The 115,343-nt window shown below is 54.3% G+C and carries 112 protein-coding genes and 3 pseudogenes (2 of these 115 cut by a window edge); 14 read left to right on the top strand and 101 right to left on the bottom strand.

Going from position 1 to position 115,343, the window contains the following annotated elements; translation table 11 throughout:
- The 3 genes from hxlA to AC6ROY_RS06255 all read left to right on the top strand — a co-directional run.
- Positions 1–470, top strand: partial view of a 3-hexulose-6-phosphate synthase gene (gene hxlA / locus AC6ROY_RS06265; protein WP_500099289.1) — the 3' portion only. Its footprint begins 163 nt before the window's first position; the window shows 470 of its 633 coding nt (coding positions 164–633); its start codon lies beyond the left edge, outside the window; it ends in the stop codon at positions 468–470.
- Between the two features lie 3 nt (positions 471–473).
- On the top strand, positions 474–1,031 hold the full coding sequence (gene hxlB / locus AC6ROY_RS06260) for a 6-phospho-3-hexuloisomerase (RefSeq protein ID WP_500099250.1): 558 nt from the start codon (positions 474–476) through the stop codon (positions 1,029–1,031).
- A gap of 88 nt (positions 1,032–1,119) precedes the next feature.
- Positions 1,120–1,476 (top strand): winged helix-turn-helix transcriptional regulator, encoded by a 357-nt coding sequence (locus AC6ROY_RS06255; RefSeq protein WP_500099249.1) that lies wholly within the window; start codon positions 1,120–1,122, stop codon positions 1,474–1,476.
- 271 nt (positions 1,477–1,747) lie between these two features.
- Here AC6ROY_RS06255 and infC read toward each other — a convergent pair whose 3' ends face one another.
- The gene (gene infC, locus AC6ROY_RS06250) at positions 1,748–2,236 is read right to left on the bottom strand and encodes a translation initiation factor IF-3 (RefSeq protein ID WP_500099247.1); all 489 of its coding nucleotides are present in this window, start codon (positions 2,234–2,236) and stop codon (positions 1,748–1,750) included.
- An 81-nt stretch (positions 2,237–2,317) separates the two neighbouring features.
- Between infC and yxiS the strand changes: the two genes are divergently transcribed.
- Entirely contained in the window at positions 2,318–2,626 is a 309-nt protein-coding gene (gene yxiS, locus AC6ROY_RS06245) for a protein YxiS (RefSeq protein ID WP_500099246.1), read from the top strand.
- Between the two features lie 309 nt (positions 2,627–2,935).
- Here yxiS and AC6ROY_RS06240 read toward each other — a convergent pair whose 3' ends face one another.
- Positions 2,936–3,196, bottom strand: coding sequence for a YqkE family protein (locus AC6ROY_RS06240; RefSeq protein ID WP_500099244.1), 261 nt, complete (start codon positions 3,194–3,196; stop codon positions 2,936–2,938).
- A gap of 498 nt (positions 3,197–3,694) precedes the next feature.
- Positions 3,695–4,753, bottom strand: a complete 1,059-nt coding sequence (locus AC6ROY_RS06235) for a rod shape-determining protein (protein WP_500099243.1) — start codon at positions 4,751–4,753, stop codon at positions 3,695–3,697.
- Between the two features lie 52 nt (positions 4,754–4,805).
- Between AC6ROY_RS06235 and AC6ROY_RS06230 the strand changes: the two genes are divergently transcribed.
- A complete protein-coding gene (locus tag AC6ROY_RS06230; RefSeq protein WP_500099242.1) occupies positions 4,806–5,084 on the top strand; it encodes a hypothetical protein in 279 nt (92 codons plus the stop codon).
- Here the strand turns inward: AC6ROY_RS06230 and AC6ROY_RS06225 are convergent.
- From AC6ROY_RS06225 to AC6ROY_RS06200, 6 genes and pseudogenes are all read right to left on the bottom strand, one after another.
- A complete protein-coding gene (locus AC6ROY_RS06225; protein WP_500099240.1) occupies positions 5,064–5,258 on the bottom strand; it encodes a hypothetical protein in 195 nt (64 codons plus the stop codon). The two genes, AC6ROY_RS06230 and AC6ROY_RS06225, sit on opposite strands and share 21 nt — an antisense overlap.
- 71 nt (positions 5,259–5,329) lie before the next feature.
- A complete protein-coding gene (locus AC6ROY_RS06220) occupies positions 5,330–6,184 on the bottom strand; it encodes a phosphotransferase family protein (protein ID WP_500099239.1) in 855 nt (284 codons plus the stop codon).
- A gap of 73 nt (positions 6,185–6,257) precedes the next feature.
- Positions 6,258–7,055 carry an aminoglycoside phosphotransferase family protein gene (locus AC6ROY_RS06215; protein ID WP_500099237.1) on the bottom strand — a complete coding sequence of 266 codons (798 nt, stop codon included), beginning with the start codon at positions 7,053–7,055 and terminating at the stop codon, positions 6,258–6,260.
- A 390-nt stretch (positions 7,056–7,445) separates the two neighbouring features.
- Positions 7,446–8,123 carry an HAD family hydrolase gene (locus AC6ROY_RS06210; protein ID WP_500099235.1) on the bottom strand — a complete coding sequence of 226 codons (678 nt, stop codon included), beginning with the start codon at positions 8,121–8,123 and terminating at the stop codon, positions 7,446–7,448.
- A gap of 221 nt (positions 8,124–8,344) precedes the next feature.
- Positions 8,345–8,545, bottom strand: a pseudogene (locus tag AC6ROY_RS06205) (carbohydrate-binding protein); the annotation flags it as partial.
- A 33-nt stretch (positions 8,546–8,578) separates the two neighbouring features.
- Positions 8,579–10,237 carry a pectate lyase family protein gene (locus AC6ROY_RS06200; protein ID WP_500099234.1) on the bottom strand — a complete coding sequence of 553 codons (1,659 nt, stop codon included), beginning with the start codon at positions 10,235–10,237 and terminating at the stop codon, positions 8,579–8,581.
- 201 nt (positions 10,238–10,438) lie between these two features.
- Between AC6ROY_RS06200 and AC6ROY_RS06195 the strand changes: the two genes are divergently transcribed.
- The gene (locus AC6ROY_RS06195; protein WP_500099233.1) at positions 10,439–11,233 is read left to right on the top strand and encodes a helix-turn-helix transcriptional regulator; all 795 of its coding nucleotides are present in this window, start codon (positions 10,439–10,441) and stop codon (positions 11,231–11,233) included.
- A 119-nt stretch (positions 11,234–11,352) separates the two neighbouring features.
- On the opposite strand, the gene AC6ROY_RS06190 is transcribed toward AC6ROY_RS06195, so the two are convergent.
- Positions 11,353–11,928, bottom strand: a complete 576-nt coding sequence (locus tag AC6ROY_RS06190) for a DinB family protein (RefSeq protein WP_500099232.1) — start codon at positions 11,926–11,928, stop codon at positions 11,353–11,355.
- Between the two features lie 5 nt (positions 11,929–11,933).
- Positions 11,934–12,371 carry a GNAT family N-acetyltransferase gene (locus AC6ROY_RS06185; protein ID WP_500099231.1) on the bottom strand — a complete coding sequence of 146 codons (438 nt, stop codon included), beginning with the start codon at positions 12,369–12,371 and terminating at the stop codon, positions 11,934–11,936.
- 358 nt (positions 12,372–12,729) lie between these two features.
- On the opposite strand from AC6ROY_RS06185, the gene AC6ROY_RS06180 reads away from it, so the two are divergent.
- Positions 12,730–13,773: a pectate lyase family protein gene (locus AC6ROY_RS06180; RefSeq protein WP_500099230.1), complete on the top strand. Its 1,044-nt coding sequence runs from the start codon at positions 12,730–12,732 to the stop codon at positions 13,771–13,773.
- A 65-nt stretch (positions 13,774–13,838) separates the two neighbouring features.
- On the opposite strand, the gene AC6ROY_RS06175 is transcribed toward AC6ROY_RS06180, so the two are convergent.
- From AC6ROY_RS06175 to AC6ROY_RS06165, 3 genes are all read right to left on the bottom strand, one after another.
- A complete protein-coding gene (locus AC6ROY_RS06175; protein WP_500099288.1) occupies positions 13,839–14,738 on the bottom strand; it encodes a class I SAM-dependent methyltransferase in 900 nt (299 codons plus the stop codon).
- A 357-nt stretch (positions 14,739–15,095) separates the two neighbouring features.
- A complete protein-coding gene (locus tag AC6ROY_RS06170; RefSeq protein ID WP_500099228.1) occupies positions 15,096–15,530 on the bottom strand; it encodes a hypothetical protein in 435 nt (144 codons plus the stop codon).
- Between the two features lie 70 nt (positions 15,531–15,600).
- Positions 15,601–15,999, bottom strand: a complete 399-nt coding sequence (locus tag AC6ROY_RS06165) for a DUF5071 domain-containing protein (protein ID WP_500099227.1) — start codon at positions 15,997–15,999, stop codon at positions 15,601–15,603.
- Between the two features lie 1,178 nt (positions 16,000–17,177).
- On the opposite strand from AC6ROY_RS06165, the gene AC6ROY_RS06160 reads away from it, so the two are divergent.
- Positions 17,178–17,729: a glutathione peroxidase gene (locus AC6ROY_RS06160; protein WP_500099225.1), complete on the top strand. Its 552-nt coding sequence runs from the start codon at positions 17,178–17,180 to the stop codon at positions 17,727–17,729.
- 244 nt (positions 17,730–17,973) lie between these two features.
- Here the strand turns inward: AC6ROY_RS06160 and AC6ROY_RS06155 are convergent, their stop codons facing one another.
- The 20 genes and pseudogenes from AC6ROY_RS06155 to AC6ROY_RS06060 all read right to left on the bottom strand — a co-directional run bounded on the left by AC6ROY_RS06155 (position 17,974) and on the right by AC6ROY_RS06060 (position 32,650).
- Entirely contained in the window at positions 17,974–18,504 is a 531-nt protein-coding gene (locus AC6ROY_RS06155) for an NUDIX hydrolase (protein WP_500099224.1), read from the bottom strand.
- Between the two features lie 162 nt (positions 18,505–18,666).
- A complete protein-coding gene (locus AC6ROY_RS06150) occupies positions 18,667–19,239 on the bottom strand; it encodes a GNAT family N-acetyltransferase (protein WP_500099223.1) in 573 nt (190 codons plus the stop codon).
- A gap of 403 nt (positions 19,240–19,642) precedes the next feature.
- Positions 19,643–19,918, bottom strand: a complete 276-nt coding sequence (locus tag AC6ROY_RS06145) for a hypothetical protein (protein ID WP_500099222.1) — start codon at positions 19,916–19,918, stop codon at positions 19,643–19,645.
- 58 nt (positions 19,919–19,976) lie between these two features.
- Positions 19,977–20,447, bottom strand: coding sequence for a DinB family protein (locus AC6ROY_RS06140; RefSeq protein ID WP_500099220.1), 471 nt, complete (start codon positions 20,445–20,447; stop codon positions 19,977–19,979).
- Between the two features lie 37 nt (positions 20,448–20,484).
- A complete protein-coding gene (locus AC6ROY_RS06135; protein ID WP_500099219.1) occupies positions 20,485–21,213 on the bottom strand; it encodes a ZIP family metal transporter in 729 nt (242 codons plus the stop codon).
- 144 nt (positions 21,214–21,357) lie between these two features.
- Positions 21,358–21,600, bottom strand: a complete 243-nt coding sequence (locus tag AC6ROY_RS06130; RefSeq protein ID WP_500099218.1) for a cysteine-rich CWC family protein — start codon at positions 21,598–21,600, stop codon at positions 21,358–21,360.
- A 64-nt stretch (positions 21,601–21,664) separates the two neighbouring features.
- Positions 21,665–22,399: a WecB/TagA/CpsF family glycosyltransferase gene (locus AC6ROY_RS06125; protein WP_500099217.1), complete on the bottom strand. Its 735-nt coding sequence runs from the start codon at positions 22,397–22,399 to the stop codon at positions 21,665–21,667.
- 336 nt (positions 22,400–22,735) lie between these two features.
- Positions 22,736–23,131, bottom strand: coding sequence for a hypothetical protein (locus tag AC6ROY_RS06120; RefSeq protein ID WP_500099216.1), 396 nt, complete (start codon positions 23,129–23,131; stop codon positions 22,736–22,738).
- 386 nt (positions 23,132–23,517) lie between these two features.
- Positions 23,518–23,922: a hypothetical protein gene (locus tag AC6ROY_RS06115; protein ID WP_500099214.1), complete on the bottom strand. Its 405-nt coding sequence runs from the start codon at positions 23,920–23,922 to the stop codon at positions 23,518–23,520.
- Between the two features lie 393 nt (positions 23,923–24,315).
- Positions 24,316–24,936, bottom strand: coding sequence for a TraX family protein (locus tag AC6ROY_RS06110; RefSeq protein WP_500099213.1), 621 nt, complete (start codon positions 24,934–24,936; stop codon positions 24,316–24,318).
- Between the two features lie 98 nt (positions 24,937–25,034).
- Positions 25,035–25,463, bottom strand: coding sequence for a GNAT family N-acetyltransferase (locus AC6ROY_RS06105; protein WP_500099212.1), 429 nt, complete (start codon positions 25,461–25,463; stop codon positions 25,035–25,037).
- A 134-nt stretch (positions 25,464–25,597) separates the two neighbouring features.
- Positions 25,598–26,431: pseudogene (locus AC6ROY_RS06100) on the bottom strand (RNA-guided endonuclease InsQ/TnpB family protein); the annotation flags it as partial.
- A gap of 10 nt (positions 26,432–26,441) precedes the next feature.
- On the bottom strand, positions 26,442–26,681 hold the full coding sequence (locus AC6ROY_RS06095) for a helix-turn-helix domain-containing protein (RefSeq protein ID WP_500099211.1): 240 nt from the start codon (positions 26,679–26,681) through the stop codon (positions 26,442–26,444).
- A gap of 15 nt (positions 26,682–26,696) precedes the next feature.
- A pseudogene (locus AC6ROY_RS06090) lies at positions 26,697–26,900 on the bottom strand (IS200/IS605 family transposase); the annotation flags it as partial.
- Positions 26,901–26,969: 69 nt separating this feature from the next.
- A complete protein-coding gene (locus tag AC6ROY_RS06085; protein ID WP_500099210.1) occupies positions 26,970–27,554 on the bottom strand; it encodes a TetR/AcrR family transcriptional regulator in 585 nt (194 codons plus the stop codon).
- Between the two features lie 7 nt (positions 27,555–27,561).
- Positions 27,562–28,281: an MBL fold metallo-hydrolase gene (locus AC6ROY_RS06080; protein WP_500099209.1), complete on the bottom strand. Its 720-nt coding sequence runs from the start codon at positions 28,279–28,281 to the stop codon at positions 27,562–27,564.
- Positions 28,282–28,470: 189 nt separating this feature from the next.
- Complete coding sequence (locus AC6ROY_RS06075) at positions 28,471–29,493, bottom strand: phosphotransferase enzyme family protein (protein ID WP_500099207.1); 1,023 nt, start codon at positions 29,491–29,493, stop codon at positions 28,471–28,473.
- Positions 29,494–29,707: 214 nt separating this feature from the next.
- Positions 29,708–30,877, bottom strand: a complete 1,170-nt coding sequence (locus AC6ROY_RS06070) for a HEAT repeat domain-containing protein (RefSeq protein ID WP_500099206.1) — start codon at positions 30,875–30,877, stop codon at positions 29,708–29,710.
- A gap of 99 nt (positions 30,878–30,976) precedes the next feature.
- Positions 30,977–31,771 (bottom strand): lipid II flippase Amj family protein, encoded by a 795-nt coding sequence (locus AC6ROY_RS06065; protein ID WP_500099205.1) that lies wholly within the window; start codon positions 31,769–31,771, stop codon positions 30,977–30,979.
- Positions 31,772–31,834: 63 nt separating this feature from the next.
- Positions 31,835–32,650, bottom strand: coding sequence for an inositol monophosphatase family protein (locus AC6ROY_RS06060; protein ID WP_500099204.1), 816 nt, complete (start codon positions 32,648–32,650; stop codon positions 31,835–31,837).
- 317 nt (positions 32,651–32,967) lie between these two features.
- Here AC6ROY_RS06060 and AC6ROY_RS06055 point away from each other — a divergent pair, with 317 nt between their 5' ends.
- The 3 genes from AC6ROY_RS06055 to AC6ROY_RS06045 all read left to right on the top strand — a co-directional run bounded on the left by AC6ROY_RS06055 (position 32,968) and on the right by AC6ROY_RS06045 (position 36,649).
- Positions 32,968–34,068, top strand: a complete 1,101-nt coding sequence (locus AC6ROY_RS06055; RefSeq protein ID WP_500099203.1) for a sugar ABC transporter substrate-binding protein — start codon at positions 32,968–32,970, stop codon at positions 34,066–34,068.
- 82 nt (positions 34,069–34,150) lie between these two features.
- Positions 34,151–35,656: a sugar ABC transporter ATP-binding protein gene (locus AC6ROY_RS06050; RefSeq protein WP_500099202.1), complete on the top strand. Its 1,506-nt coding sequence runs from the start codon at positions 34,151–34,153 to the stop codon at positions 35,654–35,656.
- 6 nt (positions 35,657–35,662) lie between these two features.
- Positions 35,663–36,649, top strand: coding sequence for an ABC transporter permease (locus tag AC6ROY_RS06045; protein WP_500099201.1), 987 nt, complete (start codon positions 35,663–35,665; stop codon positions 36,647–36,649).
- A 211-nt stretch (positions 36,650–36,860) separates the two neighbouring features.
- Here AC6ROY_RS06045 and AC6ROY_RS06040 read toward each other — a convergent pair whose 3' ends face one another.
- The 11 genes from AC6ROY_RS06040 to AC6ROY_RS05990 all read right to left on the bottom strand — a co-directional run bounded on the left by AC6ROY_RS06040 (position 36,861) and on the right by AC6ROY_RS05990 (position 50,133).
- The gene (locus tag AC6ROY_RS06040) at positions 36,861–38,318 is read right to left on the bottom strand and encodes a phosphodiester glycosidase family protein (RefSeq protein ID WP_500099200.1); all 1,458 of its coding nucleotides are present in this window, start codon (positions 38,316–38,318) and stop codon (positions 36,861–36,863) included.
- Between the two features lie 24 nt (positions 38,319–38,342).
- Complete coding sequence (locus AC6ROY_RS06035; protein ID WP_500099199.1) at positions 38,343–38,999, bottom strand: deoxynucleoside kinase; 657 nt, start codon at positions 38,997–38,999, stop codon at positions 38,343–38,345.
- Positions 39,000–39,156: 157 nt separating this feature from the next.
- Positions 39,157–40,746, bottom strand: a complete 1,590-nt coding sequence (locus AC6ROY_RS06030) for a helix-turn-helix domain-containing protein (protein WP_500099198.1) — start codon at positions 40,744–40,746, stop codon at positions 39,157–39,159.
- A 31-nt stretch (positions 40,747–40,777) separates the two neighbouring features.
- The gene (locus AC6ROY_RS06025) at positions 40,778–41,779 is read right to left on the bottom strand and encodes a FecCD family ABC transporter permease (RefSeq protein ID WP_500099197.1); all 1,002 of its coding nucleotides are present in this window, start codon (positions 41,777–41,779) and stop codon (positions 40,778–40,780) included.
- Positions 41,776–42,774 (bottom strand): FecCD family ABC transporter permease, encoded by a 999-nt coding sequence (locus AC6ROY_RS06020; protein WP_500099196.1) that lies wholly within the window; start codon positions 42,772–42,774, stop codon positions 41,776–41,778. Before AC6ROY_RS06020 ends, AC6ROY_RS06025 begins: the two co-directional genes overlap by 4 nt.
- A 124-nt stretch (positions 42,775–42,898) precedes the next feature.
- Positions 42,899–43,879, bottom strand: a complete 981-nt coding sequence (locus AC6ROY_RS06015) for an ABC transporter substrate-binding protein (RefSeq protein ID WP_500099195.1) — start codon at positions 43,877–43,879, stop codon at positions 42,899–42,901.
- A 126-nt stretch (positions 43,880–44,005) separates the two neighbouring features.
- Positions 44,006–44,968, bottom strand: coding sequence for a YihY/virulence factor BrkB family protein (locus AC6ROY_RS06010; RefSeq protein ID WP_500099194.1), 963 nt, complete (start codon positions 44,966–44,968; stop codon positions 44,006–44,008).
- A gap of 84 nt (positions 44,969–45,052) precedes the next feature.
- Positions 45,053–47,419, bottom strand: coding sequence for an RNA polymerase recycling motor HelD (gene helD, locus AC6ROY_RS06005; protein WP_500099193.1), 2,367 nt, complete (start codon positions 47,417–47,419; stop codon positions 45,053–45,055).
- A gap of 320 nt (positions 47,420–47,739) precedes the next feature.
- The gene (locus tag AC6ROY_RS06000; RefSeq protein WP_500099191.1) at positions 47,740–48,618 is read right to left on the bottom strand and encodes a sugar phosphate isomerase/epimerase family protein; all 879 of its coding nucleotides are present in this window, start codon (positions 48,616–48,618) and stop codon (positions 47,740–47,742) included.
- 237 nt (positions 48,619–48,855) lie between these two features.
- Entirely contained in the window at positions 48,856–49,104 is a 249-nt protein-coding gene (locus AC6ROY_RS05995) for an HPr family phosphocarrier protein (RefSeq protein WP_500099189.1), read from the bottom strand.
- 300 nt (positions 49,105–49,404) lie between these two features.
- Positions 49,405–50,133 (bottom strand): hypothetical protein, encoded by a 729-nt coding sequence (locus AC6ROY_RS05990; RefSeq protein WP_500099188.1) that lies wholly within the window; start codon positions 50,131–50,133, stop codon positions 49,405–49,407.
- Positions 50,134–50,300: 167 nt separating this feature from the next.
- On the opposite strand from AC6ROY_RS05990, the gene AC6ROY_RS05985 reads away from it, so the two are divergent.
- A complete protein-coding gene (locus tag AC6ROY_RS05985) occupies positions 50,301–50,624 on the top strand; it encodes a hypothetical protein (protein WP_500099187.1) in 324 nt (107 codons plus the stop codon).
- Between the two features lie 93 nt (positions 50,625–50,717).
- On the opposite strand, the gene hrpB is transcribed toward AC6ROY_RS05985, so the two are convergent.
- The 7 genes from hrpB to AC6ROY_RS05950 all read right to left on the bottom strand — a co-directional run bounded on the left by hrpB (position 50,718) and on the right by AC6ROY_RS05950 (position 58,238).
- Entirely contained in the window at positions 50,718–53,246 is a 2,529-nt protein-coding gene (gene hrpB / locus AC6ROY_RS05980; protein ID WP_500099186.1) for an ATP-dependent helicase HrpB, read from the bottom strand.
- Between the two features lie 125 nt (positions 53,247–53,371).
- Positions 53,372–53,806 carry a YmaF family protein gene (locus AC6ROY_RS05975; RefSeq protein WP_500099185.1) on the bottom strand — a complete coding sequence of 145 codons (435 nt, stop codon included), beginning with the start codon at positions 53,804–53,806 and terminating at the stop codon, positions 53,372–53,374.
- A 98-nt stretch (positions 53,807–53,904) separates the two neighbouring features.
- Positions 53,905–54,090 (bottom strand): hypothetical protein, encoded by a 186-nt coding sequence (locus AC6ROY_RS05970; RefSeq protein ID WP_500099184.1) that lies wholly within the window; start codon positions 54,088–54,090, stop codon positions 53,905–53,907.
- 43 nt (positions 54,091–54,133) lie between these two features.
- Positions 54,134–54,649 carry a nickel-responsive transcriptional regulator NikR gene (gene nikR / locus AC6ROY_RS05965; protein ID WP_500099183.1) on the bottom strand — a complete coding sequence of 172 codons (516 nt, stop codon included), beginning with the start codon at positions 54,647–54,649 and terminating at the stop codon, positions 54,134–54,136.
- A gap of 56 nt (positions 54,650–54,705) precedes the next feature.
- Complete coding sequence (locus AC6ROY_RS05960; protein ID WP_500099287.1) at positions 54,706–55,149, bottom strand: YlbF/YmcA family competence regulator; 444 nt, start codon at positions 55,147–55,149, stop codon at positions 54,706–54,708.
- Positions 55,150–55,165: 16 nt separating this feature from the next.
- A complete protein-coding gene (miaB, locus tag AC6ROY_RS05955) occupies positions 55,166–56,758 on the bottom strand; it encodes a tRNA (N6-isopentenyl adenosine(37)-C2)-methylthiotransferase MiaB (RefSeq protein ID WP_500099181.1) in 1,593 nt (530 codons plus the stop codon).
- An 844-nt stretch (positions 56,759–57,602) separates the two neighbouring features.
- Entirely contained in the window at positions 57,603–58,238 is a 636-nt protein-coding gene (locus tag AC6ROY_RS05950; RefSeq protein WP_500099180.1) for a hypothetical protein, read from the bottom strand.
- A gap of 195 nt (positions 58,239–58,433) precedes the next feature.
- On the opposite strand from AC6ROY_RS05950, the gene AC6ROY_RS05945 reads away from it, so the two are divergent.
- Complete coding sequence (locus AC6ROY_RS05945) at positions 58,434–59,174, top strand: MFS transporter (protein WP_500099178.1); 741 nt, start codon at positions 58,434–58,436, stop codon at positions 59,172–59,174.
- Between the two features lie 63 nt (positions 59,175–59,237).
- On the top strand, positions 59,238–59,759 hold the full coding sequence (locus tag AC6ROY_RS05940; protein WP_500099176.1) for a TetR/AcrR family transcriptional regulator: 522 nt from the start codon (positions 59,238–59,240) through the stop codon (positions 59,757–59,759).
- Positions 59,760–59,871: 112 nt separating this feature from the next.
- On the opposite strand, the gene AC6ROY_RS05935 is transcribed toward AC6ROY_RS05940, so the two are convergent.
- The 49 genes from AC6ROY_RS05935 to AC6ROY_RS05695 form a co-directional block, all read right to left on the bottom strand.
- Positions 59,872–60,444, bottom strand: coding sequence for a phosphate propanoyltransferase (locus AC6ROY_RS05935; protein ID WP_500099174.1), 573 nt, complete (start codon positions 60,442–60,444; stop codon positions 59,872–59,874).
- 129 nt (positions 60,445–60,573) lie between these two features.
- Positions 60,574–61,440 carry a 2-oxoacid:ferredoxin oxidoreductase subunit beta gene (locus AC6ROY_RS05930; protein WP_500099172.1) on the bottom strand — a complete coding sequence of 289 codons (867 nt, stop codon included), beginning with the start codon at positions 61,438–61,440 and terminating at the stop codon, positions 60,574–60,576.
- Positions 61,428–63,179, bottom strand: a complete 1,752-nt coding sequence (locus tag AC6ROY_RS05925) for a 2-oxoacid:acceptor oxidoreductase subunit alpha (protein ID WP_500099170.1) — start codon at positions 63,177–63,179, stop codon at positions 61,428–61,430. Before AC6ROY_RS05925 ends, AC6ROY_RS05930 begins: the two co-directional genes overlap by 13 nt.
- Before the next feature lie 225 nt (positions 63,180–63,404).
- Complete coding sequence (locus tag AC6ROY_RS05920) at positions 63,405–64,346, bottom strand: dipeptidase (RefSeq protein WP_500099168.1); 942 nt, start codon at positions 64,344–64,346, stop codon at positions 63,405–63,407.
- Between the two features lie 155 nt (positions 64,347–64,501).
- Positions 64,502–64,762: a stage V sporulation protein S gene (locus AC6ROY_RS05915; RefSeq protein ID WP_006286829.1), complete on the bottom strand. Its 261-nt coding sequence runs from the start codon at positions 64,760–64,762 to the stop codon at positions 64,502–64,504.
- A 131-nt stretch (positions 64,763–64,893) separates the two neighbouring features.
- Positions 64,894–65,688, bottom strand: coding sequence for a TIGR00282 family metallophosphoesterase (locus AC6ROY_RS05910; RefSeq protein ID WP_500099286.1), 795 nt, complete (start codon positions 65,686–65,688; stop codon positions 64,894–64,896).
- A 75-nt stretch (positions 65,689–65,763) separates the two neighbouring features.
- Positions 65,764–67,305 carry a ribonuclease Y gene (rny, locus tag AC6ROY_RS05905; protein WP_500099285.1) on the bottom strand — a complete coding sequence of 514 codons (1,542 nt, stop codon included), beginning with the start codon at positions 67,303–67,305 and terminating at the stop codon, positions 65,764–65,766.
- Between the two features lie 260 nt (positions 67,306–67,565).
- The gene (locus AC6ROY_RS05900) at positions 67,566–68,297 is read right to left on the bottom strand and encodes a regulatory protein RecX (RefSeq protein WP_500099167.1); all 732 of its coding nucleotides are present in this window, start codon (positions 68,295–68,297) and stop codon (positions 67,566–67,568) included.
- Between the two features lie 97 nt (positions 68,298–68,394).
- Positions 68,395–69,447: a recombinase RecA gene (gene recA / locus AC6ROY_RS05895; protein WP_500099165.1), complete on the bottom strand. Its 1,053-nt coding sequence runs from the start codon at positions 69,445–69,447 to the stop codon at positions 68,395–68,397.
- A gap of 185 nt (positions 69,448–69,632) precedes the next feature.
- Entirely contained in the window at positions 69,633–70,880 is a 1,248-nt protein-coding gene (locus tag AC6ROY_RS05890) for a competence/damage-inducible protein A (RefSeq protein ID WP_500099164.1), read from the bottom strand.
- A gap of 76 nt (positions 70,881–70,956) precedes the next feature.
- Positions 70,957–71,535, bottom strand: a complete 579-nt coding sequence (pgsA, locus tag AC6ROY_RS05885) for a CDP-diacylglycerol--glycerol-3-phosphate 3-phosphatidyltransferase (RefSeq protein ID WP_500099162.1) — start codon at positions 71,533–71,535, stop codon at positions 70,957–70,959.
- Positions 71,532–72,860, bottom strand: coding sequence for a 30S ribosomal protein S12 methylthiotransferase RimO (gene rimO, locus AC6ROY_RS05880; protein WP_500099161.1), 1,329 nt, complete (start codon positions 72,858–72,860; stop codon positions 71,532–71,534). The genes pgsA and rimO overlap by 4 nt, the downstream gene beginning before the upstream one ends.
- Positions 72,861–73,007: 147 nt before the next feature.
- The gene (locus tag AC6ROY_RS05875; protein ID WP_500099160.1) at positions 73,008–73,499 is read right to left on the bottom strand and encodes a YajQ family cyclic di-GMP-binding protein; all 492 of its coding nucleotides are present in this window, start codon (positions 73,497–73,499) and stop codon (positions 73,008–73,010) included.
- 108 nt (positions 73,500–73,607) lie between these two features.
- Entirely contained in the window at positions 73,608–74,450 is an 843-nt protein-coding gene (locus AC6ROY_RS05870; protein WP_500099158.1) for a helix-turn-helix domain-containing protein, read from the bottom strand.
- A 103-nt stretch (positions 74,451–74,553) separates the two neighbouring features.
- Positions 74,554–75,312, bottom strand: a complete 759-nt coding sequence (locus AC6ROY_RS05865; RefSeq protein ID WP_500099157.1) for a DUF3388 domain-containing protein — start codon at positions 75,310–75,312, stop codon at positions 74,554–74,556.
- 149 nt (positions 75,313–75,461) lie between these two features.
- Complete coding sequence (locus AC6ROY_RS05860; protein ID WP_500099156.1) at positions 75,462–76,301, bottom strand: hypothetical protein; 840 nt, start codon at positions 76,299–76,301, stop codon at positions 75,462–75,464.
- A 164-nt stretch (positions 76,302–76,465) separates the two neighbouring features.
- Positions 76,466–76,720, bottom strand: a complete 255-nt coding sequence (locus AC6ROY_RS05855; protein WP_500099154.1) for a DUF3243 domain-containing protein — start codon at positions 76,718–76,720, stop codon at positions 76,466–76,468.
- Between the two features lie 77 nt (positions 76,721–76,797).
- Positions 76,798–77,556: an elongation factor P 5-aminopentanone reductase gene (gene ymfI / locus AC6ROY_RS05850; protein ID WP_500099153.1), complete on the bottom strand. Its 759-nt coding sequence runs from the start codon at positions 77,554–77,556 to the stop codon at positions 76,798–76,800.
- Positions 77,553–78,839 carry an EF-P 5-aminopentanol modification-associated protein YfmH gene (gene yfmH, locus AC6ROY_RS05845; RefSeq protein WP_500099152.1) on the bottom strand — a complete coding sequence of 429 codons (1,287 nt, stop codon included), beginning with the start codon at positions 78,837–78,839 and terminating at the stop codon, positions 77,553–77,555. The genes ymfI and yfmH overlap by 4 nt, the downstream gene beginning before the upstream one ends.
- Positions 78,840–80,123, bottom strand: coding sequence for an EF-P 5-aminopentanol modification-associated protein YfmF (gene yfmF, locus AC6ROY_RS05840; protein WP_500099284.1), 1,284 nt, complete (start codon positions 80,121–80,123; stop codon positions 78,840–78,842).
- A 139-nt stretch (positions 80,124–80,262) separates the two neighbouring features.
- Positions 80,263–81,093: a spore cortex-lytic enzyme gene (gene sleB, locus AC6ROY_RS05835; protein WP_500099151.1), complete on the bottom strand. Its 831-nt coding sequence runs from the start codon at positions 81,091–81,093 to the stop codon at positions 80,263–80,265.
- 115 nt (positions 81,094–81,208) lie between these two features.
- Positions 81,209–83,875, bottom strand: a complete 2,667-nt coding sequence (locus AC6ROY_RS05830; RefSeq protein ID WP_500099150.1) for a DNA translocase FtsK — start codon at positions 83,873–83,875, stop codon at positions 81,209–81,211.
- Between the two features lie 87 nt (positions 83,876–83,962).
- Entirely contained in the window at positions 83,963–84,205 is a 243-nt protein-coding gene (locus AC6ROY_RS05825; protein ID WP_500099148.1) for a YlzJ-like family protein, read from the bottom strand.
- Complete coding sequence (locus AC6ROY_RS05820) at positions 84,202–84,963, bottom strand: ClpP family protease (protein WP_500099147.1); 762 nt, start codon at positions 84,961–84,963, stop codon at positions 84,202–84,204. Before AC6ROY_RS05820 ends, AC6ROY_RS05825 begins: the two co-directional genes overlap by 4 nt.
- A gap of 164 nt (positions 84,964–85,127) precedes the next feature.
- The gene (locus tag AC6ROY_RS05815; RefSeq protein ID WP_500099146.1) at positions 85,128–86,804 is read right to left on the bottom strand and encodes a ribonuclease J; all 1,677 of its coding nucleotides are present in this window, start codon (positions 86,802–86,804) and stop codon (positions 85,128–85,130) included.
- Positions 86,805–87,021: 217 nt separating this feature from the next.
- Positions 87,022–87,897, bottom strand: a complete 876-nt coding sequence (dapA, locus tag AC6ROY_RS05810; protein ID WP_500099144.1) for a 4-hydroxy-tetrahydrodipicolinate synthase — start codon at positions 87,895–87,897, stop codon at positions 87,022–87,024.
- A 50-nt stretch (positions 87,898–87,947) separates the two neighbouring features.
- Complete coding sequence (gene dapG / locus AC6ROY_RS05805) at positions 87,948–89,165, bottom strand: aspartate kinase (protein ID WP_500099141.1); 1,218 nt, start codon at positions 89,163–89,165, stop codon at positions 87,948–87,950.
- 86 nt (positions 89,166–89,251) lie between these two features.
- Positions 89,252–90,292, bottom strand: a complete 1,041-nt coding sequence (locus tag AC6ROY_RS05800; RefSeq protein WP_500099140.1) for an aspartate-semialdehyde dehydrogenase — start codon at positions 90,290–90,292, stop codon at positions 89,252–89,254.
- A gap of 66 nt (positions 90,293–90,358) precedes the next feature.
- Entirely contained in the window at positions 90,359–90,952 is a 594-nt protein-coding gene (locus tag AC6ROY_RS05795) for a dipicolinate synthase subunit B (RefSeq protein WP_500099138.1), read from the bottom strand.
- Positions 90,939–91,850 carry a dipicolinate synthase subunit DpsA gene (gene dpsA, locus AC6ROY_RS05790; protein ID WP_500099136.1) on the bottom strand — a complete coding sequence of 304 codons (912 nt, stop codon included), beginning with the start codon at positions 91,848–91,850 and terminating at the stop codon, positions 90,939–90,941. The genes AC6ROY_RS05795 and dpsA overlap by 14 nt, the downstream gene beginning before the upstream one ends.
- Positions 91,851–92,084: 234 nt before the next feature.
- Complete coding sequence (gene dut / locus AC6ROY_RS05785; RefSeq protein WP_500099135.1) at positions 92,085–92,540, bottom strand: dUTP diphosphatase; 456 nt, start codon at positions 92,538–92,540, stop codon at positions 92,085–92,087.
- Positions 92,533–93,783: a M16 family metallopeptidase gene (locus AC6ROY_RS05780; RefSeq protein ID WP_500099134.1), complete on the bottom strand. Its 1,251-nt coding sequence runs from the start codon at positions 93,781–93,783 to the stop codon at positions 92,533–92,535. Before AC6ROY_RS05780 ends, dut begins: the two co-directional genes overlap by 8 nt.
- Positions 93,784–93,872: 89 nt before the next feature.
- Positions 93,873–94,916 (bottom strand): polysaccharide deacetylase family protein, encoded by a 1,044-nt coding sequence (locus AC6ROY_RS05775; RefSeq protein ID WP_500099133.1) that lies wholly within the window; start codon positions 94,914–94,916, stop codon positions 93,873–93,875.
- Between the two features lie 189 nt (positions 94,917–95,105).
- On the bottom strand, positions 95,106–97,211 hold the full coding sequence (pnp, locus tag AC6ROY_RS05770) for a polyribonucleotide nucleotidyltransferase (RefSeq protein WP_500099132.1): 2,106 nt from the start codon (positions 97,209–97,211) through the stop codon (positions 95,106–95,108).
- A gap of 237 nt (positions 97,212–97,448) precedes the next feature.
- Positions 97,449–97,718 (bottom strand): 30S ribosomal protein S15, encoded by a 270-nt coding sequence (gene rpsO / locus AC6ROY_RS05765; RefSeq protein ID WP_500099131.1) that lies wholly within the window; start codon positions 97,716–97,718, stop codon positions 97,449–97,451.
- A 199-nt stretch (positions 97,719–97,917) separates the two neighbouring features.
- Positions 97,918–98,862 (bottom strand): bifunctional riboflavin kinase/FAD synthetase, encoded by a 945-nt coding sequence (locus AC6ROY_RS05760; protein ID WP_500099283.1) that lies wholly within the window; start codon positions 98,860–98,862, stop codon positions 97,918–97,920.
- A gap of 15 nt (positions 98,863–98,877) precedes the next feature.
- Complete coding sequence (gene truB / locus AC6ROY_RS05755) at positions 98,878–99,819, bottom strand: tRNA pseudouridine(55) synthase TruB (protein ID WP_500099129.1); 942 nt, start codon at positions 99,817–99,819, stop codon at positions 98,878–98,880.
- On the bottom strand, positions 99,819–100,805 hold the full coding sequence (locus tag AC6ROY_RS05750; protein ID WP_500099128.1) for a DHH family phosphoesterase: 987 nt from the start codon (positions 100,803–100,805) through the stop codon (positions 99,819–99,821). Before AC6ROY_RS05750 ends, truB begins: the two co-directional genes overlap by 1 nt.
- The gene (gene rbfA, locus AC6ROY_RS05745; RefSeq protein WP_500099127.1) at positions 100,802–101,158 is read right to left on the bottom strand and encodes a 30S ribosome-binding factor RbfA; all 357 of its coding nucleotides are present in this window, start codon (positions 101,156–101,158) and stop codon (positions 100,802–100,804) included. Before rbfA ends, AC6ROY_RS05750 begins: the two co-directional genes overlap by 4 nt.
- Before the next feature lie 13 nt (positions 101,159–101,171).
- Complete coding sequence (gene infB / locus AC6ROY_RS05740) at positions 101,172–104,069, bottom strand: translation initiation factor IF-2 (RefSeq protein ID WP_500099124.1); 2,898 nt, start codon at positions 104,067–104,069, stop codon at positions 101,172–101,174.
- Between the two features lie 23 nt (positions 104,070–104,092).
- On the bottom strand, positions 104,093–104,392 hold the full coding sequence (locus AC6ROY_RS05735; protein ID WP_500099123.1) for a YlxQ family RNA-binding protein: 300 nt from the start codon (positions 104,390–104,392) through the stop codon (positions 104,093–104,095).
- A complete protein-coding gene (rnpM, locus tag AC6ROY_RS05730) occupies positions 104,379–104,696 on the bottom strand; it encodes an RNase P modulator RnpM (protein WP_500099122.1) in 318 nt (105 codons plus the stop codon). The genes AC6ROY_RS05735 and rnpM overlap by 14 nt, the downstream gene beginning before the upstream one ends.
- Before the next feature lie 51 nt (positions 104,697–104,747).
- Complete coding sequence (gene nusA / locus AC6ROY_RS05725; RefSeq protein WP_500099121.1) at positions 104,748–105,845, bottom strand: transcription termination factor NusA; 1,098 nt, start codon at positions 105,843–105,845, stop codon at positions 104,748–104,750.
- Positions 105,846–105,899: 54 nt separating this feature from the next.
- Positions 105,900–106,406, bottom strand: coding sequence for a ribosome maturation factor RimP (gene rimP, locus AC6ROY_RS05720; protein ID WP_500099282.1), 507 nt, complete (start codon positions 106,404–106,406; stop codon positions 105,900–105,902).
- Positions 106,407–106,579: 173 nt separating this feature from the next.
- Positions 106,580–110,896, bottom strand: a complete 4,317-nt coding sequence (locus tag AC6ROY_RS05715) for a PolC-type DNA polymerase III (RefSeq protein WP_500099120.1) — start codon at positions 110,894–110,896, stop codon at positions 106,580–106,582.
- A gap of 112 nt (positions 110,897–111,008) precedes the next feature.
- A complete protein-coding gene (gene proS / locus AC6ROY_RS05710) occupies positions 111,009–112,466 on the bottom strand; it encodes a proline--tRNA ligase (RefSeq protein WP_500099119.1) in 1,458 nt (485 codons plus the stop codon).
- Between the two features lie 40 nt (positions 112,467–112,506).
- Positions 112,507–113,769 carry an RIP metalloprotease RseP gene (gene rseP / locus AC6ROY_RS05705; protein ID WP_500099118.1) on the bottom strand — a complete coding sequence of 421 codons (1,263 nt, stop codon included), beginning with the start codon at positions 113,767–113,769 and terminating at the stop codon, positions 112,507–112,509.
- A 168-nt stretch (positions 113,770–113,937) separates the two neighbouring features.
- Positions 113,938–115,080, bottom strand: a complete 1,143-nt coding sequence (locus AC6ROY_RS05700; protein WP_500099116.1) for a 1-deoxy-D-xylulose-5-phosphate reductoisomerase — start codon at positions 115,078–115,080, stop codon at positions 113,938–113,940.
- A gap of 24 nt (positions 115,081–115,104) precedes the next feature.
- Positions 115,105–115,343 carry the 3' end of a phosphatidate cytidylyltransferase gene (locus tag AC6ROY_RS05695; RefSeq protein WP_500099115.1) on the bottom strand. 550 nt of this gene lie beyond the right edge of the window, so 239 of the gene's 789 nt are visible here — the last part of the coding sequence; the start codon falls outside the window, past its right edge; its stop codon occupies positions 115,105–115,107.

The following is a 115,343-nucleotide window of genomic DNA, read 5'->3' as shown; positions in this document are numbered from 1 at the left end:
CCGTGCTGGCCGACCTCAAGGTTATGGACGCAGGCGGCTACGAAGTCATGAAAGCCTCCGAAGCAGGCGCAGACATTATTACCGTGCTGGGCGTTTCCGCAAACTCGACGATCAGCGGAGCGGTCGAAGAAGCCCGCAAGCAAGGCCGCAAGGTCATGGTTGACATGATTAACGTAGCAGACATTGCCGCTCGCGCTGCTGAAATTGATGCGCTTGGCGTTGATTACATTTGCGTACATTCCGGCTACGACCACCAGGCTGAAGGCAAAAACTCATTCGAGGATTTGGCAACCATTAAGCAAGTCGTCAAGCAGGCCAAAACAGCGGTAGCCGGCGGCATCAAGCTGGACACGCTTCCGGCAGCCATTCAAGCGAATCCCGACCTCGTCATTGTAGGCGGCGGCATTACAGGAGCGCCTGACATGGCGGCTGCAGCGGCGGCGATGCAGAAGCTCGTCCGGCAGGCGTAACTTATGCGTGTTCATGATTACTACGTGGCTGTCGCCGAGGAACTATCCGCGGCTGGCAGCCGCTATGCCGTAGAGGAAGCGGAACAGTTTGCGGAGCGGGTCGCTGCCGCAGGCAAAGTATTTGTAGCGGGCGCGGGTCGCTCCGGGCTGATGGGCAAAGCGTTTGCGATGCGGCTGATGCATCTGGGCCTGCAAGCTTATGTCGTCGGTGAAACGGTAACGCCGGGCATCGGCCAGGACGATCTGCTGGTGCTTGGCTCCGGCTCCGGAGAAACGGGCAGCCTGATCGTCATGGCGCGCAAGGCTGCTGCGCTGGGCGCAGGCATCGGGGTCGTTACGGTTCAGCCGCATTCGACGCTGGGTCAGCTTGCCGATGTTACCGTCCGGCTGACCGCCACCGCCAAAGAGCAAAACGAAGGCCAGCGCGGCACGATTCAGCCGATGGCTTCTCTGTTCGAGCAAAGTCTGCTGCTCTTCTACGATGCGGTTATTTTGAAGCTGATGGACATGAAGGGGCTTGATTCCGGCACCATGTACGGCAGCCACGCCAACCTGGAGTAGCCCACGTCTCGATTGGCTTGAGCGAAGCCCAGCTGATGTGAAAAAAAGCGGTTTGTCGTGTATACTGGGGAAATAGGGGGAATGCAGCGTGGTGCAGCAACTGAATTCACGTATCAATTTGAAGGAAATCAACTGCGAGAAAGAGCTGACGCTGGCGGTAATCGGCGGCAAGTGGAAGCTGATCATCCTTTGGCATCTCGGCCTGGAAGGCACCAAGCGGTTCAGCGAGCTGAAAAAGATGATTCCTCATATTACCCAGAAGATGCTGACGAACCAGCTCCGCGAGCTGGAGGACGATCTGCTGGTTGAGCGTAAAGTATACGCCGAGGTGCCGCCCAAGGTGGAATATTCGTTGACCGCCTACGGGACAAGCCTGATGCCTGTGCTTCGCCTCATGTACGAATGGGGTAAAAATTACGGAAACGAAGTCGTGTGGAAGCCTTGAAGCGGGAGCAAAGGCCACGGCCTAAGGTTTGGCCAGTTGGTTTGCGGTCCATGTCCCGCTGACTCTTCCAGCTGCTCTGGAAATTCATATCTCTCATGCATAACCTCGCACGTATATCGTCCTGCGCCGCATCAGCTCCATGAACAACGGCTGCTCGATGGAGCATTCCAGGACAGAAGCTCCCTAATTTAAGAAAAGTATCCTTTTCAGCAAACATCCCCTGCGATCCGCTGCGGCGCGCTTTTCAAACGTTTGCTCACCTGCCGCGCTGTCACTGCCCCGACAGCAGCGGGTCCAACTGGACGGCGGCTTGCTTGCCGCTCAGTTGAATGCCCGTTTTCTTCCGGCCCAGCCCGCTCAGACCCGCGGACAGCTCCTCCAGTAGTCGCTTGGCCCGCTCGCCGTCGGCCTTCCCCTGCAGACGAATGACGAACAAGACGGCATCCCCGCCCCGCAGCAGCCGCTCCGCCTGCTGGCGTTTCGTGTCGAGATCATGCTCCTCAATGGCCGGTGTAAGCCGGATCTCCTTCACCTTGGCCGGACGCTCCTGCTTGCGTGCTTGCTGCGCGCTTTCCTTGGCCGCTGCCGCTCCGATTAGCCGACAAGGCGGCGGGCTGCTGAGCAGCGAGGAGCAGACAAGATCAACCTTGAGCTTGCGGGCCATGGCCAGCGCCTCGGCGGTCGGGACGATGCCGAGATCCTCACCGTTGATACCCGTCAGCTGTACCTCGGAGGCTTTAATTTTTTCATTTTTTATCATTGTGAACACTCCTGCATTTTCGTTATAATATCCCGTATGACCGACCTGCCACTCAAGACAAATCACCCGAGGAGTTTTCTAATGAGCCGTAAAGAAATCGAAGAGGAAGTTATCCGCAACTACCAGCGCGATGAAGAGATGATGATTCTCATCTTTGCGCAATGGTCTATTAACCATGGACTTGACCCGGCCACGCTGTACGCCCGCGCTTATCCGGCGCAGGAGCCAAGCGTCCGGCTGCAGCAAGCTTTGGAGCTGACAGTTCCGAGGGAGGAATCCTCCCTTATTCCTGACGAAACGCTGCTTGGCGTGCTGGCGCTGTTCGGCAACGATGATCTCGCCTTCGTCGTTACGGAAGAAATCGCAAAACGCAAGCCGTCGAGCCGCTAACCGCGTCGACAGCAGCAGGGAGCAGGCTCCAGGTGCCAGGCCTGAGCTGCCTTAGCCTGCTGACCGGGCCAGGAGCGCTCAACGTTCCGACCCGGGCTAGCTTGGGCCGCACCGATCCGATACGGATGCCCAATTTGACTCAGAGCGGCGGCCGGAGTCTGCGCAGTAATTTGCAGCGAAGCTCCGGCACGCCAGCCGGGCCTTCCGTACCGCGTTCACCCCGAGCTAGCCTCTCGGCATCGTCTGCTGCACACAACAAAGATTCCGCGTCCGCGCGGAAATGTTACCTCGTAACCAACAAAGCTGGCATCACGACTTGTGATGCTTCCAATCCGCGCTGTTGTTCAGCAAATATTCAAAGTCGTTTTCCAGGCGCTTCTGCTCCGCCTTACGAGCTGCCTCCGCCTGCTGACGCTGCACCTCGCGCTGCTGCTGCTCATCGGCCTTCATCGCATCGGCTTGTGCCTTGAGCTTGTCCACAATAGCCGGATTCAGCAAATCCTTCAGCGTTGCCGGTTTATCAGCAGCAGCTGGCGTCGCAGCCGTATGTCTTCCTTTTTTCTTAGCCATCCGTTATCCCTCCAATGTCACTTGCTTCCATCTATTATACCACAGGATGCAGCTATTGCTTTTGCTTTATTCCCCAGCAACTATCCTTTAAAGTCATGTTTGTTGCGACAAATTGTCAGCCGGTTCCATCAAGGAAATGAGAGCCGTCCCGCTTAACCCGAAATCCTTGTTTCATGCTGAATCAACTACGATTTTCAGGACGCATTCGCATGTATCCGATGAAAGGATTGCACGGGGAGGCGCCTCATTATTCCAAAAAAATGACCTTAGCCTCCACAGCTAGGTGAAGGACAAGGTCATTTTGTAACATCGAAAGCGCTATAGCTTTTCTTAGTGCAACATCTGTATGCAAAGTGGGAGATCAGATCTCCCAACTGAAGATCGGGACAAGCTGCCTGTCCGGCCGATCGGTCTGTCAGACTCCTTCCTACTGTGTCTCCAAGCCTGCTGCCTCATCCTTATCTCGCCACAAGGCATCGGCTGCTGCCGGTTGTTGTCTCAAGCATTCGACTGCATCCTTTCACCGTCGGCTTCCCCCGCAGCCATCATTGGGACTGGCTGCGACCACACCTGCAGACGGCGGCTTTCCTTGTCCGTCAGCAGCATCCCGGTGCCCAGCGCTGTGCAGGCCAATGGCTGCTCCGCGGTATGCACCGGAACGCCTGTCTCCGCGCGAATCCGCTCATCGAGCCCTTCCAGCAGCGCGCCGCCGCCGCACAGCATGATGCCATTTTCGACAACGTCCCCGGCCAGCTCAGGCGGACACCGTTCCAGCGTCGCGCGGATCGCATCGATCAGCATGCCGAGAAAGTCGGCGACTACCGTATGAATTTCGCGAGAGCTCAGTTGGATCGACCGCGGCAATCCGGCGACGACATCGCGACCGCGAATGTCGATCGTTTTTTCCGGCGAAGTCGGGCTGGCCGTACCAATCGTTTTCTTGATATGCTCGGCGGTGCGCTCCCCGATTTCCAGGTTGTACTGCCGCTTCACATAGTCGATAATATCGCGGTCAATCGACATGCCCGCCTGCGGGATCGTGTGGCTGGCGACGATGCCGCCCAAGGACAGCACCGCGACCTGGCAGGTGCCGCCACCGATATCAAGCACCAGATAACCGGCCGGTTCCTCAATCGGAAGCCCCGCCCCAAGCGCCGCAGCCAGCGGCTCCTCCACCGCGACCGCCTTGCGCGCGCCTTTATGAATAATCGTTTCCTCGACAGCCCGCTTCTGCACATTCGTAATGCCGCTCGGAACCGATATATAGACCTGCGAACCGCGCAGCAGCGACTTGCGCCCCTGCACCTTGCGAATAAATTGCTGCAGCATCGCGCTGGTCATCTCGAAATTCGCGATAACGCCGTTGCGCAGTGGATATGTAATCTCAACATGCGCGGGAGCCCGCCCGATCATCGCTTGCGCTTCCGCGCCGACCGCGATCAGCTCGCCGGTGCCCTGATCGCGTGCGACAACTGACGGCTCGTTCAGCACAATGCCTTTTCCCCGTTGAAAAATAACCGTATTCGACGTTCCCAGATCAATGCCGTATACATTCAAACTTTTTGAACATAAGCTTCTCTCCTCCTTGGTTAGGTAAATCCGGGCCGGGATGGAAGCGGATTTGTCCAGCCAATCTCTATACTATTCTGAGGAGAGCGTTGATTTAAGGGGGGCTGTCACGATATTCCAGCTCGGCAACGCCAAAAACCCGGCGCTCTCACGAGCGGCCGGGCTGGGTGGTTCAGGTTATTTTTTATTCCGCAGCATACCGTTCCAACAGCTCCGCTCCGGCGATGTATTTGACAAACGCATCCTTGTTACTGCCGGTCTTACTGCAAGCTCTATACGACAGTCACTGCTTCTTTATTCATTTCAGCAAGATTTTTAATAGCAAACCCATTGCCTTGACAATATCCCTGATTGAAGCTCCCCAAGCATAAAAATAGGCCATTAAAATAATCGAAGTTACGAGGGCGGCAACCAGCGCATTGTACCTGTACTTAACATATACAGCAGAAATCGCCAATAAAATCCCACCTACAAGATGCAGCGCTATATTCATGTTCGTTTCCTTTCGCTGGCAGTTCTCCAATCTGTATCGCTAAGTCCAACGCCACAGCCAACATTATTTGATTATACTTTTTGCTCATCCAGATAACTCTTAATGACTTGGATCAATACCTTTTTCTCATCCTCCGAAATTCCATCCGCTGCTAATTTTCTCGCTGCAGTAGGTATGATCCAAGGCTCGACCTCGCGATAAGTAACGCCCGTTAATTTTGTATATTCGTCCATAAACAGATCAATGATCAGCTCTCGGATGGAATCCAAGTAAGCCGACACTCTGCCGGAGAGATTCGCTGGTAAAATCGCGTATCTGATCATGATCACAAACTCAGCCAAGTCTGCTTCCGGATTCCCAATGGAGGCATTCATCCAATCAATCATGACAGCATCACGATCCGACTTGAACAAAATATTATTGGGATTCGGATCTCCGTGGCATAACACGTGCTTGGCAGGCAAAGCATCCAGGGCAGAAATGACCGCTTCCTTTTCAGCTGATGTTAAATAGCGAGCACTACGTATTCCACCTTTAATCTGAACCCTTTGACCAGTAAGCTGGCTTACATTCGTTGTTTGATGAATTTGACTCAGTAATCGTGCCAAAAGGCGAAAATCATCCCCATTAAAGCTGGCCGGACCGTTGTCTTCATGCAAGGCTTGTTTCAAGAAACGCTGCATTAAGGTTTCTCCTGAAACCCGTTCCACAACAATTCCGAAACGACCCTCTACATGCAACAAATCAAACGGTTGCGGAACAGGAAGTCCGCAGTCCCACGCAATTCGATTGTTAAGGTACTCTTTTCTCATAGCGTCCGCATTTGTATTTGGCTTTGCCAGCTTGATTACCTTGGTGTGATCCTCTAACTCAAAAACTTCAGAGCATCCCCCTTCAGCAAACTTTTGTCCAAGAGTTATGTCCATGTTTGGTATCTCCTTTGTAATGATATCCTTCCTTCGGGACAGTCAAAAGTTCTTGTCGAAAATTGCAACATAGTCATAAACGATCTCGAATAACCTGAACTAACGTTCGTTTCTCTGACTCAGGAATCCATTCATGCAACCGGGCTGCTGCAACGGGAACGATCCACGCCTTAATGTCATCAACGGAATACATGGCTCTCTGCAAGTATGCATTCATATAACAGCCCACAAGCTGCTCCCTGTTCTCAGCCAGAAAAGCTCTGACAGAATCGGGCGCTTCTTCTGGCAATTGCCCATATGTAAGCAGCAGATAAGTTCTTGCCACATCTCCCGCGGGGCTTCCCTGCCTCCCCGTCATCCAATCAATGACCCAGTTCTTTCCCTCACTTTGCATGATATTATCAGGATGAAAATCGTTATGGCACAGCTTATTGTCATCCGGGAGAGCATCTAATTTCTTATAAATCAGGTCCTTCTCATCATTCATTAAATAAGGAGCACGTTTAATCTGCTCTGCTAAGACGATCTTTTGCTTTGGGAAATTGTCTACGGAAAACTGATGAATACTGGAATGCACAGCCGCCAGATTGGACGCCTCTTGATCCACCCTTATAGAACGGGTACACATGGAGCGGAGCATCGTATGTCCATGAACGCGGGCATATACGATCCCTTTTCGACCTGCAAAATCAATTAACTCCTTAGCCTGCGGAGTCTGTAGCCCGAGTTCATAAACAGCCTTGCTGTTATTAAATTCTGCTACAATTATATCAACGGACATTTCAGATCTAAACAGCTTTACGATATGCTCGCTGTCCAACTCCATGATTTCAGCAGTTCGGCCGAATGCAATAATGTCAGTTTCCTTCACAATGACTCACCCCTCGATTTGATTGACTTTCCCGTAGCCAAACTCTATTGCCCTATTAACAAAACGAACGCGTACAAGACCCTCAGTCCCCAACCTGTGATCAATGAATATGCCCAATTGATCCAAAGAGCCGATTCAAACAGGTTCAATTGATGATTTCCCAGATATAAAATTGAAAATCCCGATGATTACAAGGTAAGTTATGTAGCCTAAAACTTGACCTGCACTAAATGTGAATAATAATTTCATGCAGCTCAGCTCAATCTGCAACTGGTTGTGCTTTTCTATCTCAATCACGTCCCGCTATGGCCAGCGTTTTGGATTAACTTAACTGCACTCTCTTTGTTGCTAGACTTCAAATGGTAGCCTGCACTGAATTCACTCATTTGTCTACACTTCTTTCCTGGGGGAATACTGCCACAAATTTTGCAGAGACTCAAATTTAATATTTTTAATACTGTTTACTATATAATCCGAAGCCGAAAGGTCCTGATTGCCAGAATTGATATTCATATAACCGATGCACTTCATCCCAGCAGCTTGGGCTGCGGCTATTCCGTTCCTAGAATCCTCAAGCACGACGCATGTGTCAGCTTCAACGCCTAGAAGTTCTGCTATTCGTAAATAAACGTCTGGCGCCGGTTTTCCTTTCACTACTTCTTCTCCGCTAATGATTTGACTGAAAAAATGTTGAATCTGAAACTTTTCTAATACAGCCTTAATAAACACCCTTGGCGATGAAGAGGCCAGTCCGATCTTCATATCATTCCGTTGCAGCATTTCGAGCAGCTCCGTTATTCCTTCTATAGGTTGTTCATTAGACTCGCCAAGTAGTGTCAGCTTCATATCCAATTGAATGTTTATGATTTCTTCAACCGTTTCGTTTAAACCATATTTAACAATTAACTTCGACCACATTTCCGGATTTGTCATTCCAACATATTCTTCAAGCTCCTCATTGCTAATGTCAACTCCGAGCTTATTCATTACATATTTGTCAACTTTAAAATGGAGCGGCTCACTATCTATAATGACTCCATCCATATCAAAAATAAATGAATTGAACATAACTATATTATACTCCTTTGTCTGAAAATCTCGTAAATCGACTGAACAATTTGAACTCCGTTGACTTATAAGCCTGGCTCCCCCTTTCTTTATTCAATACATCCCAAAATATCCCTGCATGCTTGCATATTTTTATCCAACCAAACGGGACAGCCGCCAATGAAGGGACTGTCCCGTTGCTTTCGAGTCTTCAAACTGTCCGCTTGCGGATCGGCTGCCTTTTATTGCGTTCCCGTCAGGCTGCCCAGTCTGATCTCGATGTTTCCTCCCGCTGTCGTCGCGACTCGTGCATCAAATTTTGTCCGTCCGAGATTTCCAAAGTTGATATTATTGAATACGAGATAATCGCCATTATGAATAAATCCTACGTTTTGCCCGCCTTCCGAGCCGGCTTCTGTTTGGACGCCCGACATGCTGGAGTAGCTTTCGGCTTCGACCGTCGGATAAAATGCGCCTCAAGAGCCATAATTCACTTTCAGCCAATCGGCCGCACTCAGACTAATTTTTGATACACCGGCGTACTGGCTGACCGTTGACACCACGCTGGACAGAGGGAAGGTTTGATAAGCATAAGGCAGTTGCTCATTTGTCGCATAAGTGAACGTAAATGGGGTAGTCGGCGGATTCGATTTGCTCATATTTTCGACCCCGACGATGCGTGAAGACCAAGCCCAATTCCCGATCGTTGATTTGTTATACCAATTCATGCCGCTTGTAAATGCATTAACCCCATTATTATCCCAACTGCTGCCTGTATAAGTGCCGCTATTATTTGTTACAGACGAATTTACAATCAAGCTGCGGTTTAATGCATGTTGAAACAAGGAATCAAATGGAGCATTCATATTGCCTGTATCATCACCCTGACGTTCGGCGCCAATCAGCGGTTCATTAAATGCATTGTAAACGTTCGTATCCGCTCCGATGGAAGCGCCGTTTCTCGCGTTTAAGCCACGCGCTAATTTATCGCCGCCATGTGTAGCGATTGCTGGAACACTGTCGATTGAATTTTTATGCGTGGAATTATCGAAGTAATTGTTAAATACATGTCCTGTTCCTTGGCGAATCATAGGCAAGCGTTGCCCGACATTTGTATAGCGATTATATGCCAGCGTAAGCCTCAGTCTTTGATTCCCGTCCTTCACTTCAACTCCGTTCGAGCCGACGTAATTCGTATAGTCTTTATCGCCGGAGCCAACCAGGTGAACCTTGGAGTGATAAGCTGCATAAGCCATAATTTGATTTTTGGAAGCGCCCCCATTTCTCATCTTATAATAGACGCTTGTTGACGAATTCAAAGTGCCGGCCGCATATTTTTGCTCCATAAAGTCAATCGACTTGTAAATCGAGCTGCTCGTAGCCGGATTTTGATTAGCTGCTAAGCCAAATTCATTCCAGGACAAGGTCACATTGGTTGATCCATTTTCCAGATCAATCATTCCATCCGCGGCCATGGAAAACTTGCAGTGGTCAATCCAAACATTATTAGCTCCATTCACCTTGATAAATGTCCAGCCTACTTCCTTATGTTGGCCGGAGTCGTCCCATTGCCACATTTCATCAAAGCTAAGGTTTCGAATGACGATATCATTGACGGAAGTCTGCAGCTTCAGTTCAGCATGCTTGATGGCTTTGCCTGACGTCGAGAAAATGGTCAAGCCATTTACATTTGAAATGTTTAATTTGGATACCCCGGAAGCAGCCAGCAGAGGATTCGTAAAGCCATTCGTCGGGTTCGGATATTTGCTAATGAAGCTGTATTGTGTAATTTCTGCAGGAGTAAGAGCTAATTCCGTCCAGCCCAAATTAATGTTATTTGTAATTTCAATGACTTTAACAGTACCATTACCTGCATCCTTGATGGCCTGCAGAAACTCTCTTCCATTGCTAACGGTCCGGTAATAAGAGGTTCCCACATAGCTGCTGCGATTATTTACCCCCAAAGATGCATAGCCAGGAACCGATAAAAAGCTGCTCTCATAGTTCTTCTCGACCTTAGTCGTGTTCGGCAGTGAATTAATCACGGCTGCCTCTACTGTGCTGCCAGGAGCGACGAGCGATGACGTTACCAATAAAGTTCCAAATACGAAACCGCTTACTACCTTTTTAATCATGAAAAACATTCCTCCTTAAAATGTGAATGTTTCATTGAATACTATGTGAAGTATACTGCCCTCTCATTTAAAGCGCTTCCAATTCTCGCACAAAACGATCGAAAATGGGAATTACTTACTTGAATTATAGCATAGACCATGCTATTAATTTAGACAAAACAGAACTAAAATTAGCCAAAAATTGAACAGGGTGGGATCAGGATGCTGCCATTCTATGAGGTGCAAACGAAGGATTTAAGAATGTTCCGTCTTAAGGATCAACTGAGCTTTCCTGCGCACCTGCATAAAAATATCGAAATTCTGTACGTCTTTTCCGGTGTTCAATATCTTGAAATTGGCACGACCAGGTATGAAGTCCGTGAGGGCGAAGCAGCCGTCATTTTCCCGGATCTTGTTCACAGCTACCATAAGCAAGGAAAGGATGCTGCCGATGCCCTACTGATCCTATGTAACCCTCAGTTGTTTGGAGGAATTTTTCCGAACTTTGAAAGCTTCCAGCCCGTTACTCCTGTAATCATTAAAGAAAAAATTCATGAGGAGGCCCTCTATGCGCTCAGACATTTCAAGAAAAAGGATGATTTCGCCGTCAAGCTTGGCTGGATTTATGTTATTTTGTCTCATCTTCTTCGCCAGCTTGAGCTGAAGCAGCGCCCGCGAGTTCCCATTCAAGATTTGCCGCAAAAAATGATGGAGTATTTAGCCAAAAACTTCACGGAACCGCTTACAATCGAATGCCTTGCTGCTGAGTTTTGCGTCAGCAAATATTACATCTCTCATATATTTTCAGACCGTTTACACATGAATTTCAGAAATTACCTCGGATTTCTCCGCGCCGAATTCGCGGCCAAATTGATTCGTACGACAGATTCCGCCTTAACGACAATCAGCAGCAGCGCCGGCTTCGACAGCCAGCGCACGTTTAACCGCGTATTTCATGCCAAATACGGGATGTCTCCAAGAGAGTTCAAAAATCATATGCGGAAGTCGATCAAGTGAATCGTTTGTTTTCAAGATTAACCCAACTCATATTTGTCATACCGTAAATCCATTAAACTTGTACGGAAGTCACGCTTCACCTCATTGAATCTTATACAAAGTAATCCGACATTCCATGCCTACTCCATTTGCTTGAATTGAAGATATTCCTCTTCCACACGTTGTATCTGTACGACATGCCTCTTCGCATGCCGACATAAAAAATAAATGTATTGGTACACATCCAGCTTGCCCAAATTGTCAACAGTCATTGTTGTTTTGCATAAAATGCCTTCCCCACCCTTTAATTCATCCAGCATGCTCATGCAAGCTTCAAATTGAGCTTGAAGGTTTAGCTTCGTTTCTGCTACATTCAGTTCTCCCTTTGGCTCCATATGAGCGGGCCGAATCCAGGTAAACGACCTATAAACAGCTATATTTTCGAGCTTCTCAAGGTTGTAGGCGTAGCTGTCAAACTCCTTCTCCAATACTTCCTTTTCCAGTGCTCTTTGAAGCGCTTTGTCCTTTCCTTTTCTTATAAGAATAAGTAAAAAATAATTGGTTAATGCTATATGCTCCAATATTTGTTCAATGCTCCAGCAGCCCTCCGGTTTAAAATTCAGTTTGTCTTCATCTTGATCAAACCATTGGAATAATTCCGCCCAAGTATTCGTTAACTCTGTTCTGATTACTTCAATGGTTTTACGAACCGACATTGTATTCATTTCCCTTCATTCATGTTTCGTATATAATCCGGCATTCTTCTCATCATTTTTTCTTGATCCAATTCAAAATGATATTGTTCATACAGCCCATGCGCATCTTTCGTTCCAAGTATGCCCATCAGGTCCTTGAACTCACTCGATTTAATGATAGTCTCGATCAGCTGCTTACCTACACTTCTGCCTCTATACTCCTCATCAATAAACACATCGCAAAGCCAGTACATCGTAGCGCCATCGGTCACGATTCGAGCAAAGCCTACTTGTTTTTCACCAGCATAGGCTCCATAACAAATCGAGTTTTCGATTGATTTCTTAATCGTTTCCTGTGAGCGCTTATTGGCCCAATAGCTTTTGGATAAGAACTCAATGATAGTTTCCAGGTTTAATTTCGCCTTATCACTCGATATAAAAATTTCACTTGTATTGGTTTCCATTTACATCCATCCTCTCTGTAATTAATGGCAATCTTAACACAGACGTTTTAAAATTTTCAATATTTTTAATACATCACGGACCTTTCACCCGCAGAAAAAAAAGAGAGAGCAATCAGCCCTCTCCTAGACATTGGCTTTACCAAGTAAGCCATCCATAAGTTGTATAATCGTGCGGAATTAATTTGTAATAATGCTCTAATTCCATGGTTTGTTTATGCTTGCTTCTAAATGTTCTTTGAGTCATTTTTCTGATATAAACTAAAAAAATAGTTAAATCGTATAATATTAAGTTGACAGATACAATAATCCCAATATAACATATTTATGTAATAATAACCCAAAAGGATGGTGAATTATTTTGAAAAGGCTTTCATCATGGATGCTTGCTGTCACACTCTTAGTACTGACTTTCTCCTCCATCTCCCCTTCTTATGGGGCAGCCAGTTTTCCGAACACAGGCACGACGGGCCTCACCGGGTTTGCAGGGAATGCCAAAAATGAAAATGGTGTTTCGAAGTCTGCGGTCACAGGTGGGAAAAATGGCCAAATCATCTACATTAATAATCTTAATGATCTGCGAACGCAAGTTGCGGACACGACTCCCAAAATTCTTGTCATTGAACGAAACATCTCATCGTCCACCTTGCAAAAAGTCAATTTCGGCGCGAACAAAACGATCGTCGGTTCATTTGACAACCACACTCTAACGAATATTCACTTCCGTTCCACTTCCTCCTCGAGCAATGTCATTTTTCAGAATCTAACCTTCGAGCACTCTGCCAGCATCAACGGAAACGACGATATCCAGATGTATATCACCTCCGGGTCCAACTATTGGATTGATCATGTGACGTTCTCGGGCCACAGCTACAACGCTAGCGGTAACGATTTGGACAAGCTGCTTTATATTGGAGACAGAGCCGATTATATTACCATCAGTAATTCCAAATTCGCCAATCACAAATACGGAGTTATTCTGGGTCATCCGAATGATGGCAACAGCAGCTATAACGGTGTGCCGCATGTGACCATGGCCAACAATTATTTTGAGAACCTGTACGTTCGCGGTCCGGGGCTCCTGAGATACGGATACTTCCATATCAAAAACAACTATGCTAACAATTTCAACCAGGCTATTACGATTGGTGAAAAAGCCCGCATTTATTCGGAAAATAACTACTTTGGCGCCGGTGCGGAAAAAGGAGGCACCCTCGATGATAAGGCCAACGGCGAATTTACCGATACGGGCAGCACGCCGGCCTTGACCGCTCCGAGGTCACCCAAAACGAGTTGGAGACCGAGCAGTAACTACAGCTACGAAGTAAATACCGCAAGCTATGCACGTGAATTTGTGACCAAATACGCCGGCTCATCCAAATCAACGCTTGTTTTTGGCAAATAAATTTCCAAACGTGCTTAGGAAACCAAGTGCTTGCCCTCACCTTGGGACAGGCACTTGGCTTCTGTTTATCTGTGATCATCCCGGCTGTACATGTTCTGGCTCTGCAATCGGACCAGTACCTTACCGAATCGGCCTCCCTGCCGAATTGTCACCTGATCTGACGGATAATTTCGCTCCACATGGTCGGAGACGAGGTCATGGATTCGCTGATCCACAGACAAGCCAAACATAACAAGCATGCTGATCACCTCTTCAAATGCCGTTGCCCTGGATACCGTCGTCGTCTTCATTTCCCGAGTGATCAGCGACTGATAGGCATATCCCTTGAGCAGCAGCAAATGCTGCAGGTAAGCCATCTCCAAATGGTTGGTCTTCCGCGGGCGGTCAGTAATAAGCGGCCAAATCTCATCAATCAGGCTGTGCTCTTTGGGACCTACCGACATGCTCATATAACAAAACTGTCGCGCACAGCTCAGCAGCCTCTCCACACTTTCCCAATCGCCAATAACTGGACACATGGAGACAAATACGAGGTCAAAGGCTCGCTCCCACCCCCTGGCCCGCAGGTCGATGTCCTCAAACGGCTCATTGACGATCGTAACCGTTTCGTTGGTAAGGTGGGAAACATTTTTTTTCATCAATTCGACCAGAGGAAGAGAAGGCTCTATTGCTGTAACATCAGCGCCCCTCTCAGCAAAGGGTACGGTAAACCCGCCCGATGCCGCACCAACGTCCAGAATGGATGTGCCCTTAAAAACGACTCCTTGGTCCTCCAGCCAGTTCATAATTCGTTTGGCTCTTTGTCTCCCTTCCTGGCTAAAAACTTCCTCGTTGAACGGCTTCGCCTTCTGGTCAAACGAGCTTGTGGGATCAATTCCGGCTCTCTTCATTTTCTTTACTGTCGTATGCCAATCTTCCTTCCACGCCTTCTCCCATACTTCAGCATGAAAAAGTTCATTTGTCATCATTTGAATCCCCTTCGTTAAAAGATTTTAAAGACTCATTATATCTTTAATTGTGGTAAAAAAATGGCTTGATAACGTAATCTGGATACGTTCCACCCGATCAGGCTCGTTTCCATCATAAAAAGGTGTCAGGAAACGAATGGAAACATCACTCACAGCTCGGAAGAATTCGCTTGCCGTTATTCTCACCAAATAAAAGACTTTATGTATCTATAATAACTCCTATATATTTCGGCGTCAAGCTTCTATAAGTGCCTGCTCACATTTGTCTGGCTTAGTAACCTGGACAAACCTGCAGCTTTATTTCATTTTCCCTTCTGCGATCAACTCCATATGAGCGAGAGTTACCCGCGCTTCTTAATTCTTCATAGTCAGCAGACTAATGATTTCATCCACATCTCCGTACATTTGTTTAACCGTTACTGTTCCCTCAACAACGTTTTCCAATTGATTTCTGAACATAACAGGATACCCGAAGAAAAGGCCATTTCTTTTTTCATTACTGCCTCCTCTTGCCTTTATTTTTTTAATCACCTCAAGTGAATAGAAATACCGAACAATTTCAAAACTCACATAATCCCCTAGTGTATTAGATCGACTTGACCAGAATGAAATTTCGAATTTTATATCTGTATCTTTATAGACAAGCTTAGGCCGTGAACCCGAATATTTGAATCCCCTTGCCGCATAGTGCTCTCCAATACAATCACATACGTTTTGAAAGATCTCTTTACACGGGGTATAGACAGTATGCTGAAACAATAAACGTTCTGTATCCTTGAATTCATGCATACGAGCGGAAGCCTCCAAGTTCTCATGAGTTTCTTCTGATGCAGGGCTATTACTTATGATAAAAAGCACCTTACTGCGGGTAAACACTTTCAAAAATTAATTTTGCATTGTCATGTATGTCTGTTAAAACTTCATTTTTTGTTGGGTTACTAATAATTCTGATAATGTGCGGCTTTATTGCTCCTAGTGCTTCGATGGACAACTTAGGAATCACAAAGTTTAGACAAGAAAACTGGCATCCCTCATCTCCGCTGCTCAAAATCCGTTCTATCTGTGGAAGTATGTCTTCTGAATTACATGCAGCTAATATTTCGCATAGTTCTATAGCAATTGGCCAATTACTATCTTGAATCCACTCAAACAATGCTGGCAAGATGGGTCCTATTGCATCTGGATTGTATGTTTTTAATTTTTTGATGGTATCCATATCAAATTTGTCTTTTGGAATTAAATTCATTTTTTCCGTCATGAGTAGACCTTCTTTCTAAAGAACATCATTAATATACTTCATCCGCCACTCTTGGCTGCTACTTCCAAGTATCTCCCCTCAGGGCTCCTTCCTCCACACGATTGCTTGCGATGAGATTACCTGCAATGCTGCCTGATGATATGCTACCTGTACAGAATTGGGACTGGCGATTTGCAAAAGCATTGTAGAGCTTCGCAACGGAACCCTTTCGGGAAAGGCAATCGGTCTAATGACAAGCCGAGAACGGCTGCACTTTACAGATCACCAAAATTTCATGTCTTTAAAGTGAAATGAATAATAGTCTCCATATCTTTTCCCCGGATTCCTGAGGATAAAAAATGACGGATAATACTGAGGTTACTATTACAATTACTAGCCACGACATAAAACTAAAAATTTTGTTCCTTTTGCAAGTTATAAATAAACTCAAAATTATAATTATATTATTTACGAAAAAGATATTCGGTAAATACAAAATTCGACCTAGACCTGTGTAAGGAAAGTTGATTATTAATAGGAAAATTGTAAGCATTGAAGGTAGCATCATTAGAACATACAGATCCAATTTACTTTTAGCACCATAGATCCTCACATTATTAAATTGGGGTAATCGGAAAAAGAACCTTTTACAGCTATAGCAGGTATATATATACGGAAAAGATAGAGCTATTAACATAAGCAGCGCGCTGTAATCTATACTTCCAACGAAAAAAAAGTACATCCCTAAAAAATAAGTACAAAGTAAAAATCTAGTTAAAATAGAGTCTATTTGCTTAACATTAGCACTTTGACAAGCTGAACAGCTTTTCATAAGGTATTCCATCCTTTTAAAATTTGGGTAGGCCGAATACATGATCAGTTTTTATTACCTAATGGGCCCCTGCAAATTGCCCCGTTATTTTGCTACTAAACATTTTTCCAGCTTAGCCCAGATATTTGTCAGTCCGACACGCGATGCCGATATCTCGTTCGGGTGTAGGCTAAACCAAATCTATTATTTGATAGAATCGGTCATCCCAGATCCGCAAAAACGGTTTCGGCAGAACGGTAAATTCATTTTGACGAACGTATACTTATTGGTTATACCTATAAATATTATTTTTATTATACATTTCGTAAATAGAAGTCCATGTGTTACTTTTATAGTTATAGTAATCGAAGCGGGGTGGAATCCTTTTATGTCTATCTATGATTTTCAAGTTAACACAATTAATGGTAATCTCATTGAACTGTCCATTTACCGTGGAAAAGTTCTCCTAATTGTCAACACTGCCAGTAGGTGCGGTTACTCTCGACAATTCGCTGGTCTTCAAAAGCTTTACGAATGTCATAATGAGCGAGGGTTCGACATTCTCGGTTTTCCTTGTAACCAATTCAACGAGAAAGAGCCAGGTAGCAACTCGGAAGTGCAGGAATATTGTGAGAATAACTTTGGAGTGACGTTTCCCTTATTTGAAAAAATCGAGACTAGAGGTCAAAAAACGCTCCCATTATTTCAATTTTTGACAGAGCAAGCTCCATTTCAAGGGTGCCCTATCCAAACTTCAGACGGTCAAAAGATGCAGAACTTTCTGCAAGAAAAATATCCTGACCTATACGCTGGTGATGGGATCAAGTGGAATTTCACAAAGTTTCTGATTGATCAAAACGGTCAAGTTTGCGGAAGATACGAAACAACGACGGAGCCATTTGAAATAGAGCCAACAATTAACTCATTGCTTTTAAAGTGATTGAACATTTTCGGTCATTAAACGGACACGTTGCTCAGTTAACCGCCTTCTAACTCTGATTAGAAAAGGTGGAAGAGACCATGAGGATTAATGACAAGCCGAGGACGGCTGCACTTTACAGAAAAAACAAGCTTACTCAGCCCTTCGTCGGCTCTTAACTAGAAAAATGACCCGGCAGCAATACGGCTCACGGGTCATTTTTCTGAAAAAGAAGGCTCTCCATGTATCCCTGTCGAGCTACCTGCTAGAGTCTAGCCTGATTTAAAACCTCATCGCCAGACAGCAGCTCGCAAGCAGCCGTTATCTCACGCGACTCCATCGACTGGAAAACGCCATCGCGAAACTGGCAGCGATGCTCGTAACAGCAGTCATCACTGAGCATTAGCGGAATAAAGCCAGGCAAATTCGCCGCCACCCCGGTATTATCCGGGTGTAGAATCCAGTCCACAGTCTTCCAGTCGAGGATGCCTTCCTCCATCTTGACTGGTGTAGGATACCGGAACTCAGGCTCCAGCGAGACGGTATACAAGTACATGCCGCCGGATGGCCATGCTTCGCTTTGCCAGGTGACGAAACCCTTGAAGCAAATGTCTTCCTCCGGCAACGCGATTCCGGTTTCCTCGATCAGCTCCCGGCGCATCGCTGCGCGGGGGGATTCGCCCGGCTCAAGCTTGCCGCCGACGCCGTTCCAGCGGCCCATCCAGGAGGAACGCTCCCGGTTGAGCAGCAGCAGCTCCTGCCCGCGCCGGACGAAACAAATATTATAGCGAAGCAAGTAAATTCCTCTCCTTTGCCGATCCAGATCCGTCTATTGCCTATGTGTACGCAGCTGTCCCGACTGCTAGGCTTGAGCGGCCATCAACCGGCGCCTGGCTGCTGCCAAACGTCCAGTACGAGCAATGGCCCGGTCCAAGCATTCCAGCGGTAACAGCCTGGCCTACGTCTGCCAAGCCTCGTTCAGCAGCGTCATGTGGATGTGATCCTCCCACTTGCCGTTGATGTATAAATACTGCTTCGCCAGCCCTTCGGGCTTAAAGCCCAGGTTGCCGACCACCTGCAAGGAGGACTGGTTACGCGGCATCACATTCGCTTCGATCCGGTGCAGCTTCAGCTCCTCAAACGCAATTCGGATGACCTCACGCAGCGCCTCGGTCATATAGCCTTGATTAAGCTCAGACTCATCCAGCCTGTAGCCAAGATGACAGGAATGAAAGCATCCACGAACAATATTGCTCAGGCTCACTGAGCCAATTAGTCGATCCTCTGCTGCCGGGCCCGCTTTGCGCAGCCACAGCTTCAGCAAGCTGCCTGCGTCCATTTGCTTCGCTTCCTCGCGAAGCTGCTGCCTCTGCTGCTCCAACGTATAATAACTCTCCGCTCGCACTGGCTCCCATGGTGCCAGAAAGCTCCGGTTTCGCTGAACATAGTCCAGCACCCGGTCCGCGCTTCCTTCATCCAGCACTTCCAAAAAGAGACGTTCGGTTCCATAACTGTGTCTCGTAATGTTCATCATGTCTTCATCCTCGTTGTACAGGACCGTATCACCGATCCGTCTCCATAATGGGGTCTTCTGGCCTATCATAGAGGATGCATGATCAGGAAGTCAACGCGTATTTTTCAATGAGAGGATGACTTTGTCGACGAGGAGGGCTACGCAGAGCTGACGAGGCATTCGCTGCCGGGTGAGCTGCCGCGTCTAATGTTAACCACAGGCAGCCTGAATAGCGGCTTCGCTGGCCAAGTGTGCGCTCCGCTTCCAGGGACTGTTGGACAACATGTCCGTTCGACAGGAATGGCTGCCGGCAAGCATCCGGATTCGCTTCGTGAAAAGCAAACAGCCACTCCTGCGCTGGAATGGCTGTTCGTTCAGTTGCTTGGCTTATGTTCCATTCGATTTGGGACGGGGAGCCTGTTTACGACTGGGCTCTCCGCTTGCGAAGCAACAGATGGCCTGCGATAAACAAAGCCATTGCCGCTACAAACAGCAGCGCCAGCCACATGACGCCGCCTGCTGATGCAGCGACACCGAAGCTTACTTTGTGTTCCAGTATCTGCGTTGAGGAATACGCCTCCACGATAGCGGGCACATGCCGCTTCGTCCTGTATATGCCCCAGCCGATCTGAGCGGCGACAACCACAACCAGCAGCGCACTTGCAACTAAAAACGCCTGCATAACCCTGCGAACCATCTCCGTCCCCCCAACGAAAATAATCTGGAGGCCGCCCTTGGCTGCCAGAATACCGCCTTTATTCCGTTCCTGCCTCCCGCTCCCGCGCAAACACAATATAATCGAGGGCCGCCGACTCCATATTTTCCAGCCGCAGCTGCAAATTAATTTGCCCGCGATGGTACATCCCGTGCAGAGCGACATGCGTCAAAATATCCATAAGCACCGTCTGGTATTCGGTACCCGCTGAATTGCGGTACACGATCACCTCGCCCAGCTGCCGCTCAGTCAACCCGCTCAGCAGCTGTTCAAAGCCGGCAGCGTTGCTTGCTGTCAGTTCAGTGCACAGCTGAAGATCGGCCTCCGGCCAGATCGCCAATCCTGTCGCATCCTCGCCGTGGATTCGGGTCAGCCATACCCGCTCCGCAGCGAGAATATGGGTGAACAGCCGCACGGCTTGTTCAGAAGCCTTTTCCTCGGCCTGCAATGCCTTTAATATCCGCGCATTCGCCCACGCCGCGTGTGCATACGTTCGTTCCCAGTTTTGCATCGTCACCTTCTCCTCCCCAGTCCAGAAACCATTCAGGTCAGCCGCTGAACATATCCATCAAAATAATCATCGCCAGCAGCCCGAAAATAAACGAAAACGTCGCGACCCGCTCGTGGCCGTCCCCGTGACTCTCCGGAATCAGCTCCTTATAGACGATAAACATCATTGCGCCTGCAGCGAACGCAAGCCCGTACGGGACAAGCCCTTCGACGTAATGCGTCAAGCCGTAGCCGAGCAAGGCGGCGAAAATTTCGACTACGCCGGTCATGGTGGCAATCAGAAATGCTTTCCACCTGCTCATCGTTTGATGCGACAAAAACAAAGCGACCAGCAGCCCCTCAGGCATATTTTGCAGCCCGATGCCGATCGCCACAGCCGCACCCAGCTCCGAATTGACATGCGCATAGCTGACGCCAACCGACAGGCCTTCCGGAATATTGTGGAGAAACAGCGCCGCGACGATTAGAAATGCTTTTTCTGACATCACCTTCTGCTGCCGCTCCAGATCAATATGCGGAATCATTTTCTCCATCAAGCTCAGCACGGTCACGCCCAATATAACGCCGATGGACACAACAAGCGTATCCGAAACGTCGAGCGCCTGGGGGATGAGACCGAACATCGAAGCCGATACCATCACTCCTGCCGTAAAAGCAAGCAGCAAATCGCGCCAGCGATGCGTCAGCTTTTTGAAAAATAAAATTGGAACGGCGCCTAGGCCCGTGGACATAGCCGATAGGACGCTGCCCAGCAGCAAGCCTTCCATAGCGTTGCTCCTTCCTCATGACTTGCCGGTCCGCAAACCTGCTTCCGAAGGGGTATACCAAAACATGTCCGCCCTAGTCAGGACACCCTCTTACACTATATGTAGGAAGCGCGAGCTGTACAACCTGTCTGCGCGCTCAAGTCCTCATGGTCCTGATCGTGGGAGCTCAGCTTGCGCCTGCCTCACACAACACAAGCAAACGCACGCTTGCCCGCGCAGTCGCTCCGGAATCCGCTGCAGCAGCTCCTGCGGAAACGTAACACCCACACACCAGCAAGCTCCGATGGCTTCACCACGCTGCAGCGCACAGGAAGGAGCTTGCCCGCACAGCGGACATGGGTCTGCCTCCGGCCGATGGCCGGATGTTTCACTGGAATACTCGCTCATGTGCGCTTCTGCCTCCAGTTATCCTTTAGATGCATCGCTTGTGCAACGGTCGAGCCATTCGCCGCTACTTGGAACGGTCCCGAAACGCCTTCACGGCAAAAAGCGGCAGCACCAGCTGTCGTCTCCAGCGGGAAGGCTGGGCCAGCAGCCGATACAGCCATTCCAGATTAAGCTTCTGCCAGATGACAGGCGCACGCTTTACTTTGCCCGCGATGACATCCAGGCTGCCGCCTACGCCGAAAGCAATTTTCGCATTCAGCTTCGCCTTATGCTTATAAATCCACCGCTCCGCCCCCGGAGCGCCCAAGGCAACGATCAGGAAATCCGGAGCCGTAGCCTGCACCTCTGCGACGATCCGCTGCTCATCCTCTCGCGTGAAAAAGCCGTGATGCCGGCCAGCCACCCGCACATTCGGATACTGCGCGTTAATCGTCTGAACCGCCTTCTCATTCGTCGCCTCATCTGCGCCCAGAAAATAAAACGACCAGCCCTTCTCCTGGCCAAGCTCCAGCAGCTTGAGGAGCAGCTCATAGCCGGTAACGCGCTCCGGCAGCGGAGCTCCTTTCCAGCGGGAAGCTATAATAATGCCAATACCGTCCGGTGTGATCAGATCGGCTTCGTTTACGATTTGCCGCAAAGGCGCATCGTCCTGTGCTTTCATCACAATTTCCGGGTTGGCGGTAATCAGATGAAACGGCTTGTCGCTCGGCTGGCCGACGACTCGCTTCAACTCTTCAATCGTTTCATTCATCGTCCTTGTTGAAAAGGGAACGCCCAAAATGGGCAATGTTTTACTCATTGTCATCACCTGTCAGGTAGTATAGGAGCGCGCAGACAGCTCGCTGCGGCCTTGTCCGTCATTATCATAACACGGAACAACAGTACTTCCAATGCTGAGCATACGCAATGAGCCAACGAATAATGGCGCAATTACGATTTCCTGCTGCGGTCGCCTCCATCCGCTGGCTTGCGCGTAGCACTGTCTGACCTCGATTTGAGCCAAAGTACATCAGGCCGAGCCCCGCTGCTTCGGAGCAAAATATCCAAAAAAACCTCTGATGGCAGCCGCGAGGGCTGCAGCTTCAGAGGCTTGCAGGTGTTCATCCGGAACTTCTATTTAGTTGAAGTTAAAATTTCAGTTGACGTTAAAATCGGCTTCAGCCGTGCAGCCGCTGCAATTGAGCACCAACTGGTAGCGATAGTTTGGCAAGGTGTACTGCCGCTCGAAATACGAGCTGCCTGACCGGACATCGTAATACTCATCATACCATGGAATTAACGTACCGCTGTCGATGATTTGACCGGAAAGATCGCGAATATACCACTCCAATTCGTTACCGTACGGTGTGTTGACCGTATTCCAGATCTGCACAGTAACATTCGAGCCTTCCAACATGCTGGATGTAACCTCATTCGACCCCGTTGGAGTCACATAAATCCACTGAGCATTGGCCGGCATTGCGGCAACAAACAAAGATGCGGCAATCAGCAAGGCAGACATCGTACGTTTCTTCTTGGCAAACCATTTCATCCTCAACATCCCTTTCATCTTTTCATCCTGGGTAAAACGAACTAACAGCGCAACCAGCTTACCCTTACCTGCTCTGGATCACAAGCAACTTCATGGTATCATGACACATTACAGGAAAATATAGGTTAGGAATACTCTCATCGAGGACATCCAGTTGAGCATTACCAAGTTGATCGGGACAAAGCTGGTTGATTAGATGGCTATAGGAGGATTGCATCTTCTGCTGCCACGCCGTTCCCATTAAATGAGCGTCTAATCCATCGGATGCCCCGTTTCGCCGCAAAGCAAATAAACCGCCGCTAGCGCGAACTGTCTTCCAATTGTTAGACATCCTCTAACGATTGGGGGGTCAGTTCATAGCGCAGCGACGGTTTATGCAAGGGTTGTTAGTTTACGTTAAAATCCGCTTCGGCTTTGCAGCCACTGCAATACAGCACCAGCTGATAGTTCGCGTAAGGCACATTATACTGCTGCTCGAAATACGCGCGGCCAGACCGGACATCATTGTATTCATCATACCATGAAATCAACGTACCACTGTCGAGAATTTGATTGGAGTTGTCGATAATATACCATTCCAAATCAGGGGCGTAAGCGGTATTGCCTGTATTCCAGATTTGCACGTTAACCGTCGATCCTGCCTTGAACGTTGACGTAACCTCATTCGGACTTGTCGGGGTAACAAAAATCCATTGGGCATTGACCGGCATCGCAGCGACAAACAAAGAAGCGGCAATCAGCAGGGCGGACATCGAGCGTTTTTTCTTGGCAAACCATTTCATCAGCAGCATCCCTTTCTTCATCTCATGAAATTGAGTACAGTCAAACGGCCAGCCAACCAGCGCATGCGCGTCGGATCACAAGCGATTTCATCGTAACACAGAACATTAAAGGTAAAATATAGGTCGTAATCGCTTTCATTAACGGATTTCATAGGTTAGTTCACCAACTTCAGCACAACGAAACGGGTTGATCGGATGCCTATAGGAGGATTCTATCATTTTGCTCAGCAGCCGCGAGTGCATCTCCCCTAAAATGCTAATGCCCTCTGCATGTTCGCCGCAACAAAGAGCTTCTGCCCGCTTTACGGGACAAAACATAAATAAACCGCCGCTGGAGCAGCGGCGTTCACGGAATGGATACATGACGACATGGAAAACATCCCGCCGGGCAGCGGACTGCATTTAGCTTAAGGACAAAGGCCACGTATCAATCAGCCACAGCACCGTCAGATGCAGCGGATAAAAGCTGCGCCACAGCCACGCCGGCACCCGCCTGACCTGCGGGGCTACGCCCTCGGTCACCAGCAGCGCCGTCACCGGCACACTGTAGTATTGAATCGGCACCTCATTGAACCAGATCCAGGTCGCCGCCCCATGCAATACGACAGCCCACAAGGAATTCACATACCGGTAAATGAGAACAAGCGCCAGTCCGTACAGTCCGTAATCCGGCTCAAGCACAATGAACCCGGCTACGGAAACGGCAATCAGCAGAAGCTTCAACCACCAGCTCAGATGGTCAATTGCCCATAAAACGGCGACGGAAAGCAGCAGGGTTGCGATGACATTCAGCTCCTGCGTCTGGAACAGCGCCATGTAGGGGAGCTGGGAGACGGCAAACAGCAACAGCAGCCGCAGCATATAATTGCCCATATTTCGCGTGTGCTTATACCCTTGAACAACCAAATAAGCATAAATTGGGAAAGCAATCCGGCCCACCACGCGCCAAAACGGTTCATCAGGGTAAAAGGCGTAACCGATATGGTCGATCGTCATCGTCAGCATCGCCAGCCATTGCCACATCCTTGATTCCACCTCCTGTATCGCCAACCAACTGACTGCCAGCGTCGGACAACGTGCTCCACGCCTGATTTGCGGGCGGGCTGTCCACGCTTAATCCGCTATTCAGCCGGTTCAACCTCATACACGCAGCGGAACCGCTCAACGCCTGGATACAGCTCACCCAAGCTAATAATTGTGAAGCCAATATTCCGGTAAAAATTAACGGCATCCTCATCCGTTTCAGCTACGATGTGCAGCGGCTGCTTTAACTCAATCAGCTCCAGTATTTGCCCCCGGCCGTAGCCCTGCCCCCGCAAATCCGCCCGAACCGCCACATGCCGCACGGTCAACAGCCGCTCCGGCGTCATGGAGAATCCGATAATACCAAGTACCTCGCCTTCCTCCTCATGCCCGTACAGCTCCAGCTCCGGGTTATGCGAGTAGTCATCGCTTGCCGCCTGCAGCTCCTCCGGTTCGGGAAACACCGAATAACCAAGCAGCTCCTGAACCGCTTCCTCCTGAATTCGTTCCTTCAATGACACTAACATCTGGCATTCACTCCGTTCTTTCCTATCAGTGTGACGACTCCCCATGCCTAAAGCAAGGGCTTCTCAGATCATCGAGACTCGCAACCTCGTCTCTCCTTGAAGGCTCCGCCCGAGCCTGGTTGGTGATTATTTGGTTACGCTGATTCGAAGGCGCGGTTGAGTATATTAATCGCCGCATTCACGTCTCGATCCGCTATATATCCGCAATGTGGGCATTCGTGTACACGTACAGACAACGCCTTTTTAACCATTTCACCGCAATTAGAGCATCGTTGAGACGTATGCCGTGGGTCAACTTGAACAACAACACGACCGGCGCTCTCAGCCTTGTACGTGGTGAATTGAACAAGCTGGCTCCAGCCAGCGTCTGCAATGCTTTTGGCTAGACGATGATTTTTTATCATTCCTTGCACATTGAGTTTTTCAAAAGCAATGAACTCGTATCGGTTCACCAGCTTCCTTGATACTTTGTGCGCGTAGTCCTTACGCTGATTGGCTACTCTTTCATGAAGTCTAGCCAAGATGCTAACAGCCTTTTTTCTACGATTAGAATTACGCGCTTTGCGTGATACCGAACACTGTAATTCTTTAAGACGCTTTTCATTTTCACGTAGATGCTTTGGAGCATCAAATGGCTTACCTTCTGAGGGTATGGCTAAATGCTTCAACCCAAGATCAATACCTGCCTGATTCGTTGTTGGAGGTAAGGGCTGTACACTAACTTCGCATGAGAAGCATGCGTAGTAATTCCCATTTTTAATGGCAATCGTACATGTCTTCACGATTCCTTGTGGCTGCCGGTGCAGTTTGATCTTTACATCCCCAATTTTAGAGAGACGAACCTTGCTGCCTAGGATCGCGTGACCGCCTTGCGGATATGTAAATGAATCATATTGCTGCTCAGGTTTAAATCTCGGAAATTCAGGCATTTCGCCACTTTTAACACGGCGGAAGAAGGCTTGAAAGGCCTTATCAAGCCTACCTTTTCGCTACATCTTGAAGAACTTGGGAATGCACCTGCTTTAATGTAGAGATGTGTTGTTTTCGCTCATTGAACGTATTAGCTTGCGCATAGTAGTTTACATTCTTTCCTTCATTTCTGTAAGCAAGAATCCGTTCTTCGAGCAGACGATTGTAAAGCAGCCTACAACGCTCAAGCGTAAAATGGATCGTTTCACGTTGCTTTTTGGTTGGGTAAAGTCGGTACTTGAACGTCATTAGCATGTACGACACCTACCTTTCTTTCTGATTTTCAAGGTACTGCTTTACCGTCTCTAAAGAAACACTTCGAGCAGTAGCTACGAAATAGGAATTTGTTCAAAGGGAAGGTAGGCGGGAAGTTAATTGACGGTATTCGCTTATCCGTATACGTGAAGTAAATCCGTTCAAGTCCTTTACAACTTTATGGATGCCAAATTGAGGATCACACTTGATTAACCTCATGTATAGTTTACCACAAACAATAGATGATTACATGCAGTCTATATCGCCATACATGGCTGAAGCTCAGGCTTCTCCTTGAGTTTCCTGCATCCGCTCGATGCCCGCTAGAAACGTGTCGATCAACAACTCAAGCGTCACATCCAGATCAAGCGGCAGGCGAAACGCCCCCTGCTGCTCCAGCGAAGCAAAGCCATGCAGCAAGCTGCGGAAGCTGCGAATCGCATGCAGCTCCATCGTGTCAGAGAGCCGGTACGACGCCAGCACAAGCCGCAGCAGCTCCAGCGTTTCCTCGCCTGCGCGCCGGTGCTCGTCATCGTCCGGCTGCGGCGCAGCCAGCGTAGCTTCATATAATCCCGGGTGCCTGCGGGCAAAAGCAACATAAGCGAAGCTCATCGCCCGGATGGCGTCAGCTCCGGCGCGTCCGACGCCAGCCTGTCGCAGCTCGGCGGCCAGCAGGCCCAGCCCGTGCAGCGCAAGCGCGCGCCGCAGGCCGGGCAGGCCATGGATGTGATTGTACAGGGAAGGCGGGCGCACCTTCAGCTTCTGGGCCAGTGCCGCCAAGCTCAGCTCCTTGTAGCCGTGCTGATCGGCAAGCTCTATCGCAGCCTGCAGCACAGCAGGCAAATCAAGTCTGATTCGGGGTGACATCGACTCTTCACACTCCCTTCTCGTGGAAAGACACTTCGGCCTGCCGAATCGCCTGATCCATCAGGCTGCCCGGATCATGGAGCAGACGGCCGTGTCCGACTGCCAGCAGCGACGGCTGCAAGGCCCGCAATCGCCGTGCGCTTTCCAGCGCAGACGGCTTATGCCAGGTCGCCCAGGCGGGAAATGGAAAACCGGGCACAAACCGGCCGCTCACGGCTATCCCTCCACGCGTCTGCAGCGCATCTCCCGCAATCAGGTGACGGTTTCGCGTATCAAGGAAAGCCATCGACCCCGGCGTATGACCCGGCGCAGCGACCGCCAGCAGCGATCCGATCCGATCGCCGTCCTGCAGCAGCACATCCGCTCGCGTCTGCACTTGCTTAGGCACGCCGCCCCGGATTGGGGTATCCGGCTCGCCCTGCTCCAGCCCGCGGTCACCCGCCAGCAGCCGGGCATCGCGGCTGGAGATATAAACCTTCGCCGCCGGCAGCTCTCGTTTCAACAGGTCGAGCGATCCGACATGATCGTCATGGGCATGCGTCAGCACAATTCGCGTAATCGGCTTGCCAAGCGCCTTCGCTGTGCGAAGAATGCCTTTGGCGCTAAGCGGGATACCAGTATCAAGCAAGGTAAGCTCCCTTTCTTCCTCAATCAGGTAAACGTTGACCGGAAACAACACAGGAAAAAAAGTCAATTGCAGCAAATGCTCCACTCGAATAATTCGCATCGCAGGCTCACTCCTAAAACTAATATGATTAGTACTAATATAACTAATATTATTAGTTTTAACAAGTCTAAATTTTTTAGCTCGTGGTCAACGCCAACAAACCGGAGAACAGTCCGCTGGGGGCGTTCTCTGGTTTGCTTCGCTGGTCATGCGTCCAAAATGAAATGAACGGCCCGCAGCGCAGATTGTTTACGTCGAACCGGCCGGAAAATCCGCCAATGAACTGGCATCGAATAAAAAGGGGGCGTTCTCCACATAACGCCGCAGCATCGCTTGCGCATCATGCTGCTCCTGCTTCAGCCCCTCGGTTTCCCTCGGGTCCGGCGCGTGGTGGCTGTAGGTTTCGATCAGAACCATGACGACAAAGCCTTCCAAGCGGAGCAGCCAGTCCCCTTCAAGCGGCCTGCGGCTCTTGTAGCCCTCCAGCACCTTGCCCCGCCGCCGCGGATGGACGCCCAGCAAAGTGTGGGCCACGTCATACAAAAAATACCCGAACCCGCAGCGCCCAAAATCAATGGGCCGGGGCTCGCCGTGCTCAAAGATCAGGTTGCCCTGATGCAGGTCACCGTGGATGATGCCGAAGCTGCCGCTGTCTTTGGGCAAGCTGGCCAGCAACAAGCTGACCTTGGCCGCCGCCGCTTGGTACAATTGCAGCTCCGAAGCCGTCAGAAAATGATCCGCATATTGGACCAAGCGGTCCATCGCCCGCTGGAAGCTCGCCCCATCCCAGACCGGTCGGACAAAACCCGTAGGCTGTGCAGCCGCTGCGGCTTGATGCAGCTTCGCCAGCAGCACGCCTTCCCTATACAGCTCCTCATCCGTAGGAGATCGCTCCAGCAGCTCTCCTTTGACCCAACGCATCAGGGATGCCGCATACTGCCGACCATTGTCCAACCGGAGTTTAGCTACCCGGGAGCCATCCCGGCAAGTCACCCCGGTCGGCACCGGCACATCGAGCTGACGGCTTAACCATTCCAGCCAATCCAGCTCGGAGGCCAGCTCTTCAGGATTCGCCTCCGCATGAATTCGCAACAGGAAAACGTCCCCGGCGCTGGTGTCGATCCTGAAGGTACAGGTTTCGGACAGCTGTTGAAAGCATACAGCGGTCCATTCCAGCTCATACCGCTGCAGCGCCTGCAGCGCGGCCTGCCTGGCGTCAGCCAGCGCTTGCGCCAATGCCGCCTCTGATCCATCGTGATGCCAACCGCTCATTTCGTTTTCCTCCCTGCTTAAAGTCAGATCCAGTAACCTGCCTGACGCCGTCAACCGACTTTGATCAACCGCTTCGGAGACACCGTGTATCCGGAGCCGGGCTCACCGGCTCAAGTCCACAGACGCCAGCCATCGCCTGACGGCACAAAAAAGCGGCTGGCCTCGCCCGCATCCGGGGCGACAAAATGACCATCCGCTTTTCCTATCTACCGTGCTACGATTGCTGCTCCGCAGGCTGCAGCACCTCATAAAAATCCGGGGACCCGCTTAGCAGCCAGTTCCGGTGCAGCACCGCCTGCTCATGCTGCTCAGGCTCGCCCAGCGGCCAACCCATGCCTACACCAATCGCATAATCCTTGCTCAGCATCAGAAATCCGGCCGCCCATTCCCGCGTCCCCTTAACTGTCGGTACCAGCGGGTAATATTTATCGTAGGCGGCGCGAATCAGGGTGTGAACAACCTCCTGCAGCAGCGAAGGCATCTCCGCTTGCTTCACCTTGGCTGCGATATCCTCCGGAAATTCCGGGTCGTCGTTAGACGCCCATGCTTCGTATTCCTCGGCAGTCACATGGTTTTGCTCCTTGGCGACCCAGAGCAGCATCCGGTTCAGCGCAGGCTTAAACGCCACAGGCACAGATACGGTAAGCTCCGGCTGCGGGTTGTCCAGGTCAATGACAAACGACTCGCCAAAGTTGTTAAACTTCGCATTGCCGCGCACACCAAGCCAGCGCAGCGCCAGCAGCGCATGCGTCCTCACCTTGCTGTCCAGCTCCTCATTGCGGCATACGCGACGGAGCAGCTTCTCGCTGCGCTGATCAGGCAGCATGCAAAGCAGACGAACGCAGGACAACGCATGCTCCGGGTCCGTGATCCATTCCTGGGCATTTTCATAGATCGTATCAACCGCGCCGCTCTCATGAATCCAGTCCAGCTCGATGCGGCGTCCGGCATATTGCTCCAGCGGAAGCATACCCTGCTCCGTCAGCTTTTCTTCCCCATGCTCCGCAACCAGCGCCTCGTAGCCCTTCGTCAGGTCGATATGCAGCTCTCTGAGCATTTCTTCATGGTTGCCGACATTTTGCATCTGCGACACGCCGTGTACCCACTGGCTGAGCGCGCGCGGGTTTTGCTGCCACATCATCATCGCAAAAGTAATCATATCCGGGTCATACGGCAGCTCCGGCTGCAGCGCGAAGCGGGCCAGCACGGTTTGCACGTCGTATTCCTTGCGCATAAACGTCAAGGCCAAAATCAGGCCGTTCCATGCGCCCGCATTATGCTTATTTTCCACGAGCGCGCGATACAGGCAAAATGCCGCGACGCCGTAAGAGTCCGTTTGCAGGTAATGGCGTCCCATTGCGCCGTAATCCGCTGTTTGATTCATAAATGGCTCAACCCCCAAGGTGGAAAAAATAGATGTGATGCAGACAAGACATACCTCAGTATACCTTATTCGCCTGCACTTGAAAAATATAGTTTTCCATTACAGCCATTGCGCCACCAGACTGACCCAGTAGGCCGCCGGAAGAAAGATCGCTTGAGCAAGCAGCGTGCCGGCAAATCTGGAGATCATCAGCAGGCCGAATATGCGACCCAGCTTGCTCCGCTCCTCCTGCCGGGCAATGGCGCTGTCCGTAATCAGCGCAAGCCGGGGATCGACGAAGATCGTCAGTAAAATCGTCGCGACGCCGTTAATCAAACCTGAGGACTGGGAAGCCGTCAGACTGACGGCCGGAACGAGGTAGGCGGCGTACAGCGCTGCCAGCACGCCTACCGTATAGACGGCGGTCACGACGGCATTCAGCAGCAGCAGCCGTTTCGGGATGCCGTAATAACGCAAGCTCCAGAGCATCGCCAGCCTGGGCTTGCGCACATGGTAAGCGGCATGCTTCAGCTTGTCCACCGTCACGCTGGTCAGCAGCCGGGGGATGGAGCCTTCGATTTCCAGATGGACGATCACCCGTGCGAACAAAAAAACAAATGTCGGAAACAGCAGCAAGGCGAGCAGCGTCCCGACCGAGGAAGCGCCGAGAATGTAACGAAAATACGTGGCCAGCGGAAATGCAGCATCCTGTCTGGCCTGGTCGATCAGATTAGCAGTCAGCGGCGCCTGAACCATATTGGCCGTCCGCGAGACCAGGACGACGATGCCGGTGAGCGACAGCGCTACCGCCAGCTTGCCTGCCCGTACGCCCGCCAGACGAATCGCATAAGACAACGTCTCCGCCGTATGGATCGCCAAAGTCAGCAAACAAACCATCAACAGCGTATCCAGCAAGCTTCTTCCCTCCCCTGCTCGCACTTGGAGCGTCAAGGAACACATAGGTTCTCAAACAGGTCCTCAGGAGGGAGGAACGTCCAGCCCCTCGCGGACAACAGCCAGCAGCTCCTCCCGGTGATCGGGATGACAAGCGACCAGATACGGCTGCGGAGACATCCCCTCGAACGGTCGTCCGGCATAATCAAGCACCAGTCCTCCCGCCTCCTGCACCATCAGCACGCCTGCGTACAAATCATTGCCCTCCGAATTGTACAGCACAATGCCTTCAATATCGCCCTTGGCCAGCATACACCATTGAATGGTCGGCGCCCACAAACGCATCATCCGCTTGAAGGACACATCCAGATGATGCCGCAGCTTCACGGCCGCTGCCTCGCGCCGCACCTGATGCCCCTGAATCCAGCCGACCGTTCCTTTAGCCAGCTCCCGGCGGTTACAAATCGCCAGTCTGACGCCGTTGCAGGTGGCACCCTCGCCCTTGACAGCTACAAACATGCGATCCGTCATCGCTTCATAAATGACACCCAGCAGCGGCTCGCGTTTGTACACCAGCGTAATGGAGGCGGCAAACACAGACAGGCCGATCGCATAATTGTTCGTTCCGTCCAGCGGATCGACCAGCCACAGCCAATCGCTGTCCGCTCCGTTATCGCCGGATTCCTCACTGTCGATGCGATGATCGGGAAATTGCTTGCGGATCGCTTCCAAAATTACCGCTTCCGCCGCCCGGTCGACTTCGGTTACCAGGTCGCCGTGTCCATCCTTATCCTCGATCTGGTCAAGCCGGTCAAAGCGCTCCTTGGCCAATCGGCCTGCCTCGCGCAGTGCCTGGACCGACAATTGCTTCGCCCTGCTGACGATTTCTTGACGCAGCATGCAATCACTCCTTCAAAATGAACTCCTTACTATGAGACGCAGCTTCCAAGCGAAGGTTGCTCGCCGGCTCCGCTTTCTATATAAAAGGCTATGTCGCTGGCGGCAGCTCCTCCTGGCAGCAGGCGCGAGCTGCCGCCAGCGTCCTGCCTTCCCATTCATCCTTCGAGATTTTGTCGATTTATGTAAGATGATGACGACATTCAACGTAAAATTAACAGTTGCATATTGACCTCATGCATTTTATCATGGTACAGTGTTATCACCTAGTAATTCAGTTGGGATTAAATCATAGAGGAAGATAGGGGAGAAACAAATCAATGGCTAGTTGGAAAAGAAGCGCTTTGTTCGTATTGGTGTTCGTGTTGTCGATCGCCCTGGTCGCCTGCGGAACGAAGCCTCAGGCACAAACAGCGAGCACAGGCACGGCAAGCGGAACGACAAGCGGCAGCGGAGCGGCGGCGGACAACCCGCTCGCAGGCAAGAAGCTTGCACTTATTATGCAAATTAATCTGGGAACCTTCTCTGCCCAATATATTGAAGGCGTGAAGGAGCAGGTGCAGAAGCTGGGTGGTACGGTAACTGTAAGCCCGGCTGACGGCGACCTCGCGAAGATGGCCTCCAACCTGGACGCCGCGATCAACCAGAAGGTGGATGGCATCCTGATCGACCATGGTACAGCCGAAGCGCTCCAGGCAGGCGTGCAAAGAGCGCTGGAGAAAAAAATTCCGGTCGTCGCGTTTGACGCGGACCTGAACCTTCCTGGCGTTACCGTGCTGGAGCAAGGCGACCAGAAAATGGCCGAGCAAACGCTTGAGCAGCTTGCCAAGGACATCGGCGGCAAAGGTAATATCGTTAAAATCTGGGTAGCCGGCTTTGCTCCGATGGAGCGCCGTCAAATTGCTTACAAAGCGTTCCAGGCGAAATATCCGGACATTAAAGAAGTGGCTGCTTTCGGCGCAGCGACGCAGAACACGGCGCTTGATACGCAAGCGCAAATGGAAGCCATCCTGAAGAAATATCCGAACAAAGGCGATATCGCCGCGGTTTGGGCTTCCTGGGACGAGTTCGCCAAGGGCGCAGCACGCGCCATTCAGCAGGCTGGACGTACGGAGATCAAAATCTACGGCATCGACATGAGCGATGAGGATTTGCAGCTGATTCAAGATCCGAAAACGTCCTGGGTCGCTTCCGCTGCGGTTGATCCGAAGGATATCGGACGCATTCAGGTCCGCTACCTGTATCAGAAGCTGCACGGCGATCAGACGCCGGAGAAGGTCGTATTGGAGCCGGTGTTCGTCTCCCGCGATCAGCTGCCGAAGGAGCAAATCTCTACGGCTGAGCTGAGCAAGCATGTCAAAGGCTGGGGCGGCAGCGAGCAAGGCTACACGGATTGGATGAAAAAAGCCGAAGCCAAGTAAGGCCAGGCACTGAATAACGACAATCCCATCGCCCGTGCAGGTGCGATGGGATTTTCCATTGAAGGAGCGTGAGAACCGTCTTATGTCCAGTCCTGCCAGCCTGTTGCAAATGAAAGGCATCGTCAAGTCATTTCCTGGCGTGAAGGCGCTCCAGCAGGTCAACTTTGACGTGCGCGGAGGCGAAATCCATGCGCTGCTTGGAGCCAACGGCGCGGGCAAAAGCACGCTGATGAAGGTGCTGTCCGGCGCCTACACCGCCGATGAAGGAGCCCTCGTCATCAACGGCGCTCCCCATACGTTTACAAGGCCGCTCGATGCCATTCGCAGCGGCATCCAATGCGTTTATCAGGAAGTGGATACCGCCCTCGTTCCCTCCCTGACCGTAGGAGAAAACATCATGCTGGACCGGCTGACCGCCGGCAAGCGCTGGATCAATTGGAGCGGGCTGCTGAAGGAAGCGGCTCAGGTGCTGGCCGAGCTTGGCCTGACCGGCATCGACGTACGACGGCAGGCGGCGGAGCTGTCCATCGCCCAGAAGCAGCTCGTGCTGATCGGACGCGCGCTGGCCCAGAAGGCGAAGTTCATCATTTTTGACGAACCGACCGCCCCGCTCAGCAATGAGGAAGCCGACCAGCTCTTCCGCATTATGAATCGACTGAAGGCCGACGGCGTCGGCTGCATCTTCATCTCACACCGTCTGGCGGAAGTATTTCGAATCAGCGACCGTGTGACGGTTATGCGCGATGGGCAGCACATCTCGACCAGGCAGGCGGCGGAGACGTCAGCCCAGGTCGTGGTGGAGGAAATGCTCGGCAAGAAGTTCGAGGAGGAATTCCCGAAGGCGGCGGCGACGATTGGCGACACGCTGCTGGAGGCTCGTTCACTGACATCGGGCACCAAGGTTCGCGACGTATCGCTTAGCGTGCGGCGCGGTGAGATCGTCGGGATCGTCGGCCTCGTCGGCGCAGGAAAAACGGAGCTGTCGCGCGTGCTGTTCGGCGCCGACCCGCTCGACGCCGGCGAGCTGCGGCTGCTCGGTAAAAAGCTGAAGCTGACCGCTCCGTCCGATGCGGTGAAGGCAGGCCTGGCGCTCGTGCCGGAAGAGCGGCGCAAGCAGGGCGTGCTTGTCGAGCTGCCGATTCTCGCCAATCTGGCGCTTCCGATTCTGAAGCCGCTCAGCCGCCTCGGCTTCGTCAGCCGCCGTCAGGAAGCCGCCAACGCGGATGCACGCATCGCCGAGCTCGGCATTCAACCGCCGAACAAACACCAGCTGGTCAAATATTTAAGCGGCGGCAATCAGCAAAAGGTTGCCGTCGGCAAATGGCTGCCTACCAGCGCCGACGTCTATTTGTTTGACGAGCCGACCAAGGGCGTCGATGTCGGAGCGAAAAGCGATATTTTCCGGCTGATCGGAAAGCTAGCTCAGGAGGGCAAAGGAATCGTGTACTTTTCCTGCGAAATTGCCGAAATTCTCGGCATCGCCGATCGGATTCTCGTGATGAGCTACGGCCGCATCGTGAAGGAGCTGTCGCGCGAGGAAGCAACGCAGGAACTGATCTTGTACTACGCAAGTAGCGGGGAGGCCTAATCTACGGTGAAAGATAAATTGCTGGACTATTCTTATAAATACGGGGCGCTTGCGGTGATTGCCATCGTGATCACCGCCTTTTCCTTTGTCAACGAAAACTTCTTGTCCTATGACAATATGACGGATATTCTTCGCTCGATTTCCATTGTCACCTTCGTCGCGATCGGCGTTACGTTATCGCAAATCGTCGATGGCTTCGACCTGTCGGTCGGCTCGACCGTCTCGCTGACCACCGTTGTCGTCGCAACGATGATGGTCTGGTACGAGCTGCCCCTCATCGTCGTGCTGACCGTGCCGCTGCTCATCGGGATCGGGATCGGCCTGCTGAACGCCCTCCTGATCGTGAAGGTACGTATACCCGACCTGCTGGCCACGCTGGCTGTCATGTATATCATCAATGGTGTCCACAAAACGTACACCAAAGGCTTCTCCATCTACAACAACATGCAGATGACCGACGGCAGCAAAGCTCCGGGCAAGTTTGACCCGTCCTACCTGTGGATCGGACAAGGCAAGCTGCTGGGCGTGCCCGTCCCCGTCCTCCTTATGATCGTTGCTGTCATTCTTGTGCATATATTTCTCACGTACACCCGCTGGGGGCGGCAAATGTACGTAACCGGCGGCAACCGGGAGGCTGCCCGATTGTCGGGTATTTCCGTTAACCGGGTGCGCACCGCCGCTTACATGCTGTCGGGCCTGTTCGCCGCCTTGGGAGGCATCCTGTTTGCCGCCCGCGTCGGCTCCGGCCAGATTGACGCCGGCGCTCCGCTGCTGATGGAAGCGGTGGCCGCCGTCTTCGTCGGCTACTCCGTGCTCGGAGCCGGCAAGCCGAACGTTATCGGCACCTTCTTCGGAGCCGTGCTGATCGGCGTGCTGCTCAACGGGCTTACGATGCTCAATCTGCCTTATTATGCCTTCGACATCATCAAAGGAACGGTGCTGGTGCTTGCGCTCGCCATTACCTTCATTCACTTGAACCGCCGCCGCACCTAGCCCTGCAAACGTTTCTTATGTTCCTGCATGTATGCGCTCCACCACGCGACAACGAGCCGCCTTCTTCTGCGAAGGCGGCTCGTTGTCGCGCATGGACTTGTCAGCCAGGGATACCAGTGATGACACGTATGACCGCATGCCCGCGATTCAGATTGCGGACCACTCGTCCAGCTTGGGCAGACACTTGTCGAAAAGGCACCAGCCCTCGCTTCTAGCGGGGCAGCTGAATGAGCGCCCGGTACAGCTCTCCGTCCCACTCCACTTGCCCGTGCAGCGCTTCCGAGACAAACCGCAGCGGCACGTACATTCGGCTGTCCTCGAAAATCGACAGCGGCGCAGGCAACGCGAACGGCTTGCCGTTAACCAGCGCCTCCGTTTGCCCGTCGGGCAGCTTCAGCGTCGTGCTTCCGTACGTGATCGAAGCCTCGCGAGCTTGCGTATCCCACTGGAACTCTGCTTGCAGCGCCGAAATCAGCGGCCGAACCGGGACCATCGTCGTTTCACCGACGAGCCGGCCCTTGAAATCAGGCAGCAGCTTGCCGTCCAGCTCAATCTGCACCTTCGGCGATGCCGTGCGGCGCACGATCAGCGCGTTGCTCAGACTGCGGCCCGGCTTCGTCAGCATCGTGCCGTTCGCATACAGCCCGGAGCTGGCTCCCCCGTCCAGATTCATCGCTTCCCGCAGGCCAAGCTGGACCGCGACCTCGGCCAGCTCGCGGATCGTCGCCGCCGAAACGGTGCCGAATACAAGGCGCGACTGCCCGTCCACGCCGACAAAGCTGCGAACGGCTGCATTTTGCGTAATACGCGGATCATCGAAGCCGTCGCGGGCGAAGTCAACATCCGCCGTACCCGCTGTGACCAGCCTGGGACCCGCTCCAAGCGCAGCCAGCCAAGTCGCAGGCGAACCGGCCGCCGTCTCTCCGGATACTTGCTGCTGCACAACGACAGCGTCCCCGACATGAAGATGCGGCAGCACATGCGTCCGATTGTTCGCGCTATCGCCAAGAAACAACACATAGCCGCCAGCCGGAACCGCAACCGCATCCGGGGTGATACGCGTAATGCGGCCTTCCTCCACCACGATTTTCATCCCGCGCTCAAAGCCAATCCAGCCGCCGAACGCATCAGTGAACCAGATTGTCTGATCGTCGTTATCCGGGCCGTAATATTTATTTACCCCCCACGGACGTACCGTGTACGTGTTCTTATCGTGGGTCACCTCTACGGTGACGCCGATACTTAGCTGCCTGATCGCAGGAACCTTGTCCGGTCCGATCACCAGCATCTGGTTGTCGCCGGAATGCAGCAACTCGCCGTCAGCCAGCAGTGCGCCATTCGGGTAACGGATATACGCATTTTTTTCGTAAGCGTTGAAAAATGTACCGTTCACCGCCGCAACAGCCTGCTCCCTCTCCACCATCGCAGCAAGCGGCTCGTCATGGCCCACTCCCCCCGCCGCCAGCACCGGCACCACCTCCAGCGACGGATCGGCCACGTCCACGGTCACGGTATTGACGGTAAACGTCTTGCCTGCTGCCGCAACTTTGGCCGCCGAACTGACAGTCGGAGCTGCCGCAGCGGTGTCAGGTACGGCTATAGCCGAGGCCAGTAGCGCGCCGACCAGGGCCGCCGTCCATGCAGTCCGATGTTTTAAAAGGTTGATCATGATGAGTCCTCCTCGGTTGGATGCTTACACCTGTTGAACCTGCATGCTGTGCAGCTTGCTCCGGATGTCGTTCACCAGTCTGCGTGCATCGTCCGGCCGGTTGACTACATCCGTCTTGTCCATATCGACAACCAGCATGTCGGCAGACGTGTAATGCTTGCTGACCCAAGCGTCATAACCGGACCACAGCAGCCGGTAGTAGTCGACCAGCGACTGGTCCTGCTCGAAGCTGCGACCCCGCAAGCCGATCCGGTGCAGCACCGTCTCAAATGACGCCTTTAAATAAACCATCAGATCGGGAGCAGTCCGGGGCAGCAGCGCCAGCTCGGCCATCATCCGGTCGGCAAGCGCCTCATATTCGGCGAACTCCTGCTCGTTAATGCGTCCAAGCTCCACATTCACTTTGGCAAAATACCAGTCCTCGTAAATACTGCGGTCGAGCACATGCAGCGGATGCGCCATCGCTTGCCGGATCGCAGCAAACCGTGTTTTCAGAAAATGCATTTGCAGCAGAAACGGGTACCGGTTTCGTTCAATTTCTTCCGGCGTAGCCGTATAAAATAAGGGCAATATCGGATTGTCCTCCACACTTTCCAAAAAAACTTGCGAGCTCAATGCATCGCCCAGCAGCGTCGCTACCGAGGTTTTGCCAAGCCCGATCATACCGCCAACTACAATCACAATCCAGGTCCCCTTTCCTCTTCCAGCCTGAGCCGCTCATCTCCAATGCGCAATCGTCCGGACAACATTCGCCCAAATTGGCGAACGAATTTTCGGATTTCGGCGCTGGCCCTGCCGCTTTCCCAGTATAGCAGGGATTGGCCGCCGATGGGAATGCTCATCGTTTCCCGGTCAGGAAATCCATAATCCGGTGACGGCCGGCAGGCGTCCAGCTCATGACAAACCAATTGGGAATCATGCTTACCTGATTGAGACGCACCGCGGGACTATCGAGCCAAGCCGCCGTTTGCCGCAGCCGTTCGAACGTCGCTTCACTGCCTGCGCGAACGTGGTGCTTCTGAACAAACAAATGCTCCGTTTCCAGCAGCGGCAGCGATTCCGGCGGAAGCTCCAGCCGCCATGCGTCCTCCGGCACCTGCGCGCCAGGAGGAAGCTCCAGTTCTCCGTACAGCAGCTCGTTTAGAGGATGATGCACCCTGCCCTGGATGCCTACGACCGACTGCCGCACCTGCATCACCGTCACGCGTGCGTCGCCGAGAGAAGCCTTCAATCGGCTCCGCACATCAGCTGCCCGCAGCTCCAGCCGCGCCAGCGCCTGCTCCGCTTCGCGCCGCCGGTCCACCAGCTCGGCGATTTTTCTAAAGTTGGTTCGCCAATCCCACACCTGGAAGTCCACAATGACATTCGGAGCGACCGCTTTCAGCTGCTCCTGAAAATCGGTATGGTAATGATCGCCCATAATCAGATCAGGGCTGCTCGCCGCAAGCGCCTCCAGCTGCTGCTGCTGCAGCGACTCATATTCCTGCGTGTTCATTCCCGGGTACCTGAACAGATCAGCAACGCACACCGGCTCGATGCCGACCGACAGCAAATAATCCCCAAAGCCAAGCGAGGAGACAACCGCGACCCGGAGCTTGTCCCGTTTCATGTAAAGCGTCGGCGCAATGCCGATCTTCCGCTGGAACAGACGGCTGAAGTAAAATTCGCTCTGAAACCCGACGGCGGCCGAAACCTCCTTCACCCGGCTGTCCTCCTGGCGGAGCAGCTGCTTGGCCTTGTCCAGCCGCAGCTGATTCACGTAATCAAGCGGCAGCAGGCCAGTCGCCTTGCGGAACAGCCGGGAGTAAGCAGCCGACGTCATGTCCGCGCAATGAGCGAGCATTTCTACACTGAGCTTGCTCGTATAGTGCTCCTTCATAAAAGCAATGCTGCGGTCGATTCGCGGATCGCCGCGCGTCGTGTCCGTGTCCTGACCTTCCGTCAGCTCACTCATCAGCCGCTCCAGCTGCTGCCGCAGCGACAGCGCGTCGGCCTGCCCCGGCGGCCGCCTGCTGTCCAGCTCCAGCCGGTTGATCCGGCTGAGCGCCAGCTGCGGCCGGTGAAGCGGCACAGGTCCGGGCTTCAACGGCCCGATCAGCCCGCCGGCCTCACGCACGACAAGACGGCCTCGCTGCCGAACGAGCGTCACCGGTTTAAATAACACGGCTGTATACTGAATCGGACCGCAGTCGGGGGCTGTTTCGATCGTCATGCCGGGCGCGAGCAGATACAGCTCCAGCGGCCGAATACGGCGCACCTCGCCGTCCAGCAGCAGCACCGCCTCGCCTTTTGTCACCAAACAAAGCATATACACCGGAACGCGGTAAGCCCGCGCCGCCGGTGTATGTGGAAATGTGCGCTTGCGCACCGATGAAAATACATAGAGGGTATCGACTTCCCTGCGATGCGAAGACATAGCTGCCGGCACCTACCTTCCTCTTGCCTGAACCTATTGTTCATTATATAGGTTTACGGCGAAGCAGCAAGTAGATCATAAACGGCGCTCCGATCATGGCAGTCACTAGGCCGACCGGAATTTCATAAGGGGGGAAAGCATTGCGGCCGATCAGATCAGACAGCAGGACAAGCATTCCGCCCATCAAGGCGGCCGTCGGAAGCAGTCTCGCGCTTCGATTGCCGACTAGGCTGCGAGCCAGATGCGGAGCCATCAGGCCAACAAAGGACACGGTCCCGGCCACCGACACCGCCGCGCCGGCCAAGCCGACGCTGATCACGATCAGCCAGCCGCGAGTCCGCTCCACCGGTACCCCAAGCCCGGCTGCCGCCGCGTCGCCGAGCTGGAGCGCGTCCAGGGAGAAGGCGCCGAGCCGGGCAAGCGGATACAACACGGCCAGCCAGGGCAGCAGCGGCCACACCTGCTCCCAGGAGCTGCCGTACAGGCTGCCCGCCATCCACGTGGACGCCTGGGATACGCGAAAAATACCGCCGACGGTCATCAGATACGTAATGAGCGCGCCGGCCATCGCCGAGATACCGATGCCGACCAGCAGCATGCGCACCGGTGAGCTGCCCTTGCGCCAGGACAGCCAATAAATCAGGCCCGCCGCCGTTAACGCGCCGCCGAAGGCAACAAACGGCAAGCCTGCGGCCGGAAATGACGGCGCCAGCACGATGACCGCCACGGCCGCAGCGGCCGCTCCGGCATTCAGGCCGATCACGCCAGGCGAAGCGAGCGGGTTGCCGGTCACCGCCTGCAGGATCACACCTGCCAGCGCCAGTCCGCCGCCGACCAGAAATGCGGCCGCGATACGCGGCAGCCGCAGGCTCATCACCGTAAAGCGGTATTCGCCGCTGCCCAGGCCGAAGACCGTCGCCACCGCCTCATCGACCGGAATTTGCCGATCGCCCGTCGTCAGGTTTACGAGCATCAGCAGCGCATTGGCCGCTCCAAGCAGAACGAGCCAGAGCAGCCAGCGTCTGCGTGTCAGGTTAGATATCATAACGAGGTGCCCCTCCTCTGCGCCAAATAAATCAGAAACGGAGCGCCCAGAAAGGCAGTCACAACGCCGACGGGAAGCTCTTGCTCCGGCAGCACGAAGCGTGCGCCAATGTCGGCGGCAATGAGCAAAAGCGCCCCTAGCAGCGCCGAATACGGCACAATCCAACGGTAGTCGACGCCGACCAGCAGCCGCGCCAGATGCGGCACCGCCAGGCCGACGAACCCGATCGGGCCTGCCAGGGCGACAGCGCTGCCGGCCAGCAGCAAAATCAGTCCGATCAGCGCTGCCTTCGTCACGAGCAGACGCTGACCCAGCCCTTGGGCGATTTCATCGCCCAAACTGATCAGGCTGAGCTGCTTCCCCATCAGCAGCGCTCCCGCCAGTCCTGCAGCCATATAGGGCAGCACGATGGCGAGCAGCTTCAGATCACGTCCGGTCAGCGAGCCCGCCAGCCAGAAGCGCATCGTATCCAGCGACTGCTGATTCAAGATCAGCATCCCCTGCGTGACGGACGCCAGCAGCAGATTCATCGTCGCTCCGACGAGCACAAGCTTCAGCGGCGTCAGCTTTTCCCGCCCCCAGGAGCCGAGCAGAAACACGATGGCTCCGACGAAGCCAGCCCCGACAAAGGCGTACCAGACCTGGCTGTGCAGCGACGAGCCGGAGCCCGTCAGCCAAAACAAGCCAAGCACCGTCGCCAGCGCCGCTCCATAATTAACGCCGAACAGCTCCGGTCCGGCCAGCGCATTGCGGCTCAGCGCCTGCATGATCGCGCCTGCCACCGCCAGCGAGCTGCCGACGAGCCCGGCGATCAACGCCCGCGGCAGCCGGACCGAGCGGATGACCAGGTGCTCTGTCGAGCCGTTAAAGGCAAACAAGGCTTCCGTAACGGCCTGCGGCCGCACGCCTACGATGCCGAAGGCCAGGCTAGCCCAGCATGCGGCGATAACAAGCAGGAGCAGTACACCCGCTCCCGCCAGCTTTAACTTGAACATATGCGCCTCCCCGGATGGTCTTTGACTTTCAACTCAGATGTCGATTTACGCACAAAGGGAGGGCTGTCCCGATCTCTCGCAGACACCCCACCCCGATTAAGCTTGCTATCCGCACCCGGTTCGGCTATTTGGCCAAATACTGGTTCAGGTCATCGACAACCTGATGCACCGCCTGGATGCCAAGACCGCTCATCCACGTTTCCCAGTTCACTTCCTGCACCTTGTTTTGCTGGACAGCCTTCAAAGGCTTCCACAGCGGCAGCGCCTGCAGCCGTTCGAAGCTGCCTTTGTCCCGGGTGAACCAGAAGATGAAATCACCGTCCGCATCGGCGAGCTGCTCGTCCGTCAAGTCCTTGGAGAAGCCTTTGCCGCTTTGCGCGCCAGGCCGCTTGATCCCGGCATCGGCAAGAATGACGCCGCTGAACGTTTCTGGCAAGTAAGCCTGCACCTTGTCCTTGCGGGTCCGGAGAACCGATACCTCAGGACTCTTAGGCTGGCTGGCCAGCTTCGCTTTCAGCTCGCCGATCCGCTTGTTATAATCGTCCAGCAGCTTCTGGCCTTCAGCCGTCTTGCCGACAGCTTCCGCATGCACGTTCAGGTTGGATTTCCACGTAACGCCCAGCGTCTCGACGAATACCGTAGGCGCGATTTGGCCGAGCTGCTTGTAAATTTTATCGTGCGTATCCTTATTTCCAATGATGAGATCAGGCTTCAGACGGTCGATCGTCTCCATATTCGGCTCGTTGACCGTACCGACGTTGTCAATTCCGTCCGTGCCCATCAAATAAGCGGGGTAAGGGTCGCCCGGCGCTACAATCGACGGCGCGCCGACCGGCTTGACGCCCAGCTTCAGCAGGTTATCCAGCGCCCCGATATCCAGCACGACGACGCGGGACGGATTGGCCGGCACCTTGACTTCGCCGTAAGCATCCTTGACGGTGCGGGTTGTTTCCTTCGCCGCTGAGCCGGCCGGCTCCTTCGCTGCCGTAGTTGCCGTTTCTTTCGGAGCAGCCGCTCCGCAGCCGGAGATCAACCCGACGACGAGCAGCGCAGCCGCGAGCTTGCCCCAGCTTTTCCGATAGTTGCCAAATCCTGTTGCGAACATAAAATAAAGCCTCCCGTATCAGTGATAATGATTATTATTCTTATAAAAGAATACGGGAGAGCGGTCGGATTGTCCATGCACAAACTCGGCAATCTCATGCCCGGATTCACAACAGCCGGCTCAGCGTCAGGAACGGGCGTCCTTCTTTTTTTTGCCCAGAAAGGGCAGCGATAGCGCGAATGACTTGCAGGGCGGCTTCGTCTGGCCTGTCCGGATAAAATGCAGCGTCGCGTTGATTTCCCCGCCCAATAAAATGATCATGCTCGACAAGTACAGCCAAACCAGCAGCACCATGATTCCGCCCAGGCTGCCGTAGGTTTTCGTATAGCTGTCAAATTGATTGACATAAAACGAAAACAGCAGCGAGGCTGTAATCCACGCCAGCGTAGCAAACAGAGCGCCAGGTATGACGGCCCGGAACGTCAGGCGGAGATTCGGCAAATACGCGTAGACGAGCACAAACAGCACCCACAGCACAATAAGCGGCACAACGAATTGCAGCAGCGCTCCTAGCCGTGAAAGCTCGACACCGCCCGGCACGGCTGCAGACAGCCAATCCAGCAGCAGGCGGCCGAATACAAGCGTAATAAAGCTGAGCACAATAACCGCCACCAGCCCGACCGTCGCCAGCACGGAGAGCAGTCTGACGAGCCAAAACGGCCGGTTCTCCTCCTGGTTGTACGCTTTGTTGATGCCCTTGATAATCGCATTAACGCCATTCGAGGCCGACCACAACGCGGCAATCAGGCCAAAAGACAACAAGGAGCCGCTGCGCGCGCCTTCAATTTCATCCAGCACCCCGGCAATGGTCCGGTTGGACAAATCCGGCAGCAGGACAGCCAGCCGATGAATCGCATCCGCTGCGCTGAAATCCGTAAAGCTGAGCACGGCCCCGGCAAAAATCAGAAACGGAAAAAACGATAAGATCAAATAATACGTCAGTTGGGCCGATAGCGCCGGGAGGTCGTCATCTTCAAATCGGCACAAGAGCGTTTGTACAAATTGGATCGCTTTCAACGGCGCACTTCCCTTCTCCGCCAGCACAGCACGTTTTCTACCAGCATCGTCGTTATCGTTGATTTTATTCAAAACTAACCGATTTCATCCTCGCTGACGCAAAGAAAGCCGGTTCTGCGAGGAACCGGCTCTGCAGCCGCCTGGCTGTCATGTCAGTCAGCGCACCGCACGGGACAGCTCATACGTATCGTCGCCCGTGTCTGTAATGAACGGACTCAGCTCGCCTGCGGCAAACAGGTGCAGCTCATGCATCGCCCTCGTGCAGGCGGTGTAAAACAGCCGGCGCTCCGACTCGCGTCCGTAGCTGTCGCGTGAAGCGTTGTACAGCAACACGGCGTCAAACTCCACTCCTTTGGCCAAATACGCCGGAATAACGACCAGTCCCTGCTCAAAGGTGACCGTTTCCAGCCCGATCAGCCGAACAAGCACTTGATGCCGCCGCAGCAAGTCATAGACGGCCTTGCTTTCTGCGACGGACTTGCAGATCACAGCCAGCGTCTGATGTCCCTCCGCCCGCAGCTCCTCCAGCTTGCGCGCAAGCAGCTCCAGCATATGTCCGTGATCCGCAGCGAGCGTGACCGTCGGCTTCGCGCCATGCCGGTTGAACGGCATGATATCAGCCCCGTTAGCCATCATCCCGCGTGTAAAATCGACAATTTGCCGCGTCGAGCGGTAGCTTTTGGAAAATTGCACCGTTTGCGCCTGCGGGTCCCCGAACAGCTTCAGCAAGTCGTGGAAGCCTTCGCTTTCGGCGGCCTGCACGTGAATGGCCTGATTCCAGTCGCCCAGCACCGTCCATTTGGCCAGCGGAAACATGCGCTGCAAGTAGGCAAGCTGCACCGGCGAGTAGTCCTGTGCCTCATCCATAAATACGTGCCGCACCTTCAAATTGCGGTGACTGCCCTCCAGCCGGTCCTTCAGCAGCACGTATGAGGTCGCATCCTCGTTCGGCAGCTCGCCCGCAGCCAGCCGCTCGGCCGTATCGGCGCAAATCGCCGGCCACAGCTCCGGCAGCGAAGCGCCGGGCATACGAGCCGCCGCCAGCCCCGGATCGGCGAACAGTCCGGCGTATGTCGCCGGGATATGGATGAAGGACAGCTGCTTGACAGCCCGCCGCAGCGGTTTAAAATGCTCATTGACGACCATCCCGGAGAGCGCCGCCTTCTCCTGCTCGAAATCATCAAAGGTTTGCTCCGTAAACTGCTTGCGGCGGCGCAGCTGGTTGTAAGCTTCCATGTACGCGTCTCTGTCCAGCAGCTCGATTTCATCTTCCACCCAGGGCGCCCGCCGTTCAGCCTTGGCAAGCTGGCGCAGCCGCTGCTGCAGCCATTCGCCCAGATCAAGCAGCCGGTTAGCCATCGTCCATGTCGGCTCGTAGGCATAAAACCGGTCGCTCAGCTCCGCAGCGCCCACCAGTTCCCTCCCGCGGAACAGGATCGGCCGAAAAACTAGCCCTGCTTGTTGCAAGCCTTCGACGAAAGCTTCAATTAGCTCAAGAAACAGCGGGTTCGCCTTGAAGCTGATTCCCGCCCGGCGCGCGGCATAGGCCGGATCATCCGTCGCCGTCAGCGCGTATTCGAGCTGCTCGAACGGACTTTCGACCCGCAGCGCTCCGCCGACCCGATGCTCCACGTAATCCTGGTACGTCGTCTGCTGCATATTTTCTTCCCCAAGCTCAGGAAGCACTGTCGAAATGTAGCTGTTAAACATCGGGTTCGGTGAAAACAGCACAATTTGCTCGGCGCTCAGCGTCTCCCGGTACCGGTACAATAAATAAGCGACCCGCTGCAGAGCGGCTGACGTTTTCCCGCTGCCCGCCGCCCCCTGCACGACAAGCAGGCGATGAGCCGTATCGCGAATCACCTGGTTTTGCTCCCGCTGGATCGTCGCTACAATGCTTTTCATCTGGGCGTCCGACTGCTTGCCCAGCACCTGCTGCAGCAGCTCGTCGCCGATCGTCAGGCCGGTGTCAAACAGGCTGCGGATTGAACCGTCACGGATGATATATTGCCGCTTGAGCTCCATCTCTCCTTCAATGCGGCCCATCGGCGTCTCATACGAGGCAGAGCCAGGCGCAAAGTCATAATACATGCCGGAGACGGGCGCCCGCCAGTCGTAGATCAGAAACGTCTCCCCGGTGTCGTCAAGCAGCGAGCCGACTCCGATGTAGATACGCTCTGCCAGCCGCTCTCCATCCTCATGAAAGTCGATCCGGCCAAAGTAAGGCGAATCCTTCAGACGCTCCAGCATCTTCAGCTGTGCAAAGGCGTGACGGTGGCTGCGCTCCCGCTCGGACAGCACCTCGGCCTGCTGCTTCATGCTGGCGAACGTCTCGGCCGCTTCGGCCGCATCCTCGAAGTTGACGGTTACATCATCCCAAAATTCCTTGCGGATGGCGACAATGTCCGATCGGACCGTCCCGACCTGCTCCTGCAGCTCAGCAATCCGGCGGCGAATCAATGCGCCCGATTCGCTTACGCGCTGCTGCTCCTCCTGCCATTCCGGATGTACGTTCACACTCATGCTTTGTTCTCCTTTTCCTGAATCGACTTGATCATGCTTGACTTGACTTTGCTTGACTTAACCTCCCACTTGACAGGCAGAGCATCATTATGGTATATTATTATTTGTAAAAATCTGACCAAACACCTAATTTGGCGCGATTTTTTTATTTTATCATGACTTGGCTGCCAATGCAATTGGTTGGTCGATTTCTTTGTACAGCGCACGAAAGCGAAGCCGATGGCTTCGCTTTTTTCAGTAAACAGGCGTGTACAAACGATCAGCGGAGCTATATCGGTCGCTTTGACATCCGATTCGAATCGCCAGCGTTGCCGCTAACCCTACTCCGATCGGCTCGGAGCTCCCTCCCATAATCGGCGGGCATTGTCCAATCCGATTCGCACCCCGGTCCGCGGGTCCTCCACCCCTTCGAACTCCAGCGAGAAATAGCCGTCATACCCGGAGCTTTTCAACACGGCTATCAGCTCAGGCACGGGGATGTCCCCTTGCCCGAAAATCGCGCCGCGCAAATAAGCGCCATGGCTTGAGCGGAACCAGCCTTCGCCCGGATTACGCGCAGCAGGTCGGCGGTAAAAATCCTTCAGATGCACCATGGATGCATAAGAAATATTATTCATCACGGCGCTGAGCGGGTCCTCGTCCACGCACAGGAAGTTGCCGACATCAACGGTCGTGCGAAAATTGGGACGATTGACTTCAATAACGAGACGACGGACACGCTCGCTGTTCTGCACATAAAAGCCGTGATTTTCCAGGCTGGTCGTTATGCCCAGCGGTGCTGCATAATCCGCGATCCGGCGGCAGGCGCTGACGAGCCGCGGCAAGTCGGCCTCGAAATGTTCGAGCGTCGTATCCGCAATCGGACGGGTCGCGACATCATGACGCAGCCTGCTCGCGCCAAGCTGATGAGCCACCTCGACATGTCTGGTCACGGCCGCGATTTCCTGCTCGCAGTCAGCCTCCGTTGCCTGGATAAAGTTGGCCCCGACACAGTAGCCCGAAACTTCCAGACCGACCTCCTCGGCAGTGCGGCGAATTTCCTCAATCAATGGCGGATTGTCCAGCAGGCTGAAGCTGAGCGGCACGATTTCGATATGCTGTCCTCCCTGCTCAGCTGTCCACCGAATCACATCGGACAGCGACCATTCCTCGGACGCCAGCAAGCGGTGCATGCTGTAAGTGCTCAGACCTAATTTCATTGTCCGTCCCCTCTCTGTCCCTTCGTCCTTGTCAGCTTGTTCGCCTTTTTCGTCTCATTCGTCTTGAGCAGCTTTTTCCAGCATTCTCCCGGGCGCCGACCCGGCGAAAAACGAAACGGAACCGGCACAGCAGGCCAGCAGACCCGGAAAGCAGCTTGCCGCCGTCCCGACCGACTCCACTGACAAAAAAAGCGCCGCCCGTACATGACTGTACAAGCTGACGCTTCCACCGACTGCTTACTCCAGCAGCTCACACATCGCATTTAGCGCTTCTTCCTCATCGCCGCCGCGGGTTTGAATCCGCAGCCGGATGCCCTCGCGCAGCGGCATGCTCATCATCCCCAGCATGCTCTTGGCATCCAGCTTGACCTCCGGGTCCTCGGAGAGCAGCAAAATATCGGATTTAAAATCGTTCGCCTTGCGAGATAACATCTGCCAGTCCTGAAACTCGAATGAACGCTTGACGGTAATCTCATGGACTCTCATCTGAAATCGAACCTCCACTTGCTTGAACATGATAGTTATCGGTATTGCGTTTGCTCCAAATTATGCAGCTCCGACAGGACGAGCAACGGCAGTTGTCTGCTGAAGCTTCCTATTTCCGCGACCTGTCGCTCACTTCCTCAACCTACTTATTCGCGGTAAGTCTGCCTTTTCCTGCCGCCGCCCGCAGCCGATGATCCGGAACAAAGGGATTCCGGTCAGGCCTTGCTCGAACCCCGCCTGTACAAGCTGTTCCAGACTCAGCTGTTTTTCTGCGCCTCAGTAGCCTCTCAGACAATAACGCTACTCCGCCGCCGCCCAGCGCTGCTGCAGCCACTGCTCAATCCAGCCGGCCGTCTGCTGCAAATTGGTCACGCCCGCTGAATTGAAATAAGGAGCATATCCGCGAAAATAGTCGGGGTGGCCGCCCGCAATCGGCAGCCTGATCTGCACGGCCGGCGCATGCTTCGTCCGGTTCCAGCGTATGTGCAGCGCAGACGGACGCTCCCAGCCGCCCCAGCCGCCGAATAAGGCGACCGGATCACCGGGCTTCAGACTGCGGCTGCTGCGAGCCGCCGTCATGACAAGCACGTCCAGCCGCTCCTCCGGCGTTACCCGGCACTTGGGCGAGCCGACAAGCACGCAGCGGACCCGCAGCGCCTGCTCCCGCTCCATCAGCCAGCGTGCCGCATGCAGACCTGCTGCGCCGCCTCCGCTGTGGCACAGCAGCAGCACCTCCAGCGGCTCGCGTTCTCCGCGCAGCAGCTCCTGCGCCCGCTTCAGCAGCACGGCCCGCACGTTTGCCGCACCGAGGCTGCGGCTGTAGCGTGCCGGAGACAGCGCCAGATCATAGGCGATTTCCGCCAGCTGCGGAACGACGGACCGGCTCCAGTCGCCATAAGGAAAGACGGCCTCCACCGCGGCCCGGAAGCCGTGTCTGTCCAGCCGCGCCGCCAGTTCCGCACCGATGGCATCCATAAACCCCGGAGCCGTCGCCAGCCCCGGCAGCAGTCCAATAAGCGCGTTGCGCATCGCCGTATCCCCCCAGTCTCCTTGACTCACCGGCCTCGCGCTGGCGGGCCAGGCATCCTCGACCAAGGTCCAGCACGCCGTCAGCCTTGAGACGGTTTTCGAAAACGGAAATTTCGTTTACAATAAGGTCATATCTCATGGTCGAATAAAGGACAGGTGAACAGCACATGAAATGGAACGGAAGAACGATCGGCGGCATCGCGCTGGCTCTGCTAGGCGTCTGCACCGTATTTCTGTGGGGAGCGCTGTGGGCGCTCATCTCCTACGCGCTGGCGTTTGTACTGCTTTTCTTCGGACTTCGCTTCTGGCGCGAAGCGGACAGTACGTTCAAGCAAATTTGCAGCGGCCTCGGCATGCTGGCAGGCGTACTGCTGCTGATTTACTGGCTGCCGAAATTTATCGCGCTGCTCATCTCGGCCGCCATGATTCTCGGCGGCTGGTGGCTGTACCGGACCGGACAAGGCGCAAGCTACACGTTCCGGTTCAAATAACCTGCTTGAACCGATCAGAGACAGCCCCGCCGCCAATGGCCGGGGCTGTCTTTTTATCAGTCGTGCTCCGCCCTGTCAGCCGGCACAAGGCGGTCAGACACGCGGCTTGGCCCGGTGCGTCGGCGCTGCCGTTAACGGATCATCCGGCCACACATGCTTCGGATAACGCCCCTTCAAGTCTTTCTTGACCTCGAAATACGCTTCGCGCCAGAAGCTCGCCAAGTCGCGAGTTACCTGCACCGGGCGCTGCGCCGGGGACAGCAGGTGCAGTACCAGCGGCACCCGTCCTTCCGCCAGCAGCGGCGTCTGCTGCAGCCCGAACATTTCCTGCAGCCGCACGGCCAACAGCGGAGCGTCCGGATCACTGTAATTGATCGGAATCCGCGAGCCGCTCGGCACCGTCCAATGCGTAGGCGCCTGCGTCTCCAGCGCTTGCCGCTGCGTCCAGGACAGCATCCCTTCGAGCAGCGCGGCCGGCTGCAGCTTTTGCAGCTCCTCACGCTGCTTCATGCCGTACGCATGCGGACCGAGCCAATCCTCCAGCGTCGCGAGCAGTGCGGTGTCGGATACATCCGGCCATCCGCTGTCCGCCCCCTTCGTATGGCGATGCATAAACGACAGCCGTTCCCGCAGCTGCTGGGCGGATTTGGACCAGCTCAGCAGACCAAGCCCTTCCGAGCGGACACCCTCCAGCAGCGCAGCTAACAGCGCCTCCGGGTCCGGATTCGCCCACACCGATGCCTTCAGCACCAGCGCGCCCAGTTTGAGCCGTTGCCTGGCCCGCACATTGCGCGCCTGCTTGTCCCAATAAACAGCGGTTTCGCGGGTCATCGTCTCCTCCAGATGCAGGTACAGCTCCTCTTCGGTCAGCGGCGCCGCCAGCTGGATGCGGCTGTCCGTTCCCTGATCGTCCAGCTCGGCAGCAGCCAGAAACGGCACAAATGACAATGGCTGCGTCTTCGCAAACACCGCTCCGCGTCCTCCGCTCAGCAGAAATCGTCCGTCTCCGCGGCTCTGCGCGATCCGGTCCGGATACGCTAAGGCAAGCAGCAGCCCGCAGCGCTGCTCCGCATCCGGCCCGGCGTCGCCCCGCAAGCCAAGCTTGCGCTTCCACTGCGCGGCCTCGTCAACAACCCGGCGCTTGGCCGCTTCGTCCGGATCATGCCCGCGCCCGCTGCGCACGTCCTGCATAAACGCCCGCAGCGCGGCATAACGCGGCCGTATGTCGCCGTCCGCGCCGCCGTCGGCCGTGCGGCTGCGGAACAAGTCCCGCTCCTGCAGCAGCGCCGCCAGCTCGCAGGCGGCTTCGCCGCAGCCAAGCGGGATGGCCCGCAGCGCCATATGCGCCAGGCGCGGCTCCATGCCAAGCTCAGCCATCGCGCGGCCGTGCGCGGTCAGGCCGCCCTGCGCGTCCAGCGCGCCGAGCTGGCGCAGCAGCTCGCGGGCCTGCTCATACGCGTGCGCAGGCGGCGGGGTCAGCCAGCGAAGGCTGGCCGGATCAGCGACGCCCCACATCGCAAGCTCCAGCGCAAGCGGCGCAAGGTCGGCTTCCGCCAGCTCCGGCGTGCGATGCTCGCGCAGCAGCCGGTCCTCGGCTTCGGACCAAAGCCGATAGCAGCGGCCGGGCGCCTGCCGGCCGGCGCGGCCGCGCCGCTGGTCCGCCGAAGCGCGGGAGACGCGCTGTGTCTCCAGCCGAGTCATCCCGGTGCGCGACGAGAAGCGAGGCGTACGCATCAGCCCGCTGTCAATCACAACGCGCACGCCGTCCACAGTGAGGCTGGACTCGGCGATCGGCGTGGACAGCACAATTTTGCGCTCGCCCACAGCTGGCGGCCGCAAGGCGGCTTCCTGCGCCTGCGGCGAAAGCATGCCGTACAAAGGCGTAATTCGAAATCCGGCCGCCTGCAGCCGGTCGCCAAGCAGCGCTTCCACCCGGCGAATTTCGGGAGCGCCCGGCAAAAAAACGAGCATATCTCCTTCCGTCTCCCGGCTCGCCAGCTCAATGACCCGCACGGCTGCCTGCTCGATCCGCTCGTCCGGCCGAGCCTTCGGCACATAGCAGGTTTCGACCGGATAGCTGCGGCCTTCGCTGACCAGCACGGGCGCCTGCTCCAGCAGTGCGGCCACCGCGTCCGCGTCCAGTGTCGCCGACATCACCAGCAGGCGCAGATCGTCGCGCAGCGCCTCCTGCGCCTCCAGACAAAGCGCCAGCCCCAAATCAGCCTGCAGGCTGCGCTCATGAAATTCGTCAAACAGCACGATCCCCACGCCTTCCAGCGCAGGATCATGCTGCAGCATCCGGGTCAGCACCCCTTCGGTGATCACCTCAATGCGGGTGTTCGCGCTCACCTTCGTTTCCAGCCTGACCCGGTAGCCGACGGTCTCGCCAACTTGCTCGCCCAGTTCCTGCGCCATATGGCGGGCTGCCGCCTTCGCGGCCAGCCGCCGTGGCTCCAGCACCAGCACCTTCCGGCCCTGCAGCCAAAGCTCATGCAGCAAAGCAAGCGGCACTCTTGTCGTTTTGCCTGCGCCAGGCTCCGCTACCAGCACCGCCCGCGTATGCTGTTCCAGCGTCAGGCGCAGGTCCGGGAGCAAGCGGTCAATCGGCAGTTCCTTTCCCATTGTTTCCCTCCGTCTGCTGCCTTCTATACCGCTTTTTATCCAGCAGGCCTCGGCGCCGTCTGCGTCTGCGGGGTCTGCTGCTTGCTGTCCGTCTTCCGCTCCATTGCCAGACGGCGACTCCCCCTTCAGACGGGCACCTGATCCTGCGCGTAGCCGATCCCTCGGCCGGTAACGCCGCTGTACGTATGCACATGCCGGGGAATCGTCAACACGGTAATGTAATAGCTGCCCTTGAACTTAAAGGGTTCATCTTCGACCGCCGCGATAATCCGGTGATAATGCTCTCCGTTCGGCAGCGGCACCGCCGGGCCGGTCGTCCCGACATAACGGTGAAAATGGCCGTCTGCTATCAGAGTATGCCCCTGAAACGTATGCACATGCCCGTCCGTTGATGCTCCGTTGACGGCATACGTAAATAAACCCATCGGATGCGAATGATTCAGCGTCACATCCGTTACCGTCTGGAAATAATGCGCATGCGCCAAAGCAGCGGCTGCAAGAGCCCCTGCTTGATCGTCGGTTTGTCCGGATGCACTTGCTCCCCTGACCGGGTCTGTCATTGGCACACCGCCTTTGGCTGTAGTGAAAGGAAGGTTTCTTTTCACTTTACGCGCAAGGCAAACGTGTTTATGACAGACGGTTCGTCGCAGCAAGCGAATTAAGCTTGTACGGGCAGCTCAATCCAGCCTTTATAGATCGCATAATAAAACAGAAACGAGCTAATAAATCCAAAGCCGAGCATCCATAGGGCGGACGCTTTCTTTTTCTGAAAGCCGAACAGGAAAGCCAGGCTGAAAAACGATCCCATCACGATCAGACATAGAAGCATAATAATGGTTGCCACCGATGTTCCTCCCCCCGATTTGTTAGATTATGCCTATCCCCGCTTACCGCGTGCCGCGCCTGGATTGGACGACAGGCTGACCGCCATGATGGTGATGACGGGCCGGGCCGCCGCCGCTAGATACGTTATCCGCCGCGCCCTCGTGCTGCTCCAGAAACGTAACCGACAGCTCCGCGTAGTGAACGCCCCGCAGCACCTGAATGCGCTGCTTCAGCTCGCACAGCTGGGCGTGCAGCCCGCGGACGACCAAAATTTCCAGGCACTGATGATGGTTCAAATGCACATGCATCGTCGAAATAATTTGATGATGGTAGTCATGCTGCAGCTCAATGAGCGTAAGCGGCAAATCCGCAATATGATGATCATAAACCATCACAATGGTTCCGGCCACGGGCCGATCCGCCTGCAAGCCGCCCGGCTCCAGCAGTACTCTGCGCACCAGATCGCGGATGCCTTCCGAACGGTTCGTGTACCCCTGCTCGGTCAGATACAGATCAAACTGCTTGACCAGTTCCTCCGGCATAGAAACCCCGAACCTCGTCAACGTATCCTTTTCCATTTGTCACACTCCGTCCGTTCGCAGCTCCGGCTGCCTGACCGTCTGAAGCTGACCCGTTACTCGGAGCAGCTCGAATTGACGACTTCGCCTTCTTCTACATTGATCTTCTCCGAGATCGAATCACGAATCACACTCATCACCAGCTGCAGCAGGTAGTTAATATCTTCCTGCGACTGCTTGAACTGGCTGACAATCGGGATCGCGTCCAACTGATCCTGCAGCCCCTCGATTTCACCCTCGATTTTATCGACCATTTTCTGATTCTGAAACGATTCGAACGCCACAATTTCCTTCTGCTTCTTTTTGATCGCACTGATCAGCGTCTGGATTTGATCGTTGGAGGAAATTTGCTTTTCCGCCTGCTGGAAAAACTGCACCTCGTCCGAGCCGGCCAGCATATCGGCCAATTCCTTCGCTTTATTTAAAATGTCCTCACTGACAATCATCTCGGTATTGGTGTACAATTCCCTGCCGCAATCCGTATATTTCTGCTCCGCCATCTGATCGGCACGCCCCTTAGCTTCCAAGTTGTGAACTGACTGCTTCCTGAACCCATTCGCCCTTTATATAAAAGGTCGGTGTTTCCGTAATCCGCACCTGCACGAACTGGCCGACCAGCTCCTTCGGACCTTCGAAATGCACAAGCTTGTTCGTCCGCGAGCGGCCTGCGAGCACCAGCTCATTGTTTTTGCTTTCGCCTTCCACCAGCACCTCAAGCACCTGCCCCTTGAGCCGGTCATTGCTTGCTTTGCTGTATTCGTTCAGCGTATCGTTCAGCCGGTACAAGCGCTGCTTCTTGACTTCAAGCGGTATATCGTCCTGCATCCCGGCCGCCGGAGTTCCTTCGCGCGGGGAATAAATGAACGTATACGCGCTGTCGTACCCCACCTCGCGCACAAGCGCCAGCGTTTCCTCGAACTGCTCGTCCGTCTCGCCGGGGAAGCCGACGATAATGTCGGTGGTCAGCACGACATCCGGCATCGCCGCCTTGATTTTGCCGACCAGCTCCAGATACAGCTCCCGGGTATATTTACGGCTCATCCGCTTCAAAATTTCATTGCTGCCCGATTGCACCGGCAGATGGATGTGCTCCATCAGGTTGCCTTTCCGCGCCAGCACCTCGATCAAATGATCGTCAAAGTCACGCGGATGGCTGGTCGTAAACCGCACACGCGGAATATCAATTTTACTCACGTCATTCATCAGGTCGCCGAAGCGGTAGGTAATATCCTCGAAATCCTTGCCGTACGCGTTGACATTTTGCCCGAGCAGCATAATTTCCTTGAAGCCTTGGCGCGCCAGCTCGCGAACTTCACCGATCACGTCCTCCGGCCGGCGGCTCCGCTCCTTGCCCCGCGTATACGGCACAATACAGTACGTACAGAATTTGTCGCAGCCGTACATAATATTGACCCACGCTTTGGCGCCCTCGCGTTTTTTGGGCACATTTTCGATGATGTCGCCTTCCTTGGACCAAACCTCAATGACCATCTCGCGGCTAAACGAAACGTCCTTGAGCAGCACCGGCAGCCTGTGAATATTATGCGTGCCGAAAATCAGATCGACAAAGGGATGTTTGGTCATGATCCGGTTGACAACGCCCTCCTCCTGCGACATGCAGCCGCAGACGCCGAGAATCAGCGATGGATTTTCCAGCTTGAGATGCTTGAGATGCCCCAGCTCGCCGAATACTTTATCCTCCGCGTTTTCACGCACCGCACAGGTGTTGAGCAAAATGATGTCGGCTTGCTTGCGGTTGTCGGTCGCCCGGTAGCCCATCTGCTCCAGCACGCCTTTGATCGTTTCCGTATCATGCTCATTCATCTGGCAGCCGTACGTGACGATCTGGTAATACTTGTCCTTGCCGAACTCCCTCATTTCCCGGGGAATGCCGAAGTCATAATGAACCTCGATCGACTCCTTGCCCCTGCGCTTGCCTTCGGCGTAGTCCGGCTGGGAGTTGATCTGAATGTTTCTGCCCTTGATCCGGTACGTCGTTTTGCCTTCCTCCTGCGACACAATCTTCGCATCCGAGAAATCGAAATATTTGGAGTAGTCCTTCACCTTGGCGGATTTTAAGTCCGATGGTTGCTGGTTCTCCTTTGACATGTTTGACCACTTCCCTCTATTTGACATGCAGCGATTTAAATTTTAATCCAATATCAAATTATAGCACAAATGTCGCGTATATATCTATGACCGGATATGGTTTGCGGGCTTCAACAGATTCATTTGAGGCCAGATTTTTTTGAGCCACTGATCACCACCCGGCCCAGTTCGTATTTCGATGCAATCTCGTTGACGGTCTGCTCCTCACGGAGCACCTCCAGCACTAACTTCGTCTTGAATTCTGAGGTTTATCAGTTCCGTTTTTCCATGGTCTTATTATAACTTATTTTTCGCTCTCCAGTGCCTCTGCCTATGGGGCAGTATTAATGAGCCGCCTGTGGGTTGCAGAGGCTGACACCCATGATATTTGGCGGGACTGAATTACCAAACGCTGGATATTAGGCTTCATTCACCAACATGCAAAGGTTTCAAGGTGCTAGATGGAAAACGGACGAATGGCAATAAATGCCAGACGCTGAATCAGTTTTGCGATCAGAGAAACGGAGCAACCGTCGATTAAGTTGGAGCCAATGGGCAATTAAATTTAGGGCGATTTGCAACCAATAAGCTTGATATGATATCCTAAATTATTGATATAAAGGTAATAAATTTTATTTTTTTCCAAGGAGGTTAAATATGTTCATTCATTGGACCAATTTGGCTATAGTACTTTGTTTAATCTTAATTCTTATCTTTATTGTGGTTAGTTTAATTAATAGAAATAAAAAGAAATAAGAACTACTTCGTATTTACATATCAAATTATGTACTTCATATGACATGTCTCCAAACAGAGAAAAAGAAGGCGTGAAAGTCCGCCTTCTTTTCATAATGTAACTTGATAATTAGGGAGTATGTACAACTTCCCATTCAATTCCATCCTTTTTAAACATGCCATAAACTTTAATTACAGATAAAACTGTTAACCCAGAAAACTCTCTTTCAAGACCCCAAGTGATCAATGTTTCCCAACTAGAATACGAATACGTATCGGTTGTATAAAGAAGAGCCCCACTACCGACAAATCCATACCTTGTTACTGTTACTTGTGCTTTGCTTACAGCGGGGTGCGTGGCTTGTGCAATAATGGTAGCAGATAGCTTACTTGTTCCAGCTACGAATCTAGAATAATTACCTTGAATATAAACGCATCCATTATAAGTGTTCGATGGATCCTTTTTGCATGAATTTCCACCAAGATTATAGGTCTCTCCAGACGTAGCTTGGAAGTTTTTGTCGGTTGGCGCTGACCCAGGAATTTTTATTCCTTCTTCGCTATAAGCTTCATTCAATATTCTATCGATTTCCAATTTATCTGTGACTAATCTAGTTTCGCTTGTTAAAATGTAGTCCTTGGTATGAGTAATGTTTATTCCTGGTTTTGCCTGTTCAAATCCATCGTTTGAGGATGCAAAACCAGTGCTAGAAACGGACAATAGAATAGTCAATGAAAGAATTACTGATGTAAGTTTTTTAAACATTGTTACCTCCCAAAATAAAATCATATTTTGAAAACTGGCCAGCATTTCAAATTAAAGTAACATTTTTATAATTTTACCATATTTATGAAAAAATTCAAATTGTGGTAGTTTATTGATTCAACTTTCGCAGCTTAAATGACGGATCAAACCCTTGATGTAAAAGGGTAAACCGGCTATCCTCTGCTGCGCTTATTCGTGAACCACCTTGGTGGCAATGCCTCGCAAATCGGACTTGTTACAGGCATTTCTATGTTTTCGGCGATTCTCGTCCGGCCGTTCACAGCGAGGCTCGCCGAGCGATTCAACAAAAAATATTTGCTGCTGGCAGGCATCGCCATCTGCGCGCTGATGACCGGCGCCTACTATTTGTCCACAAGCATCGGCATGATTTTGCTGTTCAGGGTCATCCACGGCTTCGGCCTGGCGACGACGTATTTCGCCACGATTGTCGCGTTGTATGCAGCGGAGCGCGGCTTCGGGCAGGTCGCCTGGTTTTTCTTTATCGTAGCGATATCCGGGTTTGTCGTTCGGCTATTTTTCGGCAAAATGTTCGATCGGCTCGGCCCCGGCTCGGTACTGCTGCCCTCCGCCTTATTGGCGATTGCAGGCCTGCTTGTACAGACGCTTGCGCGCAACGATGTCCATTTTCTGCTCGCTGGCGCACTATATGGGGCAGGATTTGGCGCGAACTTCCCGGCGCTGCAAACGTGGTGTGTCAATCTGGTCGAAGAACATGAGCACGAACAGGCTATGTCATCCTTCTTCAACTTCTTCGATCTTGGAATCGGCGGCGGATCGTTGCTGCTCGGCATCGTGGCCGCTGCATTTTCCTACACGCTGGTGTATGATGTGGCTGTAGCATCGCTTGTGTTGTATGTGCTGCTGTATGTGGGCGTCTCCCGGAAGCGGGTCGCGCAAACGAAAAGCTTCGATTGACGGAGGGGATGTTATTGAGCAAACAACAGATTAAAGAGATTGCGGTGCAGCATTTCAACCGGCTTGGCTACGAGGGCGTCAAGATGGCGCAAATCGCCGAAGAAGCCGGCTTCCGCAAGCAATCAATCGCTAGCCTATCATTATCCGACCAAAAAAGCGCTGCTGCTGGAGTTGTACGCGGAGGCCGTTCACGGCGAGCAATTGTTTGTTTGCGCCTTTTTCCAGGAAACGGCGGCACAGCCATTGGAGCAGCGGCTGCCCGCTTTTTTGCAGGGGCACAAAAACCGCTTTCTGAGCAGTCCCGAGGCAACGATGCTGTGCAAGCTCTCCTTTATCACTCCGCTGGAGGTGCAGGATTTTGTACTTGAGCAGTATCGCATCTACCTTGGAACACTAAAAAAAGAGCTAACCGCCGCCTTCGCCGGACAAACGGATCTGCCGCTTGAACCGGAGGCTTGCACGACCGCCTTTGTCACCCTGATGGACGGGCTTGATGTCCAGCTTGTATACGAAACCCGCGAATCCTTTGAACAAGCGCTGGACGTTGCCTGGAGCGTATTTTGGGCAGGCATTCGACGCGTGTAGCCGTGGCTGGCAAGCTGCGGACGAAAGCAACCCCTGTTCCTTTGAACAGGGGTATTGGTGTCCATACGACTCGCAGCGGCCTGTTTAGACAGTTTGGCTGCAGCGATGACTTCTAGTCGAGCAGGATGGTGGCCACGTCGCCGGTTTTCACGCCCGCAGCATTTGCCTCATCCGTGTCAATATGCATGTCCAGTGCGAATTGCTCCGATACGCGGGCCACGACTTGCTCGAACACAAGCGGCCGTTCGCCTTCCACGCGCACAGTCAGCAGCTGCTTGTCGGCAATTCCCCACTTGGCGGCATCCGAGGTATGGAAATGAATATGACGCGCGGCCACAATGACCCCTTCCTCCAGCTCGACTTCACCGGCCGGGCCAACCACACGAATGCCTGGCGTGCCTGCTGTCTGACCGGATTCACGGACAGGCGGCTTCAAGCCCAGCGCGAATGCATCGGTGCGGGACACCTCCAGCTGGGATGCGGGCCGGGCCGGACCAAGAATCCGGACTTTATCAAACCGCCCCTTCGGACCAACAACCGCTACCGTTTCTTCGGCTGCATACTGTCCAGGCTGCGATAAATCCTTCATTGCCTTCAGCTCGTAACCCGGGCCGAATAAAGCTTCGATATGCTGCGGAGCCAAATGAATATGTCTTGCGGATACGCCAACAGGTACTTGTTTCATCGGTACGTTCTCCTCGCTCTCCATACTTCTTGCTCTATATGTATTGCCTCTACCGTACGCCTTTATTATACCTGTATCCAGCAAAAAAAGCATACGGCCTCGGCCGTATGCTTCTGAATTGTGCGAAATTTATTTAAATTCGGACACTAATTTATCAAATTGTTGCTCAGTCAGGTGAAGATCAGCTTTATTCAGCCCTTCTTCTTTGAAGCCTGTCACGAGACTTTCATAGCTTTTTCTCGTTTTGTCCTGATAGATCAGGCCGGTTACGAGGCTGTTCGTCTCCATGATTTTGTTCATCGCCATCGCACGGTTGGAGGAATCATAGTCCGGCGTTTCTTCCAGATCCACGATGTTTTCCTTGAACCACTCGTACGTGTTGACTTTGTTGAAGGTTACACATGGGCTGAACACGTTGATGAAGGAGAAGCCTTCATGCTTCATCCCCGCTTCGATCAGCGCAGTCAGCTGCTTCAGGTTGCTGGAGAACGATTGGGCCACAAACGTTGCGCCAGCCGCCAGCGCCACCTCCAGCGGAGACAGAGCCGACTCAATCGAGCCGGACGGCGTCGATTTTGTTTTGAAGCCTTCAGCCGAGCGCGGCGAAGTTTGTCCCTTCGTCAGGCCATAAATCTGGTTGTCCATAACGATGTAAGTAATGTTGATGTTCCGGCGAATCGCATGCACCGTATGGCCCATCCCGATCGCGAAGCCGTCTCCGTCGCCGCCTGCCGCGATAACGGTCAGCTCGCGGTTAGCCATTTTCAGGCCTTGCGCGATTGGCAGCGAACGTCCGTGAATGCCGTGGAAGCCGTATGCGTTGATGTAACCGGAAATCCGTCCCGAACAGCCGATCCCCGAGACAACCGCAAGCTGTTCCGGCTCCAGACCTACACCGGCTGCCGCTCTTTGGATCGCTGCTTGAATGGAGAAGTCTCCACAGCCTGGGCACCAGTTCGGTTTGATATTGTTACGGAAGTCTTTTAACGTTGCCATACAAGGTTCAACTCCTGACAAAATGTTGTGATTTCAGCTGGCAAGAACGGGTTGCCGTCATATTTGAGCATGCTCTTGATTTTGTTCGCATAACCTACGTTCAGCTTGATCAGGGAAGCGAGTTGGCCGGTTGCGTTATTTTCGACAACGACGACTTGCTTTGCTTTCTCCAGGTAAGGCTGAATTTCTTCAACCGGGAACGGATGAAGCAGGCGTACCGTAATATGGTTCGTGCTGATGCCTTTTTCGATCAAACGTCCGCGCGCTTCGTCAATCGTACCGCCTGTGGAGCCCATGCCGATGATCAGCAGGTCAGGCGTCTCATGCGGCGCATCCACCTTGATCGGATCGGTTACTTTGATGTTTTTCATTTTGCCAAGACGCTTATCCATCATGTTCTTGCGGTTGATCGGGCTTTCGGATGGTCGTCCGTCTTCTGCGTGCTCTACGCCGGTCACATGGTGGATTCCATATTTTTGACCCGGTACGGAACGCGGCGATACGCCGTCAGCCGTCAATTCATAACGCTTGAACATTTGGTTTTCGCCGGTAGGAGGCAGCTCGCCCTGCTGCAGCTTGCCGCGCTTGACTTCGATGCGCTTGTAGTCCAGCAGCTCGCTTGTTTGCTTACCGAGCGACAGCTGCAGGTCTGTCAGCAAAATGACAGGCAGCTGATGCTCCTCCGCCAAGTTAAACGCCTCAATCGTGTCGTAGAAGCACTCTTCAATCGTCGACGGCGACAGGACGACCTTCGGAATTTCACCGTGTGTGCCGTAGATCATCGCAAGCACGTCCGATTGCTCCTGCTTCGTCGGCAAGCCTGTGGATGGACCGCCGCGCTGCGTATCAACAATGACAACCGGCGTTTCGGTCATACCGGCCAAACCGATCGCTTCCATCATAAGCGACAGCCCTGGACCTGCAGACGCCGTGAGGGCCCGTACGCCTCCGTAGTTGGCGCCGATGGCCATCGTACATGCTGCAATCTCGTCTTCGGTCTGAATGACCGTACCGCCAAACTTCGGCAGCGTTTTGATCAGGTATTCCATAACTTCCGATGCCGGCGTAATCGGATACGCAGGCATGAAACGACAGCCTGCAGCTACGGAGCCGAGACCGATGGCATCGTTACCAATAATAAACAGCTTTTCTCTGCCGTCAGCAGGCTCGAGTTGGAACTCCGGCAGCGGACCGCCTGTCAGCTCCAGCACGAACTCAGCCGCTTTGCGAACCGCTTCGATGTTTTTCTCAACGACCGCCGGACCTTTGCGTCCGAATTCCTCTTCAACCGCTTTATTAAACACTTCGAGCGGCAAACCAAGCAAAGCCCAGGATGCGCCGGAAGCAGCCATATTCTTAAATAGGGACGTACCAAGTTCCTCGGCAATCGTCGTAATCGGAACAGCAAACAGTCTTGCCTGAACTCCATCCGGTACAGTCGGGTTTACTTTCGCGTCAGCGATAATAACACCGTTCGGACGCAGCTCGTGAGCATTTACATCAATTGTTTCCTGGTCAAAAGCCACAAGAATGTCCAAATCGTCGGAAATTGCGCGAATCGGTTTTGTACTGATTCTGATTTTGTTATTTGTATGTCCGCCTTTAATCCGCGAGGAGAAGTGACGGTATCCGTACAAGTAATACCCCAGTCTGGTCAAAGCTGTGGAAAAGATTTTGTCTGTACTTTCCACACCTTCCCCCTGCTGTCCTCCGACTTTCCAAGATAATTGGCTAATCACCGTTGTCCACTCCTTTTGAAATTCGCTGCCCTTGCAGCTGCACCTACTTGATCGTCCGAAAGATACCCTAGCTTCGTCTCTTTCAGTTGTCACACCAAATTCTATGATGTTGCGAGGTAAAATGCAAGGGTTTTCGCGAATTTCAAACATAGTTATTTTAGATCATATCCATATCACTGTGAGAATAGTTTACTGTTCTTGTATCTCTAAAAAAGATGTTAAAAATTAATGAACGGGCAGCTGCTCCCGTAAAAAGGAGTGCCAGTTCACGTACAAAATACCTTGCACGACATCATCGGGATAATGTCTCGACAGCTCTGACGCCAGCCGATCGAATTGCCCGGCATGCTCCAGCTGTGGAATCCAGCGGTCGATGCCATCGAAGTCAGAGCCAAGCGCCAGTGTCCCGGCCCCTCCGAGGGCCAGCACATGGTCAATATGCCTGAGCAGCCCGCTGATCGAAGCGCCTTGACTCGCTACAAACCAAGGGACAAAGGTCAAGCCGATCCGTCCGCCAGTCCGGATGATCTCCTTAATCTGCGCGTCATCAAGGTTGCGCGGATGCGCGCACACCGCCTTCGCATTGGAATGTGTAGCTACGAACGGCTTGCTTGTGCTGGCCGCCAGCTCCCAAAATGAGCGGACAGACAAATGAGAAGCATCCAGTATAACGCCCAGCTCGTTGCACTCCTTGACAAATGCTTTGCCCTTCAGCGTAAGCCCGCCTTGTCGCGGCTCCAGGATGCCGTCTGCCGCCCAGTTGCCGTAATTCCAGGTAAGACCGATCATCCGCACGCCAAGCTCGTATAACGTACGCAGGTAAAGCGTGCTGCCCTGCAGCGCGTCGGCCCCCTCCAGCGTCAGCAGCGCTCCGCGCTGCGGTCCGCTCATCACCGCCTCGAGATCGCTGCGGCTCCTGATCAGACGAAGTCGGCCGTCAGCTGTCAGCTTGTGATTCATAATCGCCGCGTATTCCAAATAATGATCAAACTGCGGCAACTTTATACGTTCGGCCACATAAATCGCAAAAAACTGTACCTTGATGTTGGACCGGCACATCCGCGCATACGTCACATCCAAGCCGTTCAGCTCCGTTGAAAAAAAATCCAGCTGCGGATTTTCATACAATTTCAGTAATACATCACAATGCCCGTCGATGACGATCATGGAGACCACCCTCCCCTGAAATCGTTGTTACATGTATGCAACCCAAAAAAACCTGTCTACAACGTAAACAGGTGTTTTGGTTTCCAAGTCATTGCCGGACATTGGAGGTACATGCAGTTGGCAGCATTCATTCAAGCAAACATGGAAGCCGATGCTTATCGCGGTTCGACAATCAGCTTGATCGCGGTCCGGTCTTCCCCATCAATGACAATGTCCGTAAACGCCGGTATGCAGATCAAATCAACCCCGCTGGGAGCCACAAATCCTCGGGCGATCGCTACAGCTTTAATCGCTTGATTAAGTGCCCCTGCGCCAATCGCCTGGAGCTCGGCTGCCCCGCGTTCGCGCAACACACCGGCAAGCGCGCCAGCTACGGAATTTGGGTTGGATTTTGCTGAAACCTTTAATACCTCCATGATCTAGTACCTCCTCGGGAATGATGAGTGCTTCCAATATTCATCATATTCCAGGAATTTGCCGTTAATTCCATCTACCCCAAGAAGTCGCGATCGGGCCATTCAGAATAGTCTCATCGCGGAATCGCCGGCTATTCAAATAACAGGTCATCCTCCGTCAGCCGGATCAGCTGTATCTTTTGTCCAAGACCGGTTTCAGGGTTCAAGTCGATGCACACTGCGTGAAAATGCCACGTACCCTCGTCCACGACAAAGCGGGCCGGCAGCGAGGTTTTAAACTTGTACATGACAGCCTCCCGCTCCATCCCCAAAATGCCGTCCCGCGGACCGACCATACCGACATCGGTCAAATAAGCCGTTCCCTGGGGCAAAATTCGTTCGTCATGCGTCTGGACATGGGTATGCGTGCCGACGACAGCCGAGACGCGGCCGTCCAGATGCCAGCCCATCGCCAGCTTCTCGCTTGTTGCCTCTGCGTGAAAATCAACGAAAATATAAGGCGTACGCTTGCGCGCCTCAGCCACCAGCTCGTCGGCCTTGGCAAATGGGCAATCCAGCGGCGGCAGGAAGGTGCGGCCTTGCAAGTTAATAACCGCAAGCTCCTTATCCCTTGCTTTAATGAAGGTCATGCCTTGCCCGGGCGTGCCTGACGGGAAATTGGCAGGACGGATCAGCCGCGGCTCGTCGTCGATAAATTCAAATATATCCTTCTGATCCCATGTGTGATTGCCCATCGTAATCGCCTGAACGCCTTGCTCAAAAAATTCGCGCGTAATCGCCGCTGTGATGCCCCGGCCAGCGGCGGCATTTTCCCCGTTCACCACAATCCACTGGGGATTGTATTTCAACCGCAGCTTGGACAAACACGTCTTTAACGCTTTACGCCCTACAGACCCAACAATATCACCTATAAATAACAGTCTGATGTTCAAAACCTCCTATGTGTGTCTATGGACGGAAAAAGAAGTGGCTGCTCAGCCACTTCTTTTTCGTCCGTGAACCTATTTCGCGTACTCGACCGCACGCGTCTCGCGGATAACCGTAACCTTGATATGTCCCGGGTAATCCAGCTCGCTCTCGATTTTTTTCGTAATATCGCGCGCCAGGCGGAACGCTTCCGTATCGTCAACCTTTTCAGGCTGCACCATCACGCGAACTTCGCGTCCGGCTTGAATAGCGAATGATTTCTCAACGCCGTCAAACGATTCCGAAATTTCCTCCAGCTTCTCCAAGCGCTTGATATACGTCTCAAGCGTCTCTCTGCGCGCTCCAGGTCTTGCTGCGGACAACGCATCCGCCGCGCCGACGAGCATTGCAATGACCGAGGTCGCTTCCGTATCGCCATGATGCGAAGCGATACTGTTGATAACAACCGGATGCTCCTTGTATTTCTTGGCGATTTCCACGCCAATTTCCACATGGGAGCCTTCAACCTCATGATCAAGCGCTTTGCCGATGTCATGAAGAAGCCCGGCACGTTTCGCCAATGTCACGTCTTCCCCGAGCTCCCCTGCCATCAATCCGGCCAAATAAGCGACCTCCATGGAATGCTTCAGCACGTTCTGACCATAGCTCGTACGGAATTTCAGACGTCCCAAAATCTTGATCAGATCCGGGTGAAGCCCATGCACACCGGTTTCGAACGTGGCCTGCTCGCCATGCTCGCGAATGCGCTCATCCACTTCCTTGCGGGATTTCTCGACCATTTCTTCGATCCGCGCCGGGTGAATCCGTCCGTCTGCCACCAGCTTCTCCAGTGACGTCCGGGCAATTTCACGGCGAATCGGGTCGAAGCCGGACAAAATAACCGCTTCAGGCGTATCGTCGATAATGAGGTCGATTCCGGTTAGCGTTTCCAAAGCCCGGATATTGCGTCCCTCTCTACCGATGATCCGTCCCTTCATCTCTTCGTTTGGCAAGGACACGACAGATACTGTCGTTTCGGCAACATGATCCGCCGCACACCGCTGAATCGCAAGTGTAATGATGTCTCTGGCCTTCTTGTCGCCCTCTTCTTTGGCTTGCTGTTCGATTTCTTTAATAAGTTGCGCGGTTTCGTGGCGAACTTCCTGCTCCACGTTGCTGAGGATGATCTGCTTCGCGTCATCCATCGTCAGCGCGGAAATTCGCTCCAACTCGGATACTTGATCACGGTAGATCTGATCAATATGCGATTGGGTTTCTTCGATTCGTTTCTCCTTGTTGGCGACCTGCTCTTCTTTTCGTTCAAGGGATTCCAATTTTTTATCCAGCGATTCCTCTTTTTGCAACAATCGTCTTTCTTGTCGTTGAGTTTCATTCCGACGGTCACGAATGTCTTTTTCAGCTTCGGTCCGGAGCTTGTGAATTTCATCTTTGGCTTCAAGAACCGTTTCTTTTTTCAGCGCTTCCGCCTCTTTGCGCGCGTTTTCCACGATTTGCTGGGCGGCTTGTTCAGCACTGGAAATTTTCGCTTCTGCAAGGGACTTGCGGATAAAATAACCAATCCCGAAGCAAATTGCACCAACAACGAGAACGACTAGGACCCAGATGACTGTGGCCATTACCGTAGGCATCAGTTCACCTCCCTCGTTGTTTCTCCAAGGGGTAAGCTTGGGATATTCAGGTTTTTTAATCCATTCAGCTTGCGTTAGTAAAGTAAAAATTGGCGATTTTACTTTGCGAATCGAGTCTTTGGGCTGACAAAGATCGATTCCGTAAATCATGAATGTACAACAACATTTTATAGGTTGTGCAGAAAGCTTGTCAAGCCGTTCACATCGGCATGTTCAATAATCTCCGCAGCAAGCGGCTTGTACGCCTTTTAATCGCCGTCAAATTCGCCTTCCTCGCCATGCTCCGGCCATTCCTCGCCGCCTCCTGCCGCTTGTGGCATTCGAGCCATAACTTGACTGACAACACTGCCTGAATAGCCGCGGCGCTGCAAAAATCCGGCGATTTTCCGCCGCGCCTTCTGCGCATCCTCCTCCCAGGTTTTACGATAACGTTTGCTCGCAAGCTGGTAGGCCGCTTCCGTTTCCGTCCGTTCATCCACCTGCTCCAGTGCCGATGAAATATGCTCCTTCGGGACCCCTTTCTGCTGCAGCTCCTGCTTGATCCAATGCCGCCCTTTTTTTTGCGACTCCGACCGCTGCTTGGCCAGCATCTCGGCAAACATCGCGTCGTTTAAATACCCTTCATTCCGCAACCGTTCAATGGCATGCCCGATGACATCCGCTTCGAACTCCTTCTGCTTGAGTCGTTCGCGAATCTCGTATTCCGAACGCAGTCTGCTGGACAGCAGCCGAATGGCATTCAGATACGCGCGATGCCGCTCCTCTTCAGCCAAAATCCGCGTATACTCCTCAGCTTCAATCTGAACGCCCTTGAGCAAGCGGTACTTGATCATCAAGTCCTCATGAACGGAAAACGCAAACGTATCGTTTAAAAAAACGTTGTAGCGCTGCCTGGCTCTCGGCTGGCGTTCAACCTTCGTAATGATGCCTTCCAGCGTCACCGGCGGCTGTGTTTCCTGCTCATCAAATTCCTTCATCATAACATCGCTTCATCCCTTCGCTCTCCAAATTGCCGTTTGACGGAAACAAAACAAAAGCACCCCTTCCCGAAAGAAAAGGTGCCCGTGCCTGGTACCGCTATTCCAATACTGCCAATTCCGCCTCGTCCTCTTCGATCTCATCGTCCGAATTCGGGCCGGATACCGCAATCAGATTGCTATTTTCACGAATTTTCTTCTCGATCACATCGGCCACATGGACATTTTCCTTAAGGAACTGCTTCGCATTTTCCCGCCCTTGGCCCAGGCGATCATTGTTATACGAATACCAGGCGCCGCTTTTCTGGATAATATCCATCTCGGTTGCGATATCGACCAAGCTGCCTTCGCGCGAGATGCCTTCGCCGTACATGATGTCGATCTCAGCCTGTTTAAACGGCGGAGCGACCTTGTTTTTGACAACTTTAATCCGAGTCCGGTTACCGACCATATCATTGCCTTGCTTGATGGTTTCGATCCGTCTTACATCAAGCCGTACAGAGGAGTAAAACTTCAGGGCGCGTCCGCCTGGCGTCGTCTCAGGATTACCGAACATGACGCCAACCTTCTCACGCAGCTGGTTGATGAAAATCGCGATCGTCTTCGACTTGTTGATCGCTCCGGACAGCTTGCGCAGCGCCTGAGACATCAGACGCGCCTGCAAGCCCACGTGCGAATCCCCCATCTCGCCTTCGATCTCCGCCTTCGGCACAAGCGCCGCTACCGAATCAACGACGATGATGTCAACGGCGCCGCTGCGTACGAGCGCTTCGGCGATTTCAAGCGCCTGCTCGCCCGTATCCGGCTGCGAAAGCAGCAGCTCGTCAATGTTAATGCCAAGCTTGCTTGCGTACAGCGGATCAAGCGCATGCTCGGCGTCGATAAATGCGGCCGTACCTCCCGCCTTCTGCACCTCTGCAATCGCATGCAGCGCGACAGTCGTCTTACCGGACGACTCCGGTCCGTACACCTCGATAATACGTCCGCGCGGAAATCCGCCGATTCCCAGTGCAATATCAAGCGCCAGCGAACCGCTTGGAATGGTCTCTACTTGCATATGGGTGGACTCACCCAGCTTCATAATCGAACCTTTGCCAAACTGCTTCTCGATTTGACGAAGGGCATTTTCCAGAGCTGCTTTACGATCCGTCAAGAGACTCACTTCCTCTTCTTATATTTTCTATGATACTACCATCATACCGCGTTTCGCATCGTTTGCCAAGCTATTTTTCGAACATACATTCGCATCGAAACCCAAACAAAAACCGTAACAAGGGTTCAGGTTGTTACGGTGCTTCCGCATAACGTTATTATACTTGATCTTGCACGCTGCGGCAACTAATCTTTCAGCCGCTTCCAGAGCTGATAGAGCGCGCTTTTGGCTGCTCTCAGCTTGACCATCGGCCGCGTCCCGGAAATTCGCAGCTCCACGCTGACCGCTGACTGTCCCCGGACCGCCAGGCCAACATAGACAAGTCCGACCGGCTTGCCCTCGGCTTCCGCCGGCCCGGCAACTCCGGTCACGGACAAGCCGTAATCCGCTCCGCACAGCTCCATGACGCGCTCGGCCATCGCCTCAGCGGTTTGCGGGCTGACGGCGCCAGGAGCGTCTTCGCCCTCCAGCAGCCCGGCAGGCACCCCAAGCACGCGGCGCTTAATGTCATTTGTATAGGAGATGACGCCGCCTACAAACGCGCCCTGCCCGTTTGGCACGGCTGTCAGCAGATCGGACAGCTGCCCGCCGGTGCAGCTTTCGGCGACAGCGAGCGTCCGCCCTTCCTCGCCCAGCTTGCGCACGATTGCTTCCTCCAGCGAAATGTCCGCCGCCGCATAAATAAATTCACCGACCCGGCGGCGAATTTCCGCTTCCAGCGGCTGCAGCCGCACTGCGGCGGCTTCCGGGTCAGCCGCTCGCGTCGTCAAACGTATCGCTACTTCTCCCTCCTTGGCGTAAGGAGCAATGGTCGGGTCCGTTTGCCCGTCGATCAGGTCGATCAGCCGGCTTTCCAGCAGCGATTCGCCGATGCCGGCGAACTTCAGCATGACCGAATGCAGCGGCAGCAGCTCCCTGGACCGGGACTGCAGCCAAGGCCGCGCCTCGTCGTCAAACATCGGCTTCATTTCGCGCGGCGGACCCGGCAATACGATATAATGCGTCCCGTCCACGGTAAGCGCGCTGCCGACGGCCAGTCCCGTCGTATTCGCCAGCGGATCGCTGCCTTCAAGCATCAAGGCCTGCTTGGCGTTGCTCGCCACCATCTGCGCCCCTCGGCTTGCGAAAAACTCCGTCATGCTGTCCATCGACGGCTGGTGGATCACGAGCGCGCGTCCCAGCACGTCCGCAAGCACATCCTTGGTCAGATCATCCTGCGTCGGGCCCAAACCTCCGGTACAAATAATGACATCCGCACGGCGTTTGGCAATGACCAGCGCATCCTTGATCCGGGCGACATTATCGCCGACCACCGTATGGAAATAAACGCCGATCCCGATTTCGGCCAACGCGCCGGATAAATATTGGGCATTCGTATTTGCAATCTGTCCCATCAGCAGCTCCGTGCCGACGGCAATAATTTCCGCCCTCATCGGGATATCCCCTTCCATCCTATGTATAGCATGACGGCAAACCGCGCCCTTGAGCCCGCTTGACGCGCTGAGGCTGCTATTCGCTGAAATTCAGCACATGTTTGTTTTTGATGAAGTAATCAAAGCCTGAATAAAGCGTAATGACAGCCGCTACCCAGCTCGCCAGCAGATCGAACCGGAAGTCAATGAAGGCAAACGGGAAATTATTGATCAGCAGCGCAATAATAGCCGTAATCTGGACGCCGGTTTTCCACTTGCCCCACTTGCTCGCCGCCATCACGATCCCTTCGAGCAGGGCAATCTGACGCAGCCCCGTCACGGCAAACTCCCGGCTGATAATCACAATGGCGATCCACGCATCCAGCTTGCCCATCTCGACGAGCGAGATGAGCACAGCGGATACAAGCAGCTTGTCCGCCAGCGGATCAAGCAGCTTGCCCAGGTTGGTCACCAGCTTGCGCTTGCGGGCGATATAGCCGTCCAGGCTGTCTGTGCTGGCTGCGATAATAAAAATCAGGGCCGCAATAATCTGGTTGTACGTGATCGTAAATTGCTCGATGGACACATGCGGAAACTTCACGTTGACGAGCAGAAAAAACATAATAATCGGAACTAGAAAAATTCTCGCCACCGTAATCCGGTTGGCTAAATTCATGCTACAACCTCCCCGGATAAATCAAACTCAAACGAGTGGGTGATCCGCACCTTGGCAATCGACCCGATCTCAAGTCCAGCGCCTCTGGCAAACACCTCGCCGTCAATTTCCGGCGCGTCGAATTGCGAGCGCCCGACAAATACATCGTTGCGCCCGTCGTACTTCTCAATAAGCACCTCAATCACTTGACCGATTTTGCTGCTGTTGCGCTCATTGGAAATTTGACGCTGAATTTCCATCAACACATTCGCCCGGTAATCCTTCACGTCCTCCTTAATTTGATCCGGCAGCCGGGCAGCCGGAGTATCCTGCTCCTTCGAATACGTGAACACGCCAAGCCGGTCAAATTGCACGTCTTGAACAAACGCCTTCAAATTTTCGAAATCCTGCTCCGTCTCTCCGGGGAATCCGACGATCAGCGAGGTGCGCAGCGATACGTTCGGGATGCGCTCGCGAATTTTGCGCACCAGCTCGCGTGTATCCCGCTGGCGTCCCGGACGGCGCATCCGCTTGAGGATGCTGTCCTCGCTATGCTGCAAAGGCATGTCGATGTACTTGCAGATTTTCGGATTCGAAGCGATGGTCTCAATCAGCTCATCCGAGAAAAAACCCGGATAGGCATAGTGAAGCCGCACCCATTCGACCCCTTCAACTTCACTGACCCGGTTCAACAGCTCCGGCAGCTTGAAGGCATCGTACAAATCGGTGCCGTAATTCGTAGAATCCTGTGCGATCAGGCTGATTTCTTTGACACCCTGCGCCGCCAATTGGGCAGCTTCCTCAACGATTGACTCGATGCTGCGGCTGCGGAAGCCTCCTCTCATCAGCGGGATACTACAGAATGTACAGGCATTGTCGCAGCCTTCGGCAATTTTCACATAAGCGGTATACCGGGGCGTCGATACGCGGCGCGGCAGCTTTTTGTCATAGTTAAACACCGGATTGCCGATCAGAATCGGCCGTTTTCCGGCGAGCGCATCGTCGATAATATCATTAATTTTGTCAAAATCGCCGGTGCCGACAATTCCGTCAATTTCAGGCATCTCATTCATAAGCTCTTTCTTATAGCGCTGGGTCAGACAGCCTGAGACAATCAACGCCTTCAAATTCGCCGTTTCCTTCAGCTCGGCCATATCGAGAATCGTATTGACCGATTCTTCCTTCGCCGCGTCGATAAATCCGCAAGTATTTACGATAATAATCGTCGCGTCTTCCTGATCCGCCACCAGCTGGTAGCCGCGTTCATGGACCAGGCCGGACATAATTTCCGAATCTACGAGATTTTTCTCGCAGCCCAGCGTAACTACTTTCACTTTCTCCGTCATAAATGCTCCTCCAGAATGGCGCAATGCCCTGCTTCTAAACGTTTGTACACAGTATAATATAACCGCTCGAACAGTGTCAAAACAGCAGGAACCCTGCAGCGCACCGCCGCAAGGCTCGCTCCCGTCGCCCGACTTCTGCCTGTCAGACTAGCGGAAATTCATAAATTGCAGCTCCAGCGGCAAATCCGCCTTGCGGAGCAATTGAATGACCTGCTGCAGATCGTCCTTGCTTTTGCCGGTCACCCGAATTTGATCGCCTTGAATTTGGCTCTTCACCTTCAGCTTGGAATCGCGGATCAGCACATTGATTTTTTTCGCGTTGTCCTGGTCGACGCCTTGCTTGAGCTTGATGCGCTGGCGCACGGTGCTGTTTGCCGCCGGCTCCACCTTGCCATATTCCAGATTTTTCAGCGCGATCCCGCGCTTGGCCATCTTGGAATGCAAAATGTCCAGTACATTTTGCAGCTTGAAGTCATCGTCCGATACGATAACCAGCTCTTCCTTTTCCAGCGCGATGCTGCTTTTGCTGTTTTTGAAGTCAAAACGTGTGGCAATTTCTTTCTCCGCCTGGTTGATCGCATTGTTCATTTCCTGCATGTCCAGCTTCGATACGATATCAAACGAGCTTTCACTACTCATCTTTCCTGCACCCTTCCATCTCCAAAGTTCATCATATCCAGTTTAACAAAAAAGACACCCGCTGCACAAAGGCAACGCATGTCCATGTCCGCTAATGCTCAGCTTGCCTTACGTTTTTTGTAAATCTACCTGAATGTTTTTTACATTAGCCTGGTCGCCGACAGGAAATGTTTGCCCGTTAATCGTAATTTCTACCGCGCTGGCTTTGCCGAACCGCAAGGCCGCCGACTCCGTCAGCTCCCAGCTTTTGCTTTCACCGTTTTTCATCAGCCCTTCATGCAATTGCTCGCGGGGGCTGCCCAGCGTTTCAATTTTCATCCAGCATTGGTCGCCGGTCACTTTAATCTCGATTTTGAGCTTGTCCGTTCCTCTAACCGTATAATAATCGTTGCCGCGTTCGGTTTTGGCCAGCTTGACCTCATTGGCGGACGGCGGCGGCGCAGGCGGAGTCACTGGCGGCGACGGCTGCAGCGGAGCCGCAGCTCCTCCGCCGGCGGCAGACTGGTAGGTAGCTCCGGAAGCAGTGGGCGGGGTCTCCCGCTCGATTTTATCCGTAATTTGCGTCGGCAAATTTTCGCTGGCGTCGCTTGTTCCTTTGTAATTCGCGCTCATGAAATAGTAGATGATGCCGAGAATCAGCACCACAAACGAGATGACCATAATGTTTGACGCCCACCGGCCGATTCGTTCGGTATTGCGCAGCACGCCGCCCCGCTTGGTCCGGATCGTCGGTTCGATGGGCTCAGGCTCAGTCTGAGGGATGACGGTCTGGTACATGCTCAGCACTTCGTTCGGATCAAGGTCGACGGCTTCGGCGTAGCTTTTAATAAACGCACGCACGTAAAAATTACCGGGCAGCACCTTGTAATTTCCCTCTTCGATCGCTTCCAGATAGCGTTTGCGGATTTTGGTCATCTCCTGGAGATCATCAAGCGATATTTTTTTTTCCATCCTCGCTTTTCTCAATAGCAGACCAAGATCAGTCACGCCAGTCACCCTTCCCGTTATGTGTATGTGTCGTTAGATTTGCCGAAAGGACCGGCATGTCCTGGTTTTAATAAGCGTCGAACCCGCCGACGAACGTTTCGTACGTAATTTCTTCCTCCGGCGTCGTCCGCAGCTCAACGATGCAGTCGAAGTCATCATACGTATATTCAGACTCGCGGATGAAAATGTCCGGATGCTCGATTACTTTGGTAGAAGGCATCGCCATAATTTCCTGCAGCAGACCGTAGTGCTTCTCATTGGAGCGCAACGTTGACACGATGCCGTCAATAATAAATACATTGTTCGGGTTCATCTCATCATCGGACAGCTGACTGCGGACCGTCTGACGCAGCAGCGTCGAGGATACGAACGTCCAGCGTTTATTCGCGCATACGCTGCCGGCGATAATGGATTCGGTTTTGCCGACCCGCGGCATCCCGCGCAAACCGACGACATGATTGCCCTCGCGCTTGAACACCTCGCCCAGAAAATCAACCAGCAACCCAAGCTCATCGCGCGTGAACCGGAATGTTTTTTTATCATCGGAATCACGTTCGATATAGCGGCCATGCCGTACAGCCAAAATATCGACAAGCTTAGGGGTGCGAAGTGCTGTTATTGTTATATTATCCACTTTTTTCAACATTTTACCCATCAGTTCCACTTTTTCTGCATCATGGGTTTGCAGCAGCATGCCGCGGGTCCGATCCTCGACGCCGTTGATCGTCACAATGTTGATATCCAGCATCCCCATCAGCGAGGCAATGTCGCCGAGCAAGCCTGGACGGTTTTTATGAATCCGGTATTCCATATACCACTGCTTCATTTCTGACGCTTCTGTTCCGTTTATTATCATAAGTGGGCTGACTCCGATCTGTTGATTTTGTCGCTAGACTACTATTCTACACGATTCGGGCAAATCCTGCCTGCATCCTCTGCCAGACGAATCGGCAATCGCAGCAGTATATGAACCGATTATAAATTTTTTCGAATCACGAATTCGCGCTCCTCATAGGGGCGCAGCCCCGGCGTCCATGTGCCCGTGCTCATCGTCTGCTGCAGCGACAGCAGCAGCTCGTTCCACTGGAGATCAATGGTTGTTTTGTTCACATCGGCAACCGGCGCCTGAGCGGTACGAAGCCGCTGCAATTGGGTCGTATCAAGCGGCGCAAAGGCAACAATCCAAGCAGGCTGGTGCGCCTTTACGGCAAACTGGAACTGCTGCTGCCAGCCTTCGGCATCAGCCCAGTGCACAGTCTCCGCCTCCTCGGCCGGCGCCCATTCCGCTGGAACCGGATAAGCGGCGGTCGTCACCCATTCCATCGCACGGTCGGACACGAGCTGCTGCCGCACCCACTCATCCCACTCCTGACGGAGCCGATCCTCCTGCACCGCCTTGAGCGTAATGTGCGTGCCCGTTACCGCCAGCGTCTGCCGCAGCACCTGATCATCCACCATCAGCCATTTTCGGTTAGTCATTTGCTCGGCCTGGGGCAGCACCGCCTGCACAAGCTGGTGCCCAGCTACGAATACATAGTCAAACGCCGTCGTCCTGATCGTTTCCAGCTGCGCTTCGCTTAGCGCGGTTACATCCGTCATCCATTCCGAGGTTAGCTGCTTCGAGTTGCCCCATTCGGTCAACGCATTTTGCAGCCGCTGCTTCGCGTCAGCAGACAAACCAGGCTCCGTAATGACTAGCAGCGATGACTTGCTTTGCAGAAGCACCGGATCAATCGCCGGAATTTGCTTGCCGCACGCCGTCAACAACAGGGTGAGCAGGCTAACTAACATCCATGTGCGAACCAATGACTTCATCTAACTTGTGGTCCCTCATTTCCTCTTACGTTACGATCAAGCCAGTCTTCTTCCTCGATCATTAACTCTTAGTATAAACGTTTCCGTGGCCCAATCCAAGCCGGACTGCCCCATTGCATAGGAAAAGCCTCCCTGTGCAGGGAGGCCGTTAAAAGGAGCGGATGCTAATTGTTGACTTTCGCCAGCTTAACCATCGTGGAAGCGAGCGCTTTGCGCTCCTGCTCGTCTGCTACATCCCACAGCTCCTTGAGCACTCGCTCCTCTTTGTTTTCCGGGTCTACCTTATCGGACAAAAATTCCCCGATCTGAAAAGCAAGCTTCGAAATCGTGTCTTCGCTCATGCCCGCTTTTTCCGCCTGCTCGACGCGTTCACCGAGAAATTGCTTCCAGCGTTCGAAAACATTCAATACCGTTGCCATGTTCGAATTCCTCCTCTGAAGTCTGATTGGACGTTACAAAGGTTAGGATTCGCTCAAAGCAACAAGCTTATGCAGCTTCAGGTAAGCCAGCCCCCGTTAGGACTAATAATTTGCCCGGTAATGTAGCCGGATTCTGGCAAGGCCAAAAAATAAATTAAGGAAGCGATTTCGTCCGGCTGTCCGAAGCGGCCTAACGGAATATCGTTCTCCAGCGCCGCCTTCTCGGCTGCGTCGAAGCCGTCCAGCATCATCGTGTCGACAGCGCCGGGGGCTACCGCATTCACCGTAATGCCCGAGGGCGCCAGCTCCTTGGCCAGCGCCTTCGTGAAGGCGTTCATACCACCCTTCGCCGTGGAATAAGCAACTTCGCACGAAGCTCCCGAGATGCCCCAGATGGATGAAACATTGATGATCCGGCCATACTTCCGGGTTACCATGCCAGGCACAAACTCGCGGGTCATCAGAAACATGCCTTTAAGATTAATATCCATGATTTCATCCCAGATTTCCTCGCTCACATCCGCCAGCAGCCCGTAATGGGCAACGCCTGCATTGTTTACGAGAATATCAGGCATCATCTGATGCTGCTCCAGCTTCTCCCGCATACGTCCGATCTGCTCGCGCGAGCGCAAATCGGCCGTAACTGTCAGCACACGTGCGCCATAACGCATACATTGCCGCGCGGTTTCATTGGCAGCCTCGTGGGACTGCAAATAGTGAATAATGACGTTCATGCCGATGGAGGCGAACCGCCGGGCGATCGCGGCTCCGATTCCGCGACTCGCCCCTGTAATTAATACCGTCTGCTCGGTGAACGCTTTGGCAGAAGACGTCATTTCGGCTCGCCCTGCACAATCGACACAGCCAGCTGGTTCCAATCGAAGTGCGACACCAGCAAGCGATTGATATCATGAAGCTTCAGCTCTTCATAAACCGGCAGCACGTCAAACAAATCCACATCCTTGAACCGGTACTTCGTGAACTCATTGGCGATTGCTTCCGGGGAATTCAGCTGCCGCAGGAAGGCGCCGATTTTTTTCCGCTTGCTGCGCTCGAAGTCAGCCTCGGCAATACCGCTCAGCTTCAACTGATCAATCTCCTCGCGAATGCGGGCGATCAGCAAATCCGGGTCCTTCGTGTCTCCGCCAAGCACCGAAAATGCATACTGCTCGGCAATATTGTATTCCGAACCGAAATTATCCGAGATGAGCTGTTCGTCATACAGCTTCTGATAAATCGCCGAGCTGGAGCTGAGCAGCGCATCCAGCAGCACCTTCATCGCCAGCTCGCGCCGCAGCAGCTCGCGGCCGCGCAGCGGCTGTTCCGGCTCCTTGCAGCCGAACAAGCATTTCGGCACCGACACCGGCAGCTTGATCGTCTTGCGCGGCTGCTTTACGGTACCCGGCTCCGTATCAAATAAACGGTGAATTTCTCCTTGCGGCTTAAATGTTTTCGCCGCCTGATTCGCACGCACCAGCTCCATAATCGGCTCAGGCTGAACGCCGCCTACGATAAACAGGCTCATATTGGTCGGATGGTAGAAGGTGTGATAGCACTCATACAGCAGCTCCTTCGTAATATCCGTGATGGAAGCAATCGTTCCGGCAATATCAATATGTACCGGATGTACATGGAACATCGTCTCGATCAGCCCAAAATACGAGCGCCAATCCGGATTATCGGCATACATGTTGATTTCCTGGCCAATAATGCCTTTTTCCTTTTCAACGTTTTCATCGGTGAAATAAGGGTTTTGCACAAAATCAATCAGCGTCGTCAAATTTTCCTCAATCTGCCCCGTCGCCGAAAACAAGTAAGCGGTTCGGTCAAAGCTTGTAAACGCATTGGCCGAAGCGCCCTGGGCCGCGAAGACGGAAAAAATGTCGCCCGTCGGCTCTTCAAACATTTTATGCTCCAGAAAATGCGCGATGCCGTCCGGCACCTTCTGCTCCGGCTGACCCTCGACGCGGAAGTGGTTGTCAATCGAGCCATATTTCGTGGAAAAGATCGCGTACGTTTTCTGAAAGCCCTCCTTCGGCAAAATGAACACGGTCAAGCCGTTCGGCAGCTGCTCGGTATAAATCATTTCCTTAACTTGTGGATAAGGGATCGCTTGCACTTAGTTTCCCCCTTTGCTGTCAGTCAAAAAGTAAATCGTATCCAGCGCCACGCGCTGCGCCATCTGTTGAATCTGCTCAGGCGTCGTCCCTGCTACCGCTTCAATCAACGTTGGCACCGACCGCTCCGCGCCGGACAGCCGATTATTGAAATCAAAGGCGATCAGCTCGAACGCGGAATCCTGCAGCTCGCGCAAATGACCGGTAATCATGGCTTTCGTCTGCTGCAGCTCGGTTTCATTGATGCGCCCTTCCTCCATGGCCAGCAGCTGTTCCTTGATAATCGCGACCGCTTTCTCATAATTGGCGATTTCGATGCCCGATTGAATCGTCAGAATGCCCTTGTGTCCGTCCAGACGGGATGACGCGTAATACGCCAGGCTGGCCCTTTCCCGCACGTTCGTAAACAGCTTCGCATGCGGGTAGCCGCCGAGAATTCCGTTGTACATCAGCGCAGCCGGATAAGACTCGTCGCCGTAGGAGGTCGGGATACGCAGCCCCATATTCAGCTTGCCCTGGTTCACATCCAGCCGTTCGACCACTTCCTTCACGGCCTGCACGGAGCGATGCTCCACCTTCAGCGAATAGCCGGCCTCGGCCTCCCGGTCGATCGCAAAGCATTCGGCGACAAGCGGCAAAACTTCCGCGAGCGAGGTGTTGCCGACCACGTACAGATCAATCGGCGCTTCGCGCAGCCAGCTCTCATAACCTGCCGTCAACGCTTCGGCCTCCAGACCGGCCAGATCGGCGATCCGGCCAAGCGGATGCAGCCGATACGGTTCATGACTGCACATTTCTTCCAGGCAGCGCTCGGCTGCATAACGAATTTTATCGTTTACGATCGCTTCCAGCTTTTTCTGAATCGTCGCTTTTTCCGCTTCGATATATTTGTGCGTCAGCTTGCCGTCTTCCCGCGCGGGCTGCGTAACCGCCTCCCCGAGAAATTGCAGCCCTTGGCGCAGCAGCGACTCCCGGCTGGAGACGAAGTCGTCATGAATGACATCCATCCGGAACTGCACCATCTGGTAATCGCCGCGCTTATACACGTCGAAGCCAAATCCGGCTCCGTATAAATCGTCCAGCCGCTCCCGAAACTGCTTCGTTTCAGGAAATGATCTGCTTCCGCGCCGCAGCACAAACGGCACCAATGCCGTTGCGGTAACCGTGTCCTCCTGAAGCGGACGACCGATGTACGCGGAAATCGCAAACGTCTTGAATTGATCGGTGGGCAAAACATGCACACGTATTCCCCGCACTGTTCCCCGTTCAAATTGCACCTGCTTCATTGCCGCAACAGCTCCTCTCGACATCGCATAACCGCCTTTCCGGTTTACATTCCATTATATTCCTCTACAAACCGAAGAAGCAACCGCATGCATGACGGGTTGCTTCTTCTTCTCTGCCCAGCCCTGAGCGTGAGCAGCCTTAGATGCAAAAAATATGTTTGCCGATCGTTTTTATTTGCTTGCGGGTCCAGATCCACTTGGAGGTCGCCGTCTCCGGATTAAAATAATACAGGCAGCCGGAAGTCGGATCAGAGCCGTTGATCGCATCCTGCACCGCCTTGAAGGAGGTTTCATTCGGCGTCAGCCAAATCTGGCCATCGGCGACAGCCGTAAATGCGCCCGGTTGAAAAATAACGCCGGATACCGTATTCGGAAAGCTGGAGGACTTGACCCGATTCAAAATAACGGCCGCCACCGCCACCTGTCCGATATAAGGCTCACCGCGCGCTTCGCCGTTGACCGCATTGGCCATCAGCTTGAGATCCTCCTGCGACAAGCCCAGCTTGGTCGCCTTCGTCATACCGGAAGGGGCCGCACTTGCTCCACCGCCGCCACCTCCGCTTGCACCGGAGCCTGCTCCTGCATTGGCGGTTCCCTGATTGCCGGCTGTGCCGCCGGTTACCCATGGCGGCAAGTCCGCCGCTGTCGCTTTCCAGCCCTTCGTTGCTTCCCACAGCTTCAGCTTCGTTTTGTCGCCCGCAATTCCGTCTACCTTCAGGCCAAATTCAGATTGAAACCATTTCAGCGACTTCAGCGTCTGGTAGCCAAAATCGCCGTCCACATTCCCTTTGTAGAAGCCGAGATGCTTCAAGCGTCCCTGCAGCTCATACGTATCGGCTGTGCCGGAAGCCCCATAACGAATTTCCTGCTTGCTGAAGGTTTGCTCGACAGGCAGACGATGCTTCAGCTCCAGCCCGCCAAACAGCAGCCCAACCAAGGTAACCGTGATGACGATCAGTCGTTTGTTCATAAACGGCAACTCACCTTTCCCCGCCAAACGAACTTGGCAATCTCATTTGCGATTAGTATGAGAAAGGAAATGCGCGATTATGCAAACGTCAGGGGTCCTCCGTCAATTGCCAAAATCAGGAGCTCATCCGGTTCAGCTGGTATTGCTCCAGCGACACCAGCACCTCGCGCGGCTTGCTGCCCTCGTAAGGACCGACAACGCCCTTGGCCTCCATCGTGTCGATCAGCCGGGCCGCGCGCGTGTAACCGATTCTCATGCGCCGCTGAAGCAAGGAAACCGATGCCTGCTTCGCCTCAAGAATAATTTGCACCGCCTGGTCGTACAGCTCGTCTTCGAACGTATCCGGCTCGTCCGGCTTGTCTTCGACCATCGGAACCATGTCCTCCACGTATTCCACCTGACGCTGCGTACGAACAAAATTGCATACCGCTTCGACCTCGGAATCGGACAAAAATGCCCCTTGCACCCGAACAGGCTTGGAAGCCCCCATCGGCAAATAAAGCATATCCCCGCGCCCCAGCAGCTTCTCCGCTCCGGCCGCGTCGAGAATGGTCCGCGAATCAACCTGGGACGAAACGCCGAAGGCGATACGGGATGGAATATTGGCCTTGATGACACCGGTAATGACGTCAACGGACGGACGCTGCGTCGCGATCAGCAGATGAATGCCTGCCGCCCGCGCCATTTGGGCCAACCGGCAGATCGCATCCTCGACGTCATTCGCCGCGACCATCATCAAGTCGGCAAGCTCATCCACGATGACGACAATATAAGGCAGCGGAGCGCCGGTTTGCGTTTCGACCAGCATATTGTTGTAGCCCTCGATATTACGCGTGCCGCTTTTGGAAAACAGCTCATACCGCTTCTCCATCTCCACGACCACCTTTTTGAGCGCAAGCGACGCCCGCTTCGGGTCGGTCACCACAGGTGCAAGCAGATGCGGGATGCCATTGTATACATTCAGCTCAACCATCTTCGGGTCAATCATCAGAAACTTGACCTCGTCGGGCTTCGCCTTAAACAAAATGCTCGTAATAATGCCGTTCACGCAAACCGATTTACCAGAGCCGGTCGCCCCGGCCACAAGCATATGCGGCATCTTGGACAAATTGCCGACAATCGGCTGGCCTGCAATATCGCGGCCCAGCGTGATCGACAGCCTGGACGGCGCATCCTGGAATGCAGCCGTTTCCATGACCTCGCGCATCGTAACAATGGACACTTCCGTATTCGGCACCTCAATGCCGATCGCGGATTTGCCGGGAATCGGCGCCTCCATCCGAATGTCCTTGGCGGCAAGCGCCAGCGCAATATCGTCAGTCAAGCTGACAATCCGGCTCACCTTCACGCCTGTATCCGGTTGAATTTCGTACCGGGTGACCGCAGGTCCGCGCACCACCTCAAGCACCTTGGCGCGTACGCCAAAGCTCTCCAGCGTCGCCTCCAGCTTGCGGGCCACCGCTTTGTAGTCGAGCGAATCGCCGCCCTTGCCGGCAGCAGGCTTGCTGAGCAGCTGCAGCGACGGCAGCTCGTAAGGAATCGTCAGCGGCTTCGCCTTCATCGCAAATTCATCGCCTTCGCCCTGCTGAATCCCGTCCTCGTCGGCCGCCGCACCCGCCGCTTCTCCCGCATCCGCGGAGCCTGCTGCTTGTCTCCCGCGATCTGCGGCCACAGCGGCGGCGGTCGCAGTGCCGGCTGTCAGCCCGGTTCCCCCAGCAGCCCGATTACGGTCTGGCTGCGTATCAGCGTAGCTTTCCTGGCGTACCTGCTCCTGAAAATCACGGATAACCGGAATTGGCGATTCCAGCTCCGGCTCAGCTTCGCGCCAAGCCGGCTCCGCCGCCTTCAGCTTCGGTTCCGCCGCATACACCGTTACTTCCTCGGCTTCATCCGCATTGGAATCCGCGTCCGCCTGCTGTGCGCTTGAGCCGGCCTTGCGCTTGCCTGTCGGCTTCGACTGGTTTTCCTCTTCGTCGACGGGCCTCAGCAGCTCCAAGAAAGCGGCGCGCAGCTTGCCCGGCTTGCGAGCTGCAGGCTTATGCGTTTCCTCGCTGAATTCGTCGTCCTCCGCCTGAAGCTGAACCGCCGCGGCCGCGGCCGCAGCTTTTTTCTTGCGGGCAGCGGCTTCCAGAGTCTTGGCTTGACGGCGCTCGACAATTTTCTGCCTGATATATTGGCCAAGCAGCGTGTCCTTAAACGGCTTGCGCGTCTGCAGCTTCTCGGCCAGCTCGCCGATCGACCAGCCGGTAATTAAAATGAGACCCGTCAAAATAAGCGTAATCTGAATAAGACGGGCGCCAAGATTGCCGAACATAAAGAAAAATACGGCATACAAGACCGCGCCAAGCATACCTCCGCCGACGCTGTCGGTTAAAATGTTTTGTCCCTGCTCGCTGCTTTCCAGACCGTCTATAAGGCTGGTCCACGTTTGCGACAAGATTTGCCCTGCTTCGAAATTAGCCTTGGGAAACAGCATGGCGAACAGGCTGATATGGCTCATCAGCAGCAGTGAAAGCAGAATCAGCAATGCGCCTGCTTTCCTTCGGGTACGCCAGACCGGCCACTTGCGCTTCATCATCGCGTACAACGCGACATAAATGCAGACAAGAGGGACGATAAAATCCCACGTTCCGATGACAAATCGGAATAAGTAGGTTAACGAACGGGCGACAGAGCCTTCACGGGACAACGCAATGACAGACAATGTCAAAATGAGTATGCCGTACAGCTCATATTTTAAGTTCGCTTTAATCCCTTTGCCTTTTTTCTTCCTTTTGGCCAAAGCCGTTCACCCCCGTCCGTCCATTATACCATAAACTGGGGTGAAAACATACGTTTCCATTTCGGATATTCTCGCTGCTTGATCGCTTTATCCGCCGATCACCGGCTGAAATTGAATGATCTGTCCCGGAGCAAGCTGCGGGTTCAAATAATGCTGCAGATCACAATGAATCAGCCTGACGATGGCGGCCTGCGAAGCGTTCAGCGGCTGTACCTGCATCGTAATGCCGTGAAGGGCGATTTCCATCTGCGGCAATGCGGCAGACTGCTGCCTCTCCTCCTCCCATCCGTCGAACACGACTTCAAGCGGGAGCACTGTGTAATGACTCATTGAACCATCCCTCCGCCCTGCTGCCGTCGCCGCTCCTCCATCAATTCGTTTAACGTGCGGATCGCCTCGCCTACACCGCCTAGACTGTCTATCAAGCCGTAGCGGACGGCATCCGCCCCAATGACGGTTGTGCCGATGTCCCGGGTCAGCTCACCGGTTTTAAACATCAGCTCTTTAAACTTTTCTTCCTCTACACGGGAATGCCGGGTTACGAAACGGATGACGCGCTCCTGCATTTTGTCCAAATATTCAAAGGTTTGCGGCACTCCGATCACAAGCCCGTTCAGCCGGATCGGATGAATCGTCATCGTAGCCGTCTCGGCAATAATCGAATGCGTAGCAGACACCGCAATCGGCACCCCGATGCTGTGGCCGCCGCCCAGCACAAGCGTCACTGTCGGCTTGGACAAGGTCGCAATCATTTCGGCAATCGCAAGTCCTGCCTCAACATCGCCTCCAACCGTGTTCAAAATAATCAGCACGCCTTCAATCTTCTGATTTTGCTCAGCGGCCACCAGCTGCGGAATCAGATGCTCATATTTCGTCGTTTTATTTTGGGGCGGCAGCACAATATGCCCTTCAACCTGTCCGATAATGGTCATGCAAAAGATGTTGGACTCTCCATTCGGCACTACGGTTTGTCCCAGCTGCTGAATAGCTTCTACCGCGCCATTTTTGCGAATGTCCTCCACTGCCGGCTGCATCGGCGGCTGTACAGGCGCTTGCGGCTGTTGTTCCTGCTTATCCTGATTTAACATCAACGTTCCCCCTCGCCAAGTTCCAAAGCTGCCTATAGTATGGGTCGGCCCGCCGGGAATATGCGCCTATGCAAAAAGCTTCCCGTAAACGCGGCGGCAGCCGGTCGGGAAGCTTTGAGCAAAACGGTTTATAAGGTACAGGGTCAAGTGACTAATGCGAGTGACTATACTTCCATAATAATCGGAAGAATCATCGGTCTTCTTCTGGTTTGTTCATATAAAAATCGTCCGAGTGCGTCTTTCACATGGGTTTTCAGCGAAGCCCACTCATTTACGTTCTCACTCATTAAGCGATGCAGCGTGCTTGTCACGATCCGGTTTGCTTCATCCAGCAGACCTTCGGATTCCCGGACATACACGAACCCTCTGGAGATAATGTCCGGTCCGGACAAAATCTTCCCGTCCTGCTTGCTGAGCGTGACGACCACGACCAAAATTCCATCCTGGGACAGCAGCTTCCGGTCGCGAAGCACGATGTTGCCGACGTCGCCTACGCCAAGACCGTCAATCAGCACGTTGCCGGCCGATACTTTGGAGCCTTTGCGGGCAACGCCATCCGTAATATCAACCGTTTCCCCGTTATCCACGATAAAGATGTTCTCGCGCGGAATACCGACGGATTCAGCCAGCAGCCCGTGATGACGCAGCATCCGGTATTCGCCGTGAATCGGGATGAAATACTTCGGCCGCATCATGTTCAGCATCAGCTTCAGCTCTTCCTGGCTGCCGTGACCCGAAACGTGAACGCCTGTAATCGAACCCGGGCCGTAGATGACATGCGCACCGATGCGCATCAGCTCATCGACAGTCCGTCCCACGTAACGCTCATTGCCTGGAATCGGCGTAGCCGCGATAATGACGGTATCCCCCGGCAAGATGTCAATCTTGCGGTGAGTGGAACGCGCCATCCGCGTCAGCGCGGACATCGGCTCGCCTTGCGAACCTGTGCACAAAATGACGACACGGTCTGCCGCCAGCTTGTTCACTTCCTCCGGCTCAATCAGCATGCCGTCCGGAATGTTCAGATAACCCAGCTCGCTTGCAATCGACACGACATTAACCATACTGCGGCCAATGACGGTCAGCTTGCGGCGGGTTGCCTGGCAAGCGTCAATGACTTGCTGCACCCGGTGAATATTGGAAGCGAAGGTTGCGATAATAACACGCTGTTTCGCCTTGCGGAAAACTTGCTCGATCTCTACGCCTACGCTTCGCTCCGAACCGGTGTAGCCAGGACGCTCCGCATTGGTGCTGTCCGACAGCAGGGCCAGTACGCCCTGTTGTCCGATCGCCGCCATCCGGTGCAAATCGGCATATTGCTCGTTCACCGGCGTCTGGTCAAACTTGAAGTCTCCCGTATGAACCACGTTGCCCTCCGGCGTGGCCAGGCAAACGCCTACTGAATCAGGGATACTGTGATTAGTTTTGAAGAACGTCGCGGTAATCGAACCCATCTTCAGCTCGGAATCCGCTGTGATGACGTTACGCTTCGTTTCGCCAAGCAACCCGGCTTCCTTGAGCTTCGTTTCGATCAAACCGAGCGTCAGACGCGTCGCAAAAATAGGAACATTCAGATTGCGAAGCACATAAGGCAAGCCTCCGATGTGATCCTCATGTCCATGCGTAATCAAGATGCCGCGCACCTTGTCGCGGTTTTCCGTCAAATACGAGATATCAGGAATGACGATATCAATTCCGAGCATGTCCTCTTCCGGAAACTTGAGACCGCAGTCCACCACCACAATATCGTTGGCATACTGCACGACATACATATTTTTCCCGATTTCGCCCACGCCGCCAAGAGCAAAAATCGTTAGTTTATCTATATTTTTCTTAGACAAAGTATTGAAACCTCCTTAGATGATTTGACGACGATTTTTCCTATGAACAACCAAACCAATTGCTAACCGCACCAGTCACTTGCCACCATTATACATGAAAGAATCTCGACTTTACAAGTAATCGGCATCGAGCCGGTTACCCAGGCAGCCGCGTACCCGTTAGCGTAACCAAAAAAAGAAAACCGATGCCGCGAACGGCACCGATTCAGCGAAGACTTCATCCAAGCAGCGAAGCAATGAATTGTCCTTCTTGTTCGGTCACGTTCACGAGCGGGAGTCTCACGCCGCCTACCTGCACACCCTTCAGGTTCAGCGCATGCTTAACCGGAGCGGGATTCGGTACACGGTGCGGACAGAAGAACAACCCTTTAAACACAGGCAAAAGCTTGCCATGCCATTCAGCCGCTTCTCTGACATTCCCCTGCAAGTAGGAGTTTATCATAGTTTTCATTTCTTTTCCAATCACATGTGAGGCGACGCTGATAATCCCTTGCGCACCGACAGCCATAGCCGGCAGCCCCGCGCTGTCGTCACCGCTGTAAACCAGGAAGCCTGGCGCCGCGCCGGCGACGATTTGCGTCAGCTGGTCGGTATCGGCGCAGTCCTTCGTACCGACGATGTTCGGAATTTGCGACAGCCGAATGGTGGTGTCCGCGTCAATATTGACGCCCGTCCGCCCCGGCACATTGTACAGCACCACCGGAATCGACACCGCTTCCGCGATGGCTTTGAAATGCTGGTACAAGCCTTCCTGGGAAGGTTTATTGTAATAAGGAGCTACGAGCAGCAGCGCATCGACGCCGAGCTTTTCCGCTTCCTTGGACAGATGTATGGAATGAGCCGTATCGTTGCTGCCAGTACCGGCAATAATTTTAACCCGGCCCTTCACGTGGCGGACAGCTGTCGCAAAAGCGCGCAGCTTCTCCTCCTCGGTCATCGTCGGTGATTCGCCTGTTGTACCGCAAACTACCAAACTGTCGCTTTGCTGGTCATCTATTAAATAATCAATCAGGCTCTCGAAGCGAGCCCAATCTACATGTGATTGTTCGTCGAATGGGGTTACCATAGCTGTAACCAGTCTGCCGAAATCCACGAAATTCTCCTCCTGCCTTCAAGGGTTGTATTTGTGTTCGTTGATGATCGTCACTCGCGGTGCAAGTTAAATTTGCGGTGCAGCGCTCTGACCGCTTGCGTCAGATCCCTGCCCTCCACCAGCGCCCAGATGGTCGTATTGGAGTCTGCCGATTGCAAAATATGAATATCCTCATCCGTCAGCGCCTCGACGATCGTCGCCATAATGCCGGGGACGCCGTTCATTCCCCCGCCGACAATCGACACTTTGGCGCAGCCGCTTGTGAGGACAGGCGACAAGCCTAGCGCTTGCAAAGCAGCCTCGGCCCGGTCTGCCTCTGAATCAAATACGGTGTACGTGACCCCGGACGGCGTCACATTAATGAAATCCACGCTTATGCGCTGCTGAGCCATCGCCTTGAACACGCGCAGCTGAAGGTCAAACGCCGCCTCCGGAGCCGCAACCCTCAGCTGCGTAATCCCGGCCACATGAGCGATACCGGTTACAAACCGATCGTGAACGTTCCCCGCCGTCCTGGACGGATCAGGATGGGTGACCAATGTCCCCGGCGCTTTGGAGAAGGTGGAGCGCACCCGAACAGGGATGCTCGCGCGCATCGCCACCTCCACCGCACGCGGATGAATGACTTTGGCGCCGAGATGCGCCATGTTGCAAATTTCCGCATAGGATACAACGTCCAGCGCTCTTGCATCCTCTACAAGTCGCGGGTCTGCGGTCAAAATACCGCTCACATCGGTAAAAATATCGACAAGCTCAGCCTGCAGCGCAGCGCCCAGCGCCGTCGCCGATGTGTCGCTGCCGCCGCGGCCGAGCGTCGTCAAATCGCCGTTCGCGCAAGCGCCCTGAAAGCCGGCGACAATCACAACCTGGCCTTGCTCCAGCGCTTCTGTAACCCGCGAAGGGACAACGGTGATGATTTGGGCATGGCCAAAGTCATCGTTGGTCAGAATGCCCGCCTGAGCGCCTGTCAAGGCGATCGCCGGAATGCCCTCCGCGAGCAGCAGGCTGCATAACGTCGCCGCGGAAATCAGCTCGCCGCAGCCAAGCAGCATATCGCGCTCCCTGGGCGGCAGCCGGTCTCCGTTGCGGCCGATCCAATCAAGCAAGGTGTCTGTAGCATAGGGCTCGCCCTTCCGTCCCATAGCCGATACGACGACAACTGGGCTGTATCCTTGTGCGATGGCATCCTGAATATGTGCGATGACATGTGTTCTGGCTTCGGCTGTGGAAAGGGAGGTGCCTCCAAATTTCTGCACCAGGATCTTCAAGCTGATCTCTCCCTTTCTCCACCTGACATTTCCGTCCTGCAAAAGCTTGGCTTCCCGCCGAGAGACAGGAAGCCAGTAGTTAACTGCTAGTTTTGTTCAACCGCGATATACTCCGCAATCTGGACGGCATTCCAAGCCGCGCCCTTGAGAAGGTTATCGGACACGATCCACAGGTTAAGACCGCGCGGATTGCTGAGATCGCGGCGAACCCGTCCGACAAACGTTTCCAGCTTGCCTGCCGCGTCAGTAGCCAGCGGATACTGCTGCTCAGCCGTGTTGTCCTGCAGCACGATGCCTGGAGCATCAGCCAGCAGCTGCTTGACTTCCTCCACCTCGAAGTCCGATTTCAGCTCCACGTAAACCGATTCCGAATGCCCGTAAACAACCGGAATACGTACGCAGGTCGCAGTGACCTCCAGCGTATCGTCACCCATAATTTTCTTCGTTTCGTTGATCATTTTCATCTCTTCGTACGTAAAGCCGTTATCGACAAACTTGTCGATTTGCGGAATCGCATTAAACGCGATCTGGTGCTTCTTAGGCAGCGAGCCTACCGGCAAAATTTGCGGCTCCACTTGCCGGCCGTCCAGCACCTCGCGCGACTGGCGCAGCATCTCCTGGATCGCGCTGGCGCCTGCGCCCGATACCGCCTGGTACGTCGAAACGATAATCCGGGAAATACCGTACCGGTCATACAGCGGCTTCAAGGTTTGCACCATCTGGATCGTCGAGCAGTTCGGGTTCGCAATGACGCCTTTATGCTCGCTTACTTTATCAATGTTGACCTCAGGGACAACCAGCGGCGTTTCCGGGTCCATGCGGAATGCGCTTGTGTTGTCTACGCAAACCGTTCCGCGCTGGATGGCTTCGGGAATGAGCACCTTACTGACGTCTCCGCCCGCGCTGAACAACGCGATGTCCACGCCTTCGAATGCTTCCGGCGTAGCTTCCTGAACCGTTACTTCCTGCCCTTTAAACGAAATCTTCTTTCCTGCCGACCGGGCGGAGGACAGAAGCTTGAGTTCTTGAATGGGAAAGTTCCGCTCGGCCAGCAAACGGATAATTTGTTCTCCTACGGCACCTGTTGCTCCAACGACAGCAACGTTAAACAATTTCTGATTCGACATATGGTTCTCTCCCCTGGGATAAATGATAACTGTCAGCTGCATGTAACATGTTCTGTCACAGACGGCTTAATAATTAAAGCGTTCGATCAGCATCGGCTGAAGCTGCTTGCCTTGCAGCGCGGCCTCGCAGGCTTCCATAATCAGATCCATGCGGGCAACGAGCGAGTTCGGCTTCGCAGCAGGCGCGTCCTGCCCGAACGGAACGAAGTAAACGTTTTTCGTAATGAGCAGCTTGCCGACATTCATCGCGTTGAGTCCGAGTCCGTCATTGGTGGAAATCGCCAGCACCAGCGGGCGCTGGTTGCGCATCTGCGCCTTCGCCGCCATCAGGACGGGACTCTCCGTCATCGCATTGGCCAGCTTGCTTGTCGTATTCCCTGTACAAGGAGCAATCACCATTACGTCCAAGAGCTTGGAAGGACCGAGCGGCTCGGCATCTACAATTGAAGAAATAATATCATTTCCTGTGATCTCTTTCAACTGTTTTTGCCAACTTTCCGAGCTTCCGAATCGCGTATCTGTTGTCATAATCGTATTTGTGACAATTGGCACAACCTTTGCTCCGGCATCCGTAAACCGCTTGATTTGCGGCATCACTTCTTCAAATGTGCAATGCGAGCCGGTCAGCGCAAAGCCTACGGTCACCTTATTCCACTCCATGTTGTTCATTCCCCCTTGACTGTGCATGCTCCATAATCAGGCGGCTGATCGTATCCGCCATGATCCGTCCTGCAGTTTTAGGCGCGACAATGCCGGGCAGGCCCGGAGCAAGCATCGCCTTGATCCCCCGCTTTTCGGCAAAGCGAAAATCCGTTCCTCCCGGCTTCGAGGCCAGATCAATAATCAGCGCGCGCGACGATACATTAGCAATGATCTGCGCCGTTAAAATCAGCGAAGGAATGGTATTGAATATAAAATCAGCGCCCGCTACCCGGCCAATCAGCGCTTGCGTATAAAACGGATTCAGCCCCATCTCGGCCGCCCGGGCGAAAGCATCGGATTTGTGAACGCCAACCGACACCTGAGCGCCCATTCCCTGCAAGGTTCGCGCCAACGTCATGCCGGTGCGTCCAAATCCCAGCACAATCGCATCCGCACTGTGAATCGTAATATCCGTATTTTGAATGGCCATCATAATGGCGCCCTCGGCCGTCGGGATCGAGTTGTGAATCGCCACATCGTCGCGGTCAAACAATTCCACAAGTGCAATGCCGTGGGCTTTGCACAGCTCGCGCAAATAAGGCTTCGCCATTCCGGTAAACACAGTCGCGTGACCTGGCAGCGCAGCGACATGCGCGGGAGTCAGCCGCAGCTCCTTGGATGAAAACAGACTGTCCACCCGCCCCTGGTCATCGGTTCCGACCGCAGGCAAAATTACCGCATCCATGCCGGCGAGCGCCTCCGGCGTCAGCTCCTCTTTCGTGATCCCGCTGAATCCGTTCTGGAGATTGTCAAACCCGATCAGTGTCACAGACGCATCCAGCTCGGCGCATTTGTGGATGACCTCAAGCTGCCTGGCATCTCCTCCGATCAAAGCCGTTTGAATCCCGGTCAGCATGCCCTCTCACCTCTTTCTGAGTCGCTTTCGATACGTCATCTTATGCGACTGCCCAGAGATGGGTTCCAGTTGGGTCATGCTTGGAAGCCCGATGCTTTCGCTGCCCTTCGGCACGGCCCAGGCAGGCGAACAAAAAAAGGCCAACCGGCGCATGGCGGTTGACCTTCCCCTATGAGAGACGCCTCGTCAGAAGGCGTCTTTATTTGTTTTGTCCCGCCCTGCCTTGCGGTAAGCTCAGGCTGTGCCCGTATGGCCGAAGCCGCCGGCGCCCCTTACGGTGGCATCCAGCTCTGCGACTTCCTGCAGCTCGATCTGCGGCACGAGCTGGAAGACCATTTGCGCGATCCGCTCCTTGCGCTCAATCGTAAACGGCTCGCTGCCATGATTGATAAGCAGCACCTTCACTTCGCCGCGATAATCGGCATCAATCGTGCCCGGCGTGTTCAGGCTTGTGATGCCATGCTTGAGCGCCAATCCGCTGCGAGGGCGAATCTGGGCCTCCAGGCCACCGGGCATAGCCAAAGCAAAGCCGGTCGGAATAAGCGTGCGCTGCCCGGGCGCCAGCACAACCGGCTCCGTCACGGCCGCGTACAGATCAAATCCGCTGGCCAGCTCGGACATCTTCACCGGCAGCGGCACATCCTCAGCGCCCGGCAGCCGTTTAATTTGGACATGAAATCGTTCAGACAAGCTGATCCCTCCTGAATCCTTGAATGGCGTCGCCGGACTGGCCGACCATCGCCACCGCAAATGGCGTTGCAAACAGCCTGGCTGTCAGCTCGCGAATTTGCTCCATTTCTACCCGCTCGATCCGTTCGATAATTTCATCAAGGCTGTAATGCTTGCCAAGCATCAGCTCGTTTTTCCCGATCCGGTTCATCCGGCTGCTGGTGCTTTCGAGACTGAGGATCAAGCTCCCCTTCATCTGCTCCTTGCCCTTGCGCAGCTCAGCGTCGGTCAACCCACGCTGCTTCAAATCGGTCATCATCTCCAGCGTCACGTTCAGCACCTCGGACGTCTGCTTGGGCGCTGTGCCGGTATAAATCGTGAACAGTCCGCCGTCCTGGTAGGAGGTGTGATAGGAATAGACCGAGTAGGCAAGCCCCCGCTTCTCGCGAATTTCCTGGAACAGACGCGAGCTCATGCCGCCGCCGATCGCATTGTTCAGCAAAACCATCGCGTACAAATTGTCGTCGGTAATCGGCAAGCCGGGCAGCGACAGGCAAATATGATTTTGCTCCGTCTTCTTCTGATGATAAGCCAGATCGCTGTGGAAGCCCAGCGGTTGACGTTGATCCGGCGCATCCGTTCCGGCAAAGCCGCCAAAATGACGCTCAATCAAAGCCAGCACATCGTCACCGATGTTGCCTGCAATGCTCACAACGGTGTTGCCCGGCGTGTAATAAGCCTTCATATAGTCACGCAGCGTGTCGGACGTCATCGGAGACAAGTTTTGCTCGGTCCCGATGATCGTGTAACCAAGCGTATGCTCGCCAAACGCCGCACGTGCGATCAGATCATGCACCATGTCATCGGGCGTATCCTCGTACATCGAGATTTCCTCATAGATGACATTTTTCTCTTTCTCCAGCTCCTCGGTTTCGAAAAGCGAGTTGAAAAACATATCCGACAGCACTTCAACCGCCAGCGGCAAATGCTCGTCAAGCACCTTGCAGTAATAGCAAGTGTATTCCTTGGATGTAAAAGCGTTCACATTGCCGCCGATGCCGTCAAAAATTTCGGCGATTTCTTTAGCCGAATATTTGGCGGTTCCTTTAAACAGCATATGTTCAATAAAGTGCGAAATCCCGTTATTGGTCTCCGTTTCATTACGCGACCCGGTTTTCACCCAGATGCCAAATGCCACTGAACGGCATGTCGGAATTTTCTCGATCACAACCCGCAGTCCGTTATTGAGGGTATATTTGTCCAAGCACGGATGCCTCCTCATTCGTATTTCGCTCATGCCGCCGCTTGCCGCCAACCCGCAATCATTCAGGCAACCTAATTTAGATATTACCATTATTGACCGGGCGACTCAACCTCCGGCAGCCGCTGTGGAGACAGCACTTCGCTGACCGTGCCGAGCTGCAGCCCTTTGCTGCGGACGGCTCCGATGATCCCGCTCAGCGCTTCGCTGCTGGGAGCGGTCGGATGCATCAAGATCAGCGTGCCGGGTTCAACCCGCGCGGCTACCTTGCGAACAATGGACGCCGCAGGCGGCTTCTTCCAGTCAACCGTATCCAGCGTCCACAGGATCGTGCGCAGCTTGAGGCTGTGCGCCGCATCGACCGTCGTTTGATTGAAGTCTCCGGACGGAGGAGCAAACAAGCCGCCGCTGACTCCAACCTGCTCGCGCAGCAGCTTCTCCGTTTTGGCGATTTCGGTCTCATTTTGCGCGCGGGACAGCGTGCTCATATTTTTATGCGAATAAGCATGGTTGCCGAGCTCATGCCCGTGACCCGCGATCGTTTTCGCCATCTCGATATGCTTGGACAGCCACATCCCGTCGAGAAAAAAAGTCGCCCTGACGTTCTCCCGCTTGAGGGTCGCCAGCATCTGGTCCAAATGCTCGTCTCCCCAGGCCACATTAATCATCAGCGCGACAAGCGGCTTATGCGGATTTCCTTTGTAGACGGGAAGCGGGCCCAGCTGGTCCAGCCCGACCTTAGGCGTCAGCTCCCGGTAAATCAGCGGCGGGGGTGTCGGATATCCTTGCGCCTCTGCAGCAGCCAGCGACTTGTCAATATCCACCTCGCGGCCGCTGTAGCCAGGGACCGCTTTCCAGACCCGGTCGATTTTTGCGTCAATCGGGGCTCTGTACCGTTTGGCCGCTTCGGCCTCAATCCACTGCAGCGCAGCGGCGCGAGGCGTGTCTGCTTCGGTCTGCATAAGCTGCGCCAGCGCTTGAAGCGTGTTCGTTTCGCCAAAGCTTCGCGCCATCCCGCTGGCTGCACGGGCATCGCTGACAAACTGCTTAATCGCACTGGATTGCTGCAGCAGCACGAACACGATTCCCAGACTGGCCGCGGCGAACAGCAGCCGTGTTTGCTTGTTCCGGTCCATAGTCGAATCTCCCGCTTCTTCATGTGTTTGTCCCAATTTATGCGGAAGCTGGGTGATTTAGACCTGGGACAGCCCGGATTCGGCCTGGCGAAGCTGGCGCGCCTAACCGCGCATAACAAAAAAGAGACAGACAGCATCTGGCTCTTTCTTCATTGCGCCGGCATCCGGAGACGCCATGCTTGATTTTGATTAAGATTGGGCTGGCGCGGCTGGCGGAGTCAGCAGCACTTTACGGGACAAGTTGACACGGCCTTGCGCATCAATTTCCGTAACTTTGACCGTCAGCTGATCCCCGATTTTGACGACATCCTCTACCTTGGCCACACGTTCTGTGGACAGCTGCGAGATATGGACAAGACCGTCTTTACCCGGCAAAATTTCAACAAAGGCGCCAAACTTCTCAATGCGCTTCACCGTGCCGAGATAAATTTCGCCAACGACCACTTCACGTACGATGCCTTCGATAATCGAACGGGCCTTCTCGTTCATCTCGCTGTTGGACGATGCAATAAATACGCGCCCATCCTGCTCGATATCTATTTTTACGCCGGTTTCTTCGATAATTTTGTTAATAATTTTGCCGCCGGCTCCGATGACATCGCGGATTTTGTCCGGATTAATTTGCATCGTAACGATCTTCGGCGCATATTGGGACAGCTCGCTTTTCGGCGTCGAGATCCGTTCCATCATTTTGCCGAGAATGTGCATGCGTCCTTCTTTCGCCTGCTCCAGCGACTGGTTCAAGATATCGCGGTTAATACCGTCAATCTTGATATCCATTTGCAGCGCTGTGACCCCTTTGGCCGTACCGGCCACCTTGAAGTCCATATCGCCGAGGTGATCTTCCATCCCCTGAATATCCGACAAGATCGAGAAGTGCTCGCCGTCCTTGATCAGACCCATTGCAATGCCCGCTACCGGCGCCTTGATCGGAACGCCTGCATCCATCATCGCCAGCGTGCTTGCGCAAATGCTCGCCTGGGACGTGGAGCCGTTGGACTCCAGCACCTCGGAAACGAGGCGGATCGTGTACGGGAACTCGACCTCATTCGGAATGACGGCTTCCAATGCGCGTGCGCCGAGGGCTCCATGTCCGATTTCACGACGGCCCGGAGGACGAAGCGGTCTTGCTTCCCCTACGCTGAACGGCGGGAAGTTGTAATGATGCATGAAGCGTTTGGACTCTTCCAGGTCGATTCCGTCGAGAATCTGCACATCGCCAAGCGCGCCAAGCGTACAAATCGACAGCGCCTGCGTCTGACCGCGGGTAAACAGACCGGAGCCGTGCGTACGGGGCAGCAAGTTAATGTCGCATTCGATCGGACGGATTTCTTCCAGCGCCCGTCCATCCGGACGAACCTTGTCATGTGTAATCAAACGGCGCACTTCTTCTTTGACGATATCATAGAGCGTTTCCTTCACATCGTCCATCTTGTCCGGCGTCTCGGCGTAGACAGCGATGAAATGCTCCTTCGCTTCACTATTGATGGCGTCAATGGCATCCTGGCGAGCATGCTTCTCGGCAATTTTCACCGCTTCAACCAGCCGGGCTTGCGCGAATGCGCGAACCGCCTCATTGACCTCCGCGTCAACCGCATGCAGCTTGACTTCCATCTTCGGACGGCCGACCTGCGCAACCAGCTCCTCCTGAACGGCGACAATTTTGCGAATCTCGTCATGGCCAAACATAATCGCTTCCAGCATCACTTCTTCAGGAACTTCGTCCGCGCCTGCCTCAACCATCATGATCGCGTCCTTCGTGCCTGCAACGACCAGATGAATATCGCTTTTCTCGGCTTGCGCCAGCGTCGGGTTGATCACAAACTCGCCGTCAACGCGACCGACGATGACGCCGCCGACCGGACCGCTAAACGGTACATCGGAAATGCTGAGCGCTGCCGAGACGCCAATCATCGCGGCCATCTCTGGCGTGCAATCCTGATCCACGCTCATCACAATCGCTACAACCTGCACATCGTTGCGGAAGCCTTCCGGGAACAACGGGCGGATCGGGCGGTCTGTCAGACGGCTCGCCAAAATCGCCTTTTCGCTCGGGCGGCCTTCACGTTTAATAAAACCGCCGGGAATTTTACCTACCGAGTACAAACGCTCCTCGTAGTTCACCGTCAGCGGGAAAAAGTCGAGATCCTTCGGCTCGGCGGAAGCCGTTACCGTACATAACACAACCGTATCTCCATAGCGGGCGACGACGGCGCCGTTGGCCTGCTTGGCCAAGCGGCCTGTCTCCAGCACCAGTTGGCGGCCGCCGAGGTCCATTTGCACCTTGCTTTCCATAAACAACCTCCTATAATTGGCGTTCGTTCATAACATGTGTCGCGAGATTCGCTTATGTATGCCCGTTCGCGCGCAAGCTAATCTTCTACATCATTCTTCATTATGGCTAGCATTTCCTTCTTTTCACGAAAACATTAGCCAAAAAAAGCAATCCCGCGTCCTGCAGCCTCCAAATGACGATGATCTGGAAGCGCCTGAAGGACAAACGTGATTGCTTTGATTGCCGAGCTTGCGCGATTAGCGGCGCAGACCGAGTTTTTCAATCAACGCGCTGTAACGCTGAACGTCCTTGTTTTTCAAGTACGTCAGCAACTTACGGCGTTGACCGACCATTTTCAACAGACCGCGGCGAGAGTGGTGGTCTTTCTTGTGGGTTTTCAAGTGAGCTGTCAGGTTTACGATGTTTTCAGTCAAAATCGCAACTTGCACCTCAGGAGATCCCGTATCATTCTCGTGGGTTTTGTGCGTAGCAATAAGTTCATGCTTGCGCTCTTGTGTCAATGCCATGTTCATTCACCTCCATAATTATGTTATCCCCGGTAGCCCAGAGACCGTCGGAGTCTCGTTTCTCCACGCTACGGTTTATTCGATCACGGCTCTTCGCGAGCGTCGTCCAGGACGACGTTTTCCGAATCGACAACGTTTTTTAGTATACCACAAGCCCTGGGCAAAAGTAAAATAAAAAATGGAATAAGCCCGCGGACCGCTAATTAACCAGCGCCAGCGCCTGGCGCGCCGTATCCGCATCATCGCGAATTTGCGCAACCAGCTCGGTTACCGACGCAAAGCGGCGCTCCGGACGAATAAAATGAATCAGCCGCACCTGCACCGTTTCGCCGTAAATATCGGCAGCGAAGTCAAACAGATGCGCCTCCAGCGACGGATGAATCAGCGTCCCCTCAAACGTCGGCTTGACGCCGATGTTCATCACCCCGTCATGCCAGCTTCCGGCTACGCACACCTGAACGGCGTACACCCCGTTTGCAGGCAGTACATACGGGTCCTTGAGCAAAATATTCGCTGTCGGAAACCCGATCGTCCTTCCGCGGGCGTCGCCATGCACAACTTCACCCTCCAGCTGATACGGACGGCCGAGCAGTTCAGTGACATCGCCGGCTTGTCCAGCCTGCAGACATTGCCGGATTCGCGTGCTGCTCACCTTTTCCCCGGCACGCACGAACGGGCGCACGATTTCCACGGCAAACCGGCCCTTGGCCAGCTCGCATAACGTATCCGGCGTGCCCGCGCCCTGGTGGCCGAAGCGGAAATCAAATCCGACATATACCGTATCCAGGTTCAACGGGACTAACATATGCTCCACGAATTCTTCGGGCGTGAGCCGCATGAACGACTCGTTAAAATCCACCATATACGTGACATCTACGCCAAGCTCGCTTAAAATCTCCCGCTTCGTCCAACGGGGCGTCAGCAGCCTGACATAGTGATCCAGGCCAAGCACCTGACGCGGATGGGGGTGAAAGGTCATAATCGCGCTGACCGCGCCAAGCTCGCGGCTCCGCTTCACCGCGCGTCCAATCACTTCCTGATGACCAAGATGGACGCCGTCGAAATCTCCGATTGCCAGCACCTGCGGCTTCTGATTCGCCCATCGCCCGAGCTCTAGCGGAAACGAAAGCGATACTGTTTGCATCATCGTTACGTTCACCTACATTTGCGCGAAAATTTTGACAGCCTGCAGCGCCTGCAGCTCCTGGTTCCATTCGAACACGCCGACAGCTTGCTGCGGCGCGCCTGTAAATGCCGCGATTCGGTCCAGCAGCTCCGGTTCCGCCTGCTGCAGGTTCGCAAACTGCTCCAGCGTCAGCCGGACCCTCTGGCCCTGCCTGGCCCGAGCGGCTTGCTCGGCGGACAGCGTAACGTTCGGCAGATGCCGGAGCGCCTCCTCAATCGGCACAAGCCGGTCCGTCAGCTCGCCGCGATCCGCCAGCTCCTGCAGCTGCTCCAGCGTCAGGCAGCTCGCCTCGGTCAAGCTGCCCGTAGACGTCCGGACCAGCTCGCCCATCACGGCAGGCACCCCCAGCGCTTTGCCGATATCGGCGCAAAGGGTCCGAATGTAGGTCCCTTTGGAGCAAAGCACGCGAAAGCGGATCGTCGGCTGCTCAGGCTCCCAATCCGTGTCCAGCACATCAATCCGGTAAATCGTTACCGTCCGAGACTTGCGCTCGACCTCGATGCCCTGACGGGCCAAATCATACAGCCGTTTGCCGTCTACCTTGACGGCAGAGTACATCGGCGGCACCTGTTCGATTTGTCCGACAAAGCTGCGCACAGCTTCGACGGCCGCTTCCGGTGAAACCCGCGCTTTGACCTCTGCATCCTTGACAAGCGTAGCGCCGGTCAAGTCTTCCGTATCGGTGGCCAAACCAAGCCATAAGCAAGCCTCGTATTCCTTCGGCAAATCCTGAATATACTCAACGACGCGCGTCGCTTTCCCGATACATAAAGGGAGCACGCCGGTGACCATCGGATCAAGCGTGCCGGTATGACCGATCCGCTTGATCTTCAGGATGCGGCGCGCCTTGGCAACAACATCATGAGACGTAAATCCTTTGGGCTTCCAAATCGGCAAAATACCGTCCAGCATCATTAAAGCGCACTCCCCACTTCATGAACTACCCGGTCGATAGCCTCCTGCAGCGTCCCTTCGACCGTGCAGCCGGCTGCGCGAATATGACCGCCCCCGCCAAAGCGCTGGGCGATTTCGGCTACATTGACCAGGCCGCCGGAGCGCAGGCTGACTTTCACCACGCCGGTCTGCTTTTCCTTAAACAGCATGCCGACCTGTACGCCTTCCACGTTCCGCGCATAGTTGACCAACCCGTCCATATCTTCGCTGGATGCGCCCGTAGCGCTTAGCTCCGCCGCAGAAACGGACAGCCAGGCTACCCGTTTGTCGTGAGCGAAGCTAAGTGTGCCCAGACCAGACTTGAGCAACGAAATTTGCGGAAACGTCATCGTCTCCAGCAGCTTTTCCGCCAGCTCATGGCCCTGCACGCCCCGACCGAGCAAATCTGCCGCAATTCGCATCACTTTCGGTGATGTATTGGAATAGCGGAAGCCTCCCGTATCCGTCAGCAAGCCGGAATAAATACAACGGTCCCAGGCGTCCGAGCAAGCGACAAGTTCCAGCTCGCCGGCCAAATCGTATAAAACCTCAACCGTCGCCGCCGCTTCGGATCTGACGAGATTAACCGTTCCGAACCCGTCATTGGTCGCATGGTGGTCGATGTTCAGCAAACGCGCATCCGGCGCAAAGCACCGGTGTACTTGCCCAATCCGCGAAAAATCCGCACAATCCACCGCAATAACGGCCCCATACGTACGGGCAGGCGGCTGCTCCTCAAAATTCACGATCGGATGCGGACCGGCCATGTACAAAAACTTGCCCGGCATCCGGCCTTCATTGATCAACGTAAAGGTTTTGCCAAGCGCATGCAGCATCCAGGCTACGCCAAACGTCGATCCGGCGGCATCCCCATCCGGCTGGATATGGGATACCACCAGAAAGTCGTCGTGATTGCGGATGAAATGAGCTGCCGCTTGAAGCTGTACGGCGTACTCCGATTCCATCATGCGTTCGATTCCCCTTCATTGATCTGATGCAGAATCGACTGGATTTTGGAGCCGTAATCAATCGACGTATCGAACTTGAACAGCAGATCCGGAATTTTGCGCATCCGGATTCGTTTGCCCAGCTCTGTACGAATAAAGCCGGAGCTGCGGCTGAGCGCTTTAAGCGTCTCTTCCCGCTGCTCCTCGCTGCCGAGTACGCTCAGGTATACCTTGGCCTGGGAGTAATCATTTGTCACATCAACCCCGGTCACGGTAATAAAGCCAATCCGAGGGTCCTTCAGCTCCGACTGGATAATTTGACTGATTTCTTTCTTGATTTGCTCGCCAACTCGACCTACGCGAATTTTAGCCATAGCGAATCACCTCTTATCTCTCTACAGTCTCCATGACGAAGGCTTCAATAACGTCTCCTTCTTGAATATCGTTGAATTTCTCAACCGATATACCGCACTCGTAACCTTGGGCGACTTCCTTCACATCGTCCTTAAACCGCTTGAGCGAGTCTACCTTGCCTGTGAACACGACGATACCGCTCCGGATAACGCGCAGCTCCGCATTCCGGTTGATTTTGCCGGATGTAATCATGCAGCCTGCAATAGTGCCGACCTTGGACACTTTGAACACGTTGCGGACCTCAGCCTGACCGATGACCACTTCTTTGAAGGTTGGATCAAGCAAGCCCTTCATGGCCGCTTCGATCTCTTCCATCACTTTGTAAATGATGCTGTGCAGACGAATGTCGACCTTTTCCTGGTCTGCTGTGTTTTTCGCTTGCGGCTCCGGACGAACGTTGAAGCCGATCACGATGGCGTTGGAGGCCGATGCCAAAATAACGTCGGATTCCGTCACAGCGCCTACGCCGCTGAGCAAAATTTTAACACGCGCGCCTTCTACGTCAATTTTCTCCAGCGAGCCCTTCAGCGCTTCCGCCGAGCCTTGAACGTCCGCCTTGATAATGACGTTCAGGTCCTTGATTTCGCCTTCCTTGATCTGTTTGTACAGATCGTCGAGCGTCACGCGGGAGTTCGCGCCCATCTCGGATTGACGCAGCGTAATCGCGCGTTTTTCCGCGATAGCTCTTGCTTTGCGCTCGTCCTCAAACACGAGGAACGGATCGCCGGCTTGCGGCACCTCGGTCATCCCGGTAATTTCAACCGGTGTGGACGGACCCGCTTCCTTGAGACGCTTGCCCTTGTCGTTCACCATCGCACGCACGCGGCCAAAATGAACGCCCGCTACGAAGCTGTCGCCGACCTTGAGCGTACCGTGCTGGATAAGCACACGCGCAACCGGGCCTTTACCTTTGTCCAGCTCGGCCTCAATGACCGTACCTCTTGCCCGCTTGTTCGGGTTCGCTTTGTATTCCTGCACCTCGGATACAAGGAGAATCATGTCGAGCAGATTTTCCAGGCCGATCCGCTGCTTCGCGGAAATGTTGCAGAAAATCGTATCGCCGCCCCACTCTTCAGGGACAAGCTCATACGCGGTAAGCTCTTGCTTGATATGATCCGGATTTGCGTCCGGCTTGTCGATTTTGTTCACCGCTACGATAATCGGCACCTTCGCCGCTTTCGCATGGGCAATCGCTTCAATCGTCTGCGGCATGACGCCGTCATCCGCCGCGACCACAATAATGGTAATATCGGTAACCTGTGCTCCGCGAGCCCGCATCGAAGTAAACGCTTCGTGGCCCGGCGTATCGAGGAACGTAATTTTTTTGCCGTGCGTCTCAACCTGGTAAGCGCCGATATGCTGCGTAATGCCGCCTGCTTCGCCCTCGGTCACATTTGTTTTACGGATCGCATCCAGCAGCGTCGTTTTACCATGGTCAACGTGACCCATGATCGTTACAACCGGCGGACGCTCCAGCAGATCCTCGTCCTCGTCCTTCTCTTCGAAGTTCTCGAACTTGTCTTCCTCGACCGGAATTTTCAGTTCGATTTCGACACCGTAGTCCGAAGCCAGCAATTGGATCGCATCCAGATCAAGCTCCTGGTTGATCGTAGCCATAACGCCCAGGAACAACAGCTTCTTGATAACCTCGGAAGCATCCTTATGCAGCGATTTGGCCAGCTCGCCGACGGTCATTGTGCCGCGCACGATAATTTTCTTCGGCGTATTGTCGATCTTCGGCTTCGGCGGCTCGGCGTTGAATCTGCCTTTGCCTTGCGCGCGGCCGCGGCCGCCCGGGCCCTTGCCGCCCGTTCTGTTGTCGTCAAACCGGCGTTGCCCCGGTCTGGACGGCTTCTTGCCTAATTTATCCGCATCCGACTCGTTCGGACGGGAGGAAGCATTCGCGCCCGCACGGTTGTTAAAGCTACCGCGCCGGTTATCGGAGCGTTGACCCTGACCTCCGGCTGATGCGCCTTGACCGGCCGCAGGACGACCGCCGCCCTGACTTTGGCCTCCGCCTTGACGGTAACCGCCGCCTTGGCCTCCTTGACCGCCCGGACGGCTTTGCCCACCGCCCTGGCCTCCTTGACCGCCTTGGCGATAGCCGCCTCCGCCTTGGCCTCCTTGACCGCTCGGACGGCTTTGTCCGCCGCCCTGGCCTCCTTGACCGCCTTGGCGATAACCGCCTCCGCCTTGGCTTCCTTGACCGCTCGGACGGCTTTGTCCGCCGCCCTGGCCTCCTTGACCGCCTTGGCGATAGCCGCCTTGGCCTCCTTGACCGCTCGGACGACCTTGACCGCCGCCTTGACCGCCTTGGCGGTAGCCGCCTCCGCCTTGGCCGCCCGACCGATTTTGTCCGCCGCCTTGGCCTCCGCTTCCTTGACGATAGCCGCCGCTTCCTTGACCGCCTTGACGGCTGCCGCCGCCCTGGCCTCCTTGACGACTTGGTCCGCCCTGGCTGCCGCCTTGCGCACGCTCAGCGCTTGCGCCTTGGCTCTGGGTTCTTTCCTCTGACGGCTCGCTGCCGGCTCTTGGCGCCGCCTGTACAGGCTGGCTGCCGCTGCGTTGCTCCGGCTTAGGTTGTACTGCTACAGTTTGTGGTTTCGATGAGTTAGAAATACTTGCACCTCTTTCCGAAGACTTGCCGCCTTGTCCGGCTCCGCCTTCACGTTTTGCTGCCGCGTTTGCTTTAATGTCTTTGAAAAATTTCTCTACACTATTCACCGCATCGTTCTCCATTACGCTCATATGGTTGTTGACCGGGAGTCCCAGCCGCTTCAAAATGGTGATGATTTCCTTGCTGCTCATGCTTAAAGACTTTGCATATTCGTAAACTCTGAGTTTGTCTTTATTATTGTCCTGTTTGGTCAATACAGTCCACCTCCGAGCTTTTTTTACGGCTTCAGCAGCAGTCTAGCAAATCCCTGATCGGCAACAGCAATGACAACCCGCGTTTCTTTTCCGATACTCGCCCCCAACTGCTCGCGGCTGCCGTACTGATGGATAGGAACCTGATAGTGGCTGCATTTGTCATTCAACTTCTTAAACGTATTCTCAGAAGCGTCCTCGGACACAATCACCAGCTTAGCTTCCCCGCTGCGGATCGACTCAATCACAGCTTCTTCACCGGTAACCAGCTTGCCGGCGCGCATCGCGAGACCCAGATTGGAAAAAAATCGGTTATTCATCGTCATCCTCATCCGCCGACTGTTTCCCGGCTATAAACTCGTCTTCGACCTTGATAAAATCTTGCTCCAGCGCGTCGTAAATGTCCGGGCTAACCTGCGCCTTCAAGGCGCGATCCAGCGCCCTGGACTTTTTCGCGAGCTTGAAACAGGACAGCTTGCCGCACAGGTAGGCGCCCCGGCCAGCCTTCTTGCCCGTCAGATCAATGAGCAGCTCACCGGTCGGGGTTTTCACAACGCGGATCAGCTCCCGCTTTGGCATCATCTGCTGGCAGGCGACGCACTTGCGCAGCGGTGTTTTTCTAGGCTTCATCGGTTTATCCCCTCCCCCCCGTATGGCTTATCCGCCTAGTCCCTGCCGGGTCTAGTCAATGCTGACCGAATCCTGATGCATTTCTTCGGTAAACGTCTTCGGACGTCCGAATTCCTGCTCGGCTTGCGTCTCGCTTTTGATATCAATTTTCCAGCCGGTCAGCTTGGCCGCCAGCCGGGCATTTTGCCCCTTGATGCCAATCGCCAGCGACAGCTGGTAATCCGGCACGATCACGCGCGCCATCTTCTCGGCCTCGAACACCTGCACCTCGATAACCTTGGACGGGCTGAGCGCATTTGCCACGTATTCATCGACGCCTTCCATCCACCGGACGATGTCGATTTTCTCCCCCTTCAGCTCGCCGACAATCGTCTGCACGCGCATGCCCTTCGGGCCTACGCAAGAGCCGACCGGATCAACCTCGGGGTTGCGCGAATGCACCGCAATTTTCGAACGGAAGCCGGCTTCGCGCGCTACGGAGCGAATTTCGACGACACCCTGGAAAATTTCCGGAACCTCCAGCTCAAACAGCCGCTTCAACAATCCCGGATGCGTGCGCGAGAGGATGATCTGCGGCCCCTTGGTCGTATTTTCGACCTTCGTAATATAAGCCTTCACCCGGTCGCCCTGCTTGAACTTGTCAGTCGGCATCAGCTCCGTCAAAGGCATCACCGCTTCGATCTTGCCGAGGTCAATATACAGGTTGCGCTGATCCTGACGCTGCACGATGCCGTTGACGATGTCTTCCTCTTTGTCCACGTAAGCGTTGTAGATCAGACCGCGCTCCGCTTCGCGGATTCGCTGGGTAACAACCTGCTTCGCCGTTTGCGCGGCGATGCGTCCGAAGTCGCGCGGCGTCACCTCGATCTCCACGATATCGTTTAATTGGTAATTCTGATTGATTTCTCTGGCAGCGAATAACGAAATTTCCAGCCGCGCATCGAGCACTTCATCCACGACAGTTTTGCGCGCATACACTTTAATCATCCCGGTATGGCGGTTAATGTCGACACGCACGTTTTGCGCCGTGTTGAAGTTTCGCTTGTAGCCGGAGATCAAAGCCGCTTCAATCGCGTCGATCAACAGCTCCTTGGCGATGCCCTTCTCGCGTTCAATTTCGTTTAACGCTTCGATAAAATCCATGTTCATGTCGTTGGAGTTCCCCCTCTCATCAAATACGAAGCCCCCGCAGGGGCGGCGGTGTTAGAATACGATGGCAAGCCGCGCGCTCGCGACCTTCTCGGAGGGCAGACGGTGCTTTTTCTTGCCGACTTCCACCTCGATAAAAGCTTCGTCAAAGGAAGCTAGCTTGCCTTCGAACTCCTTCAAGCCGTCAACCGGCTCATAAGTCGTCACGAACACATGCTGGCCGACTGCGCGCATGTAATCCTGCGCCTTCCGAAGCGGACGCTCCGCTCCAGGCGACGATACCTCGAGAAAATAAGCGTCCGGAATCGGATCGGTTTCATCCAGCTTCGCGCTCACATATTCGCTAATGCGTCCGCAGTCGTCGATGTCGATGCCGCCTTCCTTGTCGCAGTACACCCGCAGAAACCAGTTGCCGCCTTCTTTTACGTATTCGATGTCGACCAGCTCGAACTGGTTCTCGTCCAGAAACGGACGCACCAGCGCTTCCACCGTCGATTTGATCTGATTGCTCAAACGCGTTATCCTCCTGTTCCATCTCAAAGAGTCGCTGAAAACACTCATACAAAATGTAAAGAGTGGGTTTCCCCACTCTCCGGTTTCGAGATATACCATTGCTACCATAGCAGATTATACCATACTTCCGGCCCTGCTTGCAACAGGTCGGGAGGGCGCGAGCAGGCGTTGCCGGAAGGAGCGCTGCTTGCTGCCCATCGTCCTTTCAGCCCGCTCGCCGGCTAAAATAACGATAGCTGATTTGTTTCCGGCAAGCCGCGGAAGCAGCCCATTCCGCTTAGCAGCTCGACGATGGTTTTCGACGCTTTGCTGCGCGTCTGGAAATCCTCCACCGACAAGTACGGACCGGCATCCCGCGCCGCCGCGATGTTGCGGGCCGCATTTTCCCCGACGCCGCCAATCGCCGCAAACGGCGGGATCAGCGAATCGCCCTCGATAATAAATTTCGTCGCGTCCGACTTGTACAGATCAACCGGCTTGAAGGAAAAGCCGCGTGCCGTCATTTCAATCGCCATTTCCAAAATCGAAATCATCGCTTTTTCCTTCGGCAGCGCCTGAAAGCCCTTGTCCTCGATCTCGACCAGCCTGCGGACAATCGCGTCGTAGCCCTGGCACAGCAGCTCCAGCTCGAAGTCCGTTGCGCGCACCGAGTAATACGTCGCATAGTAGGCAATCGGATGATACAGCTTGAAGTAGGCTGTACGGACAGCGGAGATGACATAAGCGGAAGCATGCGCCTTTGGAAACATGTATTCGATCTTTTCGCACGAATCAATGTACCACTGCGGCACCTTATGCCGCTTCATATCTTCCTTCCACTCTTCCGTCAAGCCCTTGCCCTTCCGCACGCTTTCCGTAATCTTAAATGCAAGACCCGCATCCATCCCGGCTTTGTAGATGAGATACAGCATAATATCGTCACGGCAGCCGATAACCGTCTTGATCGTGCAGATGCCTTTTTTGATCAGCTCCTGCGCGTTGCCGAGCCAAACTCCCGTTCCGTGCGACAGACCGGAAATTTGCAGCAGGTCGGCAAAGCTGGACGGACGCGCTTCCTCCAGCATCTGGCGTACAAACTTTGTCCCCATCTCCGGCACGCCGTACGTCGCGACGGGAGTACGGATTTTCTCCGGTGTAACGCCAAGCGAATTAACGGAGTTAAACATGCTCATAACCTTCGGATCATTCATTGGAATCGTCGTCGGATCTACACCCGTCAAGTCCTGCAGCATCCGCATCATCGTCGGGTCGTCATGTCCGAGAATATCAAGCTTGAGCAGGTTGGCATCAAACGCGTGATAGTCGAAATGCGTCGTCTTCCAGTCTGCGCTCGTATCGTCAGCCGGAAACTGCACGGGCGTAATATCATTCACGTCTATATAATCCGGCACAACGACGATCCCGCCCGGATGCTGGCCCGTGCTGCGCTTGACGCCCGTGCAGCCAAGCGCAAGCCTGCTCAGCTCGGCGCCGCGCCACTTTTTGCCCTGCTCTTCTTCATATTTTTTCACGAAGCCGAATGCGGTCTTTTCCGCTACGGTACCGATCGTACCGGCCCGAAACACGTTGCGCTCGCCGAACAATACCTTTGTATAGTTATGCGCGTGCGGCTGGTATTCTCCCGAGAAGTTCAAGTCGATATCGGGAACCTTGTCGCCCTTGAAGCCGAGAAACGTTTCGAACGGAATATCTTGCCCTTCGCCCTTCAGCTTGCCGCCGCAGGTCGGGCATGTCTTGTCCGGCAGGTCGAAGCCGGAAGGAATCGAGCCGTCCAAAATCCATTCGCTAAAGCAGCAGGAGCCACATATATAATGCGGCGGCAGCGGGTTGACCTCCGAGATGCCCAGAAACGTCGCGACGACCGATGAGCCGACCGATCCCCGCGAGCCGACGAGATAGCCGTCCTGGTTCGATTTCTTCACCAGCCGCTCCGAGATCAAATAGTTGGCCGAGAAGCCGTATTTAATAATCGGCACCAGCTCTTTTTCCAGCCGCGCTACGATAACCTCGGGAATCGGCTCTCCGTAAATTTGTTTGGCCGTGTTGTAGCACGTTTCGCGGATTTCCTCGTCAGCGCCCTCCAAAATCGGCGTGAACAGCTTCGACGGAAATAATTGCAGCTCCTCGAATCGGTCAGCCAGCGCTGCCGTATTGGTCACCACGACCTCCTGCGCCAGCTCCTCGCCCAGAAATTGAAACTCCGCCAGCATTTCTTTCGTTGTGCGGAAATGAACGTCCGGCTTGCGAATATCCTTCAGCGGACTGAAGCCGGTTATGCCGTGGATCGTAATGTCCCGATTGATTTTCTCCCGCGGCAGCAAATAATGCACATTGCCGGTCGCGATCACCGGCTTGCCAAGCTTCTGCCCGATCTGTACAATTTTCCGCGCCGCATCCTCCAGCAGCGCCGGGCTGCTGACCAGCCCTTTTTCAACCAGATGCATATTGACGACTGTCGGCTGAATTTCCAGCACATCATAAAACGCCGCCACCGCCTCCGCTTCCTCCTGCGACTTATTCAGCACGGTTTCGAACAGCTCGCCCTTCTCGCAGCCCGACGCGACAAGAAGTCCTTCCCGCAGCTCAATCAGCTTTGTCCGGGGAATGCAGGGAACACGGTGGAAATATTCCGTATGGGACAAGGAAATCAACGTGTACAGATTTTTTTTGCCGACCATGTTTTGCGCATAAATACAGCAGTGGAACGGACGCTGGGTTTTAAGGTTTTTGCCGACCTGGTCATTCAGCTGGTGGAGCTGCGTATAGCCGCGTTCCGCTGCTTCCTTGAGCATATGAAATAAAATAAAGCCGAGCGCAATCGAGTCGTCAATCGCGCGGTGATGGTTATCCAGACCGACCTTGAACTTATCGGACAGTGTGTTCAACCGGTGATTTTTCATCGTCGGGTACAGCAGTCTGGCCAGCTCCAGCGTATCAATGACCGGATTGGACGGCTCCGGCAAGCCGAGCCGCTTGCAGTTTGTGTTCAGAAACCCCATATCAAACCGCGCGTTATGCGCGACCAGCACCGCATCGCCGACGAAGTCAAGAAATTCCGGCAGCTTCTCGGCAATATCCGGCTGCCCGCGCACCATATCGTCGGTAATATTGGTAAGCTGCTGGATATTGTAAGGAATACGCTCATGCGGGTCGATAAACGTTGCAAAGCGGCCGATTTCCTTGCCTTCCTTCATCTTAACGCCCGCAAGCTCGATAATTTTGTTGTTGGTGACCGACAAGCCCGTCGTCTCGACGTCAAAAATGACATATTCGGCTTCCGCCAGCGCCTGCTCGCTCGCGCGCATCGCCACCTGAATCGAATCATCAATAATATTGGCCTCAACGCCGTAAATGACCTTGATACCGTGCTTATGCGCCGCATGGTCGGCTTCCGGAAAGCTTTGCACGCCGCCGTGGTCGGTGATGGCAATCGCCTTATGGCCCCACTTGGCCGCCATTTTAATATATTGATCAACCGGCGTAATGCCGTCCATCGTGCTCATCGACGTATGCAGGTGAAATTCAACCCGCTTCTCTTCGGCATCGTCCTTGCGGTCCGGCGGAGCGACAACCTCATTGACATCCGACGGAATCATCACCAGCTCAGGAATTTGCATGAACCGGTCATATTCGACCCGGCCGCGCAGCTTGAGCCAGGAGCCGTTTTTGATCAGGCTGTAAATTTTGACATCCTCTTTTGTTTTCGCGAAGCTTTTCACCATAATCGAATCGGAGAAATCCGTCAGGTTAAACGTAAACAGCGTGCTGCCATTGCGCAGCTCCTTCATATCGAGGCCAAACACCGTGCCTTGGACCGTCACCTTTTTCTCTTCGTCCTTCACCATCTGGATCGACACGGCAGGCTCCTTGATGTCATAACCGACCATCAGCCGTACCTCGCCCTCCGGCACCGCAGCCAGCGCCGCCTCCTCGGCTTCCACAGCCGTGAGAATTTGAGTGGTGACTTCCTTTTGCTCCTGCTCGATAATTTTCGTAAACTTCTCCAGCTCTTCCTCGCGTGAAGCGCTGACGGTGTATTTCACCTGAAACTCCACGCCGAAGAAGCCGGAAAAATATTGTCTGATCCAATCGCCGATATTTTTCTTCTTGGCCAATTCCATCCCGATGGAATCAAGCAGACATAAGGTAAGCACATGGCCGTTAACCTCGATTTTCGCTTTCGTCATCCAGCCGTTGATGGATGCCGCCTCTCGCTGCACCCACTCCAGAAACATGCTCCAGTATTCATGGGCGACCTGCTCCGGATTCACATCGGGCGTATATTGCAGCACAAATCGGATCGCGGCGATATGGGCGAATTTGTCGCGAATCATCTTGCAGAAGGTCCGGTAAATATCCCCTGGCACCACCTGCGTTTTCACGATATAGAACACCCATTCTTTATTTGTGCGGCTCGTCTCCACCTTGTCAATATAACCGTCGGCAAAAAAGCTTCTTACAACCTCCGAAGGAACGCTTGCCTGCTGCATCAGCATCTCAAACCGATCCCGCTTCAATGCCGTACTGCTCCCGCTCATGTTGCTCCTCCCCCCGAACAAGGAAGGGGCAAATGGAATTCAGAAACCATCCCGTTTGCCCCTCGTGTTAAATTCCATTATTCCTGATCCAAGACGGCGACCCGCCTGACGCTTAATACGACCGTCCGAACACAACCGTATGTTTCGCAGGCTCGCCGCAGACCAGACACGTTGACTTCTGCACGTCCGGCGCAAACGGAATATTCCGGCTTGTCGCCCCCGTCTCTTCCTTCACGGTCGCTTCGCAGGCGTCCGAGCCGCACCAGCCGGACAGCGAGAAGCCGCGCTTCTGCTGCAGGAAGCCTTTCAGCTCATCCAATGTATCGGCGCTTGTCATCGCCTCATCACGGAACTTCTTCGCTCGATCATACATTTCCTGCTGCGTTTCCGTCAACAGCTTTTGCACTTCTTCCACGAACTGGCTTTGCGCCACGACCCGCTTCTCGCCGGTAATCCGCGATACGAGCACGACCTGTCCGTTTTCCATGTCACGCGGCCCCAGCTCGACACGAACCGGTACGCCCCGCATCTCGTATTCATTGAACTTCCAGCCCGGGCTTTGATCCACACGGTCATCCACCTTCACGCGCACACCCGCTTGCTTCAGCTGGCTGTACAAGCCGTCTACGCAAGCAATGACCTGCTCACGTGTTTTCGGCGGTCCGATCGGAATCATGACGACCTGCGTCGGCGCTACCTTTGGCGGCAACGCCAGTCCGCGGTCATCGCCGTGAACCATAATAAGCGCGCCGATCAGCCGGGTGCTGACGCCCCAGGACGTCGTATGGCAAAACGTATGCTGATTTTCCCGGTCCAAATATTTGATGTCGAAGGCTACGGCGAAGTTGGTGCCAAGGTAATGCGAGGTCCCCGCCTGTACCGCCTTGCCGTCCTTCATCATCGCTTCGATGGAATACGTGTCAACGGCGCCCGCAAACTTCTCGGATGGCGTCTTCTGCCCCATAATAACAGGGATCGCCAGAAAATTTTCCGCAAAATCGCGGTAAATGTCCAGCATCTGCATCGTTTCCTTGCGGGCGTCGGCTTCGTCCTCGTGCGCCGTATGGCCTTCCTGCCACAAAAACTCGCTCGTCCGCAAAAACGGCTGCGTTTTTTTCTCCCAGCGGACGACATTCGCCCACTGGTTGATCAGCAGCGGCAGGTCGCGGTAGGAATTGATCCACTCCGCATACATGTGGCCGATCATCGTTTCGGATGTCGGGCGGATCGCCAGACGCTCCTCCAGCTTCTCTCCGCCAGCCTCTGTTACCCAAGGCAGCTCAGGATTGAAGCCTTCGATATGATCCTTTTCCTTCTGAAAAAAGCTCTCCGGGATAAACATCGGGAAATACGCGTTGCGGTGTCCCGTTGCCTTGAAGCGTGCATCCAGCTCGCGCTGGATATGCTCCCAAATCTCATAGCCGTCCGGCTTAAATACGATGCAGCCCCGAACCGGCGAATAACTCATCAGATCGGCCTTCTTGATCGTATCAATATACCAACGCGAGAAGTCCTCGCTTTGCGGCGTAATTTCCTTTACAAACTGCTTCTCCTGCTTATCCTTCGACATGACCGCGAGCTCCCCCTACTCAAGCGGCAGCGCAGGCGCGCTACCCCTTCATCAATCGTAAAATATCGTTATACGTAACCGCAAGCATCAGCAGCATCAGCATCGCGAAGCCGACGAAATGCACCAGACTTTCGCGATTCGGATCAACCGGCTTGCCGCGCACCGCTTCCAGCGCCAGAAAAATCAGTCGGCTGCCATCCAAAGCCGGAATCGGCAATAAATTAAACAAGCCGAGATACAAGCTCATGACCGCCATCCAGTGAATATATTCGGCTGCTCCGGCGTTCGCCCGCTCGCTTGTAAATTCCACAATCCGAACCGGACCGCCGAGATCGTCCATCTTCACCTGCAGCGTCGCCAGCTTGCCGAAGCCGTCCAAAATAATGGTGGAAGCTGAGCCCATCGTCTTCACGCCGCCTGTAATCGCTTCGCCAAACGATGCCGGACGCATATCCGGGCCAAGCGTAACGCCTACGCGATACATGCTGTCGTTGCTCAGCGCAGGCTTGACCTGCTTGGTCAATTGCTGCTGATCTCGCTGCACGACCCAATTCATCACGTTGCCCTGCGAAGCTTGAATCAGCGTCGTGAGCTTCTTGCTGTCGCCGCCAATCGCCTCACCGTTCACCGAGACAATGACATCGCCGCTTTGCAGACCGGCCTGCTGGGCTACGCCTCCGGCTACCGTATCCGAGACACGGACACGATCCGGCACCGGCACGCCCGCTATAAACATAACCGTTACAAACAGCAGAAACGCCAAAATAAAGTTCATCAGCGGACCGGCAAAAATCGCCATCGCCCGTTGCCCTACTGTCTTGCTGCCAAACTGACGGTCCCAAGGAGCAATTTGCGTCTCCTTGTCCTGACTGACCATCATCGCTTGCGGATGAACGGCGTACCGCTCCACCGCGCCGTCCACATCCAGCTGGATAAACAGCTTGCGCTCCAGGTCGATTTCTTCGACGACGCCTTCCAGCGCATCGCGGCGGCTGTCGAAGTTGTTCAAGTAAATGTGAGTGACCTTGTCCTGCTTGAGACCGATGGCAATCCGTTGTCCCGGATTGATCTGCACAATTTCGGGGTCCTCGCCGGCCATGCGCACGAAGCCGCCGATTGGCAGCAGACGCAGCGTGTAACGGGTTTCTCCTTTGACAAAGGAGAGCACCTTCGGTCCAAAGCCGATCGCAAACTCCCGGGCCAAAATGCCCGCGCGTTTGGCAAAATAAAGGTGACCCCATTCATGCACCGACACAAGTACAAAAAACAAGAGCACAATCAGCAAAATAGTTTGCAAACTCACTCCAGCTCGCGGCCTCCTTCAACCTCAATGTCCATTCTATGCAAGTCATGGGAAGGGCGTTTCCATGTGTTCTTAGATTACCATTAATGCCAAACCGAACACAAGCCGAGCCCATGCTATGAACATATTAGCGCCGCAGCCCAAACATGCCTCCCGGTCTCCGGCGGCTTAAGCGAATTGCTGCGCTTCGGCCCTGGCCCAGGCATCGCTGTCCAAAATCGCGCCAAGCTCGGGGCTCGCTACCGGTTGATGCTTGGCCATTACGCTGCCGATGAGCTCCTCAATCGCCAGAAATGAAATCTCGCCGCGCAAAAAGCGCGCAACGGCAATTTCATTGGCCGCGTTAAATACCGTCGGCATCGTGCCGCCTGCGCGGCCGCTTTCGTAGGCCATCGCGATGCACGGATACCGCTCGAAGCTTAGCTCGCGAAAATGCAGCCGGCCGATCTCCGACAACCGCAGACGCTCGGCCGGGGAAGCGGCCCGGTCCGGATACGTCAGCGCATATTGGATCGGCACCCGCATATCGGGCAAGCCGAGCTGCGCGATTACGCTACAATCTACAAATTCCACAAAAGAATGGACGATGCTCTCCGGATGGATCATCACGTCAATTTGATCATACGATAAACCGAATAGCCAGTGCGCCTCGATCACCTCAAGACCTTTATTGGCCATCGTAGCCGAGTCAATGGTCACCTTGGCGCCCATCGACCAGTTTGGATGCCGTAGCGCATCTTCGACCGTGACGCCAGCCAGCTCGGCGCGAGTCCGGTCGCGGAAGGAGCCGCCGGAAGCTGTCAGCGTGATTTTATGTAGCCGGGATCTGTTTTCCCCGTTCAAGCATTGGAAAATCGCAGAATGCTCGCTGTCGATCGGCAGCAATGACACCCCGCGCCGCGTCGCCGCTTCCGCAACCAGATGGCCCGCACTCACCAATGTTTCCTTGTTGGCCAATCCGATGTGCTTGCCCGCTTCAATCGCCGCGAGCGTCGGCTCAAGCCCCTGGCTGCCGACAATCGCTGTCACGACAAGCTCGGCGTCATTATCGGTCGCTACCTCCAGCAGTCCGTCTGCACCGTAACAAACCCGCGTGCCGGCCGGAGCATCCGGCCGCAGCCGGTCTGCCAGCTCCCTCGTCGCGACGGATACAACGGCCGGCCGGAACTGCAGCATCTGCGCCCGCAGCAGATCGAGATTGTAGCCGCCCGCCAAAGCGGTTACCTGGTACAGCTCCGGCGCGTGCGCCACGACGTCAAGCGTTTGCGTGCCGATGGAGCCCGTCGATCCGAGAATACTGATTTTTTTCATGCGTCTCCTACCTTCCGTACAAAGTCAAGCATGAGGAATCAACGACAGCAGCTGCAGAAACGGAAAAACAATGAGCCAGCTGTCCGTCCGGTCCAGCACACCGCCATGGCCGGGCAGCAGCGTTCCCGCATCCTTGATCCCTTTCACCCGCTTATAGGCCGATTGAATCAAATCGCCCATTTGGCCGATTACGGCGATGACCAGTCCCAGCCACACCGCCTGACCATAGCCAAGCAGCTCGGGCCGCAGCCAAGCGAATACAA

Source organism: Paenibacillus sp. sg306046 (genome assembly GCF_059821225.1).
Note: the sequence above shows the minus strand (reverse complement) of the source record. Positions and strands in the feature narration are given on the sequence as shown.

Coding starts and splice junctions, on each gene's coding strand:
- AC6ROY_RS06190 (WP_500099232.1), bottom strand. CDS start 11,928: ATGTCGGTTCGTAAAACCATTGAAGTAATCAGAACAGAGTTAACGAAT.
- AC6ROY_RS06115 (WP_500099214.1), bottom strand. CDS start 23,922: ATGCTGCTGATGAAATGGTTTGCCAAGAAAAAACGCTCGATGTCCGCC.
- AC6ROY_RS06230 (WP_500099242.1), top strand. CDS start 4,806: ATGGAAGCGGATTTGTCCAGCCAATCTCTATACTATTCTGAGGAGAGC.
- AC6ROY_RS05975 (WP_500099185.1), bottom strand. CDS start 53,806: ATGACAGACCCGGTCAGGGGAGCAAGTGCATCCGGACAAACCGACGAT.
- AC6ROY_RS06140 (WP_500099220.1), bottom strand. CDS start 20,447: ATGCAAAACTGGGAACGAACGTATGCACACGCGGCGTGGGCGAATGCG.
- ymfI (WP_500099153.1), bottom strand. CDS start 77,556: ATGACGTCTTCTGCCAAAGCGTTCACCGAGCAGACGGTATTAATTACA.
- rimP (WP_500099282.1), bottom strand. CDS start 106,406: ATGAGTGTTTTCAGCGACTCTTTGAGATGGAACAGGAGGATAACGCGT.
- AC6ROY_RS05735 (WP_500099123.1), bottom strand. CDS start 104,392: ATGACGATGAATAACCGATTTTTTTCCAATCTGGGTCTCGCGATGCGC.
- dpsA (WP_500099136.1), bottom strand. CDS start 91,850: ATGCTGACCGGGATTCAAACGGCTTTGATCGGAGGAGATGCCAGGCAG.
- AC6ROY_RS05700 (WP_500099116.1), bottom strand. CDS start 115,080: ATGAAAAAAATCAGTATTCTCGGATCGACGGGCTCCATCGGCACGCAA.
- sleB (WP_500099151.1), bottom strand. CDS start 81,093: ATGAACAAACGACTGATCGTCATCACGGTTACCTTGGTTGGGCTGCTG.
- rbfA (WP_500099127.1), bottom strand. CDS start 101,158: ATGGCTAAAATTCGCGTAGGTCGAGTTGGCGAGCAAATCAAGAAAGAA.
- AC6ROY_RS06175 (WP_500099288.1), bottom strand. CDS start 14,738: ATGACAAATGAACTTTTTCATGCTGAAGTATGGGAGAAGGCGTGGAAG.
- AC6ROY_RS06060 (WP_500099204.1), bottom strand. CDS start 32,650: ATGCTGCGTCAAGAAATCGTCAGCAGGGCGAAGCAATTGTCGGTCCAG.
- AC6ROY_RS06040 (WP_500099200.1), bottom strand. CDS start 38,318: ATGATCAACCTTTTAAAACATCGGACTGCATGGACGGCGGCCCTGGTC.
- AC6ROY_RS06145 (WP_500099222.1), bottom strand. CDS start 19,918: ATGGTTCGCAGGGTTATGCAGGCGTTTTTAGTTGCAAGTGCGCTGCTG.
- AC6ROY_RS05990 (WP_500099188.1), bottom strand. CDS start 50,133: ATGCGCAACGCGCTTATTGGACTGCTGCCGGGGCTGGCGACGGCTCCG.
- infC (WP_500099247.1), bottom strand. CDS start 2,236: ATGATAAAAAATGAAAAAATTAAAGCCTCCGAGGTACAGCTGACGGGT.
- AC6ROY_RS06110 (WP_500099213.1), bottom strand. CDS start 24,936: ATGTGGCAATGGCTGGCGATGCTGACGATGACGATCGACCATATCGGT.
- helD (WP_500099193.1), bottom strand. CDS start 47,419: ATGAGTGTGAACGTACATCCGGAATGGCAGGAGGAGCAGCAGCGCGTA.
- AC6ROY_RS05920 (WP_500099168.1), bottom strand. CDS start 64,346: ATGATCGTCATCGACGGGCATTGTGATGTATTACTGAAATTGTATGAA.
- AC6ROY_RS06015 (WP_500099195.1), bottom strand. CDS start 43,879: ATGTTCGCAACAGGATTTGGCAACTATCGGAAAAGCTGGGGCAAGCTC.
- AC6ROY_RS06025 (WP_500099197.1), bottom strand. CDS start 41,779: ATGATATCTAACCTGACACGCAGACGCTGGCTGCTCTGGCTCGTTCTG.
- yxiS (WP_500099246.1), top strand. CDS start 2,318: ATGAGCCGTAAAGAAATCGAAGAGGAAGTTATCCGCAACTACCAGCGC.
- pgsA (WP_500099162.1), bottom strand. CDS start 71,535: ATGAATTTAGCCAACCGGATTACGGTGGCGAGAATTTTTCTAGTTCCG.
- proS (WP_500099119.1), bottom strand. CDS start 112,466: ATGTCGAAGGATAAGCAGGAGAAGCAGTTTGTAAAGGAAATTACGCCG.
- AC6ROY_RS05860 (WP_500099156.1), bottom strand. CDS start 76,301: ATGAAGTCATTGGTTCGCACATGGATGTTAGTTAGCCTGCTCACCCTG.
- miaB (WP_500099181.1), bottom strand. CDS start 56,758: ATGTCAAAGGAGAACCAGCAACCATCGGACTTAAAATCCGCCAAGGTG.
- AC6ROY_RS06185 (WP_500099231.1), bottom strand. CDS start 12,371: ATGGAAACCAATACAAGTGAAATTTTTATATCGAGTGATAAGGCGAAA.
- rnpM (WP_500099122.1), bottom strand. CDS start 104,696: ATGAAGCCTAGAAAAACACCGCTGCGCAAGTGCGTCGCCTGCCAGCAG.
- AC6ROY_RS05775 (WP_500099133.1), bottom strand. CDS start 94,916: ATGGACCGGAACAAGCAAACACGGCTGCTGTTCGCCGCGGCCAGTCTG.
- AC6ROY_RS06095 (WP_500099211.1), bottom strand. CDS start 26,681: ATGACGTTCAAGTACCGACTTTACCCAACCAAAAAGCAACGTGAAACG.
- AC6ROY_RS06170 (WP_500099228.1), bottom strand. CDS start 15,530: ATGCATGAATTCAAGGATACAGAACGTTTATTGTTTCAGCATACTGTC.
- AC6ROY_RS05915 (WP_006286829.1), bottom strand. CDS start 64,762: ATGGAGGTATTAAAGGTTTCAGCAAAATCCAACCCAAATTCCGTAGCT.
- AC6ROY_RS05795 (WP_500099138.1), bottom strand. CDS start 90,952: ATGGAGTGGAATAAGGTGACCGTAGGCTTTGCGCTGACCGGCTCGCAT.
- AC6ROY_RS06160 (WP_500099225.1), top strand. CDS start 17,178: ATGTCTATCTATGATTTTCAAGTTAACACAATTAATGGTAATCTCATT.
- AC6ROY_RS06070 (WP_500099206.1), bottom strand. CDS start 30,877: ATGAATCAAACAGCGGATTACGGCGCAATGGGACGCCATTACCTGCAA.
- AC6ROY_RS05935 (WP_500099174.1), bottom strand. CDS start 60,444: ATGAAACAAGTACCTGTTGGCGTATCCGCAAGACATATTCATTTGGCT.
- AC6ROY_RS06130 (WP_500099218.1), bottom strand. CDS start 21,600: ATGAGCGAGTATTCCAGTGAAACATCCGGCCATCGGCCGGAGGCAGAC.
- rpsO (WP_500099131.1), bottom strand. CDS start 97,718: ATGGCATTGACACAAGAGCGCAAGCATGAACTTATTGCTACGCACAAA.
- AC6ROY_RS05900 (WP_500099167.1), bottom strand. CDS start 68,297: ATGATGAAGGAATTTGATGAGCAGGAAACACAGCCGCCGGTGACGCTG.
- pnp (WP_500099132.1), bottom strand. CDS start 97,211: ATGGAAAGCAAGGTGCAAATGGACCTCGGCGGCCGCCAACTGGTGCTG.
- hrpB (WP_500099186.1), bottom strand. CDS start 53,246: ATGGGAAAGGAACTGCCGATTGACCGCTTGCTCCCGGACCTGCGCCTG.
- rny (WP_500099285.1), bottom strand. CDS start 67,305: ATGGCCACAGTCATCTGGGTCCTAGTCGTTCTCGTTGTTGGTGCAATT.
- AC6ROY_RS06200 (WP_500099234.1), bottom strand. CDS start 10,237: ATGATTAAAAAGGTAGTAAGCGGTTTCGTATTTGGAACTTTATTGGTA.
- AC6ROY_RS06020 (WP_500099196.1), bottom strand. CDS start 42,774: ATGTTCAAGTTAAAGCTGGCGGGAGCGGGTGTACTGCTCCTGCTTGTT.
- rimO (WP_500099161.1), bottom strand. CDS start 72,860: ATGACGGAGAAAGTGAAAGTAGTTACGCTGGGCTGCGAGAAAAATCTC.
- AC6ROY_RS05825 (WP_500099148.1), bottom strand. CDS start 84,205: ATGAGTCATTACACAGTGCTCCCGCTTGAAGTCGTGTTCGACGGATGG.
- AC6ROY_RS06150 (WP_500099223.1), bottom strand. CDS start 19,239: ATGAACATTACGAGACACAGTTATGGAACCGAACGTCTCTTTTTGGAA.
- AC6ROY_RS06135 (WP_500099219.1), bottom strand. CDS start 21,213: ATGGAAGGCTTGCTGCTGGGCAGCGTCCTATCGGCTATGTCCACGGGC.
- AC6ROY_RS05750 (WP_500099128.1), bottom strand. CDS start 100,805: ATGATGGAATCGGAGTACGCCGTACAGCTTCAAGCGGCAGCTCATTTC.
- hxlB (WP_500099250.1), top strand. CDS start 474: ATGCGTGTTCATGATTACTACGTGGCTGTCGCCGAGGAACTATCCGCG.
- AC6ROY_RS06165 (WP_500099227.1), bottom strand. CDS start 15,999: ATGACGGAAAAAATGAATTTAATTCCAAAAGACAAATTTGATATGGAT.
- AC6ROY_RS05870 (WP_500099158.1), bottom strand. CDS start 74,450: ATGGAAAAAAAAATATCGCTTGATGATCTCCAGGAGATGACCAAAATC.
- AC6ROY_RS06240 (WP_500099244.1), bottom strand. CDS start 3,196: ATGGCTAAGAAAAAAGGAAGACATACGGCTGCGACGCCAGCTGCTGCT.
- AC6ROY_RS05865 (WP_500099157.1), bottom strand. CDS start 75,312: ATGAAGCAGTGGTATATGGAATACCGGATTCATAAAAACCGTCCAGGC.
- AC6ROY_RS05820 (WP_500099147.1), bottom strand. CDS start 84,963: ATGTTAAATCAGGATAAGCAGGAACAACAGCCGCAAGCGCCTGTACAG.
- AC6ROY_RS05930 (WP_500099172.1), bottom strand. CDS start 61,440: ATGGCAACGTTAAAAGACTTCCGTAACAATATCAAACCGAACTGGTGC.
- AC6ROY_RS06080 (WP_500099209.1), bottom strand. CDS start 28,281: ATGCGAATTATTCGAGTGGAGCATTTGCTGCAATTGACTTTTTTTCCT.
- AC6ROY_RS06000 (WP_500099191.1), bottom strand. CDS start 48,618: ATGAAATTAGGTCTGAGCACTTACAGCATGCACCGCTTGCTGGCGTCC.
- AC6ROY_RS05950 (WP_500099180.1), bottom strand. CDS start 58,238: ATGTTTAAAAAACTTACATCAGTAATTCTTTCATTGACTATTCTATTG.
- AC6ROY_RS05995 (WP_500099189.1), bottom strand. CDS start 49,104: ATGAGAGTCCATGAGATTACCGTCAAGCGTTCATTCGAGTTTCAGGAC.
- AC6ROY_RS05875 (WP_500099160.1), bottom strand. CDS start 73,499: ATGAGTAGTGAAAGCTCGTTTGATATCGTATCGAAGCTGGACATGCAG.
- AC6ROY_RS06105 (WP_500099212.1), bottom strand. CDS start 25,463: ATGTTAGTGTCATTGAAGGAACGAATTCAGGAGGAAGCGGTTCAGGAG.
- AC6ROY_RS06210 (WP_500099235.1), bottom strand. CDS start 8,123: ATGTTCAATTCATTTATTTTTGATATGGATGGAGTCATTATAGATAGT.
- AC6ROY_RS06225 (WP_500099240.1), bottom strand. CDS start 5,258: ATGAATATAGCGCTGCATCTTGTAGGTGGGATTTTATTGGCGATTTCT.
- AC6ROY_RS06125 (WP_500099217.1), bottom strand. CDS start 22,399: ATGAGTAAAACATTGCCCATTTTGGGCGTTCCCTTTTCAACAAGGACG.
- AC6ROY_RS06195 (WP_500099233.1), top strand. CDS start 10,439: ATGCTGCCATTCTATGAGGTGCAAACGAAGGATTTAAGAATGTTCCGT.
- nusA (WP_500099121.1), bottom strand. CDS start 105,845: ATGAACATGGATTTTATCGAAGCGTTAAACGAAATTGAACGCGAGAAG.
- AC6ROY_RS06050 (WP_500099202.1), top strand. CDS start 34,151: ATGTCCAGTCCTGCCAGCCTGTTGCAAATGAAAGGCATCGTCAAGTCA.
- AC6ROY_RS05960 (WP_500099287.1), bottom strand. CDS start 55,149: ATGGCGGAGCAGAAATATACGGATTGCGGCAGGGAATTGTACACCAAT.
- AC6ROY_RS06120 (WP_500099216.1), bottom strand. CDS start 23,131: ATGAAATGGTTTGCCAAGAAGAAACGTACGATGTCTGCCTTGCTGATT.
- truB (WP_500099129.1), bottom strand. CDS start 99,819: ATGATGCTGGACGGTATTTTGCCGATTTGGAAGCCCAAAGGATTTACG.
- AC6ROY_RS06085 (WP_500099210.1), bottom strand. CDS start 27,554: ATGTCACCCCGAATCAGACTTGATTTGCCTGCTGTGCTGCAGGCTGCG.
- AC6ROY_RS05715 (WP_500099120.1), bottom strand. CDS start 110,896: ATGAGCGGGAGCAGTACGGCATTGAAGCGGGATCGGTTTGAGATGCTG.
- AC6ROY_RS05985 (WP_500099187.1), top strand. CDS start 50,301: ATGAAATGGAACGGAAGAACGATCGGCGGCATCGCGCTGGCTCTGCTA.
- AC6ROY_RS06075 (WP_500099207.1), bottom strand. CDS start 29,493: ATGAGCGGTTGGCATCACGATGGATCAGAGGCGGCATTGGCGCAAGCG.
- nikR (WP_500099183.1), bottom strand. CDS start 54,649: ATGGAAAAGGATACGTTGACGAGGTTCGGGGTTTCTATGCCGGAGGAA.
- AC6ROY_RS05890 (WP_500099164.1), bottom strand. CDS start 70,880: ATGAGGGCGGAAATTATTGCCGTCGGCACGGAGCTGCTGATGGGACAG.
- AC6ROY_RS05855 (WP_500099154.1), bottom strand. CDS start 76,720: ATGGCAACGGTATTGAATGTTTTCGAACGCTGGAAGCAATTTCTCGGT.
- AC6ROY_RS06220 (WP_500099239.1), bottom strand. CDS start 6,184: ATGGACATAACTCTTGGACAAAAGTTTGCTGAAGGGGGATGCTCTGAA.
- AC6ROY_RS06055 (WP_500099203.1), top strand. CDS start 32,968: ATGGCTAGTTGGAAAAGAAGCGCTTTGTTCGTATTGGTGTTCGTGTTG.
- AC6ROY_RS05760 (WP_500099283.1), bottom strand. CDS start 98,862: ATGCAAACAGTATCGCTTTCGTTTCCGCTAGAGCTCGGGCGATGGGCG.
- AC6ROY_RS05800 (WP_500099140.1), bottom strand. CDS start 90,292: ATGTCGAATCAGAAATTGTTTAACGTTGCTGTCGTTGGAGCAACAGGT.
- yfmF (WP_500099284.1), bottom strand. CDS start 80,123: ATGAAGCAGGTGCAATTTGAACGGGGAACAGTGCGGGGAATACGTGTG.